Consider the following 101,523-nt stretch of genomic DNA (forward strand, 5'->3'; position numbering starts at 1 on the left):
CGCTGCACTCATGGACACACGTTTTCCGGCAAAGGTGATCGTGTCGTTGACTTTGACCAGCAAGGAGGGCTTACTATGCACAGTGATGCCGCTGTCCTGATGGAGCTGCAGAAAGACGGCACCCTCCTTGGCGGTAAATGTTACGGACTGTGGGTCTAGCTTCATTTCCTTCCCTTTCGGTGTACCCCAGTAAGACGTTTTGGGATCAGCTGTTTTCGGGTTGGACTCGCCACCCTTTCGTACACTATGACGAACAAACGCTGCTTCCTCTCGATGTGTTGGGAAGGTTAGGTGGACGCTATCTCCTTCCTCTGGTGGGCTGTAAAAGCCACTATGTCCCTCTGCCGTATAAGGCGTAGCAAGTGGGAACCACGTAGCTTCTTCCTTTTTTTGTGTCTCATCGATACTGAGGTGGACTCGAACCTGATCCTTTTTGACCTCTAATACCTTTCCTTCAATCGCTGTGCCCGGTAGGAACGGAATACTGCGCCTATCTTGACGTATGCCTTTTTCGAACAGCAGATGATACTCATAGGTAAGGATGCCTTGCTTCATGCGGGCGATAGACTTGGCTACTACCAGCTCCTTGCCCTGGAGCAGAACGCGATCACCCAGTTTCAATGTTTTTCTAGATTCTATCACGTAGGCAACTGTATCCCGCTCTTCAATTGGCTGCTCGATGTCATTATGCTTACTATGTAAAAACTTAGAGCGATCCTTTAAGATCGTATAATTTGCCAAGGAAAGCTTTTGCATTCGCCCTTCAGGTAGGCCAAACCAAAACTTCGGCTTATCAGCATCCACTGCGGCGACTAATACAGCCCGAAAATGGGAGGCCATACGTTGTAAAAATTGCCAATCCGTCTCCTTATATTGTAATATAAATTGCTTAAGAGGAGTAGCTTTCGATACAGTATCAATAACATCTGCACCTGAATAATCTTCTAGCACCTTTTTTAACATCGCCTCATAAGTCATTTTATGATGCTGAAAGGAGCGGTATTTTTGTTTACAATCCAAGGTGAATGTAGAAGAAACAGCCTCTAATTCAACTTGATATACACCCCTTGTCATTCGTACCGCAATTTCTGTTACCTGCCCTTTAAAAAGCGCATGCAGCCGTTGACCTTTGTGTTTTTGATAGAGCTCTATTCGATCTGTCGTACTGGCAAGCTGCATACAACTATCTTTCTTTTCCGCAGGAATAAATCCCGTTATTGCTAATCTTGCATGGTCGTTCACTGTTTGAGTCAACGTGAGATTATGCAATGTTTGGATTTCATAGGGGGATACGAGTTCAAGCTCACCGTATCCGATTACTTCCTCGTATGTGTTCACATGAATTCCCTTCTTTCCTCAGGGGACAATCGCTTATTCTTGCCCATCATCTTCTACTTTTATCGTTCCACAATACATACACATATTAATCGATTGACTAACTAACGCTGGATGATTTTCAATTAATTGATCATCCTTCCCATTAATCCAGGGCATTGTAATCACAGGTGTACAGGGCATGGGCTTTAAGACACCATTATTAGCAGCTGTAGCTGCCGCAACAGTTGGATTCGCTAATGTCTGGCATAAGCCAAATGGTTGAATATTGACATAAGGCTTATAATCCATCGTATTCATCTGCGCCTTATTTTTCGTATAAACACCGTGACTGACTGGCATTTTTAAAATACTCGTTTGATCTCCTTGTGAACAGGATAATTTGGCACCAGCTACGACATAACTCCGTTGGTCGCCACCCTTTGTCTGCAATTCTTCTGACATAGAAAAACCATCCTTTCGATACGTAAGGTGTTACCACTTTTGCTAAACATAAGACTTAACTGCAATACTTACGTCTGACGACTCTTTCTTCAAATTGCTCTAATTTTAATCTCGCTATTTTCTCCCTACCATTTATCTAAAGCACCTTCCATCATGTGCTTTAATCCTTTTTCAAGCACCTCATCTATTTTCCTACAGAAAGAATGTCGTTCCATCTTCCTTCAGTTTGTATTTTTTGTAATCGTATTCCCCGAAAATCTCTGCGTAGAATACTCTCTGCTAATTCAATGTTTACCACTATAAACTGTTCTTTAATGCCCTCAATTTGAAAGAATGAATAAGGAGCAGCCAACTGCTCATCTATGACTAGCTTCTTCAACGTACCATCCAGATGAAATTCCGTTTGAGTGGAAAGACAACGCACTCTTGGTGGGATCACCAGCCAATATAAGGTTTGCATTAATTTAGGCATATCCGTGAGAACAACTGCTTTAAATGGCATATTTGGGACATACTTTTCCACTAATTGTTTAACAGCATCAGAAATAAGCATGATTGGCTTTTCTATGAGATCGGTATACACCATCTCGCCTTTTTCTAATACAGGAAATTGCCGTTCAAGTTCCTCTAATTCTTCCATTCTTTCAATGGTTAATAGCTCTTTTTTAATCACTTGGGCGATACCAACAGGTTTCACAGCATTTGTGATACGTTCATCTTGAGATAGAATAAAATAGTTCATCTTTCGTCTCCTTTTTTCACACTGTCTACTTCCAAATGACACTAGCAGCCTGGAATGGATCTAGCTTTACATATTCCTTTGCTTCCTTAGAGAAAATAGCCATTTCTAAATTGGCTCCCGCAAAATTTGTATTTCTAACATTTGCCCCCATAAAGCTGGCCCCTCGTAAATTCGCTAGCTCAAAATTGGCGCCTTCTAAATTCGCATCGGTAAAACGAACCGGTAAATAGCCAGGTATTTCCCATTTCTGACGATCTAGTAGACCACTCGCTCCTTGTACTTGTTGAAAATTCGCTCCCTGTAACTGACTATTACTAAAATCCGCCTCATAAATTGTGCTAAAGCTCAAATCCGTGTCCATTAGCTGACTCTCCCGAAAGCTAGTACCAATCAACAGACATTCACGCATATGACAATTGGTTAAATTGGCTTTGTGGAAAAAGGCATAGCGAATATCCAAGCCTTCATATCGCCCACCTGCTAAATTTAAATGGCTAAATACCTCGTATGGATATTCCTCCTCTAATTGTTCATCTAGCCAAGCCTTTATTTCTTCACTATCCTTCGCTGAAAAATCCTCGCTATAGACAACCTCATTCATATCCATAAACTCGCCTACACGTATCTCGACAGCCACATCCCGATCTAGCGCCAAATACTCTGGACATCGAATAATGTCAGGTAGCGCATATCTAGCGAGACTTATTACATATTGGTGAAAATGTTTGGCGTCCTGAAGTCTAATGCGATCTATATCTGCCTGAGTAATTGCCCCCATAAAAGTTTTGCTATACAAACTTAATTCTTCAATGTATTGCTCTAAAAAATGATGCGCCCAGCCTGCATCATAAGTAGTTAAAAGTGGATGAATATCAAAAAACCATTCCTCATCCGTAGCTTCTACTAAATAGTGAGGGTTGCTCTCTAGTAGCTCTGTGCGTAGCATTGAAAACGTAATATGTGCAATCGGTCCTTTCTGTTGAAGCGTTTGCTGTTGTTTGAGTTGCTGACATATTTTTTGAAAAGACATCCTAAAATCATCAGCGAGCCTATCCTTGGAGGCTTGAAAAAAATCCTCGAGCAATAAGAGATATTTCAACCTTCTTTTTTCTACTTCGTTATCATAAAAATGCTGTAAAACTCCCTGTGTCTGCATATAAGTCTCCTTCCTTCTCATTCACACGCAACCATTTTAATTTGCCTTTACTTCCTTCCCAAAAATCTGCACACTGCCATTCATCGTTATTTTACTTTCTTTGCATTTTAAAGAAATTTCTTCCTCCGCAGACAAAAGAATTTTCTTACTCGCATTCACTGATATATCTGCCTCAGAGATTAGTTTAATTTCTTTTTTACTAAATATTTCAATACCATTTGCTTCGTTTAGCCGAATAAAAATATCCCCATCCTGTGCAGTAATAACCACTTCAGTTGGACTCATTTTAATTTCTTTACCAAAGGCTGTACGATAATATTTGGTTGAGGGATCATCTAGTTTGTTCGTTGCTGAAGTATCTAAATTTTTTCGTATGGAGCTGCTAGAAATTCCTTCCTCCTCCCGATGTGAAGGAAAATAGACATGAACAAAATCATTAATTTCAGGCATACAATACCAACCACTATGTCCCTCTGCTGTATAGCCTGTAGAATAAAGAAACCAATGTGCTTTGCCTTTATCCTGCTTCTCATCAATCGCTAAATGCACCTTAATATGATCCTTTGCGACTTCTAATACTTTTCCTTCCAGTGATAAGCCTGAGATCGCATCGTTAAATAGTTCACTTTTATTCATGCCATTTTTCGTTGACAGCGTATAATAATGTTTCAGCAAGCCATCCTTCATGGTTGTGTATGCTTCACATATATAAAGCGTTTGTTGATGAAAAGTGACATGGTCTCCTATTTCCATTACCTTATCTGTTTCCACCTCATAGTATAGAAAGTCATGCTCTCCCATACCTCCATTACCATTCTCTGTATATAGAAGGTAATCTGCTAGTTTTTTTCGGGTCGTATAATGGTAATCTTCTAGCTTGCCTTTAGCTCTACCAGCAGGCACACCAAAATGGAACTTTGGCTTATCAAAGGTAGCAGCAGGCACTAGTCCAGTGTTAAAACGTGAGGCTAGTCTTTTTAAAAATTGCCAATCTGTCTCTCGATATTGCAGCGTAAACTTGTCTAATTTAGCACCCTTTGTTGCTTCATCAATAATGTCAAGACCAGGATAAAAAGGATGTAATAGTTTGAATAAAGACGAATAGGTCATTTCCTTATCCTGATAGGAGCGATTTTTCTTTTTAATGTCTAGCTGGTAGGTGCTTGAAGCCGCTTCTACTTCAATATAATAAATGCCACGAACTGAACGAACCTTCACATCTAAAATTACACCTTTAAATAAGGGTGAAGGTATACCAAGATGATTAAGCTGATTTACTTCAATTGCTGATTTTGCCTCCGTCATTTCCACATATGTGTCTCTCGCTACTTCAGGCACAATACCAGTAAAACGTAACGTAGCATGTTCATTCATTTTTTTTACGATAGTAAGCTCTTGAATACTAATAAGCTCAAAAGGTAGAATTTGAATATTATGATAAGCTGTCACGACACTACTCATCGTATTCCCCCTCCGTTCCTACTATTTGAAGCAAATCGCAAGGATTCCATCATAGCTCTCGCAATCGGACGCCAAGTTTCAAGGTCCTCCTCCATACAATTGAAGGTTCCAATAAGTGCTATTCCTTCGATAGAGGCAAAGAACATTAAATTAAAAATATCGCCATCAATAGCCGGTGTAATAATCTCTAAAAAGCCTACTGTCTTTTCGTCAATCTTCAGGACATCCGTATCGAGCCAATCAGCTGAAGGTTGAGCTTGTTCAAGGATATCAATCATATTTTCTTGAAAAGCAGCAACTCCCTCCTCCTGTAATCGATGTGGAGTCAGGTTGAAGGCAAGATTAATCGATGAGGATTCATCTGTATAAATTAGATTTGGTCGACGGTCCGATGGGTACTTTAAGGCTGCTAATTCAGTAGACATCTTAGAAAATAGTTTTGGCATACGAATCGTCATTTTACCATCCAATAACGACTGCTCCATCACCCCTATCTTCTCATCATCAATGATGATGTAGCTTTGATAGATATTTACTTTTTCTAGGTCTTGTTCCTCCTGCTTAGATGCCTGCTCAGGCTCCTGTTCCTTTTGTATGGCTACTTGTCGCTGGGCTAGCTCATGTTGCTCCTGCTCTCTCATTTCATTTCTTAATGCAATAATTTTTTCATCTATAAACTTCATCCCAATCACCTTCCGTTTTTTCATCAACTATATTTCAACCTATCAACTATTATTTGCTTAGTCCCTACACATCCTTCATGACACAGAATTTGAAATCTGATCCTTCCATTGCCTCAACCATCTCATCAAAGGCATACCTGTTGGCAATGCTTCTCTCTACTTCTTCCTCACAAAAATATGAGTTTGAGTGCTATCTTTTCTATGTATAGGATCTTTTATTTCCGCCTTTAAAGTAATTTTAGGGAGATTAAAAATAATCTAAGGAACTATAAAAGTTCCTTAGATAATTAGTAGTGTTTTATCCTGCTGCAATCTTAGACAGCGTAGCCACCCTCGATTTTTGCCAAGTCTGTTTTGTCTTTCTTTTGTTTAATAAATAAGAAGAATTCACCGATACCTTCTGTGTCACCATATCTTTCTGTATAATCCACCACAAAAGCGTTCGGGAAATGAATTTTTCTTACTACTTGATCCGCTGAAACAACCTCTAATGTCACTTTACGGTAACAGTCAGCCTTTTCAGCTGGTACTAATGACCATAAACCTAATTTCATCGTATCATCAGAATTATCACCATCAGTTGCTGTAAGAATTTTACCTCTTACTTTTAAAGTGGCTCCAACATCTGTAGAGCGAGCGTTCGAATCATTTGGTGTATCTGTTTCATATTCGACAGTCATGATGCTTTCTAAGCCTAATTCAATTGCCTCTGAACCTTCTACTTTTAATACAAAACCCATTTTCTTACCCCCTAAAATTTGTTAAATCAAGACATCTAACTGTTCTGCAGAATATTAGCAATTAGTCTCTCGATTCTTATTTATGTTAAAAGATTTAAAAAATCTTAAACATACGACTGAAAAATTGAATAATTGTATGTTTAAACTTGTTAGGCTTTAACAGCACTTGTCCCTTTTGTAATCATTACTTCTAAATTCTTCACATTGCCATTAAACACAAGGTCAATTTGACACGTGCTCGTTTTCTCGTCGATAATGTAGCCGATATCATCTCCATCATGGAATTTCTTTAATCTTTTCATCACTTAGACTGTCGATTCCCTTCACATCTCCAACAAGCGTAATTAAGTCCATTTTTTCAGGATTAATTTCTTCAAATAGCATGGTTCTGTTTGTTTGATTAATAATCTCCATTCATTTGGCTGTATATTTCTACAGCCGTCCCTCCTTTAGATAACGAATTTCGGGTAAGCATAAACATTTAGTGATAAAAATACAGGATTAGAATTATATAACTACTTCTTTTAAAGAATATTTCAGGAATAAAAATCAATTTGAGGCTAAGCTATGTACTAGAAACTCTAATTCTACTTTTATGCATTTTTTATTCACTAATGATAGGATGTATCACAAAAGTAACTATACAACACCAAAAATTAATGTCAATATTTTCTATAGAAGATATTGTAATTAAAAACAATTTAAAGTATTTTTAGTAAAAATGTTACATATAATAATTATGATATTTTTTCAGTTAATATAGGATTAATCCTATTTTTTTATAAAAAAAAAACTAAAGGTTCAATTACTCTTGGGCCCAAAGCTGTTTTTTAAAATAATCTTCTATATAGGAAAAATGAATAAAAAGTATTAATCATATAACGACATTAGTCTTTTAGGATGAATATATATAAAATAGTTCTTTAAGCATTTGTACTTTTCTTTCAGATATTATGATTTTCAAAAAGGAAAGTCCAACCTCCAAAAATAGTTAGGAGAAATAGCATTGTTCACCTCTTCATTTACAACTTCACCCTCTTATCCTTGGAAAATTACATCTAAACAAAATAATCGAAAACCTTGCTTTCCTTTTATGATTTTCTTCCCAAAAGTCATGAGGCAGTAATCAGTCACACTTTTATTTGGCTTTATATTACGTCGCCAGCACGCTAAAATCCAATGTTCATTCATTCAGCTTGTAATTTAAGGTGCAAAAAAAACCGTTCACCTAAACGTGAACGGTTTTGTAGACTATGCTTTTTGATAACGAAGCACTGGTGTACGAGCAGCGCGTGTTTCGTCTAGACGAGATACGACTGTTGTATGAGGTGCTTCTTGAACGATTGATGGATTTTCTTCTGCTTCTTTCGCAATTTGAATCATTACATCACAGAATGCATCTAATGTTTCTTTAGATTCTGTTTCAGTTGGCTCGATCATTAACGCCTCTTCCACATTTAATGGGAAGTATGTTGTTGGTGGATGGTAGCCAAAGTCTAACAAACGTTTTGCGATATCTAATGTACGAACGCCTAGCTTCTTCTGACGACGACCTGATAAGACAAATTCATGTTTACAGTGACGGTTATATGGTAGATCGTAGAATGGCTCTAAGCGACGCATCATATAGTTTGCATTTAATACAGCATATTCTGTAACAGCTTTTAAGCCATCTGGCCCCATTGTACGAATATACGTATAAGCACGAACATTGATACCAAAGTTACCATAGTAAGGTTTTACGCGTCCGATTGATTGTGGACGATCGTAGTCAAAGTGGTATGTGCCTTCTTCAGTTCTTACTAATACTGGTTTTGGTAGGAATGGAATTAAATCAGCTTTTACGCCTACTGGACCAGAACCTGGACCACCGCCACCATGTGGGCCTGTAAATGTTTTGTGTAGATTTAAATGCACACAGTCAAAGCCCATATCGCCAGGACGTGCTTTACTCATAACGGCATTGAGGTTCGCACCATCATAGTACACTTTACCGCCTACAGAGTGAATTAGCTCTGCCATTTCGATAATGTTTTCTTCAAATAACCCTAGTGTATTCGGGTTAGTTAACATGAGTGCTGCTGTATCAGAACCTACTACTTTGCGAAGGTCTTCGATATCAACTAAGCCATTTTCATCCGATTTGACAGTGATTGTTTCAAAGCCCGCTACTGTCGCTGAGGCTGGGTTTGTACCGTGAGCTGAGTCAGGCACGATTACTTTGTTACGGTGACCTTCACCATTTGCTTCATGGAACGCACGAATCATCATTAACGCTGTCCATTCACCATGAGCACCTGCTGCTGGTTGTAATGTAACTTCATCCATCCCTGTAATTTCTACTAAAGACGTTTGAAGATCATAAAGAAGTTCCATTGCCCCTTGGACTGTTGATTCATCCTGTAATGGGTGAACATTTGCAAAGCCTGAAAGACGTGCAACTGTTTCGTTAATTTTCGGATTATATTTCATCGTACAAGAGCCAAGCGGATAGAAGCCCGAGTCTACCCCATGGTTTCTACGGGAAAGTGCTGTATAATGACGCATAATATCCAGCTCAGATACTTCAGGTAGTTCTGCTGCCTCTGAACGTACTAGGTTTGCAGGTAATAAATCTGCTAGGTCTACTTCAGGTACATCTAGTGCTTCTAAACTATAGCCAACGCGACCTTCTTTTGAAATTTCAAAAATGAGTGATTGATTTTCGTTATGCATTAAGAGCCCCCATTTCTGCAACAAGTGCATCAATTTCTTCCTTCGTGCGTAATTCAGTTACTGCGATTAGCACATGATTTTTCAGAGAGTCATAATTTTGACCTAAAGGATAGCCACCGATAATACCCTTTTCGATTAAGCCTTTATTGATTTCCTTCACACATTTATTCGTTTTCACTACGATTTCGTTAAAGTGTACACCTTGGAATGCTACTGTAAAGCCTGCTGCTTCAAAGGCATTTTTTGCATAACGTGTTTTCGCAATATTTTGAGTAGCCATTTCACGGATACCTTGTTTTCCTAGAGCTGTCATCGCTACAGAAGCTGCAAGTGCAAGAAGTGCTTGGTTTGAGCAAATATTTGAAGTTGCCTTATCACGACGGATATGTTGTTCACGTGCTTGTAGTGTTAAAACGTAACCACGACGGCCTTCACCATCAACTGTTTCACCAACAAGACGTCCTGGGACCTTACGCATTAATTTTGTTGTTACTGCAAAGAAACCACAGTGTGGGCCACCGAAGGCTTCAGAAATACCGAATACTTGCGCATCACCTACACAAATATCAGCGCCAAGCTTGCCAGGAGGCGTTAAGATTCCTAATGCAAGTGGGTTAGAAGATACAACAAGTAAGCTTTTTGCAGCATGTGCAATATCCCCGATCACTTGGATGTCTTCCACTTGGCCGAAGAAGTTTGGATATTGTGCAATAACAGCTGCTGTGTTGTCATCGATCAACTCTTTTAATGCATCCACATCTGTCACACCATCTTTTTGCGGGATAGTCACAATCTCAATGGATTGACCGTAGGCATATGTAGCAACAACATCGCGATATTCTGGGTGCACTGCTTCAGACACTAAAATTTTCTTGCGACGCGTATGACCAGCTGCCAGCATACCTGCCTCTGCTAAAGCTGTACCACCGTCATACATAGAAGAGTTTGCAAGATCCATACCCGTTAGCTCGGCAATCATCGTTTGGAATTCAAAGATGGCTTGTAGCTCACCTTGTGAAATCTCAGGTTGATATGGTGTATAAGCCGTATAGAACTCTGAACGAGAAATAACATGGTCCACGATCACTGGTTTATAGTGGTTATAAACACCTGCGCCTAAAAATGATACATTGGCATTTGTATCCTTATTTTTAGCAGCAAGTGCCGTTAATTCTTTTAATAAAGCAGATTCTGATTTAGCTTCTTTAATATCATAAAGGCCTTTAAAACGGACTTTCTCAGGAATATCCTCAAATAACTCATCGACTGAGGATACACCGATTACGTCTAACATTTCTTTTTGATCTTGCTCCGTCATAGGTAAATAACGATGTTTCATAAATGTAGGTCCCTCTTTTCAACTATTATTTTGAACGCTTGTAAAACGGTGTTTCTACTGTTATTACCTTTAAGTGTTTACCGCGAATTTCGATTTCTAGCTCAGTTCCGATTGTTGCGAATTGACTGTCAATTAATGCGTGACCAACATTACGTTTAGATGAAGGAAGCTGTGTACCAGTTGTCACTTCACCGATTTCTTGACCATCCTTAAACACTTTGTAGCCATGGCGTGGAATGCCTTTATCAATCATTTCAATGCCTACAAGTTTGCGTGGTAATCCATTTTCCTTTTGAGCTACTAACGCTTCATGACCAATGAAGTCTTCTTTATTTAATTTCACAGCGAAGCCAATACCAGCCTCCAGTGGAGAAATTGTTGCTGATAGCTCTTGACCATATAGTGGTAGCCCCGCTTCAAAACGAAGTGTATCACGACATCCTAGTCCAGCTGGAACAACACCTTTTTCTTGACCTGCCTCTAAAATTTTCCCCCAAAGCGCTTTGATGTCTTCTGGAGCGCCATATAATTCAAAGCCATCTTCTCCTGTATAGCCACTGCGAGAAACTAATACTTTATGTCCTGCAACCTCAACATTCTCTTGGAAGCGGAAAAATTTAATGGCACTTACATCAGTTGAAGTAAGGGATTGAAGAACTTCTTCTGCTAATGGTCCTTGCAGAGCAATTTGTGCGTAGGCATCCGATTGGTTATCAATCGTCACATCATATTGATGCTGATTTTCCATCATCCAATCATAGTCTTTTTCAATGTTGGCTGCATTGACACATAATAAATAGTGATTGTCAGCTAATTTATATGTTAATAAATCATCAACAACGCCACCATCTTCATAGCACATTGCCGTGTACTGCGCTTGACCGTCGACAATTTTTGAGACATCATTCGATAACAGATTTTGTAAAAAATCTAATGCATCGGGACCAGTTACTAAAATCTCTCCCATATGTGATACATCAAATAAGCCTGCACGATTACGCACTGCATCGTGTTCTTCTTTAATAGAAGAGAATTGAACTGGTAATTCCCATCCACCGAAGTCAACTGTTTTTGCACCATATTTCGCGTATTCTTCAAATAGAGGTGTACGTTTTAATTCATTCGCCATTCTTTTTTGCCCCCTTATTGTTAGTTACATTTTTACTGGTAGTAGTTCGTCTGCTTTTTGTATTCCTACAGTCAATCGCATAAAACAGGCTATAGACATAAAAAAAGACAGACGAACCCCTTTTCGGGATTCTCTGTCCTTGCACCTGAAAGTTACACCAGACTGGCTCGCAAGCTTCACTATTGCCAATCAGTCGGCTTTCCCCTTTGGTGGCTGTTATTGTTATACTACAGCTCTCTCCAGAGTTGCGTCTTGTACGAGTCCTTTTACCTGAGAGATTCATAGCCCATTGCTACTTGCTCCTTCGGTGGCGTCTCCACGCTCTCTCCCCGCACAATCATCCGCCCAAGATAAATCTTGGTACTATTTAGTATTCAATGAACATTTAGTTACTTATTTGTCTATATCCTAACATTAAATGCATTGGAAAGGCAATCATTTTTTAAAAGATAATAAAAGACGAACATTAAAGTAGCAAAAAGTGATTATCGTTCGTTTTTCAACCTTTTTACTTGAAATACTAAATACTCTAGAATTTGGCGAATCGTCCTACCTTCTGTCAGTACCTGAATATGACCTGCATCACGGTAAAACTTCCTTCTGTAGTGATACAGACCTTCTAGCTCCTCCTTTGTAGAGCTCTGTACAATGGGTCTATTTGGATCATGCTGAACTCGTTTATAAATATCCTCAAACGACGCATCTAAAAAAAATACCAGTCCACTGCGTCTCATAATTTTTCGATTTTCAGCATTGATGGCAACGCCACCACCAGTCGAAATAATACAAGCCTCGTCCCTAAAATTTTTCAAAAATTCTGTTTCTATTTCTCGAAAGTGGGCCTCACCGTATTTTTCAAAAATCTGTGGAATTGTCATCCCCTGCTGTCGCACAATCTCATGATCCATATCATAATATGGCATCTTCAATAAATAGCTTAAGCGTCTTCCTAACGCACTTTTTCCACTACCCATAAAACCAACTAAATATATTTTTCGCAATTCGATTCACCTTCTTATAACTACGATTCTACACTGTCTGACAAAATTTGTCCCAATAAATTTATCGTAGCTCGAACATTCAATTTTTCTAGCCCATCATATGTTCGATACTGCATTTCATAAGACATATAATACGCAAGAACAAAAGTAGTTACAAAAAATAATAATGCAATTGCGATCAAAAAAATAGCCCCTCTGTCATTTTTCAATAATTGGCACATAAAAGGTTCGCTCCTTTTGAATACCACTAGTCATTTTTACAGCCACCGTCAGCTTATTTTCGGAATAGCTAAATTGACATTTATTGATTCCTATTAGCATGGGAACATGTCCACCCTTTACCTGCTCACGAATAATATTCGAGTAGCAATCAATATGATGGAGCGTATCGGCTGTTTGGAAAGTCATTCTTTTTTGATCGTCTCGAACGGAAAAGGTGGAAATATCTTTTAGAGAGAGATTTAAATCAGAAACAAATAGTTCCCACTTTGTTTGTTCATCTGTTAGCATAGTGAATCTCATTTCAGCAAACCACAGCATGATAAGGACAAAAAAATGAGAAATAAGCACAAAAACAACTAATTGAAACATAGCTTCTATTAATGTATAGCCCTTCTCATTCATGTACTTCACCTGTCACTTGGATACATTTTTGGCGTGGCTCCTGTAAATTTTGAAATTCGACACAAACTTGTTGTTCATCAACTATCCAGTGATAAGCAACCTGTTCAATGGTCCGAGTGCCCTCTGTTACTTGAATCGCAAGATACTGTTTTAAACCTTCATATGCTGTTTCAGCTGCAACTAGCTCCATTTTTTTATTAGCAAGATTTGTTTTCATCGTATAGGTAATGGGAATTAACGAGGTACAAAGTATCATTAAAATCCCCACACCTAAAATAGTTTCTACAAAAGAATAGCCTGACTCATTCAATCCTAGCTCTCCCTCGCCCTAATGTTATGATTACTTTTTTCTTACCCTGTGGAGTTTTAAACGCCATAGTACCAGCGGACATCACATTGCCGCTGTAATTATAGACAAGTGTTTGAATGGAACTCTCTGCGGGCAAAAATTCAACCCCCTTCGGAAAAGAGCGTTCATATAAATGGGTAAAAAAATCTTTTTGAATACTATAACGATTTGTTGAACCTTCCACTTTCAGGGCTATATATTGCCGTTGGCTCATACTATAGGTTTGAATATATTGAATATCGAGTTGTAATTGCGTAAAAAATCGTTCTATTTCCTTGGTTTCTGCTATTTTCAATGAAAATTTACTAACAATCGCTGTTAAACTCATAACAAGAAATAAGACAATCAGCATTTCAAGAATTGTAAAACCACCATTTTTATGAACATTCATTAGCTATCCGTACCTGTTTCCAAGTTGACATTGGCTGGACGTACCTCTCCCTCATTAGTAATCACTATTTCTTCTTTATTGGGGCAGGTTGTTTCATTTTCCTTTAAATAACCTTTTGCCACTAAATCATCTAAGGTAGGATAGGCCATATTATCTACACGATAAGCCTCTACTTGACCTTGCACCATGCTTATATAAGCCGTACAGCCTTTCTTATCTATTGTGGCGAAATGTTTTGTAACATTTGGGATTGTAATTAAAATGAGGATAGATATAATTAGCAAAACTATAAGCATCTCTATTAAAGTAAAACCAGCTTGTTGGTTGATACGTTTCATCATTTACCTCCTAAACTAATTCAATCATGTGATAGATGGGTAATAATAAACTGATATAAGCTGCTATTATACAAGCAGCTATAAGGATAAAGAAGCTAGGCTGCACAAAAGCTAATATTTTTTGTAAAAGCTGCTCCTGCTTTTCCATTAATAAATCACTATACAATACTAATTCTTTTCCTAAATATCCGCTGTGCTCGCCATGCTCAACGAACATTGGAAAATCTTTTTGAAAAACGGCCATTATCGTTACCGCCTGTGTCAGTGATTCTCCAAAGATGACTCTTTCTTTTATACGCTGTGAAAGAACTTGGAGAAATGGTTGTAGCTGCTGTTCCTCTAATAGCTGAAGGCTTGCTTGTAATGAAAATCCACTTTGTAGTAAGCTGCCTAAATAAGCAGCAAACTGCCTTGTCAATGCCAGCCTAAAATAGCGCTGTATAAAGGGGATTTTTAATAAAATTGTTAGTTGATGCGCAACAGCTTGTCGTTTGAGATAGAATCGAAAAATGATTAAGCTGCCTATTACTATGAACATGGTCAAGATGACTACATCTGGGACATGTAATAACATATTGGACAATGCAATACTTGTCTCTTCTGTTTCAGAGGTACGACTGACGACCATTCTTTCAATGTTCGGTAAAAAAAATGTACGAAACACAAAAAATAACAACAATAAAAAGAACATCAGTGTGACAGGGTAGATCAGCAGCTTGATTAGCTTTTTCTTAGTCTTTTCACTTACTGTTATCTGCTTAGCCACACCTTTAAACGCTTCTATCATATGACCATTGTTTTCTGCCACCTTAATTGCCATTAAATAATGATTCCCTAGCTGTAAGATTTCAAATATCTCTGCAACACCTACTCCTTGTCTGAGCTTTTCATCAATTTGCAGCTGTATGTCCTCATGAGCTTCGATATGATGAGGTAGTAGCATGGAAATAGCTTGTGGAAATAAATATCCTTCCTGCATTAACACACATAATCGATTGAAAAGCTGAGCTTGCTCCTTTACCCGCCATTTCGTAGCCCGATTGTAAAAAAGAACAATTTTATCGATGTATGTTTGTAACTGCATATAGGCTCTCCACTAAATCTTTTTGCCCCCTTAATGTTAAGTCATAAGGAAGTTTGTAATTTCCCTTATCCTGAATGGCGGTGATGGCTCTTGATAGATGATCATCATGTAATATTTCATAGACAGCTCGACGTTCTTCATGTAGACCTGAAGTCTGAACAAGCATTTGGGCAACTATGCCGATAACCGTTTGACGTAGCTCATCTATCGACACACCTAAATCCATTAAACGATAGAGACAATTAATGGAGTCTTTTGCATGAATAGTGGAGACTACTAAGTGCCCTGTTAGGGAGGCTTGGATGGCAATATTCGCTGTTTCTTTATCGCGAATTTCACCAATCATAATGACATCAGGTGAATGACGTAAAATGGCTTTTAGTCCTGTAGCATATGTAACGCCCGCTCGCTCGTTTACTTGAATTTGAAGTAAATTCGCTTGGCTGTTTTCTACAGGATCTTCTAAAGAAATCACATGTCGATTCAATTCTGTGGAACAGTAGTGGATTAGGGAATAAAGTGAAGTAGACTTGCCAGAGCCTGTTGCTCCCGTAAAAAATAGAAGACCTTGTCTGTTTTGTACTAGCTCCATGAGTTGGTGAGCAGCGCTTTTGGAAAAGCTTAGGGAAGTTAGTGGAAATGCATGATTTTGGAGAAGTAAACGAATAATTAAGCTTTCTTTTAAAAATGCAGAAGGCAGTGTGGATACTCGAAACGAATATGAATTTTGCTCCATTGCTTTTTGAAACGCGCCGCTTTGAGGTTTACGACGCTCACTAATATCTAATTGAGCAAGAAATTTATAATAAGAGATCATTCTTTCTGCAAGTTCATTTTGTAGCTCACCCGCGTGGAGAAGTTTATCATATTTCCGAAAATAGATCCGATACTTTATTTTTCCTGGAACCAGCAATAAATCGGATGCTCCAAAATGATAGGCCTTTAGTAAAAGTTGCTCACATTTTTGTTCGACAACTGTTTCAAAACTCTGCATATATGCACCTCTCTTTTAGTTCATTCGAATAGGACCGCTCTATTCGTTATTTCCTAGTATAAGGAGGAACTCGCCACGAGAAAAGCCCTTTTCAGAAAATAAAAATTTATAAGATAATTTTCTACCAATAATGTTTTTTGCTACAAAAATGTGGATAAAGTGCAATTTTCCACTAAAAAAGAATATAAATACATGAAAAAATTAATATTTATGCCGAAATGAACTGTATCTTTTTCAATAATACAATATAATAGTATCAACATGATTATTTTCCTAACACTTGGTAGACGAACATAATTTTTATAATAATTTAAAGAGGTGAAGCTCATGATCCATCCATTAAAAATTACTAGTACACTAGCCGATGAAACAAGATACTCTATTTATGAGTACATATTGCAAGAGAAAAAAACAGTTACTGTGCAACATATTGCTGATAAATTCGGTATCCATCCAAACGTTGCTCGACTTCATTTAACGAAGCTTTCAGAAATAAACATTATTACAGCTGACTATGTAAAAACAGGTAAAGGTGGCAGACCTGGACGTGTTTATAAAGCTTCAGAAAAGGGTGTATCTCTCACTTTTCCAAGACGTGAGGAAGATCGTTTATTAAAATGGACGATTCAATTAATTGAAGACTTTGGTCCATCTGCATTAACAAAGTGCCAGGAAATTAGCTACCAAGACGGCTACCAGCAAATGAAAAATTATATGAGTGCTGAATTGACATTAAGTAATTCTCTTTCCTTCGATGAAAAACTTCAGCTATTAACGGACAATGCCGCATTAATTGGCTATATTCCACAAATTCAACAAACTGAGCATGGAAAAAAAGTAATCTTCTCCATTTTCAATTGTCCATTCCAGGAGCAACTGACATCCTATTCTGAAATTGTTTGTTCATTACATGAATCCTATCTAAAAGGGCAATTAGATGCATTGTTTACGAACAATGAATTTGTGCAAATGGAAAGTATGATACATAATTGCGATTTATGTAAATATGAAATAAACGTGACAGAAATCGATAGCTAGATTAAAAATCCATTTGTTTGTCACAAACATGGAGAAGTTCCAGTTTACAGACACCTTTCATATCATTTATAATGAGTAAGAGATTATTGTGTCGTGGGCAAAAGGAGGGGAAATTTCATGGATAATATGTATAAAGTTATGGCATTCTGGACAGGTATTTTTGCCGTTATGTTCTACCTTGGAGGTATGAACGAGGTATCGCTATTATTCTTAGGTAATACAGGTTTATTCTTATTATTAGGCTTCTTAAACCTTTCAGAACGTATGTACATGTACATTTTCGGAGCATATTTAACTGTATTCTTCGCTGGCTTCACGTACTATACAACATTCATTCACGTACCTGGTGGCGGTCATTAATACAAACAAAATCGCGTATCTCACTTTCGGTGAGATACGCTTTTTTATGTGCTAAAACAGTTTATTAGTCAAATTTTAAAATCCATTTAAAAAAGGATTTGTCTCCATTTCTGAGCCTACAGTAGTATAATTACCGTGTCCAGGATAAATAATAGTATCCTCAGGTAATGTCAACAGTTTATTATGGATAGATTCCAATAAGATTTTGGTTGATCCACCTAATAGATCTGTACGTCCTACACCCTGTTCAAATAATGTGTCTCCAACGATGGCAAAACCGTCCTTTTCAAAGATATAGGAAATACTCCCAGGTGAATGCCCTGGTGTAAAAACGGCTTGAAAAACAAAATTACTTATTTCAAATTGCTGTTCTTTTTTGATGATTGTGTCTTGTGCTGGTGCAGCTACCCTATAATCTGGTAATGCAGCATATTTACTAGAGCCATTCTTCGTTGGATCCGCTAGCCAACTAACTTCCTTTTCATGAATCCATACAGGCACATCAAATACCTCACGCACTGCATCCACTGCCCCTATATGATCAAAATGGGCATGTGTTAAAAAGATAGCAAGAGGTTTTAAGCCGTTGCTACGGATTGTTTTAATGAGACGCTCCGCTTCCTCGCCTGGATCAAATACGATACATTCTTTTTCTTTATTCGATACGATATAGCAATTCGTTTGGACGGGACCAAGAGAATAACTTCGTACGTTCATCATAGTTATCACCTCAACTTCCTATTATACAGACTTTGCCACAATTTGACGATAAATGTTCATAGTTTGCAGTATTTTAGTCCTCGACAAAAACAAGTAGAACGTTTACAATTAAGGAGGAATATTGTTTGCGACATTCATTTTCTGATGTCGAAAGGAGTGTCTATTTTTAATGAACTTATTAATGGTTATTTTTGGTCTAGTAGCGATTTTAGCTGTAGTTGGTACATTCCAAGCAATTAAAGAAAAGAACCTATTAAGCGTTGTTTTCAACTTATTAAGTGCTGCTGTATTCGGATGGTTCGTCATCATGACGATTGTTCACAGCGGTTACCCACCAAAATTACACTAAAATTCAGACAAAAAAAGAGCAGTCTCCTCGGAGATTGCTCTTTTTTTGTTTGTTATTACTTATTGAGTTGAAGAAATCGTTTCTTGCCCAATTGTAGGACATCATTATTCATTAATACTTGCGATAAATCATCCATCGCTATCTTTTCTCCATTCAAGGAGACTCCATTTTGCTTGATTAACCGCAAAAACTCACTCTTACTATGAATAAAACCTATTTCCACTAGTTGTGGAATGATATCCATTATTCTTTCCTTATCAATTTCTAAGAGCAGCACGGGATTGTTTTTGGGTATTTCCTTTCTTTGAAATGCTGCTTCAAAATAAGCTCTTGCTTCCTCCATTGCTGTAGGTCCATGATATAAAGCCGTTATAATTTCTGCTAATAGAAATTTCAAATCGCGAGGATTCTCTCCCCTTTGTAGTCTCTCTTGAATAGCCTGCACTTTTAGTGGATGCTCATCTGTTGCTAATTCGAAATATTTGATAATTAAAGTATCTGGTATTTCCATCACTTTTTTAAACATAATCTCAGGTGCTTCATTGATACCAATATAATTACCTAAGCTCTTACTCATTTTTTCAATGCCATCTAATCCCTCTAGTAGGGGCATAAAAATAGCAATTTGTTTTTCTAATCCTCGATGCTTTTGTAAGGTGCGCCCCATTAGAATATTGAACGTCTGATCCGTTCCACCTAACTCTATATCTGCCTCAAGCTCTACCGAATCATACGCTTGCATAAGTGGGTAGAAAAACTCATGTATGCCAATTGGTATGTGCTGTTGGTAACGTTTCTGAAAATCCTCGCGCTCTAAAAGTCGAGCAACAGATGTTGTGGCTGCTAGCTTGATGACTTCTTCAAAGGACAGTTTTGCTAACCATTCACTATTAAAACGAACCGTTGTCTTGTTTATATCTAACACTTTAAAAATTTGCTCACAATATGTTTGGGCGTTTTTCTTTACTGTATCGTCGTTTAAGGCTGTTCGCCCCTTTGCTTTACCTGTAGGATCGCCAATTCGTCCTGTAAAATCACCGATCACAATCACTGCTTGATGGCCTAAATCTTGCATTTGCTTGATTTTTCGTAGAACAACAGCATGACCTAAATGAATATCTGGTGCGGACGGATCGAGCCCTAGCTTAATCGTTAAAGGCAGCTGTTCCTTATACGATCGCTCTAATTTTCCAAGTAAATCCTGCTCATCTACGATCTTGCTAGCGCCTTTCTTGATAATTGCTATTTGCTCCTTTGGTGTTAAAAACATACGAAACATCTCCTTGTAATATTAAATATTAATATTGCAAGCTCTATAAGAGTTCATGAGGTACTGACTGTTGACAAGGCTTTACTAACTTTTATCTAAATCCACTGCTTAAAAGGCATAAAAAAAACGCCTTTAGGAAATTCCTAAAGGACGTAGATAAACGTGTTACCACCTTTTTTCGAGAGCTATTCACATAGCCCTCCTCAACAAGTACAGCCGTAGCGATACTTCTGCAATGATTACGGATGCAACCCCGTCGTAGCCTACTTAAGTTTCGGTACGCAGCTCCAAGATGTATTCACTTTAATATCCCTTGCGCCTCTCAACAACCGGCTACTCTCTGTCAGTTCCATTAAAGTTACTCGTTCTTTTCGATGCCTTTCACTCTTATACTCCGAAATGCGAAAAACAAATCTTCGTTATGCAGATATTTACACTTATTATAATCATCTCTTTTTCTTTGTCAATAGAGAAAGGTCAATAAAGTGTTTTCACTTGCCTAGCGTAGTAACATTGTGAAGGGTGTTTTCTTAAGCATAAGATTCACAAATAAATTTTATAAATGGTTGCATGTGACTAATTCCTTTTTATCCGCAATATTAAAAGAGAGATCTCTACACGAGATCTCTCATTGATTATTTTACTGAATCCTGCTTTAAATTACCTGTTTTTTCGTCATAGAAGCGAAGTAAGTCTCCATTGATGATGGCATCGGAGTTTTCTAGCTCCATAGTGGCACGATCAGCATAAGGCTGACATGGCTCAACATCTATTTCTTCGCCAGTTGCTTTGTCATAGCAAGCTTCACCAGCATAGACGTATTTATCTGTAATAAAGCGTCCATCACGGAAGACTACAAAGTCCTCATGCTCTGGAGAGAATAAATCTGCACCCATTTGCATATCTTTGGACGTTTCAACGCCAAGAAGATGTAAGATCGTTGGACGTAAATCCATTTGTCCTGAAATCTCAGTCATTTCTTTTCCATCGCCAGCTCCTGGGATGTGGATGAATAAAGGTACTTCTTGAAGCATTGCATTATCCATTGGTGTAATTTGATCTTTTCCTAAATATTGTGCCATTGCTTTATTATGGTTCTCAGAAATACCATAGTGATCCCCATACATCACGATAATAGAGTTATCATAGACACCTTGATCTTTTAACTGTTGGAAGAAGTCTTTTAAAGCTTCATCCATGTAGCGTACAGTTTGGAAGTAACGATTTAATGTACCTGAATTTGAATCATATTCAGGAATCATAATATCTTCTGGGTCCAATGTAAATGGATAATGGTTCGTTAATGTAATAAGTCTAGAGTAGAATGGCTGTGGCATATCTTTCATTAAAGCAGCTGATTGCTCTAAGAATGGAACATCTTTCATTCCCCAGTTTACAGCTTGCCCCTCTTCCACAGTATATGAATCTATATCGTAGAATTTATTAATTTTTAACGATTGGTACATCATGTCACGATTCCAGAATGATTTATTATTAGGGTGCATGACATTTGTAAAGTAACCATTTTCTCCAAGGCGTTCAGCCATTGAATTATACGTATTTCCACCATGCGTGAAGAATACAGCACCTCGACCTAAGCCAAACAATGAGTTTTCAACAATAAACTCAGAGTCAGATGTTTTTCCTAAACCTGTTTGGTGATAGAAGTTACTGAAATAATACGTATCTTTATCTTTTGTTAAAGAGTTTAAGAATGGCGTAATCTCATGACCATTCATGTCATTATTGATGACAAAGTTTTGTAATGACTCCATTGACACAACAATTAGGTTACGACCTTTATATTTGCCAAACATCTCTGGATTCACAGCAGCCTGATTAGAGCGTATATAGTTGTTTACTTCTACTAGCTCACTACCATCGGCTAACGCACGTTGTGCAGATGATTTAGATTGAATATAAATGTCATACAAGTGGTAATTGTACGTACCAATGTTTTTTACTAATAATTCGCGGTCAAAACTACGTGTTAGTAATTGTGGACGCTCCGTTTCTGCTAATCCTAAATTTAAGAATGTCATTGCTATTGCAAGCACAAAAAATGCACGACGGAATTCAATATTCACTTTAAATGCATCTTTCATTCTCGGTAAAAATTTATTCGCTAAGATTAAGATAACGACATCAACGAAATATAATACATCCCAAGGCTCAACAATGGCTGCTACTGATGTTCCTAAGTCACTAAAGTTACTTGTTTGGAATAATACTGGTAGCGTAATAAAATCATTGTAGAATCGATAGAACGCTACATTTCCGTATAAAACTATGGATAAAATAACGCTGACTGTAATCAGATAACGATTTCTAGCTTTTGCTGATTTAAAGAATAGTGATAAACCATACGTAAATAGCAAGAAGCTTAATGGATTAATAAATAAAATAAACTGTTGCATTGCATTTTCAATTTTCATTTCAAAGCTTGTGTGGTAAACAATGACCGTTTTGATCCAAGTTGCTATAATTGCTAGTATCATAAATGAATGTTTAGGCCACTTTATTGATTTCATTCCTAACATCCTCCCTACTTCCTTACAAAAAAATAATAATTATTTACATTTTGTTACGGAAACAAAATATATATTAATCCTTTTTTAACAGATAATCAACACATATCTTATGGAAAATTTTTTCTCTTTGCTCTTTCTATGCACCAGATATCTATATATACGTTTTGCATTGTAAAAAGTTTCGTAAAAACATAAAAACAGCGGAAACCCACTGTTTTTCAGAATATTACATACATGTTACATTAATTTTACAATACCCAATTACATTATATTTCAAACATTACTTTTTATGCTCTTCCATACGAAGTCTTGTTGTTTCTTGTCGAATAAGTAGCAAGGCCATTTGATAATCTTTTATATCTAGTACATTCGCTTTATAGAGCTCACGTATTTCATCCTCCATCAACATCAAATCGCCAATTGGATCACGTGTATAAATATAGGTCCCATATGTTTTCAAGAGTTCATAAATATCTAGCATTTTATCCATTTTCATTCGCTCCTCGTTGTGCAACACAGTCAATACGTTTTGTGGGCGTCACCATGATATCTACTGGACAATCATGTGCTTCAGTAGGAACACAATCAATGATTTGCTCATCAAAGAGCAGCGACATTAGCTTACCCTTATTATAGTTTAATACATAGCGGTCATAATAACCACCGCCATAGCCGATTCGATAACCGTATGGATCAAAAACAACGCCTGGTACAACAATGATATCAATCTCATTTGCGTCAACAAACTCACATATTGCTGGAATGGGCTCACGCAAATGCATATATACAGTTTCAAGCTGTGAAAATGATTCAATGACGTAAAATGACATTTCTCTTGTTTTCGGGTGACACTTAGGAACTGCGACCTTTTTACCTAGTTTCCATAATTCCTCAATTAAAAGAATTGTGTCGACTTCTGGCATATTTGAAATAGTCATGCCAATTGTTTTTGCTTCTATTATATATGGTTCCTGTAGCACCTTTTTTAATACAGCTAATGATTGATGATGATAGTCTTCATCCGTCATAGTTGCAAGGGCTTGACGTACCGTGTTTCGTAAGGTTGTTTTATCCATTTAGGCTACCTCCTCTATCGGAAAACTTCATATCCTCTTGGAATCGTTTCATCGAATGATTTCATAAAATGTAGAAAGCCAAAACCACTTGTGGTTTTGGCTTAATGAGCGATTACTTAGTTTCACGGTGAAGAGTGTATTTCTTCTCGCGAGAGCAATATTTTTTAAGTTCAAGACGCTCTGGATTGTTACGCTTGTTCTTTTTAGAAATGTAGTTACGTTCGCCGCAATCTGTGCAAGCTAAAGTAATATTTACGCGCATCATTAACCCTCCCACTCTATATCAAGAATTTAAATTTGAGCATGATTTATACGACTAACCTATTATAACATAAACTGAAAAAAAATCTACCTTCATTTCATATTAAGTTTGCATATGGTAAAATATCTTATAATTACATACTACATTGAGGTGAAACTATTGGATTTATCCATCGTATTAATGAGTATTGGCATTTTACTGATTATTATTTCGTTCTTTTTCAAAAATAGCTCGAAAAAAATCGAACAAGATGTCGAAGAATTATCTATCTCCATTTTCCAAGAAACGAATAATTTAAAGCGTCGCCTTAAGATGGTCGAGGAAGAACTTTTACTAGAGCCCGAGTTCCAAGTGAAATCAAAAACAAGTATACCTCCAAAAGGTCAAGATCCTAAAGTGCACCAAGTCATGCAGGCTGTTCAACAGGCTGCACAGGCTTCAAAAGTTGGACAAACAACAGCACCAGCAAAACCGATTCATCAAATCATCATTAGTCAGGTACTGGAATTAAATAAACAGGGTCTTTCTGTAGCAGATATTAGTATTCGCTCAAATTTAACAGAAGAGCAAGTTCGGCAAGTGATTGCAAACGGGGGGCGTTGATTGATGAATAAGTCTGCCATTCGTGCATTTGGCATAGCTATTTTTCTTGTTGGGGCATTACTCGCACTCGCAAGTCGCTTCGATGTAAATATCGGTCTTCCTACCAAGGATTTTTCCAATCAACAACAGGTAGAAGAACTACAAAACAAGCTAAAGAAGGCCAATCAAGAAATTGCCTCGTTAAAGGATCAATTAAAGCAAGTACATACGACTGAAAAAACTTCTACGACAGATGCAACTGAACAAGCTGGTGAAGAAACGAATACGGATGTTACAACGATGTCACTGCAAATCTATAGTGGTATCACACCGTATAGTGTGGCACAAAAGCTTGAAGACGGTGGCATTATTACTAATAGTGTGGAAATGGAGTTACTACTCGCTAATCCTAAATATGCGAGAAGCTTACAAATCGGCTCCTATGAGGTCCATTCTTCCATGACTTTAGAAGAAATAGCTAATTTAATTACAGGCAAGAAACAATAACTTACAAAGCTGTCGCCCATTATATTAGGCGACAGCTTTTTTATTACGCTATACTTTCTAGGAAGGCTTGCATCATACTACTGCCTTCTTTTGTACCGATTGATTCGGGGTGAAACTGCAGCCCATAGAGAGGATAATCTTTATGTTGAATGGCCATAATCTCCCCGTCATCACCCGATGTTGCAAGTATCTTAAAATCCTTGTGTAATGTTTGCTCTTCAATAATAAGTGAATGATACCGCATAACCTCGATATCTCCATCTAATTGGGCAAATAAACCAGTTTTCTCATATTGTAACGGGGACAGCTTTCCATGCATAATGTTTGTGGCTTGCACAATATTTGCGCCAAAAGCCTGCCCTATAGATTGATGTCCAAGACAAATACCTAAAATAGGGAATTTTTGATAGAGTTCCTTGATGACCTCTATCGTTATACCTGCGTCATCTGGCGTTCCTGGTCCTGGTGATAAAATAATGGCTTCTGGCGATAATTTTTGAATTTCTTCTATAGTAATAGCATCATTTCGCACAACCTTGACGCTTTTTCCAAGCATACTGATTTGTTGAAATAAATTATAGGTAAAAGAATCGTAGTTATCAATTAATAAAATCATTTTTTTACCTCCAATAGGGCACGGGCCTTATTCAGCGTTTCTTCATATTCTGACAATGGAATCGAATCGTAAACAATACCTGCTCCTGCCTGCACATGTGCCTTTTGATCCTTAATGAGCATCGTGCGAATCGCGAGGGCCAAGTCCATATCACCAGTTGTCGAAATATAACCTACTGCTCCCGCATACACCCCACGTTTTACTGGTTCTAATTCATTAATCAATTGCATGGCGCGTATTTTAGGTGCCCCTGATACTGTACCAGCAGGTAAACAAGCGCGAAGTACATCCAGTACATGGAGGTCATCTCGTAATTCGGCAATAACCTCAGACACCATATGCATCACATATTTATAGCGCTCAATATTCATGTATTTGACTAGCTTGACGGAACCGACTTTAGCAATACGTCCAAGATCATTACGACCTAAATCCACTAACATACGGTGCTCAGCTATTTCCTTGCTATCTTCTAACAAGGCATTTGCGATTGCTTCATCCTGTTCTGTTGTCGTGCCACGTGGCTTTGTCCCTGCTATTGGGTTGGTTGTCACTTTTCGATTTCTTACTTTTACAAGACTTTCTGGGGATGTTCCTAAAATAACATAGTCTCCATAATCCATATAGAACATATAGGGTGACGGATTGGATGTGCGCAATTGACGATAAAGTGAGAAGGGCGAACCTGTAAACGGTGCTGAAAAGCGTTGCGATAACACAATTTGGAAAATATCGCCTCGTAAAATATGCCGCTTTGCACGTTCTACTAAGGTCACGAACCGCTCCTTTGAAATCATTGGCTTAAACTGTAGCTCATCCACCTTTAATGCCTCAAAGGTCGTACCTGCACAAAGCTGTTGCTCCATTGTCGCAATAGCAGCTTCCATCTCCACTAAGGAACGTCCCTCCTGAAATAGGTCAATCGAAGCTAGTGTAATTTCCTGTGTTACATGATCAAAAACAATAAATGTATCATAGAAAAAAACATGAACATCAGGCATCGCTAAATCATCCTGTAAATAGTCACCAATTTTTTCTGTGTAAAATGCCGTTTCATAGCCAAAGAAACCTATGGCTCCTCCAAAGAAAGCAAAAGGATAGTTTTCTTCATGAAAGGGTATTATGGCTTTTAATCGATCAAGCACATTGCCTTTAACCTTGTCATTTTCTGCTCCTTTTGAGAAAACGAATTCTTCGTTATTTCCTTTTATCTCAGCCACTGGATTGATGGCGATAAAGGAATAGCGCCCACTTTCCTCATGTTTCGCTGAGGATTCGAACAACATTTTATGCTGTCCTTTAAGTGATTGATACACAGAGATTGGGGTCATCATATCCCCCTGCAATACTTTCATAGCAAACTTTCTAAGCTCAACTGTCATACTCTTCTCTCCTTCTCTAAGCTCTGCTCTTCTACACCTCATCTATCTTTAGCAACAGTGATCTGCCAAAGTCTTTCTCTTCATTCAGCTAAAACATTTGCTATCTAAAGATAAAAATATAAAAAGGCCTTTCCATCACAAAAGGACGGAAAAGCCGTGGTGCCACCTTCATTGGTCTCCTGATAAGAAGACCCTCTTTAAGCCTTATAACGTAGGCATCCGCTAATCCATACTGTTTTCAGGATTAGAGCTCCGAAGTCCATTCACTAAACATTTGTACTAGTTTCCACCAACCACTAGCTCTCTATGACAAATTGTACTAGCTACTACTCTTCATCAAAGCTGATTTCTTGGTAATATTGTAAAGCAAAGTATCTTACAATTCAATTTATTTCTTTCGTAGATTTTCATCTTCATGATGGCTAGCTAACGTAATCGATAACTCCCCCATTATTTGACGAATGGCAAATAAAATATCCTGCCGCACTTCCAGCATAACAGCGGTATCATTTGTGGCAACAAAGAATCGAACAAGCACGCGATACGAATCATGATGAAATTCATCTATAAATACATGAATCATGTCTTTCTCTGTTTTAGCGTGTAAATAAATTTCCTTATGAATGGCCGTTAAAGCGCTACGTATGTCTTCCTCATTATTAGCAGCAGCGATATATAAAAATTGCTCACATTTCCGTTTTTCTCGTTTAGATAAATTATAAAGTGGGCGATTCACTAAATAGGAGTTCGGCACATACACAAGTCCTTTGTCTCCTGTTTGAATTAACGTACTTCTTAAATTGATATCCTCAATCGTTCCTTCAATTTTTTGATCCTCTGTCGCAATCCAATCTCCTATTTGGAATGGATTATCTAAGGCTACGGACATGCCACCAAATACATGCGCTAGTGTATCGCGAATCCCAAAGGCAATCGCTACTCCGGTTAAACCGATGCCTGTTAAAAAGCCATTCAGATTAAAATCCCAAAAGGAAGCAATGGTAAACATAGCAAAAATCATGATAAGTACTTTACCGATTCGTAGGAAAAACGGTAATAAAACATTCTGATCCTCTTCGCTCGTTAATTCAAATGGTTGTTTCGTATAAAAATTTAACACATCATAAATTCCTTTAAAAGCAAAAAACACCATAATAGACAATACAAAATTCTTTGTTGATGGCTGCGTAAATAAAGGAACTTTTATTAAATAAGATAAGCTTAGCACAATGACCGTCGTCATAAAGGCATAGCCAATTGCTTTACTAAATTGCGCAAGGACATTTGCCTGAAAATTGCGCTGACGATCTTTTAAAAATATTACGACACGATGAATAATTTTTTTGATAATGAAACGTTGAATAAGCCACCCGACTAAACAAATAATGATGGCAATTAAGCCATCTAGCCAGGTTGGGACTGTAAATTTAGGTAATAACCAATGTAATGAATCCATGTATTTCTCCTTTAACTACCTATGTATCGCCAGCAAAAAGGAGCCGACCTTCAGTAATGGTTAGCCCCTTTTTGTTATTGTATGGCATCATCTGCAAAAAAAGCCTTGCTAGCAAACCAAAATTGCTGTTTATTAAAATTATGTTCATGCATGGCAATTACCGAAAATTCAGCATGATATTTTTGCTTCATTTCCTTTAGCATCATTTTTGCTTGCTTGCCAACGAGATGCTGCCCATCAATAGGTGTTCCTTCTGTAAAAATAATGACATCTGCCTCTGTACCTAATTGATTTTCCTGTAGCAATGCTTTCACAAATTGTAAAACAGGTAAAATGGCTGCCTCTCCCTTTGCCTTATATTCGATAAAACTTTTAAAATCAGCTAAATTTAAATGACCATTTTCAAAGCGGTAGTGGACATGAATTTGTCGATCATACGGTACGATATATAAATCACGGCCTTCTCGATGTGCACTCATAAATAACGCTAAAATCATACTTTTACAAATCTCAGAATAAGCAGCCATGCCTGTCGTTTGTTCTAAACAAATAATCATCGGACCAGGGTCTTGTTGATAATCATGAAAGGGTATATAGTAAATATTTCCGCTTTTTGTTGTCTGTTGCTTGAGCTTTTGACGTCTGAGCTCTGACCATTTTCGTTCATAGTACTGGCGTTGCTCTTTGCCGTTTGCTAGGCGTTCAGCCTGCTCAATTGCAGGGATATTCTCTTGGATTTCATGCATTATATCTGTCAATTCTAGAGCAAATGCTGCCATATTTCGTAATGGCTCACTCTTGAAAAAATAATCGATAAAATAATGTTGTTCCCCTTCACTTAACTCCTCTATATGCAGGTTTTCATAGAGAAAACGTAAATAGTCAAGTTGTTCTATTGTCAACTGCTTGTCAAATTGCTTGATGAGGGTTTCCATTGCATCATTCATATAGCAGCACCTCCTAAGCACCACATTTTTTGGATAATGTCTATAGTATAACCAAAAATTTTTTTTGACAATACAAAAACGCTCGCTATAAAGACGCTACAGTCAAAGACAATGTTGCTCCTTCAGGGGATATTTTTATGCAAATGAAAAAAAAGAGCTAAAAAACAGCTCTTCTCTCTTAATTATTTAATTCATAATGTTTGCCTTTTACTAAGTAAAATAGATGCTCTGCAATATTTGTTGCATGATCAGCAGAACGTTCTAAATAGCGGCAAATAAATGTTAGGTGCGTAATCTGTGAAATATGGGATGGGTTTTCTACCCCAGCACGAAGTAAAAGTGTAATCGTTGCCCCGTATAAATCGTCCACATAATCATCTAATTCTGCAATCTCTTTAGCGCGTACCGTATCTTCCTCAGTAAAGGCCTTCATGATACTTTCTAGCATTTCTACTGTTTTATTGCACATGGTTTGGAGATTCGTTATTGGAAAAATCATCGGTTCTTTGCCAATTCGAATTGCTTCTTTAGCTATATTAACCGCATAGTCGCCTACTCTTTCCATATCCGATGCTGCCTTTACAAGAACCATGAGACGGCGTAAATCCGTTGCTACTGGTTGTTGCTTGGCAATCATTAGGATTACATGATCATTAATTTCTTCTTCAAGCCGATTAATGATTAAATCGTCTTCTAAAATTTTTAAGGCCTTTTCTAAATCCTGCTCCACCAATGCTTCAAACGCTGTTTTTAAAGCTATGATACTACTGTTGGCAATTGCAAGAAATTGTCCCTGTACCTCTTTTAACTCTTGTTCAAAACGTTCACGTACGATCATTCATTGCTCCTCCTTAGCCGAAACGTCCTGAAATATAGTCTTCTGTACGTTGATCTGCTGGTGTTTGGAAAATAACATCCGTTTTATCGTACTCGACAACCTCTCCACTTAGGAAGAATGCTGTACGATCAGAAATACGTGCCGCTTGCTGCATATTATGTGTCACAATGACAATGGAATAATCCTTTTTCAGTTCTTGTACAAGCTCTTCCACTTTCAACGTAGAAATCGGGTCTAAGGCAGATGTTGGCTCATCCATTAAGATGACATCAGGCTCAATCGCTAAGCAGCGTGCAATACAAATACGTTGTTGCTGACCACCTGATAATCCGTAGGCATTTTGATTCAAACGATCTTTTACCTCATCCCAAATGGCTGCCCCTCTTAGTGATTTCTCCACAATTTCATCTAGAATTTTTTTATTTTTAATGCCATGAATTCTTGGTCCATAGGCAATGTTATCATAAATAGATTTTGGGAATGGGTTTGGCTTTTGGAACACCATTCCCACACGTGTTCTTAATTCCTCTACCGTATAGTTTTTATCTAAAATATTACGCTCACGATATAAAATTTCTCCTGATGTACGAACAATTGGTACAAGTTCAACCATGCGGTTTAATGTTTTTAGATACGTAGATTTCCCACAGCCAGATGGCCCAATAATCGCCGTTACTTCATTTTCATAGATGCTTAAATTAACATCTTTTAAGCCATGGTGATCACCATACCATAGGTTTAAATTTCGTGTATCGTAGACAATATTTTTCGCCACATCTGTTATAGACTTCGTCGTTGCTTGATTCCGTTTGACAATTGTTTTTTCCTCTTTAAAATCTAGTACCATAAGGTCACCTCATTAATAACGTTTTTGGAATTTATTTCGAATATATATGGCAATAGAATTCATCAATAACAGCACTGTCATAAGCACTAAAATACCTGCTGCTGCTACATACTGAAAGGCTTCTTGTGGTCGTTTTGCCCAATCATAGATTTGCATCGGTAGTGCTGTAAATTGACTCAATAAACCATTCGGTAAAAACTGCAGGATAACTGGAATTCCGATTACAACTAGTGGAGCTGTTTCTCCGATGGCACGAGACAAGGCTAAAATACTTCCTGTTAAAATACCTGGAATTGCTGCTGGTAAGACAACACGCAAAATCGTTTGCCATTTCGTTGCACCCATGCCATACGAAGCTTCACGTTGTTCATTTGGCACTGCACGAATGGCCTCTTGAGCCGCTACAATGATAACAGGTAAAATTAACAAACTCATTGTAAAACCAGCTGCTAAAATACTTTTTCCTAGACCCATCATACGTACGAAAATTGTTAATCCAAGTAATCCAAAAACAATGGAAGGAACACCTGCTAGATTCGATATATTCATACGAATAAAGTCATTGATTTTATTTTTCTTTGCATACTCTTCTAAATAAATCGCAGTACCTACACCTAAAATAATCGATACGGGTGCCACAACTGCCATTAACCAAAGCGAACCGATTAAAGCAGCTTTGATACCTGCCTTATCCGCAAATCGTGATGCAAAATTCGTCAAGAAATCGATGTTTAAGTAATCAATTCCCTGTGTCACAATGCGGTACAGTAAAACAGCTAGAGTAACAAGTGCAAATGTAGTAGCTAAGAAAAATAGGGTTTTCCAAACTTTATTTGCTGTAATACGCTTTGTCATTCGTTTCATGACGACCGTGTCATCCATATAGCGCATGCTAGTAAACCTCCCTGAAGCGTTTCGAAATATAATGAGCAAGTAAATTCATTACTAGTGTAAAGATAAATAGTGTGAATCCTACTGAATAAATAGAGTAATAAATAGTTGTACCATAGCCCGCATCACCAGTTGAAACCTGTACAATGTATGCAGTCATTGTTTGAATAGAGTCTGTCACACTGAGGTCAAATTTCGGTGTCGAACCACCTGCTAGTGATACAATCATTGTTTCTCCAATTGCCCGGGAAATAGCTAACACAACAGAAGCCACAATCCCTGAAAGTGCAGCGGGTAGTACTACTTTGATTGCTACCTCAAATTTCGTCGCACCTAGAGCTAAAGCTCCTTCACGCATACTATTTGGTACTGATGACATGGCATCTTCTGAAAGAGATGTAATCATTGGTAAAATCATAATTCCTACAACAATACCAGGACTTAAGGCATTAAATAGTTTGAGTCCAGGTACAATTTCTTGTAAAACTGGTGTGACAAATGTTAAGGCAAAGAAGCCATAAACAATTGTTGGCACACCTGCTAATACCTCTAAAATTGGTTTCACTGTACGTCTTGTCTTCTCACTTGCATATTCACTTAAATAGATAGCTGAAGCTATTCCAAATGGTACAGCTACTACAACTGCAATAAGTGTCACTTTTAATGTACCAGCGATTAATGGCAATATCCCAAACAACGGTTCGTTACCTGAAAATGGTAACCATTTTGTACCGAAAAGGAAATCCGTAATCGACACACGTTTAAAGAATTCAAACGTTTCAAAAATAAGGGTGAAAACAATGCCAAATGTTGTTAATATCGAAATAATAGCTGCAGAAAATAATAGAGCTGGCATGGCTTTTTCCACTATTTTCTTCGTTTTTTGATTGCGCGAATTTGCAATTAATTGCTGCACAGATGATGTCTTATCTTCCTTTTGAGAAACCATTGGGAGCTCCTTTCAAATAAGTGAGGGAAAGAGCATACATCTCTTTCCCTCTATGCATGTCTTCTTATTTTAAGCCTTCTAAAGTTTTTAAGCCTTCAGTATATTTTTCTTCAGGTAAACGAACATAGCCAACTGCTTCAGCCATATCACCTGCGTTTTCAAGTGTAAATTTAATGAAGTCGTATGCTGCCTCATTGTCCTTCATCGCACTATTTTTCACGTATGTGAATAGTGGACGTGAAAGTGGTTTATATTCGCCACCTTCAATTGTTTCACTTGTTGGCTCTACGCCATTTATTTTTACAATATTTAATTTATCTTTATTTTCAAGGTAGTAAGCATAACCGAAGAAACCGATAGCGTTTTTATCACCAGCCACACCTTGCACTAGCATATTATCATCCTCTGATAATGTTGCTGAGCTTACTAGATCTGCTCCATCTAAAATCACTTCATCAAAGTAGTCGTATGTGCCTGAATCAGTACCTGGTGAATAGTAAACGATTTTTTCATCTGGCCAAGATGGATCAATATCAGACCATTTTTTCTCTTTCCCATCTTCAATCCAAATTTTTTGTAGTTGTTCTACAGTTAAATCCTTCGCCCAATCATTTTCTGGATTCACTACTACTGATAATCCGTCATATGCTAAAGCTAACTCTGTAAAATCAATGCCCGCTTCTTCTAATTTCTTTTTCTCTTCATCTTTTATATTACGAGATGCATTTGAAAAGTCTGTTTCACCTGCGATGAATTTTTCAAAACCACCACCAGTACCAGAAACCCCCACTGATACTTTGACATCTGGTTGTGTACCTGCATACTCTTCAACAACTGCCTCAATGATTGGTGCTACTGTTGATGAGCCATCTCCAGCTACAGCCCCTTGTAGCTTTTCATCAGCAGCTTCTTGTCCTGAGCTTGCTGGTGCGTTCGTTTCTGCATTGTTTCCGTTTTGTGCAGAATCGCTACCACATGCACCTAGCATTAATGCAGAACCCATTACTGCTGTCATCGTTAAGTACTTCCACTTTTTCATCTCATTTGCCTCCGTCATGAACTGTTTTATAGTTATTTGTCTTACAATCTTTACTATAATGACTGAATGTTGAAGTCGTATAAACGGTTCGTAAAAGAGATGTAAAGGAATGTAATGCTTTGTAAACGATTGTAAAGATGCATTTACAATTGAAGAAACTTGCTTCCTATTAGAAAGGTGTTATAATAAGCAATTGTGTCAGGAAATATTTATTTTAATGATAAGGAGAGTTTGACCTTTGTCATGAAACATGCAAAAGTACAAAATGTCGATTATTTTAAAACATATTTATCATTAGTAATGGAACATCGGAACTACACACTTCAAGAGGCGATTGATTTTATGCTAGCTTCTTATTTCTATAACAATATAGAACTTTATGGGGTAAAACCAAGAGAGCAATTTGAATTAGCCATTCAGCAATTATCCGCATAAAGGCACTTAATATTTTAAAGGGGCGTTTTGCTATGCAAACGCCCCTTTCACTACATAGTTCAGTTTAAATTTCGCAACTGACTGATTGAGTTCATCAATTTTGACAAGTCCCTCTGAATTATGCACAATGTCTTTCCCGCTACATTTAAAGATTCTTCAATACACTGAAGAACGATAAGTCGACCATGTTATCAATATAGAAATAATGAACACTACTAAAAAAGTAGAGCGTCATCTTTTTCTGTATACGCCCCGCATCTCAGCAACCCTTGTTGTTTTTATAGTTAATGAATTAGCCCATCATTTAAAATTAATGATTCGTCTTGAAAAGGTTAAAATAAAAACAGATTTGGAAAATAAATTTTCCAAATCTGTTTTTTGTATTAGAGCATACCCCATGCCCTTTATTCCTGTTCATCCTCACCAATTTTTTCTTCTGTAATCGCTGGTAAAATTGGCTGTTTTACATTACTATCTGTCACTTTTTCAGCTTGGTATTTTGCTTTTAATTCAAAGTATTTATCTAAAGAACGTCTAGCGATGACATTATTTTGATAGTAGTGTGGAGCTAAATTTGTATTAACCCATGGGATCACAACTGCATAGGCAATTTCAGGATTTTCATATGGTGCAAAACCAACATGCGTTAAGTTAATCGTGTTTGTACCAAAGTATTCACGTAGTGGACCATAGTATACTACCTCTGCAGTACCAGTTTTCCCAGCAGCTGTATATGGAGTATCCGCAAATTGAGCTCTTGCTGTACCTTGATTACCAGTATATACTCGACGCAATCCTTTTTTTACATAATCGATTTCCTCTTTTGGATTATCAATTTGATTTAAAATAGTTGGTCCTACTTCTGTCACTAATTGGCCTAATTGTTTGCCATCCTGCGATGGGTCACGAACCTCTTTTACAACATGTGGCTGAATACGATAGCCACCATTGGCAACTGTTGAAATATATTGCGCAAGTTGAAGTGGTGTATACGTATCATACTGACCAATCGCCAAGTCAAGTGTTTTACCACCCATTGTTGGACCTGATGGACCACGCACTCCGCTAAATTCATTTGGTAAATCAATGCCTGTTTTCACACCTAAACCAAATTGCGCATAATTATTACGCATTTTTGAGAACGTATCGTCCTTTAAGCGTAATGGCATACCATAACTATAAGGTGTTCCATTAAGCAGCAACGCAATTTTAAACATATAGGAGTTGGAAGAACGTTCTAATGCCAACAAGTCATTCATCGGGATATATCCACCCCTGTTAAAAATAGACGTTTTCGGATCCGTGCCAGCTAATATAATCGGCTCATCTCCCATTGAAGTACCCATCGAAATTACACCTTGATTGTAACCCGTAAGAACTGTCGCTGCTTTAACGGATGAACCTGCTTCATAAGCCGTTGTAAATGACCCATAAGCATAGTCAACGATCATATTTTTTCCTGTGTCAGGATCTTTTTCTATTTTCTTACCAACCATAGATAAGATGTCCCCAGTATTCGGGTCCATCATAATTAAAAAGGCTCGATCTAATAAGTACGATCCAGGAAGTGCCTTTAAATTAAGCAGTTCTTCTTCTACAATCTTATCCGTTGCAGCTTGCAACTCACTATCCAATGATAGGATTAAGTCTTTACCCGGCTCCCCTTCATAGGTTGTTACTGTGTCGACTACCTGGCCTTTTTTATTGGTAATGTTTTTAACAACGGTTTTTTGACCTTGTAGTAATTCTTCATATTGTGCTTCAATGTAACTTTCTCCTACACGGTCATTACGCGAGTAGTCACGTGCTAAATAATAATTGAGCTTCTCTTTCGGTATCCCTTTTGTTGGAACCGTTGTACGTCCAAGAATAGATAAAGATGATAATTTGACACGTTTCCAGTCTGTTGTTGTGTTAACACCTGGTAGTTCAGTTAAACGCTCAGATACACGTGCAAATTCATCTGCTGATACATTCTCACTTTTAATGATTTGAGGAGATAGATTATAGCCAGATACCATTTCACGATAAATCGCTAATACCTCTAAATCTGCCTCTGTTAATTGTAAAAGTTCATCATTTGTTATACGTTCGCGTACCAGTTTATCAATCTCTGCATTGATTTGGCTTGTTGTAATATTTTCTTGTGCTCGGATTTTATCCTCTTCTGCCTTGGTGATTTTTGCATAGGCAGCATCGTGATTTTGTAGTATCCAAAAATCCTGTTTATCACGCAATGTGACACGCTTTGTTGGCTGTTCAATTAATTGTGCCAGCTTTTTCGCGATATCAAGCATTTCCTCTGTTGTGGTTGTTTGCATTTTCGTATACGTAATGGCATTCTCTGGGTGATTATCTACTAAAATACGCCCGTATCGATCATACATACGTCCCCTTGGCACACTTGTATTAACAGGTACCTCTTCTTTACGTTCTAAATCACGTACATAATCTTCCCCTTTGACGATCTGCATATAGCCAAGTCTAAAAATTAACATTGAAAATACGATAAATATTGCAAAGAAAAGGATATTCATACGAAATGTTAAATTAGAATGATGTTTTGCTTTAACACTCGCCGCGCGATTTTTCCCGGGTGCTTTGCGCATATGTATTCCCCTCCTCATCTTCTGATCATTTCAATACACGATACCTAGTATACCATTCGACGGTATGACAGAAAAGCACGCACTTACGATTTCTTATGTAAAACATCATTTATTTGACGGTACTTTATGTAGAAAGGTTGCCCTATTTTATGCTCTCCATATATTTCGGCTTCTCTAGCCATATATCTCTAGCTCCCATCCCTTAATATGCTGTTTTATCCAATAAAAAAAGGCTATGCCTCCGTGATTGCTCACTTTAGGCACAGCCATTTATTCGTTATTATTTTGCAGCTTGGAATTTAGCTTCTACTACATCCCAGTTTACTACGTTCCAGAATGCACCGATGTAATCTGGACGACGGTTTTGGTAGTTTAGGTAGTATGCATGTTCCCATACATCTAAGCCTAAAACTGGTGTTTTGCCTTCCATTACTGGAGAGTCTTGGTTTGGAGTAGACGTAACAGCAACTGAGTCACCATCAACGATTAACCAAGCCCAACCTGAACCGAAGCGAGTTGTAGCAGCTTTAGCAAATTCTTCTTTGAAAGCATCGAAAGAACCGAATTTAGCATCGATTGCTTTTGCTACTTCACCAACAGGTGTATTTGAACCGCCTGGAGCGATTACTTCCCAGAATAATGTATGGTTAGCATGTCCGCCACCGTTGTTGCGTACAGCAGTTTGTTTGTCAGCTGGAAGAGCATCTAGGTTTGCGATTAAGTCGTTGATGTCTTTTTCTGCAAACTCAGTACCTTCTACTGCTGCGTTTAAGTTTGTTACATAAGTATTGTGGTGTTTAGAATGGTGAATTTCCATTGTTTTTGCATCGATATGTGGTTCTAATGCGTCATAAGCGTAAGTTAATTGTGGTAATTCGTAAGCCATTGTTAAGTTCCTCCCTAAAATAAGAAATAATTAGTACATCCTTAGATTATCAAAATTGGTCAAACCATTCAACGAAAAATACTTCAATTTGAAGATTTCAGCCTTTTGACCGAAATACCGATACGTTTACTATCTTACCCTTTCATCCCTTACGCTAAACCTTAAAAATGAGACATTAAATGGCGATAAAAAATACAATAATCATCACGATTTGAATTACAGCCTTTGCAATAGTAGAAGTTAAAAAGCCTACTAATGAGCCTACGCCACTTTTCACAGCCTCGCTAAATGTTCGCTTCTCTACAATTAATTCAGCGATTACTGCCCCTAAAAATGGGCCAATTAAAATCCCAGCCACAGGGATGACAAATGGACCGAATAATAAGCCAATGGTACTTCCCCACATTCCTGCGGTGGAGCCACCAAATTTTTTTATACCAAATGCATTTGCCAATGTGTCTGCACCAAATAACAGCACGACAAATAATATTTCAATAATCCAGAACCACCAGCTTAGCTCTGCGAATGAGAAAAATAAGCCATAGAGCAAAAATCCACCAACTAAAAACAGTACACCAGGAATGATTGGATACACTAAACCAACAAATGAAATAATAAAGCAGGCAATCACTAAGATCCAGCCAACAACTTCCATAAAGTTTCTCTCCTTTTAACGTGCATTGCCTTTCATACGGAATAACAAAGTGAAAAGTTTCATTAATGACGAATACCTAAAATAGAATCTGCAATATTTACTGCATGGTCTCCTATCCGTTCTAGGTTGCTCACAATATCCATATAAACAATCCCAGCAGCCCCACTACACTCATTCGTATTTAATCGTGCAATATGCTTTTGACGTAGTTTATCTTCCATATCATCAATCAAGCTTTCTAGCTCTGTTACTTCTTGAGCTAAGCTTAAACTTGCCGTATCTAATGCTTCTATACTTTTACGTACTGCCTCAATGGCTAAACTAAACATCCCTATCAAGTCCTGTCGCGCTGATTTACTTAAGCTAACCTCGTGGTGATCCTTATACTGTAAAAGCTCTAATATATTTTCAAAATGATCTCCAATTCGTTCAAAGTCTCTTACATTTGTTAATAAAGTATGATGTCTTACTGAGTCTGCACGAGAAAGAGGCTGCTTAGACACCATTACTAAGTAATCAGTAATTTCATTGTCTAGATGATTAAGCCCGACTTCTAGCTGTAGCACCGTTGGAATATGCTCTGCCTCTCCAGATTTCATATATAAAAACGTTTCTTCCAACCCACGCAATGCATGTTCACCCATGCGTAATACTTCTTCTTTAGCTTGCCCAAGCGCAATAGCAGGAGAGGAATCAATGAATGATGGATCTAAATGCTTTGTTGTTACATTGATATTGCCATCATTTCCTGGAAGTAGCTTTGTAACCAATGCTGCGAGTCCAGCAATAAAGGGCAGTTGGATCATCATATTAAATACATTGAATGAGCCATGAGCAATGGCTATTTGCATGCGAGGCTCTAAATGAAATACGCCACTGATCCACTGTACATATTGCATAAACGGTGTAAACAATAACATGAAAATAATCGTCCCAATCACATTAAATAGTACATGAGCCGCTGCTGCTCGCTTAGCGTAAATAGAAGCTCCAAGTGAAGCTAAAACAGCTGTAATGGTCGTGCCAATATTTTCACCAAATAAAATCGGTAAGGCACTATTTAAACCAATTAACTGTTCTGCATATAAACCTTGTAGCACCCCCACCGTTGCAGTAGAGCTTTGTACAAGTAAGGTGAAAATGGTTCCTAAAAAAATGCCTAATATCGGCTGATTGCTTAAATGAAGCGTTAACGATGCAAAATCTGCAAGCTGGTGTAACGCCTGCATACTAGCACTCATCAACTCTAGCCCTAAAAATAAACCGCCAAAGCCAAATAGAATCTGACCAATATGTTGATACGTTGCTTTCTTTAAGAAAAATAAACAGGCCGCACCAATTGCCAATAAAGGGTAAAAGTAGAGTCCAATATTAATACCAATAATAAATGCTGTAATAGTTGTACCGATATTTGCCCCCATAATGACGCCGATTGCTTGACGCAATGTTAAAAAGCCAGCACTCACTAACCCTACAGTGATGACTGTTGTGGCAGAACTTGATTGTATGCAAATCGTTACAAATATACCTACCAGGACACCCATAATTGGGTTTGTGGTAAAGCGATTTAACCATTCGCGTAGCCGATCATCCGCTGACTTTTGAAGCCCATCCCCCATGAATTTAATGGAAAATAAAAAGACCCCTAACCCACCTAAAAACTGAAAGAGAATGCTTTGCCAATCTATTGTCAATTGTTTTCGCTCCAATTCCTACATCTCTACTACTGTTCTAATCATTAAATGATTCCAAACAAAAAGTAAAGAAATCCTTTAACTTCTTTACATAATGTTAACATTTTAACATCACGACCCTCCTCATTTATACTTCTTTCATATCTTGTCCTCTTTGAACATGTTAAAATATCGATTGGAGGAGATATAGCATGAAACACTCACAGCTTTTTATTGATAGTCTTATACATCCTAAAAAACTAGCAGCCTATCGTTTGTTACCTATTGGAAAGGTTATTCAATATACTTTTCTACTGATTACCATTGTGTCCGTATTCTCTTTAGGTCGTTTTGCAGCAGGTATGTCAGTTGATACATTTGATATGGATAGTTTAACTGGTTTAACTGATTACATAGAGGGTATTAAATGGCTCTTGTACCCTTTCACTTTCCTAATGCTTTTCGTTGTGACAACAATGCTTATTTTTGCACAAATTGCCCTTTATGCTTTAGCAGGTTTATTTATCTTGAAAGCGATGAAGCGACGTGGTGAATATCGCCACATTTGGAGAACAACTACCTTTGCTATCACTTGGGCTACGTTACTTTCGATGCTAGCAGACTATTTGCCCGTTAACAGTACTGTTATCACTGTACTATCTTTATTTTTAACCATTACTCTATTAATTGTGGCCTTTACAAAATATCCAAAACAACCAAATATAAAATAATGTGCATGAATCCCCTCTCTTCTCAATATAGTGTAGAAAAGGAGGGGATTTTTTGCGAGCATTCATTTTAACTACGATCATCATCGTAATTGCCTTTGTCGTCAAAGTAGATTTAACAGAAGGGTCCATCCCACTTGCGGCTTTATCCACAAAGAGCTCAGAAAACGGACTTTGTGAAAAACAGCGTGAGCCAAATTATATTACTGTACAAACGATTGAAGGAGATACCATTCATAGTTTATTTGCCCTACACCCTGCTAAAGTTCCCATGACCTTTCCAGAACGCTTACAACTTTTTTACAACTTAAACCCACACTTACAATTACAAGCACTAGTTCCAGGTGAAAATATCAAGCTTCCTCTCTCATTTGAACTTGAAAACAAATGCGGAAAATGAAAAGTTAGCGTTTCTTCCTTGTCCTTATTTTCTTACACTGCTAAAATAAATGACAGTGACGGCTGAAAATAGAGGCCCGAAAAGGAGAGAAAGTTAATGAGTGAAATTTGTCACCGTTCAAATACACGCCCTGTGCGTGTCGGTAACTTAACAATTGGTGGTAGTAATGAATTATTCATTCAAAGTATGTGTACAACCAAAACACATGATGTAGAAGCAACAGTTGCAGAAATTCTTCGTCTTGAGGAAGCGGGCTGTCAAATTGTTCGTGTTGCTGTACCAGATGAACGCGCAGCGGACGCGATTGCCGAAATCAAAAAACGTATTCATATTCCATTAGTAGCTGATATTCATTTTGATTATAGATTAGCATTAAAAGCCATTGAAAATGGTATTGATAAAGTACGTATTAATCCAGGTAATATTGGTCGTAAAGAAAAAGTGGAAGCTGTTGTTAATGCAGCCAAAGCGAAAGGTATACCAATTCGTATTGGTGTAAATGCCGGTTCATTAGAGCGTCATATTTTAGAAAAATACGGCTATCCTACAGCTGATGGGATGGTAGAATCTGCTCTACACCACATTAAGATTTTGGAAGACTTGGACTTCCACGATATTATCGTGTCAATGAAGGCATCTGACGTTAATCTTGCCATTGAAGCCTATGAAAAAGCGGCTAAAGCCTTTAATTATCCGCTCCATTTAGGGATTACAGAATCAGGGACATTATTTGCTGGTACTGTAAAATCAGCAGCAGGTCTTGGAGCTATCCTCTCAAAAGGTATTGGAAACACATTACGTATCTCCCTTTCTGCTGACCCTGTAGAGGAGATTAAAGTAGCACGAGAACTATTAAAATCCTTTGGTCTAGCTTCTAATATGGCCACACTGATTTCTTGCCCAACATGTGGACGCATTGAAATTGATTTGATTTCTATCGCCAATGAAGTAGAAGAATATATTTCAAAATTAAATGTACCGTTAAAAGTAGCTGTTCTAGGCTGTGCAGTAAACGGTCCTGGAGAAGCACGTGAGGCTGATATCGGGATTGCTGGTGCTCGTGGTGAAGGATTGTTATTTATGAAGGGGAAAACAGTTCGTAAAGTGCCAGAAGAAACAATGGTAGAAGAACTGAAGAAAGAAATTGATAAATTAGCAGCAGAAATGGAAGAAAAACGTGCAGCGGAAGAAGCTCAAAAAGCGAATGCCTAAGGAGGTGCTAGCATGAAAAAGCCCCGCTTTGGTATTGATATTGATGGGACTGTGACATGTCCAAGTACACTCATTCCACATATTAATAAACAATACAATGTAAATATTACGCTGGATGATGTTTGTGAATATGATTTCTTATCTGCATTTCCACACCCTATTGACCGAAGTGCCTTTAATACTTGGTTTAAGGAAAATGAACCTTACATGTACGAGGTCTCTGAGGTCGCAAAAGATGCAAAAAATATTCTAACCGCTTGGAAAAATAATTTTGAGCTGTATTATATTTCTGCACGAGGTGAAAATGTAGCAGACATCACAGTCAATTGGTTTAAATCGCAAGCTATACCGTACGACCATATCGAGCTTCTCGGCAGCCATGATAAACTAGCCGCTGCAAAAAAACATCATGTAGAAGCTTTTTTTGAGGATAAGCATGATAATGCAGTGATGCTGGCAGAGGAGTTAAAAATACCTGTTGTGTTATTTGATACACCTTATAATCGGCTTGCCGTTCCTAATAATGTTGTAAGGGTCTATAACTGGCAGGAAGCAAATCAATTTATTACACAATTTTTTAAATAAGTCGAAGAGCTGTAGGCAAGGTTGGATGGAAACTTCACCTTCCCTACAGCTCTTTTAATTTACTATTGAAATTTAGCTAGTGCTGCCTGAAAGAGTCGGTCATAGCTGCTCATTGTGGGTCTTGCTATTGATGTTATGAACCGCGATGTTTCGCTGCTCCATCGTTACTAATAGCTCCTGTGTTCCTGGTGAGGACTGTTCGCTTACAGCTGTCATGTTTTCTATGGCTCGTACTACCTCTACTGTTTCCCTTTTGAATTAAATAAGAGGCAGTTGTCACTTTGCCCTACAATATCAACGATATGCTGTAAGATGGCATTGAGTGCTTGTTTATTAAATTTGAATCGTAGGTTTATCAGATGTCTTTGCCTGTTCCATTTTTGGAGCTGTTTCTATCGTTAAATTTTTTGTTTGGACAGTGCGAGAATTTTCTTCATATACTTCATCCCCTTTAGATAGAAAGTAATATCGCATCAGTCATCAAGAATAAAGTATCTAAACAAGGTTAATAAATGTCTTTTTTATAGATAAAAACTCCTGTTTCCAGGAGTTTTTAAAGTCCAGCTCGCTATATGTCAAGTATGCCTCGTAGCCAACGCTCCACAAAGTTTTCAAACGTAATGCCATAATTATCATAAACAGCATGATATACAAAATATGTTCCTAATCGATCAAGCATTTCATCATTAATTTTCACCACAAACCGCTCCCCTTCTCTTAATATTTTACTAAATTTTCAGACTTCTATACTTCCAAAATGCCGAACAATCAAGTGGAGGTCGCATCGTTGCAAAACCGTCACAATCTGCCGCCTTCATGCCCTTTCTTCGTATTTTTCTTTTCGATAAGATAGTAATAACAACTTACTAGACTGGAGGGACTACTTGTGAAATGGATGACAAAGATTGCTTGTATCACATGCATCTGCGCGCTACTTTCTGGCTGTGGTGATCGATTTTCCGAAATTAAAGATGCTGCTTCAGGCATCAATTCATCTGCTAATTCCGCAGCAAGTGCAGTTAGCCGAGATGTCCATGCAATACGTGCTCTAGACATTAACTATAAAGATACGTCGTTTACGGTTAATGACCTATTTAAAACTATTTTACGTGACATACGCTGGGATTATGACCCCGAAAAAAATGAGCTACATGTGAGAGGTACTTGGCAGCCCCCACTATTTTCTGATCAGGCGTGGCGTGAAGACATGAAAGAAAAGCTTGCTGAATCAGGCTTTGTGACTATTACCTGTAAAATAATTGACGACAAAATTGATAGCGAGCAAACGAGCATAACACTTACATATAATGAAGAAATTCTCTTACAAAAAAATGGTGAGGAAGCACTCCATCACCTATATGATACTTATTTACTTCCGTAAACCTAGGAACGTCTCTACCATTTAATTAATGGCAGAAACGTTCTTTTTTTTGAAAAAATTCTTATCATTTCGAAATATCAAAGGCTATCATTTGAATAAACTAAAACCATCACGTTATAATCAAAGTATCACGTGATGGTTTGGAGGTGTTTGCATTGGGACAGAAAAATTAAAAATTGGCGAGCTTGCAGAAAAAACAGGCATTACTAAACGAACAATCGATTACTATACAAATATTGGTTTGCTAGATGCAGAACGTTCTGCAGCAAATTATCGCTACTATGATCCAGCCATGATTAAACGGCTTCAATTTATTGAACAGCGCAAACAACAAGGGCTTTCACTTGTACAAATCCAACATGAGTTAAACATCACACCCTATGAAGAAATCGATGTACAGGTGCTTCGTTTAAAAATGCAAGATTTAGAGCATGATGTTACATCTCTGCTAGCACAAATGAACAAGCAAGATGATAAAAAAATTGAAACGATTAAGAAAAATGTTTCACCCGAAAGTATTGCATTAATGCAATCCTTATTATTACTCATTCATAATTAGGAGGTGACGTTCTGTTTTTACAGAACGACTATTTGGAGACCATAATAAACCTATCGATTTTTACCATTTTATTAGCTTTAACAGGCTTTTTCGTGGCAACAGAATTTGCCATTGTAAAAGTACGTTCCTCAAGACTCGATCAGCTGGTGGCTGAAGGCAATAAAAAAGCAATTGCTGCTAAACATGTTGTTCAACACTTAGACGAATACTTATCAGCCTGTCAATTAGGAATTACTGTAACCGCTCTTGGTATCGGGATGGTTGGTGAAAAAACTTTTGAATTTATGCTTCACCCGCTATTCGAAATGATCGGCATTTCTGATAAATATATGACGATTTTTACAATTGGAACAGCCTTTGCCATCGCTACGTTTTTACATGTAGTGGTCGGCGAATTAGCCCCAAAAACAGCTGCCATTCAAAAAGCTGAATCCATTACACTTCTTTTCGCAAAACCGATTATGTTTTTCTATAAGATCATGTATCCATTTATTTGGTTCTTGAACGGTTCTGCACGCGTGTTAGTTGGCATATTCGGTATGAAACCTGCTAGCGAACATGAGCTATCTCATACAGAGGAAGAATTGCGATTATTACTGTCTGAAAGCTTTAAAAGTGGTGAAATCAATAAATCTGAGCTCAAATATGTCAATAACGTCTTTGAATTTGACGAACGTATTGCTCGTGAAATCATGGTTCCCCGAACAGAAATTGTTGGAATTGAACAAAATGAATCTTTTACAAACATTATTCATTACATCGCTGCTGAAAAATATACGCGTTACCCGATCTATGATGGGGACCGAGATAATATACTAGGTTTCATCAATGCGAAAGAACTATTAACGCACGGTTTACTTGAACAACTTACAGACGACTCTTTAGTTCTAGAAGATTTCATTAATCCTGTCATTCGAGTAATTGAAACAATTCCAATTCAAGAATTACTTGTACGCATGCAAAAGGAACGAATCCATATGGCCATCTTAATGGATGAATATGGTGGTACATCTGGTCTTGTAACGGTTGAAGATATTTTAGAAGAAATTGTTGGTGAAATACGAGATGAATTTGATGATGATGAAATTGCAGATATTCGAAAAATTACAGATCATCATTATTTATTAAATGCAAAAATGCTTGTGGAAGATGTGGAAAATCTATTAAACATTACACTAGATGCTGAGGAAGTGGAAACATTAGGTGGTTGGTTCTTAACTGTGAATAACGGCATTAAAGCATCAAAAAACATTGAGCTGGGCTCCTATATCTTTAGCATTTATGAGCAGCAAGGTCATCAAATTCATTATATCGAGGTTCGTCCTCTTCGAAAAAGTCTACCTCTCCAAACAGAGGTTCAATCGTAAAGGCAAGAAACCTTATTCCATTATTAGCCATTTCACTATATAATGATAGAGAAAAATGATTTTAGTTGCAGGGGGCCATATACATGACATTATTTAAGCTATATCATTCAGATGGTATTCACATTATTACTGATGTAAAAAAACACAAAACAAATATTGAGTTAAAAACAATCACAGGGGAAGTTCTATTTATTATCGTGGTCACAGATGAAAATTACACAGTCTACGATGATCGTTTTGCAGGAGCTTCCAAGCAATTAAATTCAGTTGAAGCTTTCGATATTGATGGGAGTTTTCGTAGTTTAGATTTCGATAATATGCGCTCTCTATTTAAAGAATCATTTACAAAGCTATTACAAGAGATTGCTGTGTGTGTTAAAAATAAAGAGGAGCTTGTGGATATTGATACACTTCGCCATAAAGTAAGCGCTCAGATTAAAGGCATCCACTTCAGGGTGATCTCTGATACGAAAAAATATGAAATCTAACATGGAACAGACTGTCCACTATGGGCAGTCTGTTTCAATTTTACACGATCTCTTCCCTTTCCCAAGTTGAAAGAAAAACACGCTTCTTTACTTTCATGTATAATGGAACTTAACAATCTGAAAATAAGGGGTGTTAGGATGAATCGTGAACAATTAATCACACTCGTTTCAGAAAAGCTGAAATTAATCCGTACAGAAAAAGCTTTCACACAGGATCAAATGAGTGATTTACTAGGATTATCAAAAAAAACACTTGTCCAAATTGAAAAAGGCCGTATACTAGCTGGCTGGACAACCACTGTTACAGTTTGCACATTGTGCCGAGACAGTACGATATTACAGCATGAACTTGGTGGTGATCCATTAGAGGTTGTGGATTTAATCGCGAATAATGGAACATTGCAGCCAAAAGAGAAAACAATGGGTGGATACATATGGTGGAAAAACATTCAGGAATATGGTGGTTTTCGGCTACAGCAAAACGTCATCAGTCAGCATTATCGCATATTAGACAGCAATAATTTTCGCCTAATTTCTACATTTGATGAACAAATAGCAAAGCAAGCATGGGAAAAACTACAGCTATAATCTTTCAATCAAACAGTAGGAGCATTGCTATTTGCTTCTGCTGTGTTTCCCATTCCCTTCCTCTCATAAGTCATCCTCTCTAGACAAATGAATATAGATATAAAATCACCTATCATATGATAAAAAGAGTAGTATGAGAATTGTTTCTTTCAAAGTCCTATGAAAAAAGCCAGAAGAAGCTGGAAAAGTCGAAATTTGTAGAATAATTCTCTATACTTAAGGGTAAAGCTGTACTATTAGAAAGGATGCTCGTAAATGAACCGAATACTAGCAATAAGTGACATACATGGAGAATTAGGGCTACTAGAAGAATTATTATTAAAAGTAAACTATGACCCAATGAACGACCAGCTTTTTCTTCTTGGTGATTATATTGATAGAGGGCCCTCTTCTAGTGGTGTGTTAAATTTAGTGAGTGAACTACAGGCAAAGGGTGCTCGCGTTTTGCTAGGTAATCATGAGGCGATCATGCTCAATGCATGCCGTTCAGGTCTTGCAAAACCATGGAACCATTGGGTAGGGCTTTGTGGTGGTGAGGCAACATTAGCAAGCTATGGCTATCAATTGGAAGACTTTGAGGAAGCTATCGAAAGTAATACTCTGCCTAGCTTTATTAAAACGCTCCCTAAGCTCGAAGAACATTTACAGTTACTTGAGACGTTTGAAATATATATTGAATTAGAAGATGCTATTTTCGTTCATGGTGGCGTTGTACCAGGTGTTACAATAGCCGAAACTGACCCCATGCGCTTACTTTGGATTCGCGATGAATTTCACGCAGGCTATCAAGGGGAAAAAACAATAATCTTCGGCCATACCCCTACCTTTAACCTACATCATAATCCAACTGATTATCGGGTTTATTTCGGAGAAAATAATATTATTGGCATTGACGGTGGAGCAGTGTTTGGCGGACAGTTACATGCATTCGAGTGGCCAAGTCGTCAAATCGTTTCAGTCGAAAATAAAAAACCAACAAGTAACGAGTAAACTTGTTGGTTTTATTTTCGTCATTATAATTTTTGAATAAATAAAGAGGAAAATTAATAAAGCTTAAAGATAACTCCTACGAGAGAGTACACAATGACTGTTGAGAATAGTATCGTCATATGGAATAGTGAAAAAACAAACATTTTGGTAGCCCATTTTACTTGATCTGTATTACTATGATAGCCATAAATACTCATCACCAGCCAAGCAACGCTTAAGATTAATGCCACAAGCATGATCCCTACACTTAACGAGCCAAATAAGAAGCTTGATAGAATCAATAGTATTAAATAGAAATTGGTTTGATAATACGTTCGACGCATCCCTTTGATAACTGGTAGCATGGGCACACTGGCTGCTTCATAGTCTACACGTTTACGAATAGCAATCGCATAGAAATGTGGCATTTGCCAAATGACCATCACAAAAAATAATCCAAGTATCGCTGGGTGTGTAATATCTGTAGATACAGCAGACCAACCGATTAATGGTGGTACCGCACCACTTATACTACCGATTTCTGTATTATAAATCGTACGACGCTTTGTCCACATTGTATATGGGACTACATATAGGAATACCCCTAATAAACCAAATGCCGCTGCTAAAGGTGACGCAAGTGCCAACACAGCTACTCCAATAATTAACATTACGACAGCTAATGATAAAGTCGATTTCGCTGACATTTCACCTGTTACAGTTGGTCGGCTTTGTGTACGAGGCATAATCGCATCAATATCACGATCATAGACATTATTAAAGGCCCCTGCAGCTCCAATGACAAGGGCGGAACCGATTGTTGAAAAAATGATTTCAGGTATATTGTCTACAAACGTCATTTTATTTTTGTACATGCCTAGCGTTAAACCAGCCCACATAGGTATTAAATTGGATTTGATAATCCCTGTCTTGACGGTTTGCGCTAAAATAGAAGAACGTGATGACTTCCCTCTTGTTTTTTCGGAGGCTAGTGGTTTATGCTCCGTTTTCAGATTTTGTTCCATTCAGCTTAATTCCTTTTCTCCATAATTTCTACACGCTTCCATCGATAGAAAGCGACAAAATTTGCATCTAGCACATCAAATTATTATTTTACCCCTTTTAGATCTGTTCTGTCTCTCTTTTCACATAAAGTACATGTTTTATCTAACAAAGCACGCTCATTCACAACATCTTCTATGATACCACCGACTGACGTGAAATTGAACCTTCTTGCCTCGATTCTTCCAATCACTATTGGAGAAAAATAATTTGATAATAGGTCATATTACAGTACCCAAAAAAACCGAGACAAATTTTTGCCTCGGATTTCCTTTTATTGAATTTCTTCCTGTAGTTGCTGTGCTAAAAATGCCACTAGATCACGAAGATTGTCAGGTGTTACACCATGTCCATCTGGGTATTGCTTAAAGGTCACCTTAGCACCAAATTGTTCAAAGATCTCTTTACTTTCCATACCCCATTGAGAAGGTATTACATAATCATAATCGCCGTGCGATATAAAAGCATGTAAATGTTCTACAGAGCGAATAGCATATTCCTCTGTCACAAACTTTGGCATATACCCACTTAATGCAACAATCCCTGTCACTAAATTCCCCATGACAAAGGCAAGTGATTGTGCTAAAACCGCGCCTTGGCTAAAGCCTAAAACAAATACTTTATGAGGATCAATTTTATATTCATCGATGGCCTCTAATATAAATCGTTGCAATGCTACCAACACTTTATCGAAGATAGCACGATCTGGTTGCCCTACGTCTTGAATGGTAAAAAAAGCATAGCCAGGATGTTGCGTAATTGGCCCTCGTAAACTAAATATATGACATTGCTCTTGAAAATCCTGCACTAATTGTGGTAAATCATCCTCATTACTGCCCATGCCATGAAGCAAAAAAATAGCGGGGTATTTCTTCGTAGGGTCCATATTTGTTGGTTGTGTATGGTTAAAAGTAAATGGTGTATTCATTCAATCAAATTCCTTTCGCGTAAAGCTTCGTAACAAAATCAGCATAATTTTGTTCTATTAATTAATCCATCTGTATGGTAGGCAATATAGCCATTAACAATTCGTATCGTTTCTTGAGGGTCTGCGTCAAAGAGTATTTTTGATTGCTCTGGCGTGGAAACAAGCACGGTTAATAAATCCATGCGCATGGAATGCCCAGCAGAGCTATAGGCATAATCATAAATAATCGCTTCCTCTGTCATCTCTTCCGACTCATATTGCTGATGGAATAAATCCTTTGCAGCATCCAATTGCTCTGCTACTTGTTGACGAATTCGCATCTGATGCATTAATAATTCCTCTTCAAGAGCTGATGGCTTTAGCCACTCTTTAGCTCGAAGCATTTTTAGAAATTCTTGCTCCCAAGCCTGTTCATTCTCAGTAAAATAAAGCATATTAATCATCAACAAGTCCCAAAAGTCTACAGATGTTGAAGCTGATTGTCGCTGCATGGCAATCGTTTCCTTAAAATGCTCTTCCACTTTTGTAATATTCATATTGCGAACTAAATGGTTACATACGTTTTCTATAAACTTATTTGCCACTTCTTGTGCCATAAAAAATCCGTCCTTTATATCAACAAATCAATTTCTTTCTTATCATACCATGATTGTGAAATATGGCAACGAACCTCGCTCACTTGATTTTTAAGTAAAAAGGATGACTCCATATACTTTGGAGACATCCAATTATCTTATGAGAAAACATAGCTATCCATATTGTCGATTGTATTTTGAATAGCAGCTTTCAACGATTTTTGCTCTTCACCACAAGAAGCTAGCGCATCCTCCAATGTCAGTGCAGCATTCGCTATAAATGGAGCCAATTGCAAATCTTTTGCCAATTGAATAAGTACGAGGGCTCTATTCCATTTCCAACGAGGATTTGTTGGATCTAGCTGAATCGCTTGCTCCAAATAACCGAGGGCATCAAATGGCATCCAGCCAAAGCGGTGCATCGTCTGCCCTGTTATCCCCCAGTAGACAGCCTTATTTGGGTTTTCCTTTACTGCTTGCTGAAAGCAGTGAACACTTTCATTGTAATGATGTGCGAATAAGAACAGCTCTCCTTGTGTAAAAAAGGATTGCGCTTTGTCAGCTGATGCTCCAGTTTTTGCGACTTCCTCCAATTGCTGAATACGCTTCGCAAATGCCTCTTCATCTTTTATTGCTCGTATTTCTACCACTAGATCTGATTCTGGATAGCTTTCATCAGCTCGTTCCACATGCTGTACTTCGATATGAGCAGTTGGCTTTGGATAACGATCATATTCATATTCTTCTAATAATCGAATATATTTTTGTGCCAATACTTTGTCCTCTTCGTTTGTCACCTGCTTTGCTAATTCATAGCATTTCATCAGTTCACCATTATAAAAATAATCATCCATTGACATTTATATTTCCTCCAGTGTACAACTATTCAGTATTTTTAGTATACACCACAAAAACAAAAGAGACCGTATCTAAATAATTTTGATACAGTCTCTTACTTTTCTATTTATTTAACACAACCGTATTTAAGAACGTTCGTAAATCTTCTTCTTTAAGAGCTCCTACAAAGCGATTTACTTCTTTACCATCTTCGAAACGAATGAATGTTGGTGTTGCCTTAATATTATATTTTTCCCATAGATCATCGTATTCATAGACATTCAATTGAGCAATATCAACACCAAGCTCATCGGCAATTGGCATTAATACTGGTGTAAATGCTTGACAGTGTACACAGATTGGACTGAAGAAGTAAGCATTAACCGGTTCGCCCGCTTTAATTTTAGCTTCTAGTTCGTCTGGTAACATAATGTTTTGATAGTTTTCATCATCCAATTGATCAATTGTTTCTTGTTTTAGCTTTTTATCGCCATAAGGATTGTTTGCGCTTTCTAATTTACTTTTGTTTGAGATGTTGGTAAGCACAATAATTGCTGCAAATAAAACAACAATCACTGAACCAATAATTAATAGTTTTTTCACTAAAGCAGTGACCTCCTTTTTTACACTAAAAGCCCTAGTTTTAGTGCATTCGCGATTGATTATAAATTGTTTTGAAAACCTAGTAAACTAATTCGCCTTTAAATGAAGATATTTCACATTTATAACATAATTTTAAGTATATTTGGGAACATACATAATGAGAGTTCATGCAAATTTGAATGTGGGGTGATTATGATGAAAAACTCGTTCCAGCATGTTTTTCAAATTTATACAAAAGATATCCGTAATATTGTTACAAACTGGGTCGTAGCTGTTATTATAGGTGGACTAATTTTTCTTCCTTCTCTTTATGCCTGGCTAAATATTTATGCCTCTATGGACCCTTACGCCCACACCTCTAATATGAAAATCGCAATTGTCAATGAAGATACGGGAACCACCGTAAGAGATGAAGCAATTAATGTCGGGAATGAGGTTATCGAGACTTTACGTACGAATAAAAGCTTTACTTGGGTGCTACAGACTGAAAAGGAAGCTAAGGAGCATTTGAAAAATGGTGATTACTTTGCAGTCATTGTCATTCCAAATGATTTTTCGCAAAAACTAACATCCATTCTTACCGATCAACCAACGAAGGCGCATATTGATTATTATGTAAACGAAAAAAAGAATCCTATTGCCCCTAAAATTACAAGTAAAGGAGCGAGCGTGCTTACACAGCAAGTTTCCAATGAATTTGTATCGACCGTCAATGGGACACTTTTTTCGATTTTTAATACAATTGGCATTGAAATGGAACGTGACATTCCTGATTTCCGCAAATTCGAAAATTATGTTTTTACTATAGAACAACATTTACCTGATATTAATTCATTTTTAACTCAAGCCTCTACTCAAGGAAAAGAGGCAAATCAATTACTTAATCAGGCGCTGACACAAGTTCCCCAGGTGGAACAACTAACAACAGATGGTTTAACAACCATTCAGAAGGGTTTACATTTAGTGAATGAAGCAGATGCTTTATTTAATGAACTATCTCCTGTCATCAAAAAGGATGTCACAACTGTCCAAAATATTGCCCAACATTTTACAGATATCATCAATAAGCTCAATAACATAAATTTTGACCCTGCCTCTATTACACAAACGAAAGAGGCACTTAAAAATCAATTGTCTACTTCCAAAGACAGCATAACCAATAGTATTCAGACGCTGGAGGCACTGCAAAAATTAATTCAGGCAGATGCTTCGACTCGTAAGCAATTAGAAGACTCTTTAACAACCATTATCGGTTCTTTGCAGGAAAGTAATGCGGAAGCGAATCAGCCAATCATTGAACAGCTTACAGCCATTCGCGAAGCCTTGGAGCATCCTCCAAACTTCATTGATTCAACGTCAAATGCGCTTAACTCATTACAACAATTACAGACTCTACATGACGATTTACTAAATAAAATGGATCAATTAAAGCCCATTGATAAAGATGTCATTAAGCAGGATATTACAGCTATACAACAAATCGCACAAAATGCTACAGCTAACTTACAAAAATTCTTATCCTACTATAACGAAAGTCTAGAGCCACAAATTCGTTCCACCCTATCGAGCGCGAAACAAACTTTAACTAACGCTTCTGCCATGCTGACAAAGGTAAAACAATTCATACCTCAGGCAACAGATAAATTGACACAGGCCAAAAACACGCTAGGAACAGCGAATCATGCTATTCAAAAGATACAAACTGAATTTCCAACTTTAAGTGCTAAAATCAAAGAATTAGCGAATAAGCTACGAACGTTAGAAGAAGAAGCAGATATAGCAGAGATTGTGCAATTACTAAAAAATGATGTTAATGCCGAACGTGATTTCTTTGAGGAGCCTATTAAATTGAAGGAACATCGCGTATTCCCTATTGCGAACTATGGAACAGCCATGACACCGTTTTACACAGTACTATCTATTTGGGTAGGCTGTCTATTATTAATTTCATTATTGTCTGTGAATCTTCATGGAGATACGCCTTACAGTATTCGAGAAATTTACTTTGGTCGACTTTTAACCTTTGCAACTTTTTCATTTATTCAAACCCTTATTATTACCATTGGAGATATTTTCTTAGTAGACGGCTCCATTCAAGCACCTGCCTACTTTATCTTATTTGGACTTTTCATTAGTCTCGTATTTGTAACAGTTGTCTATACACTCGTAGCCGTCTTCGGTAATGTAGGAAAAGCATTAGCGATTGTGATGCTTGTGTTACAAATTGCAGGTTCTGGTGGAACCTATCCTGTCGAGTTATTACCAAAGTTCTTCCAACTAATCAATCCATTTTTACCTTTTACGTATGCGATTGAAATGATGCGTGAAGCTGTCGGTGGAATTATCTGGTCAACTGTCTGGATGGACCTCATCTTCCTATTAGGTTTCTGGTTCATTTTTATCCTGTTCGGATTCTTCTTAAAAAAATTATTGAGCGAGAAAATGGAACATTTCATGAACAAAACACGTGGATTAGATATATTTCACTGATTTTCAACGTTGTGCCTGTAAATGTTTAAGAAAACGATGTTATAATGGAAGCATTGTAAACATGTAGGAGGCGCTATTTTTGAAGAAATCGATTACTATTTTTGTTGTATTGGCATTACTGTTATTAAGTGCTTGTGGAGAAAATAAGAACAGTGCTGAAACCACTCCTAAAGCAAATGATGCTTCACATGAGGGCCATGACCATGCGGAGGCATCTGGTGATATCCAAGAGGAAACTGCTTCTGCTGATGTCCTACCGACCTTTTTAGAGGGCAAACAAGAAAATATTCGCTTGGTCTATCAAATAGCTGGACAATCGACAGAGATTCTTGAATGGATGCCATGCTACTGCGGCTGTGGTGAATCTGCTGGCCATAAAAGTAATTTAAATTGCTTTATTCAGGAAAAACGTGAGGATGGTTCGATTGTTTGGGATGATCATGGGACACGCTGTTTAGTGTGCTTAGAGATTGCTGTCCAATCAGCACAACTGCACAAAGAAGGCAAGAGCTTAAAAGAAATTCGTCAGTTCATTGATGACACGTATAAAGAGGGCTATGCAAAACCAACACCAACGGACATGCCTGCATAAAAAAGCAAAGTCGCACATTCGCGACTTTGCTTTTATTGTTTCAGTTGATTTTTCTTTCGTTTACGAAGGATGATAAACAATATGACTGCGATGACAAGGATGAGCCCAACAAATTCTGCAATTAAAACATAGGATATGTCGCCTTTTTTCGCTACTTTCCCATCTTCCTTATCAGCATTTTGATTTACGGCTACAACAAATTGCCCTTCTTTTGTTTCAATCGCAGCGTCTGCCTGTGAATTCGTCTCCTTCAAGTAAGTATAAAAGTCACCTTTTACAGAAGTATTTTCTAATGAATGAATCCATAATAAAGGCTCTTTAAGCTGCCAGAAATTTTTGGTTATAAACACATATTGGCCAATTGCCTCAGGTAAAAACCCTTGTGAGATAAGCTGCTCAGATGTATGAGGGATTTTTGCAGCTTGCTTGGAAAGCCATGTTAGTTGCTCCCTTTCGCCCATAAAAATGACTGCATGCTCTTGTAAAGCTTCCTCTGTCACATTCTTATCCTTCATCAGCAAAGTTTTCGCCATGTTACCATTCGTCATTAACGATTTATAAAGCGATACCATTGTTGTATCATTAATTCCTCCATTATCAGGTATAACGATTAATGTATTTTCATGAAAAGCATTAGGAAAATCACGTAAGGTAAAGGTTGGTTCAGCATTATCTTTTGTAATCGCTAATGTACTATCACTATCAATGTAGATCCAATAGCGTTCATTGGTTGTTTCGCAAGGATCCTCTAGTTGGAAGCCTGTTACTTCAAACTGAATATCGGTCATTGACAGTTTGTTGAGCACATTTGTTTGGATCGGTATAATGGCCTCATACATATCTGTTGTCGCTTGTTCTAATTTTCGTAAATCTACTGCATGAGGAACATTATTGATATATACGATCAATTCTAATTTTCGGTCCTCATCCTCTTTACTGTCAGGTATTGTTGCTGATTTTTTAACGACCAAGCGCATAATAGCTTCCTTGTTTGCCTCTAGCTTGGGCAATGACACATAATAATGAGGTGTCATTGTCGCTTGGCTGGATAAAAGTCGATCCTCAAAGCCAAATTGCTTAAATGAAATCATCGTATCAGATCGATCTTCTATTTTAGGAACATCCTTAATCGCTAATGTATCACCAATTAATTGCTCGAATAAGCTTGCTTCGGTTAAAAAAGAAAGTCGATCCTCAATAGCTTGGCCATTTGAAGAGGTTACAGCTAAAAGAGGCACTTTTCGATTCGAGTTTGTATTCAGCAACTCCTGCATCGTAAGTGTCATGGCATCTTGCTCAACGTTTATATTTGCTAACATCCTTTTTAAGAGGCTTGTACTAAACTCATTCTTTGCCCCTACAATGATGATCGGACCTGTTAGCTTATTAATAGCATCTTCACGCTCAATCTGTACATCTGAGTCGCCATGTTCGGATAAAAAGGCTGCGAGCTGATACCCACTGTTTAAAGTAGCCTCAGAAGCTTGCTTTGGTACAATAATCGTCGTAGCATATCCCTCATAGCTCAAAAACGCAGCAGGATAGCTATTTAATGACCAAGCTTGACTCTCCTCGCTAAATGCTGAAATAGACGATAGTATTTCGATACGTAGCCAATTTCCTGCATTGCCAGGAGGCACACAAATCCCTTCCTTAAGAATTCCATAAAAACTAGCTGTGATTTTATGAGAGCCCTTTAGTAGTGCTTCTTTTGGAAGGTTAACGGTAACAGTCTGTTTTAATAAATCTGCTTTCAATGGAACTGTTTTAATCGCTACATCATCCACTTTCACTGTGAAGGAGGATGGAGCTATAAGTAGCTCAGAATGCTGGATTTGAAATGTCACTTGCTGGTTATTGGACGGTACATCCTCATTTAGATTGTAATAAAAATCCCTTGACGAGGAAGGTCCCTGTAATTCGATTGGCTGTGCTAATAACGGCTTCTTTTGCTGTTGATTGCCTTCTATTGCAATTATGTTGTCATCTACGGTAATGGTAGCTGCAACTGCATCGTTAGCAAAACATAAAAAACCAATACAAAATAAACACAAATAGAAGAATTTGGTTCTCATTATTCTGCTCCTTTATCTGATTGCTTGGAAAAACGCTCTGTTTTATACCATTGAACTTCTTGACCAGTAAACATGCGCTTTATTTCTAATAGTAATGACCAAACGACTAGCACAATCCACATTTGAGAGTAGGTAAAATACATAAGTATGACATAGAAGAAATTTTTTCGATTCATTTCTGTTTTTTCAATACTTAAGGTTATCATTACTTCTCCTAAAAACAGTAAAAAGGCTAAAACCCATAAAACAAGGGCAATGTCACCAACGGTCAATCCAATATCATAAAATAAATTAATAATAAACAGGGCATTGGATAAAATGACTCCAAAGAAAAATAAAAAATACGTAAAAAAGAAATAAAATAAATCAAACATTATACTTTTTCTTTTGAGGGTGAAGAATTGACTTAAAAACTTCAGCACTACATATTGATTACCTCTTGCCCATCTAGTGCGTTGCTTCCACCATACTTTTAACGTTTCTGGTTCTTGCTCCCAGGTAATGGCTTTTGGGAAAAAACGAATATGGTAGCCTAAATTATAAACACGGATGGTTAGCTCTGTATCTTCAGCCAATGCTTTTACATCCCAACCGCCTAATTGCTCCAAAACCGTCCGTCGGATTGCGAAATTGGTGCCAGGTATAGTTGCCACCTTAAACCATTTCCAACGCCCGCCTTGAGCCATCCACTGGAAACAAATTGTTTCTATATTAATAAAACGAGTTAACCATGTTTCTGCCGCATTAATAACGCGAAATTTCCCAACAGTGGCAGCTGCTTTTGGATCATTCATGAGCCCCATTACTAAATACCAAACGGCCATCCGTTCAGGTGTATTATCAGCATCATAAACAACAACAATATCCCCTGTGGAATCAGCTAGTGCCGAATTTAGGGCAGAGGATTTACCCTTCCCTTTGTTTGGCTCTACCGTTTCAATGACACGAATAAATGGGAATTTCTCTGCGTACCGTGCTGCAATAGCACCAGTTTCATCCGAGGAATTATCATTAATGACAATCACCTCTAGTTGATCTTTCGGATAATATAGTCGTGACATAGCTCGGAGCGTCTGTTCAATCACAAGTGCTTCATTGTGCGCCGGTATAAAGACACTGACAGAGGGAACCTTGTCCATTTTTTTAGCCCAGTCATCAATTGGCTTTTCAAAAGTACGGAAGTGTAAATAACCCCCCTCCATTAAAAACATATGGTAAAGCAGCATGATCCAAATGAGGAAAAGTGATATAAAAAATAAGGTATTAGCCATTTGTTTTCCTCTCCTCAAATAATCTCTTACGTAAGGTAATACGTAAACGCAAGGTGCTAATAAAAAATAATGTAACAAACAGCCCATAAAATTAATTCAACTGGTCGTTCTTCAAATAATATTTTTAAACGTTCGATTTTTGTAAATGCTAATTGTATTGTTTGTTCACCGTTTTCATGTTGCTTAATCGAAATATTTTTGGATGTTACTTGTTGCTTCGTCTGTCTGAGATTAAGTAGCTCAATTTGTGGATGTTCACTTAAATAAACGGCAAGCTCCTCAACATAGGAAGCGTTAAAATAGGCAGGATATTGAATACCGATAATAGAACTAGGAACTTTTAATAACAGTTTTATTTTCTGTTTAACAGGATACAAAGGATTATTGTCCGTATTGGCAATAGTACCTACTGTCACCGGGTAAATGGTGCGACTGTCGATTTGTGATAAATATAGCTGTTGACTTCCTTGTTGAATACTGCCCTTAAATAAAGGACTGTCCCCACTAGTTATCGTTGGATAAATTTTACGAAGCACTAAATAATCGAGATTCTTTTCAGTTTGACTAGCAGTAGAAGAAGAAAGGACGAATGGATATCCTTCCTTTTGCAATTTTTGTAAATAACTTAATAATTTTTTGTTATCGTGTAAGTAATAGGTTTCTTTTTCAAATTCATCTTGTAAAATCGGTGTGATTTCAAGAGCTATAGGGATTCTTTTTTCTGAAAATTCCATCACTACGTCTTCTAATTGTTGAACTTCTGTTTTCATATTAATATCCGTTAAAACAATATAGGCAGGATGTATTTGAGGCTTGGATAAATGCAAAAGTTCACCTATCATAGCTGGCCATTGATAGAGTAATAAATCTTTATTGATGAAATCTCCAATAAATGACCAATTATCCTTTGTGACGATAAAAGGATAGGATTGATTCAAAGAAGTGGCACTCTTTACAATTTCCCAGTCTGCAGATGGTTGTATACTTTTCCAACGAACAGGGTTACTTAAACTTTCTTCACCTATAGCTCGAAGTTCCACTGTAGGTCCTTCATGCCAAGTTGAAAAATTTTCAAATTGAAGTGCATTCTCACCAATCAGCAAGACAGGTCCTTGAAATTGATTTATTGAAGATAGTGCATTTTGAGGGATTTTTGTTTGGTAGGAGCTCAAAATTACAATGCGTTTATATTGTTGGAGATTGCGTTCATTGACATCCTCTATAAAAACAACATCCACGGACGTAGATGTTTGTAGCATCTCTTGCAATGCGAATACATCTTCATTTGGCTGCTGATTACTTGTGATATAAATCAACGCCACATCCTTATCAGCTTCTCCTGCATATGCGATTTCCTTATTTATGAAAGTATAAAAACAAAGCAGTCCCATGGCGAACCATAATTGATAGTTAGAGCGCACTTGTTTTCATCTCTCTTTCCAGATCTTTTAATAGTTCATCAAATGATGATTCTTGCAGTGGCTGATAGGTGAAATAGCTCGTTTTATAACTTATCGTCACCCATTTACCTTTTAACAATTGATGATTTTTCAGGGCTTGGTCCAATTTGGCATAGATGACTTCCATATGTTTATCTGTCGTATCAATAAGTAGCAACCCAATATGATCTTCACGAAAACGAAATTTTTTATCTGTTAGTCTGATAGTTTGTTGAATTTTTTGCGAAAGCTGTTGCCAAAAATGTTGTATTTCTTTTGCTCCATAAAGCTGTTGGAATTTTCGATAATTCTCAATTTTTAACACCATGAAAACAAAGGTTTGCTTCTGTCGATCTGCTCTTCGCATCTCCTCATTGACACTTATTTGCATACGTGTTTCATTTTCAAAACCGGTTTCAACATCAATCGCTACATATTTCCTTACGTCTTCTTGCAGTTTTTTTATATAGTTTTCCTGTTTTTTCATTAATTCATGCAATTTACCGGTACAAAGTATGAGGATTAATAACATAATGCCATAGAGGAAAAATAGCTGCATGGAGAAGGACGGATTTAGAAATGTCATAGATCCTGATATTCCTGAATAAAGCAGTGTGGAACCTGTAATAAAAATTAATACTAAACTACTTATAAGTCCAAATACGATCCCTCTCCAAAGTGTCAGAACAATTAATAGCAACAAAAGAGCGTATAATAACAAGCCTTCAGCATCCAAACGCAATAAAAAATAAGTAGGTATTTGTAAGAGTAAAATAAGGATGGTTCCATAGACAAAAATAGCTCTATTTCTAGTCATTGTTGTGTGCATTTTTTACCTCCCTTTCGGCTAATAGTGGTAGCAAATTATCAAAACTATGCGTTGACCTTGTTTTTTTATCAACATAACCTGTTGTAGGGTCCTTTAAGTTTTCCATTTTCTCAATAAACTCCTGTGCTATTTGCTGTTCGTCTATTGCAAGCATATATCGCGCTGCCATGGCGTAAACAGCTGGTGACTCATAGTCAACAGTTGGTTGATTCGTTTGAGGATTATAACGACCATATAATTTATTGTCTCTTTTCAGAAGGTTTAATAGCCAGTCTTTAAATACTGCAGTGTCCCCATCGATAGAGGCAAGATGATAAGCTGTATATAATTGATCAATCATGTGTAGTTCTTTGTCAAATACATATTTTTCAGTGGTAATATCATAATATTTTGGAAAAAACCCTGCGTTAGCTCGTGGCACATTTTGTATAATAGCTAGCTGATGTTGGACTTGCTGTTGGGATAAAAGACCGTTTTCTTCCATCTCATGAAAAGCTGAAGGCATGATATAGCTAATCGTTAGCGTATTGGCTTTGTCATGACTGTCAACATCGACAAAGTCAACAAACAGTTCTTCATTCATTCCATACCGAACTAAGTTTTCTCCAATTTTTTTACCCAATTGTAAGTAAGTTGAATCTTGCCACTTTTCACCTGCTGACAGTAAAACACGAATGATTCGCAAATCATCAATTAATGCATTAACAGAAGCCTTTCTAGTCCCCTCTATACGCCAGACAATAAAATCATTTGCTAAAAAGTATGATTTCATAACATTTATCTGCTCATTAAAACGAACCGGATCATCTTTTTCTAATAAATACGCCAACCATAACCCTACCGACTCTGATAAAAATATGTCCTTTTGGTTTGTTAAATCTGTCCTTAATAGTCCCTTATCATTCAGTAAATCTTCAATAACAAATTGTTCCGTTGATGAAAGAGGAGCTTTTTCTACTTTTACTTCTTTACCTGTACAACTGATTGAAAGAAAAACTACACTCACTATTAACAGCCACCATCTAACATTTTTTATCATCGTCATCATCCTCATTAATAGTTATTTCCCTATAATGAATCCCGGTTTTTTATTATAGTATACAACATTTAGAATGGCTAAGTTTTTATATGAGTAATGTCACACTTTATGCAGATTTAATAAAAAAAGATGCTTGAACAAGGTCTATTGACCCATCAAACATCTACTGTTTTTTATATAAAATCAATATATTTTTATACATTTCTATTGAAAGCAAAATTGTTATTACATTGAATGGAATACACAGACCAATTGTTTCAATTTTAGCTTCATGTCACTTAACAAGCTTCAAAATGGTTTTAAAATGTTCATGATCTGCACGTTGTAATAGCTCATACAAGATCATTTCGGTGCTAGTTGGATAAATACCAAGGGCATTCATCTTCGTAAGCCCAATTTCTTTATTTGCCTTTGTTCGAGAAGATACGGCGTCTACAACAACCTCTACTTCAAATCCTTGTTCTTTCAGTTGTCTAGCCGTTTGATACACACAAATATGTGTTTCGATACCTGTGACAATGAATTGAGAACGTCCATTTTCCTTTATCGCTTCTACAAATGCCTCTTCTTGGCACGCACTAAAGGCCATTTTGGCAATAGGTTGCCCTTGTAAATGCTGTGCAATATCAAGTGCCGTTCCGCCTAATCGACTTGGATTTTGTTCTAGCCACAAAATAGGTACTTCGAGTGCCTTCATCGCTTGTACTAGCTTTGCTACATTTTCAATTACCGTTTCACTGTCATCAACAATTGTTGCTAACTTTCCTTGCACATCTACAACTACTAAACAAGCTTTCTCTACAGTAAACATCCTGAACACCTCTTTTTCTTTTCTTAATAATATTATACAAAAACTTGCTTACCTCTCGTAAAGTAATAAGGAACTTTCTCTAACAATCGATTGGATAGTTTTGCTTTAGCCTGTCCATTTCACGCTTCTACCAAGGAAATATTTGCAAGCAAAAACACGAACAATATCATTTTTATTGCAATAAAAAATATTTAATATACGGAAAATATAACTTAATTTCAAAAATACCTTTCTATTTGTTCGTTTTTAATGAAAAATACCTGCTTAAATGTGTACATTTTGTTGCGAGCCTGTCGCCATTCTGCTCAAATATTAAGAATTTTATTTTTTCTCTTGAAAATTAGGTTATAATCCAGTAAAGTTCTGTTATTAACCAAACAAGGAGTGTACCACTTTGACACAACGTGCATACAATTTCAACGCAGGTCCATCTGCTCTACCACAAGAAGTATTAGAAAATGCTCAACAGCAATTAGTAAACTTCCGTGATTCAGGTATGTCCATTATGGAAATGAGTCACCGTAGTGCCATTTTCGATGAAGTACATAATGAAGCTATTACTTTATTAAAAAAACTTTATGCTATTCCAGAAAACTATGAGGTACTATTCTTACAGGGTGGAGCAAGCCTTCAGTTTACAATGGTGCCTATGAACTTCTTAACAACTGAGCAAAAAGCTAGCTATGTATTATCAGGCTCATGGTCTGAGAAAGCTTTTAAGGAAGCTAAATTATTTGGGACACCTGTTGAAGCTGCAAGCACAAAAGAAAACCAATACCGCAATATTCCTGCTTTAGAAGATATTCAATTCAATGAAGATGATGCATATGTTCACATCACATCCAATAATACGATATATGGTACACAATGGAAAAATTTCCCTAGCACAGGAAATGTTCCATTAGTGGCGGATATGTCAAGTGACATCCTATCAAAACCAGTGGATATTGAAAAATTCGGTATCATCTATGCAGGAGCTCAAAAAAACCTTGGCCCTTCAGGTGTAACGGTCGTGATTATTCGCAAAGATTTACTTGAAAAAGCAAATAAAAATATACCAACGATGTTAAAGTATACAACACATGCTGATAGTAATTCTCTTTATAATACACCTCCGACATTCGGAATCTATATGCTCGGCGAGGTATTAAAATGGGTAGAAGCTAAAGGCGGCGTAGCAGCAATTGAAAAACATAATGAATTAAAGGCAAAAGTGATTTATGATGCCATTGACAATAGTAATGGTTTCTACAAAGGCCATGCCACACCTGAAAGCCGTTCTTTAATGAACATTACATTCCGTGTTGCAGATGAGGAGCTAGAAAAACAATTCCTTGCAGAGGCAAAGGCAGCAGGTTTTATCGGGCTAAATGGACATCGTTCTGTTGGCGGCTGTCGTGCTTCCACTTATAATGCAGTGCCACTTGAGGCTTGCGAAGCTTTACGAGATTTCATGGTAAATTTCCAACAAAAACATCAATAAACTTCTATTTAAAAGATGAGTCTTTCCATTTCGGTAAAGACTCATCTTTTTTTCGCGCTTTTCGAAGGAAATATGAAATCTATCCCCATACAATTAGCTTGATTAGATGTTTATAGCAATATTTCAGCTTAGGGCTTTACACATTGCAAAAGTTTTTGAGAAAAATATAGATTTTTAAGCTGCCTATCGGACATATCGCCAGTCTCTAGCTATGCACCAAACATAGATTATTACTGTAAGGGTTACCTTTACGAAACTAGAGGAAGGGAGGTCTAGACAATGGAAGATAAAAGATATATGTCACATATGAACTGGCAAGGCTGTAAATGTCCTAAAAAAGAGGAAAAATGCTGTCAACGTAAAGTTGAAAAATGTCATTGCCAAAAAGAGGAAAAATGCCATTGTAAAAAAGAAGAAAAATGTACACCAAGAATGAGCAGCCACTGTAGAGGCTGTATTTGTCACCAATTAAGAAAATTAGAGCTAGCTACTACACTAGATATCTTCTTATCTGGAGGTATTAGCTTCTTAGGTGTGACTTTCATTTCCCTCGATCAAAGAAATTGCTGTGCATACTTCCTTGAGCCAGGTGCAGCTGCTGCTTCTCCTTTAATCGTAGATTGCAATAAAATTGTTGCGATTCGTCGAGTAGTGTAGCTTAATTAATATAGAGGGTAGCCTTATACAGGCACCCTCTTCTTACATAGAAAAAACGCTGTCATATTTAAAGTGACAGCGTTTCATGCTTACAATCCGGGCATTTACCATATATTTCAAACTTATGATTTTCAATTTCATAATCAGGTAATTTTTCACCTAACATTTCCATTGGACAAAGATTAAGCTCTTTGACGTTGCCACAATCCATACAGATAAAATGATGGTGATGATGCGCAGATTCACAGTGCATACGGAAATTACGTTCCCCTGATAGCTCTGTTTCTTCTAATATCCCAAGTTTCACAAAAGTAGCAAGGTTACGATAAATGGTATCAAAACTCATTCCCGGAAAATCCTTTTTTAGAACATCCAATAAATCACGGGCTGTTAGATATTTATCTGTTGCTGCAAACATATCTAATATTAACTCCCGTTTATCTGTTTTTTTATAGCCATTTTCCTTTAATATTTCCCACGCTCTTGAAATATTCATTGCGCTACCTCCCCCTGCTTTGCAGCCATTTTAAATGCTACTTTCTTTCCTAGGATTACAAGTAACAAAATCAAAATAGAAGTGACAACAATTGTGCCTCCCGGTGCTAAATCCATATAAAATGCACTAATTAGACCAATTAGTACAGCAGTTTCTCCAAAAACAATAGCATAAATGATGGTTTGCTTAAAGCCCTTTGCCAAGCGCATTGCTGCTGCGACAGGTAATGTCATCAGAGATGATACAAGTAAAATACCTACTATGCGCATACTTGCCGCAATGACAAGCGCAGTCACAATCATAAATAAAAGATGAACCCAACGAGCTGGAAGTCCACTAGCTTTTGCATATTCCTCATCAAAAGACAAAACAAATAATTCTTTAAAAAATAAAAATAAAAAAATAATTACAATGGCAGCAATTCCGATCACCACCCATAAATCTTGACGAGATACAGCAGAAACCGAGCCAAACAAATAACTCATTAAATCTGTGCTAAAGCCACTGGCAAGTGAGATAAAGATGGCGCTAATCCCAATACCACCTGACATAATGATTGGAATGGCAAGCTCCTCATAGTGCTTATATAAACGTCTTAAACGCTCAATCAAAATAGAGCCACTAACAGAGGCTAGTATACCTAAATAAATAGGATTGAGCATTGCTAAGGCTGATACAGATTGACTGATGTATAAACTCCCAGCGATTCCAGCGAGTGTTACATGTGACAAAGCATCGGCAATCAAGGACAGCCTACGTACAACAATAAACACCCCCAGCAGTGGTGCAAGTATGCCAATTAATAATCCAGAGAAAAAGGCATTTTGTAAAAATTCATAATGTAAAATTGCTTCAATCATGTGCCTACTCCTTCTAATGAATCTTTCTCACGGAATGGCCATACCAAGCATCTAGCGCGTCCTGAGAAATATTATCAAATTCATTTTTATAGCCGTGGAAGTGAATGGTTTGATTTAAACATGCCACATGACTAATACGATTTGATACCGTATCGACATCGTGTGTGACAAGAATCATCGTAATTCCTTGTTCCCGATTTAATTTCGCCAGCATATCATAAAATGACTGCACGTTCTCGTGATCAATGCCGACAGTTGGCTCATCTAAAATGAGCAGTTTAGGATCACTGACTAAAGCTCTTGCAATAAAAACACGTTGTTGTTGTCCACCAGATAATTCTCCAATATTGCGATTCATATAAGCATCCATGCCAACTGCCTTTAAAGCTTCTTGAACTTTGTCTTTGGCGTCTCGGCCAGGTCTTTTAAAAAGCCCTAATTTTTTTGTTAATCCACTTTTCACGACCTCTTGCACGGTTGCTGGGAACCCAGAATTAAAGGCATTGGATTTTTGTGAGACATAGCCAATCCATTCACGGTGCTTAAAGTTCGCGCTTGTTTCACCAAATAGCTTTATTTCACCAGATAAAGGTTTCAACAAACCTAAAATAATTTTTAATAATGTTGATTTTCCCGAACCATTTGGACCGAGAAGTGCTAAAAAATCTCCCTCTTCTACACGAAAAGAAATGTTTTTTAAAACTTGCGTATAGTCATATTGAAATGACACATTTTCAATGTCAATAAGTGTTGTTTTCATGCATGATCGCTTCTTTCTAATTCAAAATCATTACGATTTACAAATTGTAAGTATAAAGGAAAGTGCAGTTTTTGTAAAGAAAAGAAGATGGATGCTTTTTCGAATAGGCTGATGGCAAGTGTGTAAAACGTGAAAATAAAATGGGGTAAAGGAGGATTGACTTTGAGTATTCAATTTTTACAGCAATTAGCACAAAGCACGGATAAGGAAATTGTCGCGATTGCTCGTGAAGAAGGTTTTAGCATTACGACTTCTGAAGTAAAAAAACTTCGACCTTATTTGGAGCAATTCTCATTTTCTTGGCTATTTTTAGGTATTCCTAAAGATATTCTTGTTGAAGTGGAAGCTGTTTTAGGGAGAAAGCGCTCTCGCCAACTGATTGCCTTGTTTACAAAATAAAAAAAGCCCGAAATCAGAACCAGCCTGATTTCGGGTTAGTTATATTAGCCCTTTAAAGCTTCAATATGCTCAGGCTTAAATGTACCGTTTCGTAACATATCGATTTCCACTTTATACGGAGCTACCTTAGATTTAGCGTCACTAGTGAGAGGGACAAACGGTGTCTCTAAAATTTTAGGAACATCCATTAATTGTGGATGGTGTACTACATAGTTGAGGGCATCAAAGCCAATATGACCAAAGCCAATATTTTCGTGGCGATCCTTACCTGCACCGCGCACATTTTTGGAGTCATTGATATGCAATACTTTAATGCGTTCCACACCTATTATTTTATCAAATTCGTTTAATACCCCATCAAAATCTTCCACAATATTATAGCCAGCATCATGTGTATGACAAGTATCAAAGCATACAGAAAGTCGCTCGTTATTTGTTACACCATCAATAATTTTAGCAAGCTCTTCAAAGGAACGTCCACATTCTGTCCCCTTCCCTGCCATGGTTTCTAATGCAATTTGAACGGGATAGTCTTGAGATAAAACCTCATTTAAACCTTCAATAATTTTAGCAATACCAGCATCAGCACCAGCTCCTACATGGGCACCAGGATGTAACACAATTTGCGTTGCCTCCAGTGCTGCAGTACGTTCAATTTCCGATTGTAGGAAATCTACACCGAGACGGAATGTTTCTGGTTTTTCTGTATTGCCAATATTAATAATGTAAGGTGCATGTACAACAATATTGGTCATACCATGCTCTTTCATATGCAGGAGTCCATTCATGATGTTTAAGTCAGCAATGGCTTTGCGACGCGTATTTTGCGGTGCTCCAGTATAAATCATAAATGTATTGGCTCCGTATGACAGTGCCTCTTTACTAGAGCCAAGTAGCATTTCTTTCCCGCTCATCGAAACATGTGAGCCAAGTAACATGTAAAAGCCCCCTTATTTTTTACCTCGTGCTTTTAAGCGACGTTCACGTTTTTTAATTTTTTCCATTTCCCACTTCATATTACGTTTGTATCCAGGTTTTACCTTTTTAGGCTTACGTACCAACGCTTTTGCTTTCACATCAATTTCATTTTCTTGCTTCACACGATTTTTACGTGCATGACGCTCTTTTAACTCTGACCATTCGCCATCTTTTACATCTTTTTGCACAAAAGGAATGCCCATTTTTTCTACGCGAACTACTGCATCCTCGTCTGATGGCTCAAATAATGTAATGGCTGTCCCTTTATTGCCTGCACGCGCTGTTCGACCAACACGGTGAATAAAGAATTCTAAGTCCTCTGGAATCTCGTAGTTAATAACATGAGAAATGCCTTGGATATCAATACCACGAGCAGCTAAGTCAGTTGCTACAATGTATTGGTAGTCAAGCTCACGGATTTGCTTCATCATTTTTTTACGATCACGTGGACTTAAGTCACCATGAATTTGACCACAACGGATACCATGCTCATTTAAGTAGCCAGCAACGTGTTCTGCTGTTTTACGTGTGTTGGTAAAGATAACAGCTAAAAAGGGATTAATGCCCTCAATGACTTCTAATAAACGTTTATTACGCGATTTTGAGCGCACTGGTACAAGCACAAAATCGATGCCTTCTGCCACTGGTCGTTTATCATTCATATGGACGTGCACTGGCGCTTCCATATATTTCTTTAAAAATGGCTGAAGTTTTTCTGGAATTGTTGCAGAAAAAACATACATTTCAAGCTTTTCTGGCATCTGTGAAGCAAATCCATCAATCTCTTCAATGAAGCCCATATCAAAAGCTAGATCCGCTTCATCAACAACTAAGATTGGTGCTGTATGCACAAATAACGCTTGTGCTGAAACAAGGTCACGAATACGTCCTGGTGTTCCAACAACAATTTGTGGCTGTGTTTTTAATTTATCAATGGAGCGTTGTTTGTCCGTACCCCCAATAAATAGTTTTGCTTGAATCGCAGTTCCTTCTATTAATTGATTTAATGCATCAAAAATTTGTTGTGCTAACTCTCGAGTAGGAGAAGTAATAACAGCCTGTACTTCCTGTTTTTCTACATCAATACGTTGAACAATCGGGATTAAAAAACTATGTGTTTTCCCTGTTCCTGTATGTGCCTGTCCAATAGCACTTTTTCCTTTTAATAAAAGCGGAATAATTTCTTTTTGAATTGGTGTCGGTTCTGTAAAGCCTAGATTTGCAATGGCGTCCTGCAAAAATGGCTGAAAATTATAATCAGTATATTTTGACATCATTCGTTCCTCCTAACATCTTTTTCATTGTACCATGATTCGAACTTTAAGGTATATTTACGTTCTATTTCTTACTAGCATAAACATATTTTTAATGTTTTATTATCACCGTAACAAAGCCCTTATCAAAGGTACTTGAAATACGCAGAATATGCAATCAAAAAAGCGCTGCAACAATGTTCGAAAACGCTTGTAATATGTAATTTTTATGTCAATTTATAGGGAACTAATGATTAGCAGATTTCCCACATGTTATGATAGAGCTGTAAGATATTATGGGAGGTTGGTAGATTATGAAAGCAGCAAGATGGTATAAAGCAAAAGACATCCGTGTAGAAAACATTGAAGAACCAGTCATCGCACCTGGAAAAGTAAAAATTAAAGTACATTGGACAGGGATTTGTGGCAGTGATTTACATGAATACGCAGCTGGGCCAATCTTTATTCCAGTGGAGCAACCTCACTATGTAAGTAAAGACATCGCACCCATTGTGATGGGACATGAATTTTCAGGAGAAGTAGTTGAAATTGGCGATGGTGTAACATCTGTTCAAATAGGAGATCCTGTAGTAGTAGAACCAATCCTTGCATGTGGCGAATGTGCTGCTTGTAAAAAAGGTAAATATAATATTTGTAAACATTTAGGTTTCCACGGTCTTTCAGGCGGTGGCGGAGGATTCTCCGAATATACAATGGTAGATGAAAAAATGGTTCACAAAATGCCAGAAGGGCTTTCTTATGAGCAAGGAGCACTTGTAGAACCAGCGGCAGTCGCTTTACATGCCGTGCGTCAAAGTAAATTAAAAGCCGGTGACAAAGCTGCCGTCTTTGGAACAGGACCAATCGGGCTTCTTGTTATTGAAGCATTACGTGCAGCAGGCGCAGCAGAAATCTATGCTGTAGAGCTTTCAGCAGAGCGTGCCGCAAAAGCTTTAGAACTTGGTGCAACAGCCGTCATTAACCCTAAAGAGGAAGATGCCGTTGTGCGTCTGCATGAATTAACAAATGGTGGTGTAGATGTTGCCTTTGAAGTAACGGGCGTTCCTGTGGTTTTACAACAAGCTATTGACTCAACAACTTTTGAAGGTGAAACAATCATTGTGTCGATTTGGGAGTCTACAGCTGCTATCCAACCGAACAATATTGTTCTATCAGAGCGAACAGTCAAAGGAATTATTGCCTACCGTGATATTTTCCCAGCCGTGATGGAGCTAATGACACAAGGTTACTTCCCAGCAGACAAGCTTGTTACAAAACGAATTGCTCTTGATGAAGTGGTAACAGAAGGCTTTGAAGCTTTAATGAAGGAACGTAATCATATTAAAATTCTTGTAAATTCACAAGCATAAAATAGCATCCATAACGCCTCAGTGTAATGGCGTCCAGATTTTTTGAGCTTGCTTAAAAAGCCCCTCTTCAAAATCTGTGCCATCAGTAGTGGGCTTTTATCTTAATCCAGTCAGTGTTTGAACACCAGCTGAATCAAGAGAAAGAAAACGTCGAGTAATTGCTCGGCGTTTTTTTTTAGGTTCACTTGTGGCACAATTTTTTGGACTACATATAATACGTTCACAAGCAAAAAGTAATATGTCACTTCTGTGAATTTCCATATAAGGATCGTGGGTTGTTGTTGTTTTATTGATCTTTATCGAACCCTCCTATTAGCCTTTGCATATCATAGCTATAGTCAGGTATGTTCATCAATGAAAAACAAGTAGAAAGGAGATCATTATGGTATTTCGACCACCTTATCCATACCCAATGTATCCGGGTGGCATGAGAATGCCCATGCCCATGCAAACACCTCCACAGATGTCGCCACAGTCCTTTTTCCCGCCTGGAGGCTTCCCTGTTCAACCACGAATTCCAGGCGGCTTTCCAATGGCTAATGGAATAGGTTCATTTGGAGGGCAAATGCCGATGCCACCTGTGCAAGAAGCTTCGAAAGTCGGCTCATTTTTACAGCAAGCCAACAGTTTATTTAATACAGCCAAAACCTATACCCCTTATATCCAACAAGCTATGCCGATGGTGAAAAATATTCCATCACTCTTAAAATTATATAAAGGATTCCAAGGACTTCCTTCCGCTGGCGGTGGAGCAACTGAAGCAGCAGGAAGCGATAGTAAGGCTGCTGGAGGCAATAGTAAGACTGCTGGAAGAAGACGGTCATCTAGGCAAAGTGCATCATTTACGCCTCCCGAGCCACTTCCATCTAAACCACGTATTTTCCAACCACCAATGTAAATGAACGTTTCTTTGTATTCACAGTCACTGTCCGTTATAATGTAGATAGGTAAGCTTGAAAGGAGTCACAACCACCATGCAAGTATTAAAAATTAATCCACGTGGCTATTGCTACGGTGTTGTGGATGCGATGGTGATCGCTCGTAACGCCGCACTTGATAAAACATTACCAAGACCTATCTACATCTTAGGGATGATTGTGCATAATAAACACGTCACAGATGCGTTTGAAGAGGATGGTATCATCACGTTAGATGGTGATAACCGCCTAGAAATTATTAAACAAGTTGAAACAGGTACTGTCATTTTTACAGCACATGGTGTTTCACCGGAAATTCGTGAGATTGCGAAGCGAAAAGGCTTAGTGTCCATTGATGCTACATGTCCTGATGTAACAGTTACCCACGATTTAATTCGTGAAAAATCTGCAGAAGGCTATGACATTATTTATATTGGTAAAAAAGGACATCCCGAACCAGAGGGTGCTATTGGCGTTGCTCCGGATCATGTCCACTTAGTACAGTCTTCTAATGATATTGATGCTTTACAATTAACGAATGATAAATTACTTGTCACAAATCAAACGACAATGAGCCAATGGGATGTCGCCCATTTAATGGATAGTTTAAAAGAAAAATTTCCACATATTGAGGTACACAAAGAGATCTGTTTAGCTACACAAGTCCGTCAAGAGGCTGTTGCACAGCAAGCAGGTGAAGCGGATTTACTTATTGTTGTAGGTGATCCTAAATCCAATAACTCGAACCGCTTAACACAAGTTTCTGTGGAAATTGCTGGAACACCATCCTATCGAATTGCAGATGTTTCAGAGCTTAAAGTAGAATGGTTAAAAGGTATCAACATCGTTGCTGTAACAGCAGGTGCTTCTACGCCAACACCAATTGTAAAAGAGGTTATTAACTTCCTAGATCAATTTGATGAACATGATCCATCTACACACGAGATTAAGCGTACCGTGACACTAGATAAAATTCTGCCAAAGATTAAGACACCAACACCTGTTGACAAAATCATGCCTTATTAATTACTCCCAAAAAATCCTGGTTGTCATCATGACAATCAGGATTTTCTTTATTTACTAAAGTAATAGTTTATGGGACGACCAATGCCACCATAATGGACATCCATTGTAATTTCCTCTTGTTTTTCGAGGTAATCTAAATATCTTCTAGCTGTTACGCGGGCAATGCCAATTCCACTGGCTACTTCTTCTGCTGAGGCACCATCCACCGATTGTAAAAAGTGCACAACCTTTTCAAGTGTTGTACGATTAAAACCTTTTGGGAGATTTTTCTCGGATTTCAATGGAACAGATTGATCCAACATGGTTTGTCCATCACGATAATGAAATAACTGATCTAATTCTCCCTGTGTGAGCTCACGTTCTGTTTGAGTTTGCTTTTTAAAGCGTAAATAATTGTCAAGCGTCCCTTTAACACGTTCAAAAGAAAAGGGCTTCATAATATAATCAAAAACACCTAGATGCAGTATCTGTTTCACTGTTTCCATATCATTTGCAGCCGTCACGGTAATAACATCTACTGGGAGATCGAGCTCACGTATTTTGCGTAAGCTTGTAATACCATCTTGCTCAGGCATAAAAATATCCATAAAAACTAAATCGGGCTTAAGGTGGCGAATTCGCGTAATGCCTTCTAAGCCATTAGGTGCCTGTCCAATCACTTGAAAATGCTCTACCTTTTCAATAAATTGACGATTTACCTCTCGTACCATTGGATCATCCTCAATTAATAATACCTTGATCTGTGCCACTGCTAGCCCTCCATCCCATTATGCATAATAAAAGGTGATTAAAAAACTTGTTCCTTTGTTAGGCTCACTGATGACTTCAATGTCACCCTGTCCTTTTTCGACGATTTCCTTTATTAAAAATAGCCCTATTCCACGGTAGTTTTTCTCTTTTGTAGAATAACCATTGTCAAAAATGTGCTGCTTCACCTCTTCCGTCATGCCTACACCATTATCGGTTACTAATATGGCTAATACGTCATCATCTTCATCCACAGAAACATGAATCACCTTCTCCTCGACCTGTACATCCTTTAATGCATCAAACGCATTTTCTATCAAATTACCAAAGAGAATGACGAAATCATGATGATCTAAATTAGCTGGAAATGATGTTAATCGACTTTCACGATCAATTTCCAATCGAATTCCTTGTTCCTTCGCATAGGAAATTTTACTGAGCAATAGTCCAGATATATTTTCATTTTTGATTCGTTCATTTAAAAAATTAGTGATTTCATCATGCTCTTCCTTCACTTGTGTCAAGTAAGAAAGTGCCTGTTCATGATGCCCCAACTGTAAAAGACCTGCTATCGTATGCAGTTTATTTTTATGCTCATGTGTTTGTACGCGAAGGGCTTGGACAAATGCCTTAACTCCTGTTAATTCTTCGGCAAGCTTTTTCACTTCCGTACGGTCTTTAAACATGGCCACTGCCCCAACAGTTTCACCATTCACCTGTATTGGAATTCGATTACTCATAATACTATGATTATTAATATACAGCTCACGATTAAATAACGGCTGATCCAGCTCTAAAATTTCAGGAAGTCGTGTATCTGGCAGGACATGAAAGATTTTCTGTCCTATCAATGTAGAGGGCTTTTCAGATACCCCTAAGATATCACAGGCCTTTTCATTAAAAATCGTAATGGTCAAATCATTATCGATAGCAATGATGCCTTCGTGCATGGCATTAAACGTTTCTGTCCGTTCTACATACATTTTGGCAATTTCATGCGGCTCTAACCCAAACATTTGCTTTTTCATATGGAGCCCCAATGTTCGTGCTCCCCATGCACTAAATAGTAACGATAATAGAACAGTAATCATTAGTTCGGTTTGCATTGTTTGCAGTAACTCAACTACCGTAAGCACACTGTACCCTACTACTGTAACACCTATTTGTCGTCCTTCATGATTCATAATCGGAACAAATGCACGAACCATATTACCATGTTCCCCACGTGCAATCGACGTATAGTAATGCTCTGAAAAAGCAGCGTTTAAATCTCCAGATTGTGATAGTCGACCAAGTTCTTGGCTATTAGGATGAGAATATTTTCGTCGTTGCATATCAAGAACAACAATATATTTTGCCCCATTGATATCACGGATTTCTTCTACGACAGGATTAATATGCTGTATGGCCTCATAGTGATTTTCACTGGTAATATATGTTTTTATCTCAGGAAGCTGTGAGACGGTTTTTGCTACAAGGAGTGCCTGATCACTTAGTTTGGTCTTTTGCTCATTCATGACAAAACCTAGCAAGAAAGTACCGCCAATACTAAAGGAAAGCATCAGAATAAAAAAAGTCAGAGACATAATTTTTCTCTGCATGGATAACTTCTGAAATTTCAACTGACCGCCTCCCCCCTACTATATTTTAGCTTACTCCATATGTTAGAATAACAAAAACATCAGAAAATACGAATTAATTGGGTGTATACAATGAAAAAATTTATTATTGGAACGATTATAACTGTGTTTGTGTTAATCCTCACTATTAGTATTCAACAAGGATTACTATTCGCCAAGCCACTGCCCTATGATGATGAACAAAAGGGTTTAGACACACAGATAACGATTCATTTAAGTCATGTCGTCGCTGAAAATACCCCTAAAGGGCAAGCTGCCAACAAATTTGCTGAGCTAGTAGAAGAAAAAACAAACGGGAAGGTCAAAGTACATGTCTACTCCAACTCCTCTTTATTTAATGATGAAAATGAATTTCAGGCATTACAAAAGGGAGAAGTGGAAATGATCATCCCTACTTTTTCGAAAATGACAGCTTATGTTCCTAATTGGCAGGTGCTTGATTTACCCTATCTATTTAATACAAATGAGGAAGTAAAGGAAGTCCTAACGGGTTCCATTGGTGAACAATTAGTCAATGAGCTAGAGCAAATCCATATTAAAGGACTTGGCTTTTGGTACAATGGGTTTAAGCATCTAACCTCTGTTGAGCAGCCTATTCATACATTTGAAGATTTACAGGGCTTACGAGTGCGTACGATGCCAAGTAAAACATTAGAAAAGCAATTTGAAGTTGTCAAAGCAACACCTATCCCTATTTCTTTTAGTGAGGTTTTCTCGGATTTAGAGAAGCATGCGATCGATGCACAAGAAAATACCGCTTCTAATATCTACTCAAAGGGTTTTTACAAAGTACAAAAGCATATGACCATCACCCAGCATGGGATTTTAGGCTATGCTGTGCTAATGAATGAAACCTTTTGGAATTCTCTACCTGTCAAAATTCAGCATCAGTTATTGGATGCTATGAAGGAAACAACCGATTGGCAATTTGAGCAGGCTGCACTTATGAATGAACAAGATATGGAAAAGCTAAAACAGCTAGATGATTTTGATGTGTATACAATGAGCCCCCAAGAAAGACAGCGCTTTAAGGAACAACTCACACCTGTCTATGATTTTTATAGGGCCCATATTCAAAACGATCAAATCTTAGCAGAGATTGAAAAAATCGTTGCGCCCTAATACTTTTGTTCATTTATGAAAGATCCTTACAAAACGTAAGGATTTTTTCTTTTGTATTATAATAGTTTCCCCAATTTTAAATCTACTATAAAACAGCTTAAAACCCTTGATATCACTAGTCTTAACTCCTCTTTCTCTCAGAATGAACAAAATGAACAATACAACCATTACGGTCATAAACACTATTGTCGGAAAATTTCAGCTATGATAACCACATGAAAGCGTTCACACAATATTCATCGTTGTTGTAGGGGGAGAACTATATGCGGATAAATTTTAAAAACTTGACAGTACAAGTTTTGATCGCCATTGTACTAGGGGTTATCGTGGGAGCAACCTTCCCAGAATTCGGGGCAAAGCTCAAAATCTTGGCGGATATATTTATTAAACTTATTAAAATGTTAATAGCACCAATTATCTTCTTAACAGTCGTCATCGGCATTGGTAGTATGGGGGATGTCAAAAAGGTTGGGAAAATTGGTGGAAAAGCTTTAATTTATTTTGAAATTGTTTCAACTTTTGCCCTTGCAATTGGCTTAATCGTTGTCAATATTGTTCAACCCGGTAAAGGTTTTAATACAGATGCTGCAAGCGGTGCCGATGTTTCTCAATATACAGAAGCGGCAGCTGCAGAACATAGTTTAGGTGCATTTATTATGCAAATTATTCCTGAAAATGTAGTAGGTGCTTTAGCAAATGGTGAATTATTACCAGTCTTATTCTCAGCTGTTTTATTTGGTTTAGCTGCTGCGGCAATTGGAGAACCAGCTAAACCTGTTATTAAATTTTTCGAGCAAGTGGCCGATATTTTCTTTAAAATCGTTAACATGGTAATGAAAATTTCGCCTATTGGTGCGTTTGGCGCCATGAGCTATACAATCGGAAACTTTGGACTTAAATCACTAGGAAACTTAGGATTTTTAATGCTATCTGTTTACATTACAATGTTTATTTTTATTGTTGTAATTATTGGATTGATTACCCATTACTTCGGCTTTAGTATTTTTAAATTTATCAAGTACATTAAAGATGAAATCTTTATCGTTATCGGAACATCCTCATCTGAATCTGCATTACCTTCCATGATGCGTAAGCTCGAAAACTATGGCTGTTCGAAGCAAGTGGTAGGGTTAGTTATTCCCACAGGCTACTCATTTAACTTAGATGGAACATCCATTTACTTATCAATGGCTGCCATCTTTATTGCACAAGCCTATGGTGTGGATTTAGATGTTTGGCATCAAATTACGTTATTAGCCATCTTAATGCTTACTTCTAAAGGGGCAGCTGGTGTAACAGGCTCTGGCTTTATTACACTAGCAGCGACATTAGCAGCATTCCCGATGATTCCTGTTGAGGGGATTGCCCTTTTAATCGGCGTAGACCGCTTCATGTCAGAAGCACGTGCTGTTACAAATCTAATTGGTAATGGTGTTGCAACAGTGGTCGTGTCAAAAATGGAAAAAGAATTTGATACAGAGCAGGAAAAGCGTGCTCTGTCCGGTCATACCCAAATGTCATAAAATGAAAAGGGCTACTGAAAGCAAAATATTGCTACTTCAGCAGCCTGTTCAATTATTTATAGAGAGGCAGTAGATAAAAAACACCGTAGAGCTAGTTTCTTGAAACCTCCTCGACTCCATACTCGTATAAATAATGACTGGAGGTTTCTTTATGGCAACTTTTACACTTACCTATCCGAAGGGCTTTAAAAGCTTTACCGATATTCCAATCGTGAATGAACACAACGAAACAGTATGTGTACTTCAAAAAATGGAACGTTCCTCTGCTGGTAAAGTACTGAATGCTGTCTTACTGGTAGCTGCACAGCAAACATTACCGTACCGTTATGAAACACGCACTACATTAGGTGCACCGCTTTTTCAAGTACAATCTACCCTGTTAACAAAAGGTGTCAGCCATCAAATTGTCATGCCTGATGGTAGCTTGATACCGATACAACGGAAAACAGTGCAATTATTAGAATCCTCTTATTCATTCAAAATGGACGATATAGAATTTCGTTTTGAAAAGGATTTTACCTCTACTGCTTATTTATATTGCAATGATGAAAAGATTGCTAGTGCAAGCTCTATTGAAACTGAACTAGTACAGACAGGCATAAAGTTTAAGCTTTTCCAAGCGGATGATATGCACTTTGTTGCACTCCTAGCAACCCTTTATCAAGCACTCTTTGCCATAACTACATAGCTGGATTTAAACATGATAAAGACATCGAGTGTCAAATTCTCGATGTCTTTATCATGTGTCATCATACACGGCTAATTTAATTTTTCTCGTTGTGCATTTAATATGTTAATAACAAAGGAATCATTTTGTGATACTTTTGCTTGTACAATCTTTTTGATGGCTTCTTCCATCCTTAAAGCTAACGCAAGTGCCTCATTCGTAGCGCCCTTTATCGTTGTTTGTATGGTAATGGTTGTTTGATTTTCAATGACTAAATATTCATATACATCAAAAGCTTCTAAGCCTGCGATTAACTCTTCCATCAAAAGGTTCATATCATCTCCCATTACCTTGTTGTTATCAAGTAAGGAGGTAAACTCCCACCTTTCAAAAACTATCGGATAATCCTTTAAAGGAGACGTTTTTAAAGCATTTTTTGCTATGGATTCCATATCTTTTTTGATTGACTGGAAATAGTCTTCTCCGCCTACAACTTGAATTACTAATTCCTTTTCTTCCGTCGTTTTAACGTCAATGCCGACATACTTTTCAAGGAGCTTATCCTTCAATCGAGCTAGACTTAACTCTTCATTTGTTATAAGCGATTGAGCCTCTTTATTTGCTTCTGACCTTTTCTCTCCTGCAAATATATCAAATAGGATCAACATAGATATAATGACTACTAACAGTCCGATGACAAGTCCAAACCGTTTACCCATTGAATCCCTCCTGATAGGAAGGTATGTCCCCTTTTACTACAATATTCGCTTTTCTAGCTTGAAACAGCACATACTTTTCATACTAAAAAACGAAGTGTCACATACAGGATCTCTCCTCCTTCATAAAGGAAATCTGCAAGTGTTCAAACACTGGACTATCAGATCCTGTATCGCTTATTTTTCCCCATATATTCCGGGATGCGAAATAAATTTGCTTTGTTTTGACCTTTCTGTGTCATACTTCTCAAAAAGGAGTACACTTAAGAGGTAGTAATTCTATCATTTTGGAGGGTTTTGTATGGACTCAAAAGCAGCGGATATTAAAAATATACTGACATTAAATTTGCTTGTACAAATCTTAGAGGAACGTGGCATTATGACAGATAAAGAACTAAAAGAGCGCCTCACCAATACAGTAAAGCTATCATCGATGGAGAATGAGTTAAAGGAAAAGGTCCTTGCAGAAATCAAACATTAATAGATTTTGGATTTTATCTCATCAAAAAACGACCGCTTTCTGAAAGCGGCCGTCTGAATCATAGCTTAGGTTAGGATCGAATTGTTTTCAAAGCAGTTGACCATGGCACAAGCTGATCTAACATTTGATGTACTGAATCTGCTTGCACCTCTTTTGGTTTAAAGACAGAGCCGTTTTCAAAATCAGTAAATAATGATAATGCTGGATGCACTCGAACATCAGCAACTAGCAATTCCCCGAGAATTCCTCGTAGATGCTCTGCTGCACGCGCACCTCCAACAGAACCATAAGAGACGATACCAGCAGCTTTATTATTCCATTCCACTCGTAAATAATCTAATGCATTTTTTAATGCACCTGTAATGGAGTGATTGTACTCAGCAACAATAAAGACAAAGCCGTCACAAGCTGCTACTTTTTCTGACCATGCAGCTACACCAGAAGTGTCTCCACCTGGTTCCCCTAAAAATGGTAATTTAAATTCAGCGATATCAATTATTTCATATTCCGCATCACGACGTTTTTCCGCAACTTCCTTTACCCAAGTTCCAACCTGTGGGCTTACACGACCTTCTCGCGTACTTCCTAAAATAATACCGATTTTTAACATATGACGCCTCCTCTTATCATCCATTCTTGTGACTCCATCACGGTTCATCGTACGTGCTCGCCACTCGTAATCATTTTGGTCAGGAAAATATCTCTTTATTCATCACTCGTTCATTAGCTCTGAATAGTTAGAATTGAATTATCTCTAATTCAAGATTAAGGTACCATCAATCTTTCTTTCCTGTCAAATATTTAAACTAGAGGGATAAAGAGGATTATTTTATTTTAATAGGCTGCTCTAATGCCTCTAATTCCTCTTCAATAGAGGCGTATTGTCTTTCCACAACATACTTGGCATCTGATAAGGCAGCATTATAAATGTAGGGGGCAATATGCTCCTTGATAAAATCTAACAAACGTTCGGCTTCAAATTCACTAATATCTTCATCACGCTGATTATAAAAAAACCGTTGAATATCAGCAAGAATCATTTCCTGCTGATCTTTAGATAAACGAATAAACAAGGCAACCCTCTCCACTTCTGTTAATCAATTTTTTCTTCATCTTATCACTATTCATAGATTTCTTGCATTCAAAAAGGCTGAAACACTAGTACTGCTAGCGTTCAGCCTCCACCTCATTGTTTACATTCAAATGAGTAGCTAGTGGATAAAAAGTTTTTTTCCTTTGCTACAATCGCTTGTCCACCATCATCTTCACATTGCTGTGTCATTGCATCGATTTTCTTATCATTGACCATATTTGTCATCACCGTCATACCAATACCAAAAATAACGATGAATAAACCAATCATGATCCATAGCTTGCCGGCTTTATTACCAGCTGGTCTTTCATTAGCCATATTTGTTCCCTCACTTATACAAATAAAAATGGTTCTGTATGGATCGTTGATTGGATGAATTCAACCAAGTATTTTTTATCCTCACATAGTTCAGTCATTTTATTTGCTACTCCTGCAATCATTACCTTTTCTACATGATGACCAGGATCTACTATTTGCAAATCAATAGCTTGTGCGTCCTGGGCTGTATGGAAGTACATATCGCCTGTTAAGAAAACATCAGCTCCTGCACGTTTTGCCGCATAGATATATTTATTACCATCTCCACCAACAAGCGCAACCTTGCTGACCTTCGATTGTAAATCACCCACTACACGAACAGCTGGCACATCTAGTTGCTGTTTAACGAATTCAGCAAATTGCTGTAACGTCATTTCCTTTGTTAAGTAACCTACACGCCCTAATCCCATCACATTTGTTTGCTGCTCAAGACGTATCACATCATAGGCAGGCTCCTCATAAGGATGACTAGTAAGCATGGCCTTTAACACGCGGCCTTTAATGGATTCAGGAAAAACAACTTCTACCTTTACTTCTTCCTCCACATGTAATTCGCCAACAGAGCCTACGAACGGATTCGCTCCTGCTAATGCACGGAACCGACCTTCTCCAGTCGTTGTATAACTACATGCTTCATAATCGCCAATACGACCCGCCCCAGCATTTGCAAGCGCCTCACGTAATGCTTGTGCATTAGCAGTTGGTATAAAGACTGCTAGCTTCAATAAATTCTCTGCATACGTTTCTTCTAATATAGAACGGTTTTTTAGCTGTAGGGCATCTGCTAATAAATCATTTACCCCACCTTCGGCTACATCTAAATTTGTATGAGCGGCATATACAGCAATATCGTGTTTAATGAGCTTTTCATATAAGCGCCCTGCTGGATGATCTGTGCGGATATTCGCTAGGCGTCTAAAGATTGGTGGATGATGTGCGATAATCAGCTCACAGCCTTTTTCTATTGCCTCATTTGCCACGGCTTCATTGACATCTAACGTCACCAATACTTTACTTACTGGTTTGTTGAGGGTCCCTATCGCTAGTCCAATTGGATCATTGTCCATACAAGCTAGTTTTTTGGGTGACCATGCTTCGAACACTTGAATAACTTCTTGGCCATTTACCGTTTTCATCTTACAAAACTCCTTCTACTAAACGTATCAGAGCCGTTAACTCTGCACGTTTTTCTTCAATTTCAGGTGTTTGTTCTGCTCCTTCAATGGATTGTAGTACACGTTGCCAATTGTCTTTTTCACGCAACCATTTTTTCGTAAATGCTGGTGATTTACGCAGGCTTAGCTTAGGTCCAAACAAAATCTCTGCTGTAGAGAGCTCCATTTGCCCTCTTTGTAACACAAGGATTTCATAGATTTTATCATCTTCCTCTAAAATCTCTTCATCAAGAATCGCCCATTGATGTGCTAAAGCCCACTCACGGATAACCTTGGCGTGAATATTTGGCTGTAGGATTAGACGTGTGACACCTTGAAGCTTTTCTGGATGCTTCTCTAGAATGGAAACAATTAATGGTCCACCCATGCCAGCTATTGTCACCGTATCCACATGGTCAGCTTCTTCTATCGCTGCTAATCCGTCTGCAAGGCGTACTGTAATTTTTTCAGTTAAGCTTTCCTTCTGTACTTGTCCTACCGCTGATTCATAGGGTCCTTTTACAACTTCCCCTGCTATGGCATAGGAGGCAGTCCCTTTGTGAATTAAATAGCATGGTAGATAGGCATGGTCACTACCAATATCCGCCATGACTGCTCCTGTAGGAACAAATTTCGCTACTGCTTCTAATCGCTTTGAAAGTTTTTGTGCGTTCATTTTTATACCGCCTATCTTCAATAGAGTCCATTAATAGTATGGATGATGTCGTGAAAAAAAACAAATGGAGTTGTCTCACATTTCTATGTGGACAACCCCATCTTCATGATGCTTAAATCTAAAAAGTAGCTGTACTATTTCAGTACAGCTACTTGTCAGTTTTACTATTCTAAAGTAGAAATGTATTCAGCGATTGCTTTTGCTTCCTCTTCAGTTTTCATGTTTGGTTGCATTGGAGTACCTTCGATACCCTTTGTTAAAACTTCTACGATATGTGCTTCATCTAAGCCATGTAGATTTGGACCCATACTACCAGTTAAGTCACCACCATGACAACCGATACAAGATTGTACTAGTGCTGAACCATCAGCTTCTGCATCTGTTGTTTCTGTAGTAGTTTCGCCACCACCCTCATGTTCAGCAGCAATTTCTTTCTTGTTATCTGCACCTTGTAAAGACATGAAGAAAATAAGACCAATACCAAATGCCAGAATTAAGATGTAAGGAACGACTGGATTGTTTTTCATAAGTTTCCCCTCCTCATTTTAAGTCTACTTCTATTATAATATAGAATCAGTCAACATCTAATATTGTACTTCATTAACAAAGAAACGAAAAGCCCTATTCGCTAAGTTTTCCTTTGTTTGTAACAAATTCGACATTTCTGTATCTATTGGATAAAATATGTCTTGCCAACATCCAAAATTGGTCAAATTTATCCTTTTATACAATTTCTTTTTCATTATATTTATGCTGTTATCATACCCTTTTCACTCATTGATATACCCAAAATTAAAAAATCTGTACGTTTTTAATTAGCGTACAGATTTTGAATCTTCTGAGGTAAAAACTTTAACATGATACTGACCCTATTATAGATAAATTGTCACAAATTATGGTTTTATATAAACACTAAAGTTCAATTAAGTTTCTAACCTGATTTAGTAGATGGAGTTCCTTGTACATCGATAGAAATACTATTTGCTAAATCAGGATAAATTTATGATATAGTACCCAACTAGTGCTATTAATCCTAAAGCACCTGAGACAGTGAAATATAGAAGTTTCATTTTGATACCTGACCAAAGCCAAATGACACAATTTGCTGCAATCAAGCAAAACAAAACCGTATTATTTCCACTAAAATATGTAGTACAAATGCGGATTGACATACTAAATAATAGGATAGCCGCTAGTACATGAAAAATGGGAGCTAGTAGATGTTTTTTTCGAGCCATTTGCCACGCAGCAATAAATAAGATACAGGCGCCTACTCCCACGATTACTGTAAAAATCAATGTTAAAGAGGGCATTGTAAAATAGAGTGCCAAAACAGCCATTATGGCGATACATAGCCCTACTACTAACAGAATCATTTTTCTTTTTTCTGATGGCAAGACCGCTTGTTTAGGATGTTGCACTGGTTCTAACTCCTCTATATCAGCCCCTTCTGTATAAAGAGCTGCTAAAAAGTCACAATAGTGCTCAGGTAAAAGTTTATTTTGCTTCCAAAACAAAATTTCATTAAGGATTATTTTTTTACGGGGATTTGTCATAGTGTTAGCTCCAAACATTGCTTAATAATGGTTGTATTACAATTTTATCTCACACTATTTGAAAACACATCTGTATAAAGTCGCAAATCTAGCATTTCCCTCATTCTAATTATCTATGATTGTGTAATATCGATAGGTGAATAGCAGGGCTAATTTCTTCTTGTTCACTTTTCATTTCTATAAAAAAGGAGCTATACCAATTAGTCATTTTCTCACTACTTGGATAGCTCCAGCTAATTTTAATTTTATTCTAAGAAGTCTTTTAAACGTTTACTACGAGATGGATGGCGTAATTTTCTTAGTGCTTTCGCCTCGATTTGACGAATACGTTCACGCGTTACGCCAAAGACTTTTCCTACCTCTTCTAATGTACGTGTTCGACCATCGTCTAAACCAAAACGTAAACGAAGTACGTTTTCTTCACGGTCTGTTAACGTATCTAGTACATCTTCTAATTGTTCTTTTAACAGTTCATAGGCTGCATGGTCGGATGGAGATTGTGCTTCAGAGTCCTCGATAAAGTCCCCTAAATGTGAATCATCTTCTTCTCCAATTGGTGTTTCAAGAGAGACTGGTTCTTGTGCAATTTTTAAAATCTCACGTACTTTTTCAGGTGTTAAATCCATTTCTTCTCCAATTTCCTCTGGAGAAGGCTCACGACCTAAATCTTGTAAAAGTTGACGTTGTACACGTATTAATTTATTAATGGTTTCGACCATATGAACAGGAATACGAATCGTACGTGCTTGGTCAGCGATTGCGCGTGTAATCGCCTGACGAATCCACCATGTAGCGTAAGTCGAGAATTTAAATCCTTTACGGTAATCGAATTTTTCAACAGCCTTAATAAGACCCATATTTCCTTCTTGAATTAAATCAAGGAATAACATTCCACGACCAACATAGCGTTTTGCAATCGATACAACTAGACGTAAGTTCGCTTCTGCAAGGCGTTTACGTGCTTCCTCGTCCCCTTGCTCAATACGTTCAGCAAGCGCAATTTCTTGCTCAGCAGATAATAAATCTACTCGGCCGATTTCTTTCAAATACATTCGTACAGGGTCATTGATTTTAACACCTGGTGGCACACTCAAATCATTTAAGTCGAAAGTTTCTTCGTTCGCTTCTTCTTTCATTAGACTTTCTTCTTCAAATTCTTCTTTTCCAATGATTTGAATATCTTTATGCTTTTCAAGATCCTCAGCAAAATGGAAAATTTCCTCGTTTTCCAACTCATAAGGTGTTAGTTTCTCTGAAATTTCCTTCATAGAAATTTCACCCTCTGTTTTTGCTTTTTCTTGTAGGAATTTTTTTGCATCATCTAATGTAATTTCTACTTCTATCTCTTTTGAACGTTCTGACTTGTCCGCCATAAACCTTCCTCCTTCTAAACAACCGAATCGGGTTAAATCGCCGATAACGATTTTCTTAAATGAATAATCTGTTGGGCGATTTCAAGTGCACGTGCATACTCATGCATCTTCTCCGCTTCCTTTGACTCATGCATCTTTTGATAAATTTCTTGCTCAATTCTATATTTTTGAAGCTGACGGATGGAGTCCATAACCTCTGCCTCTGCTTGATCAGGATCTCGCTCAACTAAAGCCGCTTCCATGACAATTTTCCGTAATTCAGCGTCATCCAAAATTTCCACAAAACGTTGATAATCAGGATGACCATACTCCTCATAAAATCCAACTAAGCGAACAAAAACTGCCATATAGGCATCTCGTACAAATGGCTCTTTTTGCTCACTACGTAATACCCTGTCCACTACATCTATATTATGAAGCATATGAGCCAGTAATAAACGTTCGGCACGTTCGGCTGCGTCCATAGGCTTTTGTTGTTGCGTGACTGGCATTGAAGGTATCTGTGTAGGCATTTCTACTTTAGCAGAACGTACCTGATTAGCCTCCAGTTTTCGGAATTGGGCATAAATGGCTTCTTCCGAAATATTTGTTTCATTTGATAGCTGCCGTATATACAAATCTCGTTCAACTGGTGAGGATCTTCCCACGAGCTGCTCAAGAACTTCTTGAATATATTGAAGCGTATCATTTTCAAATTGAAAGTTCTTATTCCGTCTAGCATGCATCATCATAAAAGCAATATACGCATGAGGTTTTTCCAAAATTTGTTCCTTAAATGCTTGTCCACCTAAAGTGTGAATGTATTCATCAGGATCTAATTTTTCTGGCAACACGGCAATATTGACTTTCATTCGCTCTGTATGCAGTAGTTGCGCCGCTCGTTTCGCTGCATCAAATCCAGCATTATCACCATCATAGCAAATCGTAATTTGCTCTACTAAGCGCTTTAGCTTTGTGATATGCTGATTCGTTAGCGAAGTACCCATTGTCGCAACAACATTCATGACACCTACAGAGTTGGCTGCTAAAACGTCCATAAATCCTTCCATCAATACTACTTGACGATTTTTTCTGATAGAAGTTCGTGCTTTATCTAGGTTATACAGCACTTCACTTTTTTGGAAAATTGGTGATTCTGGACTATTTAGATATTTTGCTTCCTCACCATTGGATGAAAGGATACGTCCTGAGAAGGCAATAATTTTACCGTTCTCATCTCGAATAGGAAACATGATACGTCCTCTAAAACGATCAAAATAACGTTCTTCGCCCTCTCTTTGGATGATTAAGCCGCTTTCGGCAATTTCTTGTAAGTTATAACCTTTTCTTTCAAGCAATATTGTTAATGCATCAAAGCTTGGGAGAGACCAACCAATGTTATTAGATTCGATAAGTTCCCTTGTAAATCCTCTTTCTAGCAAATAATTTAAAGGTTCTTCACCATCTTCTGTATTTAACAGTAAATGATGAAAAAAATCTGCTGCAAAAGCGTGTGCTTCTTTCATCCTTTCTTCCGCTTTAGATATCTTTTTCGTTCCTCCAGGGAAACTTGGCTCAACATCTAAGTGTATGCCAACACGTTCCCCAAGTTTCACAACTGCATCAGGAAAAGAAATGCCTTCAATATCCATTACAAAAGTAATGGCATTGCCCCCTGCACCACAACCAAAGCAATGAAAAATTTGCTTGTCTGTAGATACAGAAAAAGACGGTGTTTGCTCTCCATGAAATGGACAGAGACCAAACCAATTTCGCCCACGCTTAGTAAGCTGCATGTATTCACTAATAACATCAACGATATCTGATTGTGTGCGAATCTGCTCAATTACTTCTTCTGGAATCTTCCCTGCCAAATCCATCACCATCTTTAATATTTGCGTTCTAGAAACACAATTCGCTATTCGTTTTAAAATTCCTTTATTTCTCGACAAAAAATTAGGATTTTTCTCTTATAAATATTTTTACCACAATTTTATTATTATAAAACAAAAATTAGTTTTTATCTATACCATTTTCAAAATCCACTCAAAAAAACCGCCTCTGCTAACCGAGGTGGTTTAAAATTCTATCTTTATTTACAGGTCAAAATATGTTCGATAATCGTATTTGCTGTCTCTTCAACCGCTTTATTTGTCACATCGATAACTTTACAACCTATTTTACCGACAATTTTTTCAAAATGTTGAATCTCATCAAGAATTCTTTCATGCTGTGCATAGATAGCATCATCATTCAAGCCGAGAGACATTAATCTTTCTTTCCGAATTGAGTTTAACTTCTCAGGGGAAATAATTAAACCAAAGCATTTTTTAGGGTCTATCTGTAATAGCTCTTCTGGTGGTTCTACCTCTGGCACTAAGGGGACATTCGCCACTTTATATTTTTTATGGGCTAAATATTGTGATAGTGGTGTTTTAGAAGTTCTTGATACACCAACTAGTACGATATCAGCTTGTAATAATCCACGTGGATCTCTACCATCATCATATTTTACCGCAAATTCAATCGCTTCAATTTTTTTGAAATAATCATCATCCAGCATATGAACAATGCCTGGCGTTTCCAATGGGTTTTCTTCCATAAAAGCTGCCATTGATTGTAAGGCTGGACCTAAAATATCCACAGCCTGAATTTTTTCTTGTTCACATAAATCATGTAATAATTTCCGCATTTCTTGGCGAACAAGTGTATAAACAATAAATGCTCGCTGTTGCGAGGCAAGAAAAACAATTTTACGGATAAGCTCCTCTGATTGAATATGTGGAAATCGACGAATTACAGTATTTTCAAGACCCGGTCGGAACTGGCTAATAACCGCTTTTGCAACTTGATCACCAGTTTCACCGACTGAATCAGATACAACAAATACGCGTAGTCTTTTCATGCAGCTCTCCTTCATTTAGACATTTTGTGCAAGAGATAAGAAAGCCCGTGTAATCGTTGTTTTTGTAAGACGACCAACAATCGTTAAACCACCTTCCTGTGGTTCAACTACTGGCAGTGAATCAACCTCACGTTCAATAAGTTTGTTCGCTGCAACAATTAAAGAATCTGATCTTTCACAGTACGAAATATTTGGCATACGCGTCATAATAATATGTACTGGAATTTTATTTAAATCCTGCGTGCCAATACTTGTACGCAGTAAATCTTTGCGAGATAGTACGCCTGTCAAAAACTCATTCTTATCTACGACAAAGAGTGTACCAACATCTTCTGAAAACATAAAGCAAATTGCATCATAAACCGTCATTGTTTCAGGGACAACTACTGGGCCAGAATGAAAATCCTTCACTTTTAAATTGTGAATACTATCTATTAATGTAACAGATGCCTTCTTACCTGAATAAAAATAACCAACCCTTGGTCTTGCATCCAGAAATCCTGCCATTGTTAGGATTGCTAAATCTGGTCTTAGAGTGGCTCTTGTCAGATTGAGACGTTCAGCAATATGTTCCCCAGTAATTGGGCCATTTTCTTTCACAATTTGTAATATGTCTTCCTGACGTTTATTGAGTTCGATTGGACTCACCGCCTCAAATCTAATAGTGTTATACTTATGCTCAATTATTATATACTATTTTAATAATTATTGCGAATTAAAGAACTACATGCTACAATATTGACACATACGCTGGCTCTATCAGTATTTTCGAGCAAATTGCGTTATACAGGCGATGATGGGAAAAAAGTATCTGTTCCATTCAAAAGCGAGTAGAAGATGGTGAAAGTCTACACAGCAACAGAGAAAAAGGCACTCCCTGAGCTAACTTTTTGAAAAGAGGTTTTAAACTACTCGTTTAAAACAATCAGGGTGGAACCGCGGGTATTAGCACTCGTCCCTGGGCATACAATGTGCCCGGAGACGGGTGCTATTTTCATTTAGTTGCTACTGAATGAAAAAACTCTGGCGTTTTTACCGCTAAAAGAACTAATAAAAATTTTAAGGAGGCTATTTTATGGCTAACAAATCAATGGAAACCATCGTATCTTTAGCGAAGCATCGAGGCTTTGTCTTCCCTGGTTCTGAAATTTACGGAGGTTTAGCAAACACTTGGGATTATGGTCCACTAGGTGTCGAATTAAAAAATAATATAAAAAAAGCATGGTGGCAAAAGTTTGTTCAGGAATCTGAATACAATGTAGGTATTGATGCGGCTATTTTGATGAATCCAAAAGCTTGGGTTGCTTCTGGTCATGTAGGAAACTTCAATGACCCAATGATCGACTGCAAATCATGTAAGGCCCGCCACCGCGCAGATAAAATTATCGAGGACGCTGCATTAGCGAAGGGCGTTGAAATCATTGTGGATGGTATGACATTCGACCAAATGAAAGAAACAATGATTAAATATGACGTAGTATGCCCTGATTGCGGAAAGGCTGATTTTACAGATATTCGCCAATTCAACCTCATGTTTAAAACATTCCAAGGTGTAACGGAATCCTCTACAAATGAAATTTATTTACGCCCAGAAACGGCACAAGGTATTTTCGTGAACTTTAAAAACGTTCAACGTTCTATGCGCAAACGTACACCATTTGGTATCGCACAAATCGGTAAATCTTTCCGTAACGAAATTACACCGGGTAACTTCACATTCCGTACACGTGAATTCGAACAAATGGAGCTTGAATTCTTCTGTAAACCTGGTGAAGACCTTGAATGGCATGCATATTGGAAAGAATTCTGTAAAAATTGGTTACTAAACCTAGGCATGAAAGAAGATTCGATGCGCCTTCGTGACCATGAGGATGATGAGCTATCTCACTACTCTAACGCTACAACAGATATCGAATTCAAATTCCCATTTGGCTGGGGAGAGCTTTGGGGTGTAGCAGATCGTACAGATTACGACTTAAAACAACATATGGAGCACTCTGGTGAAGATTTCACTTACATTGATCCTGTATCAAATGAACGTTATGTTCCTTATTGTATTGAACCATCATTAGGAGCTGATCGTGTAACATTAGCCTTCCTATGTGATGCCTATGATGAAGAGGAGCTAGAAGGTGACGATAAGCGTACCGTTTTACGTTTCCACCCTGCTTTAGCACCTTTCAAAGCTGCTGTTCTTCCACTTTCTAAAAAATTATCTGATGAAGCTACAGATGTTTGGGCTGAACTGCGTAAAGCCTTCCCTGTTGATTTTGATGAATCACAATCAATTGGTAAACGTTACCGTCGTCAAGATGAAATTGGTACACCATTCTGTATCACATATGATTTTGATTCAAAAGAGGATGGCCAAGTAACAGTACGTCATCGTGACTCTATGACACAAGTTCGTATGCCTATTGCTGAAGTAAAAGCATATATTGAAAAACACCTACAATTCTAATCACTTAAAAAAAGAGGGGGTAGCCAGCAGGCAACTCCCTCTTTCTTATGCTTTAAATGTTGAAAATAAGCGCTCTTGCATTTTTTCCTCGAATGAAAACTTTTTCATGCTCAAACCTATTAAGCTCACTAATAGCTCCTCAATATCCGCTAGTGAGTAATAAAGGAATGTACCCTCTCGCATTGGACGAACCCGTTTGTCAAAAGTTAGTTCCTCTTCAATAAAGTAAGCGACATTAACATCACAATGTTCCATCAATTGTGTAATACGCTGATCATCACCTGGGTTTATAAAGAATGGCACAATTTTATCAATATACAAAATACTTTGAACAAGCTTAATGAAGAAATTTTCACGTAGCGATGTCTCCACAACTAATATGGTCGTTTGTTCATGCTGATAATCCATATATAAAACGTTTAATTGCTCCTCTAGTAGCGTTTTTAAAATACCAATAGAATTGCGATATTTCGTCATATCTGTTTGGATTTCTCTTGTTAATAAACGTAAAATACGAAAGGCTGGTAAGAAAATTTTTAAGACAATTTCTTTAGGATGTAAATGGTCAATTAATTTATTAAAATGAATTCTCAGATTATTTTCGTCACAGCGGATTAATTGTTCAACAAATAAGTTGAAAATCTCTTCAAAGCTATTAGCTCGATAGTCGATCATTTTCGCAATTCTCACACTGTAGTTTAAAGGTAAGTTCATTGATTTCTGCTCATCTAACAACCTTACTTTGGGTAATGTAGGAAATAAATCATAAACAAGCTCTACTTGCGCACTGCGGTTATCTGATAACATAACAACAGAGTTAACTGGATAAATCCCTAAACATTCTACAAATTTATGCATAAAGCTCTCATTATATAAATGACGATCTCTGTATAAGACAGCTAAAGCATCTGTAGCACCATAGCCAACATGATAGACTCTCTTGGATGTCATCGCTGAATATACATCAACAATTTGTAATAATTGTACACCCTCACTCATATCATCCGCGCAAAGTTGATTGGGATAGCCCTTTCCCGCAAAGCGTTCATGATGATCTCTTGCCAAATAGGCAATGTCTTCCTCGTTATGTTCCATGAGTAGCTCGTAGCCTTTTGTTGTATGTGTCTTTACAATATCGAACTCATCTTCAGAGAGTTTGCGTTTCAGATTTAATATTTCTTGAGGTATAAAAACCTTCCCGATATCATGGAACAAATAGCCCCTAGCTAATGTTTCAATATCTGTTAAACCTAGGTATCTAGCAAAAATTGTACCTAATACAAACACATCAAATGAATGGACAAATGAATACTCGTCCCATTCCTTTAAACGCATAAGTAGCTCATAGCGATGTTTTTTTTCCAAAATCTTTTCAAAAACACCTCTTACATAAGCCGTATCCTGTATGCTTTTAAGAATTTGTCCATAGCGTAATTCGTGCACGACATTCTCCAACGTTGTCATAAAAAGCTGACTAACTGTCTCTTTATAATCATCCACAGGATCTCTTTTTTCAATTAATGGGGCAAATAGATCTTCATATTCTCTTGTTCGTTGAGCACTTAAATCATGGACAACTCGAACTGAATCAGATGGCAAATAGACAGATAATTCATCTACTTTACGAAGTTTAAGTAAGGCAATAATTCGCTCCGTTAAAACTAAATCCTTTTTAGCCAATAAACGATACTCTGAAAAAATATCTTCTGCTAATATATCATTTGCTTCAACTTCATGAATACTTAAGGTTACTTTTCGTAGCATATATTTTGCCACATACGCAATGTACTAAGCACTATGTGACTCCCTCCTTCTTCCATAGGACTGCGCTATTCTGATAAACGTATAACAATACGTTTTGCTGATAGAGGCTTTTATATTTCATAGGCATGTCTAAAGTGATCAAGCGTACATCAGTTTCGATGGAGATTAAACGACTTAATTATATTTAAAAAATATAATTACCATTATCTATACCATTTACAATATCATAGGTTAAAATGCCTTTTCAACTAGTATATGGGTCTCGAATGAACAGTTTCTACCACTTATATAATGAAAACTAAACAAAAATACAAATCTTTTTACCTATTAAAATACTTATAAATATAGATATAAATAAAAATATAGATAAATCAGACTTCATATTCTTTATTTAAAGACAGAAAAATAACAAATAAAATTAAATATCAGCAATAATTTTATTTTGTAAAAATTGAAATTTATTCATTAAAAAGAAAGGTAATATAGTTGCATCCTCCTATAAAATCAAAGATATTTCTTTTTATTTAAAAGATAAAATGAAGTTAGTTCTACGCTATGCAAGTTACTTAGTTTTAGCTCACCCTTTTTAGGCATCATCGATTACCAAACACGTCATGATATGGATGAAATTCCCTCTATTCGCTGTTCCATCTTTTTGGTATAAATAAGTTATTATAGTTAGTATTAGCTGTTAAATAATGATTATTTAATAAGCTATAGACTCATCACCTTTTAACATTCATTCGTCCGGAAGTTTGAACTGATACATAGGAAGGTCTGACCAGAAACATATATACTATAAAATTTTCTATTGTACTTTTTGGAGGAATTTAATTGCAGTCTCAACGTTTATTTCAACTAGCTATGGCTTCTGCTTTAGCAACAAGTGCGATTATTATCGCACCACCCGCACATGCAGCATCATTTTTCCCTGATATCAACCCAACCAATGAGGAAGGTAAGGCTATTATTCAATTAGCAGAGCGTGGCATCATTTCAGGCTATACGGATGGGACATTTAAACCTGCCAACCCTATTACACGTACACAGGCTGCGAAGATTTTAGCAGGTATTTTAAAGTTAGATACAGTTCACGTAAAAAATCCACAATTCAAAGACATCAAACCTAGTGATGAAAACTACGGAGCCATTGCAGCATTAGCAAATGCTGGTATTATTAATGGCGCAAATGGTTATTTCTACCCTACTCAAAATATAACGCGCGAGCAAATGTCTAAAATGATTGCAAAAGGCTTTGGCTTAACAAGTCCGAGTAATACCCAATTACCGTTTACAGATGTTAAAAAGGGGAACGAATTTGAGCCTCATATTAAAGCATTGTTTGAAAATGGGATTACCAAAGGAACATCTGCAACGACTTTCGGCCCAAAAAGCAATGTAAAGCGCTCTCAGCTGGCTGCTTTTGTTGTACGAGCTGAAAAGTTGCTAGGCAATGCAACCGTCTATGCAAGTCAATTTAAACAGGACTATATTTTTGCATCTTATGGTGGTCTTGAGCCAGCAGAGGATATTTTCACATGGAATGAAGAGGAAGATATGACAGAGTCTATCACGATTACCCCTATAAAAGAAGGTACGGGCAAATTAGTGATTACTGGATTTACTGATGATTCAGAGGACTTTACCGACATTTTTTATTTAGTACATGTCAAAAATGTAAATGGTAAGCTGAAGGTCACGCTTGAAGAAGTAAAAGAAGAGGATTATATCGAAAACTTACCACTCGATTTGTCTGAGAGCAAATTACCATTCATACCAACAGAGGTGACGGTTCAAAACGCGAATGGACAGCCACTCGCTTCAAATTTCTATAACTTTAATCAACAAGATCAAACACTGTCCATCTCGCAAAATGGACAATACATTGTTACATTTTCAGATGGAACGCAACAACAAAAGATGGCCGCAGATGTGTATTCCTATGACTTTGTTCGCAGCATTGATTTATATCATTTGACAGATGAATTAATACTGACAGCGCAAGAACTACCTTTTGAGCCAGCACATGTAGCTCTCGAAAGCTTTGGTTTTGAGCCAGTGTCTGTAAAAGCGACGATTCTTAATGGACAATTACATGTTACACCAAAAGCGGAAGGTCTTTCGATTCTCCATTTAACAGGTAAAAACGAAGAAACAGCGTACCTTTATATTGAAAGTAAAAAGATTGCTGGACAATGGGCCTTTTTAGTATCAGAGGATGAGGAAGCATTTTAAATAACGGAAAATGCCAGATGAACATTATGGTTCTTCTGGCATTTCGTCTTTCGAGCGTATTTGCAATTCAGGGGTACGTTCTAGTTGCTCAATAAATTTTCTCGTTTTAAATCGAATCCCCGTTTGCTCTTCATAGATGGTTGTAATAATTTTTTTTATGAAATATTTTGTTTCTTTTTTCAGCTCTATTTTTCCAATCTGGTCAATAGGAACAGTGTAGAACATCCTGATAAGTTTCAGCTGTGTTGGCGTTAAGCGAATGATATAGGGGTCATGCTGATAGCAGCGATGGCATAAAAATCCTCCTTGCGCAAAGGAAAAAGCAAATTCCCCATCTACAGCGCCACACGCAGCACAGGCATGTAAAATAGGTTGTACACCTGTATAGGGTAACATCTTCCATTCAACAAACAGCGTAATGGCTTCAGGATCATAGCCATCCTCAATTGCTTGTAGTGCATGTAATAAAACATCAAACGCAAATGGCTCTGGCTTCCCTTCTTCCACAACTCGCTCCACTAATTCCATAATGTAGCTAGCATAAGCAGTAGCCATAATATCCTCACGAATATGGCGCATTGAATTCAAATGTTCTCCCTGTTGCAAAGTTCCCATGCCCGTATGATGTTGAACCATAAACATGCCATAGGTAAAGGGTTGCGTGACGGAAGCCAATCTACTAGAAGGTTTTTTTGCCCCTCGAGCCATCGTAGCCACTTTGCCAGCTTCCCGCGTGAGCAAAATAACAATCTTATTGGATTCGCCATATGCGCGAACCTTTAATACAATACCTTCCCATTTATGAAGCATAATCCCCCTCCTTTCTTAAAAGAACTATCCATGAAAAGAGAGCTGCCCAAATAATTTTGGACAGCTCAAAAATAAAACGATCAAATACTGCCAGATTTTGTGCTTACAGAAGAAGCTAACCTAAAACCGTCACCTCAAAATCTGGCGTCTATATCCTGATCCACCAGGCACTAAACACCTGCTGAAAAAACTTATGTTCATCTCCCGAATAAGTGGGAGTCTTCTGTATCTGACGCTTCGCTTTCGATACAAATCAGGAAAAGAACTTAATATTCATCATCACGGAATCCGAAATCACGTAAATGTGTTGATTTATTGCGCCAATCCTTTTGTACCTTTACCCATAGCTCTAAATAGACTTTAGAACCTAATAGCATTTCGATATCCTTTCGCGCACGTGTCCCTACTTCCTTTAGTAAGGCTCCACGTTTCCCAATAACAATCCCTTTTTGAGAATCACGCTCTACAATAATGGTTGCCGCTACATGGATTTTATCCTCATTTTCTTCATCACGACGAATTTTATCAATTACCACTGCGATCGAATGAGGAATTTCCTCACGTGTTAAATGCAGGACTTTTTCACGAATAAGTTCTGATATAATAAATCGTTCAGGATGGTCTGTCACTTGATCTGCTGGGTAATACTGTGGTCCTTCTGGTAAGTACTTTTCTAATGTCACTAATAAATTTTCTACATTATTACCTTGTAGAGCCGAAATTGGTACTATCTCAGCAAAATCATAGCGCTCTTTATAGCTCTCAATAATTCCTATTAGTTCATCTGGATGAATGGCATCAATTTTATTGATGACTAAAAAGACAGGTGTTGGATTTCCTGCTAGCATTTCTAGAATAAATTCATCACCTTTACCGAGTTTTTGCTCAGCATTGACCATAAACATAATAACGTCCACTTCACGCAATGTGTTTTTAGAAACCTTCAGCATGAAATCGCCTAGTTTATGTTTTGGCTTGTGAATCCCTGGTGTATCAATAAAAATCATTTGGCTATCATCTGTTGTCAGTACGCCCTGTACTTTATTTCGTGTTGTTTGCGGCTTATCACTCATGATCGCAATTTTTTGGCCAATGACACGATTTAAAAATGTCGATTTGCCAACGTTTGGACGACCAATAATGGAGATAAAGCCTGATTTATAGCCATTTTTAGTTTCCTGCATTCTCTAAATCCTCCGTCGTAAATGCAAACGGTAGTAATTCGCCTACTGACGTTACCGTCACATCACCTTTTAAGTTCGTTAAATAGACAGGCATAGTTGGAGCACAAAACTCCATCATGACCTGACGACATGCTCCACATGGGGCGCAGGGCCCGTCCGTATCAGCTACAATGGCAATGGCTTCGAAATCGTAAATTCCCTCCGATACTGCCTTAAAAAACGCTGTACGCTCAGCACAATTCGTCATACTATAGCCTGCATTTTCAATATTACAGCCGTGAATAACTTCTCCATCTTTCGTTAATAGAGCTGCCCCCACTTTAAATTTTGAATAAGGAACATAGGCTTTTTCACGCGCCTTTTTTGATTCCTCTAATAATGCATGCATATCCATTGTCATCTATACTAATTCTCCCTCACATTTATGGTTTATTTTCATTTAGAAGACACTCATTTCCATTAAAACCATTTTGGCAGAAAGATGAGTAATCCGATTATAGCACTGAATAGCGCAAATACAAGCACTGCACCTGCTGCAATATCTTTTGCCTGCTTAGCAAGTGGATGTATCTCTGGGGAAGCTAAATCGACTACCCGCTCGATAGCTGTATTCATCATTTCCAGCGCAAACATTAGTGCTATTAATAGTAGCACAATATACCATTCCATACGAGATAAACCTGTCAAATAACCAGCCAGTATCACAATGATTGCACTTACTATATGTGATTTTAAATTTTGTTCTTTACTTGCAGTTATGATGCCTTCAAACGCATAGCCAAAAGATCGCAAGTATTTGCGCAAATCCATCTAGTCTCGACCTAAGCCAAAAGTTTGGAGAATCTCATCTTGCTTTGCAAACATCACTTTCTCTTCTTCTGGCTCCATATGGTCATAACCAAGTAAATGTAAAAAACCATGTACTGCTAAAAAGCCTAATTCTCGCTCAAAAGAGTGATTATATTCCTCAGCCTGCTCTTTGGCACGGTCTGTTGAAATAATAATATCACCTAATATACGTGGCATTCCTTCAAAAGTTACTTCCATTTCCCCTTCCCCTAGCTCCTCTAGTGCAAAGGAAATGACATCTGTTGGCTGATCCTTACCACGATATTCACGATTAATATCTTGAATGGCCTCGTTCGTTACAAACGTCACCGAAACCTCTGTTTCTGGCTCAATGTTTTCTACACTTGCAGCATGCTGTAATAGTTTTTCAACAAGCTCGATATGTTGTGCTCCCACTTCATTTGTTTCATCCGTAAAATCAATTGTTAAAATCATAGATCCTCCTACTTATCTGCCTTTGGATATTCAATACGTGAATGGAATATCCCATTCAACGTTTCACAAAGTACTCTCTCTATACATTTTAACTCTTTTATTGAAATATCGCATTCATCAAACTGATTATCTTGGACACGATCATCGATAATCGCTCGTACTAGCTTCTGAATTTTCTCTGCATTTGGCTCTTTCATAGAACGTACTGCTGCCTCGACACTATCCGCAACACTTATAACAGCTGCTTCTTTTGTTTGTGGTTTGGGCCCTGGGTATCGGAACTTTGCCTCATCAATATTTTTTCCTTCTTCCTTTGCTTTAAACAAGAAGAATTTTAACAAACTTGTACCATGATGTTGTAAAGCGATATCAATAATCTCTTGAGGCATTTTATAACGTTTTAACATATTGGCACCATCTGTCGTATGGGCGATAATAATCTCTGCACTTGTTTCAGGTGGTAACGAATCGTGCGGATTGATGCCCGACATCTGATTTTCAATGAAAAAGGACGGTCGTTTGGTTTTACCAATATCATGATAATAACAACCTACACGTGCTAATAAACCGTCAGCACCAATCTCTTCACAGGCAGCTTCCGCTAAGTTCGCTACCATCACACTATGATGATATGTCCCTGGAGTTTCCATTAATAATTTTTTTAATAATGGATGGTTGGGATTGGATAACTCAATTAAACGTAAAGACGAAAGCAAGCTAAACGCCGATTCAAAGAATGGTAAAAGTCCCATCGTTAATGCCCCTGAAAGCAAAGCAGATAACATCGCTGCTATTAAGTAAAATACTAATTCTGGTAGGCCATAGGATGATTGCGTCATTAACAAATAAAACGCGATAAATGCCATGTTTACAAGGGAAATCACACCAACCGCATGTAAAATATGTGAGCGTTTTTCCACACTACGCAAAAAGAATAAGCTGGCAAACCCTCCGAATATGATATACAGCGTAATTTCCATTTGCATAACAGACGAATAGCCTTCTTGAAAAATAACCCCTGCTGAAGCAGCCGTCATAACGGTAATTAATACAGCCGCTCGCTCATCTGCTAGCAATCGTACAAGCATCGTAGCTAGTGCTGTCGGGAATAAAAAGGCAATCGTCACATCAAAGCCACCAGAAATTAAGCTAATAAATTTCATTAGCAAAATAGACAAGCTATAAACAATCACTGTCACTAACAGTGCATTACGTTTTTTTCGTTCGTTAGCCTCCCAACGCTCAAATAAAATATACATAAACATCATTTGCAGTAGCGTTAAAATAATAAGTCCTGCAATAGGCTTCAAGGAGGCCTTATTACTAACCATCCCCAATAGCTCTAATTGTCTAAAGGCCTCATTGTCAATAATTTGACCTTCCTGAACAATAATCTGTCCTTGTAAAATGCGTGTCGGCTCTACACTTTCTTTGGCCTGCTGTTTTCGAATCTTTGTTTGTTCTTCATTAATTGTTTCATTTTCTATAATGCTTGTACGTCCTATTAACACGACTGTATTGAATATTTTATCGGGATATCCGCGTTGTCCACGAATTTTTGTCTCAAAATCATTTTGAGCAACAAAGACGTTCTCTGGTCGGATGGATTTTTGTAAATATTCCTCTACAAATTTGGATAATTGCGTACTTGTTCTAGTTAAATCTTCTTCACTTTGCACTAACAGACCTTCCAGCTGGGAATCTGTAAAAATTAACGGCATCTGGTCTTCGTCTATGGATTCAAATTTTTTGCGAAGCTGTGTAACCTGATCTGCAATAGGTATAGGTTCCTTACTATTTGCAACATCCTTTTTCACTTCTAAAACATAATCAAATAATGATGTTACAATCGCTGCTCTTTGCTTGGCGACATCCTCCGAAAATTGATAGACCGAATCCACTGCATTAGCAGCTTTTTCACGCTCTAGCTGTGTTTTATAAGTGTCTTCGATCGTTTTAGTAGATCGTACGGTTTCAGGCGCAAGCTGTAATGGTTTGAAATCATATGTAACTCCTTTAACATTGCCATACATGAATGCAAATTGTAGGCCACCTGTTAAAATGAGAATGATGATAAGAAAGTAGCGAAAACCGATAAGCTCTGTAAATTTTCGAAGTTGTTTCTCCATTTGGCACCTCCTCTATCTACCTACTATCATACCAATTCAACATACATTTTTCTCGAAAAATGTATAAGAAAGCAAAAAACAGCTATGCTTTTTCGCATAGCTGTCACATTTTTTTCCATATTTTGATTCAGTTCGTGCTTTAGGTTTTAGCTATATGGATGTTTAAGTCTGCCCTTGCTTTCGGGGCAGACTTTAAAACCTTGTTGCCCCTGTCGCTTCGCTTTCAGAGTATACTT

General features: G+C 37.5%; 107 protein-coding genes, 1 riboswitch and 2 other annotated features. Of the genes, 30 read left to right on the plus strand and 77 right to left on the minus strand.

Annotated elements, in window-relative coordinates; all coding sequences use genetic code 11:
- The 20 genes from CD31_RS04970 to comGA form a co-directional block, all read right to left on the minus strand.
- Positions 1 to 1,338 (minus strand): contractile injection system protein, VgrG/Pvc8 family (locus tag CD31_RS04970; RefSeq protein ID WP_244905083.1); only part of this gene is annotated, 1,338 nt, incomplete at its 3' end.
- 33 nt (positions 1,339 to 1,371) lie between these two features.
- A complete protein-coding gene (locus CD31_RS04975; RefSeq protein WP_036076149.1) occupies positions 1,372 to 1,779 on the minus strand; it encodes a DUF4280 domain-containing protein in 408 nt (135 codons plus the stop codon).
- A 184-nt stretch (positions 1,780 to 1,963) separates the two neighbouring features.
- Positions 1,964 to 2,521: a hypothetical protein gene (locus tag CD31_RS04980; protein WP_036076150.1), complete on the minus strand. Its 558-nt coding sequence runs from the start codon at positions 2,519 to 2,521 to the stop codon at positions 1,964 to 1,966.
- A gap of 25 nt (positions 2,522 to 2,546) precedes the next feature.
- Positions 2,547 to 3,677 carry a pentapeptide repeat-containing protein gene (locus CD31_RS04985; RefSeq protein WP_036076152.1) on the minus strand — a complete coding sequence of 377 codons (1,131 nt, stop codon included), beginning with the start codon at positions 3,675 to 3,677 and terminating at the stop codon, positions 2,547 to 2,549.
- Positions 3,678 to 3,713: 36 nt separating this feature from the next.
- Positions 3,714 to 5,138 carry a hypothetical protein gene (locus CD31_RS04990; RefSeq protein WP_036076154.1) on the minus strand — a complete coding sequence of 475 codons (1,425 nt, stop codon included), beginning with the start codon at positions 5,136 to 5,138 and terminating at the stop codon, positions 3,714 to 3,716.
- Positions 5,135 to 5,821 (minus strand): hypothetical protein, encoded by a 687-nt coding sequence (locus CD31_RS04995; protein ID WP_245188805.1) that lies wholly within the window; start codon positions 5,819 to 5,821, stop codon positions 5,135 to 5,137. The genes CD31_RS04990 and CD31_RS04995 overlap by 4 nt, the downstream gene beginning before the upstream one ends.
- A 314-nt stretch (positions 5,822 to 6,135) precedes the next feature.
- A complete protein-coding gene (locus tag CD31_RS05000; RefSeq protein WP_036076155.1) occupies positions 6,136 to 6,561 on the minus strand; it encodes a hypothetical protein in 426 nt (141 codons plus the stop codon).
- A gap of 149 nt (positions 6,562 to 6,710) precedes the next feature.
- The gene (locus tag CD31_RS23250; RefSeq protein ID WP_156113260.1) at positions 6,711 to 6,863 is read right to left on the minus strand and encodes a hypothetical protein; all 153 of its coding nucleotides are present in this window, start codon (positions 6,861 to 6,863) and stop codon (positions 6,711 to 6,713) included.
- Positions 6,838 to 6,975 (minus strand): hypothetical protein, encoded by a 138-nt coding sequence (locus tag CD31_RS23255; protein ID WP_156113261.1) that lies wholly within the window; start codon positions 6,973 to 6,975, stop codon positions 6,838 to 6,840. Before CD31_RS23255 ends, CD31_RS23250 begins: the two co-directional genes overlap by 26 nt.
- An 837-nt stretch (positions 6,976 to 7,812) precedes the next feature.
- Positions 7,813 to 9,276, minus strand: coding sequence for an aminomethyl-transferring glycine dehydrogenase subunit GcvPB (gene gcvPB, locus CD31_RS05005; RefSeq protein ID WP_016993972.1), 1,464 nt, complete (start codon positions 9,274 to 9,276; stop codon positions 7,813 to 7,815).
- Positions 9,269 to 10,615, minus strand: coding sequence for an aminomethyl-transferring glycine dehydrogenase subunit GcvPA (gcvPA, locus tag CD31_RS05010; RefSeq protein WP_036076158.1), 1,347 nt, complete (start codon positions 10,613 to 10,615; stop codon positions 9,269 to 9,271). The genes gcvPB and gcvPA overlap by 8 nt, the downstream gene beginning before the upstream one ends.
- Before the next feature lie 25 nt (positions 10,616 to 10,640).
- Positions 10,641 to 11,744, minus strand: coding sequence for a glycine cleavage system aminomethyltransferase GcvT (gcvT, locus tag CD31_RS05015; RefSeq protein WP_036076160.1), 1,104 nt, complete (start codon positions 11,742 to 11,744; stop codon positions 10,641 to 10,643).
- A gap of 248 nt (positions 11,745 to 11,992) precedes the next feature.
- A riboswitch (glycine riboswitch) is annotated at positions 11,993 to 12,085 on the minus strand.
- 144 nt (positions 12,086 to 12,229) lie between these two features.
- A complete protein-coding gene (locus CD31_RS05025; protein ID WP_016993969.1) occupies positions 12,230 to 12,745 on the minus strand; it encodes a shikimate kinase in 516 nt (171 codons plus the stop codon).
- Positions 12,746 to 12,765: 20 nt separating this feature from the next.
- Positions 12,766 to 12,927, minus strand: coding sequence for a hypothetical protein (locus CD31_RS05030; RefSeq protein WP_225340350.1), 162 nt, complete (start codon positions 12,925 to 12,927; stop codon positions 12,766 to 12,768).
- 16 nt (positions 12,928 to 12,943) lie between these two features.
- Complete coding sequence (comGF, locus tag CD31_RS05035; RefSeq protein WP_016993967.1) at positions 12,944 to 13,369, minus strand: competence type IV pilus minor pilin ComGF; 426 nt, start codon at positions 13,367 to 13,369, stop codon at positions 12,944 to 12,946.
- On the minus strand, positions 13,362 to 13,679 hold the full coding sequence (locus CD31_RS05040; RefSeq protein WP_036076164.1) for a hypothetical protein: 318 nt from the start codon (positions 13,677 to 13,679) through the stop codon (positions 13,362 to 13,364). The genes comGF and CD31_RS05040 overlap by 8 nt, the downstream gene beginning before the upstream one ends.
- Complete coding sequence (gene comGD, locus CD31_RS05045; RefSeq protein WP_036076166.1) at positions 13,672 to 14,109, minus strand: competence type IV pilus minor pilin ComGD; 438 nt, start codon at positions 14,107 to 14,109, stop codon at positions 13,672 to 13,674. The genes CD31_RS05040 and comGD overlap by 8 nt, the downstream gene beginning before the upstream one ends.
- A complete protein-coding gene (comGC, locus tag CD31_RS05050; RefSeq protein WP_016993963.1) occupies positions 14,109 to 14,447 on the minus strand; it encodes a competence type IV pilus major pilin ComGC in 339 nt (112 codons plus the stop codon). The genes comGD and comGC overlap by 1 nt, the downstream gene beginning before the upstream one ends.
- Before the next feature lie 10 nt (positions 14,448 to 14,457).
- A complete protein-coding gene (gene comGB / locus CD31_RS05055) occupies positions 14,458 to 15,531 on the minus strand; it encodes a competence type IV pilus assembly protein ComGB (protein ID WP_036076168.1) in 1,074 nt (357 codons plus the stop codon).
- The gene (gene comGA / locus CD31_RS05060) at positions 15,506 to 16,525 is read right to left on the minus strand and encodes a competence type IV pilus ATPase ComGA (protein ID WP_036076170.1); all 1,020 of its coding nucleotides are present in this window, start codon (positions 16,523 to 16,525) and stop codon (positions 15,506 to 15,508) included. Before comGA ends, comGB begins: the two co-directional genes overlap by 26 nt.
- Positions 16,526 to 16,852: 327 nt before the next feature.
- Here comGA and CD31_RS05065 point away from each other — a divergent pair, with 327 nt between their 5' ends.
- Positions 16,853 to 17,563 carry a helix-turn-helix transcriptional regulator gene (locus CD31_RS05065; protein WP_036076172.1) on the plus strand — a complete coding sequence of 237 codons (711 nt, stop codon included), beginning with the start codon at positions 16,853 to 16,855 and terminating at the stop codon, positions 17,561 to 17,563.
- A 117-nt stretch (positions 17,564 to 17,680) separates the two neighbouring features.
- Entirely contained in the window at positions 17,681 to 17,923 is a 243-nt protein-coding gene (locus CD31_RS05070) for a DUF2626 family protein (RefSeq protein WP_004231035.1), read from the plus strand.
- A 75-nt stretch (positions 17,924 to 17,998) separates the two neighbouring features.
- On the opposite strand, the gene CD31_RS05075 is transcribed toward CD31_RS05070, so the two are convergent.
- The gene (locus tag CD31_RS05075; RefSeq protein WP_036076174.1) at positions 17,999 to 18,643 is read right to left on the minus strand and encodes an MBL fold metallo-hydrolase; all 645 of its coding nucleotides are present in this window, start codon (positions 18,641 to 18,643) and stop codon (positions 17,999 to 18,001) included.
- 169 nt (positions 18,644 to 18,812) lie between these two features.
- Here CD31_RS05075 and CD31_RS05080 point away from each other — a divergent pair, with 169 nt between their 5' ends.
- Positions 18,813 to 18,992, plus strand: a complete 180-nt coding sequence (locus CD31_RS05080) for a DUF2759 domain-containing protein (protein WP_016993959.1) — start codon at positions 18,813 to 18,815, stop codon at positions 18,990 to 18,992.
- A 55-nt stretch (positions 18,993 to 19,047) separates the two neighbouring features.
- Here CD31_RS05080 and tyrS read toward each other — a convergent pair whose 3' ends face one another.
- The 5 genes from tyrS to rpmG form a co-directional block, all read right to left on the minus strand.
- On the minus strand, positions 19,048 to 20,262 hold the full coding sequence (gene tyrS, locus CD31_RS05085) for a tyrosine--tRNA ligase (protein WP_036076176.1): 1,215 nt from the start codon (positions 20,260 to 20,262) through the stop codon (positions 19,048 to 19,050).
- A 143-nt stretch (positions 20,263 to 20,405) separates the two neighbouring features.
- Positions 20,406 to 20,646, minus strand: a binding site (T-box leader).
- A gap of 251 nt (positions 20,647 to 20,897) precedes the next feature.
- The gene (locus CD31_RS05090; protein WP_036076177.1) at positions 20,898 to 22,793 is read right to left on the minus strand and encodes an LTA synthase family protein; all 1,896 of its coding nucleotides are present in this window, start codon (positions 22,791 to 22,793) and stop codon (positions 20,898 to 20,900) included.
- A 280-nt stretch (positions 22,794 to 23,073) separates the two neighbouring features.
- Positions 23,074 to 23,283: a YqgQ family protein gene (locus CD31_RS05095; protein WP_004231021.1), complete on the minus strand. Its 210-nt coding sequence runs from the start codon at positions 23,281 to 23,283 to the stop codon at positions 23,074 to 23,076.
- Positions 23,276 to 23,869 (minus strand): 5-formyltetrahydrofolate cyclo-ligase, encoded by a 594-nt coding sequence (locus CD31_RS05100; RefSeq protein WP_036076179.1) that lies wholly within the window; start codon positions 23,867 to 23,869, stop codon positions 23,276 to 23,278. Before CD31_RS05100 ends, CD31_RS05095 begins: the two co-directional genes overlap by 8 nt.
- Before the next feature lie 112 nt (positions 23,870 to 23,981).
- Positions 23,982 to 24,131, minus strand: a complete 150-nt coding sequence (rpmG, locus tag CD31_RS22855) for a 50S ribosomal protein L33 (RefSeq protein WP_008408521.1) — start codon at positions 24,129 to 24,131, stop codon at positions 23,982 to 23,984.
- Between the two features lie 150 nt (positions 24,132 to 24,281).
- Here rpmG and CD31_RS05105 point away from each other — a divergent pair, with 150 nt between their 5' ends.
- Both CD31_RS05105 and CD31_RS05110 read left to right on the plus strand, forming a co-directional pair.
- Positions 24,282 to 24,734: a hypothetical protein gene (locus tag CD31_RS05105; protein WP_244905087.1), complete on the plus strand. Its 453-nt coding sequence runs from the start codon at positions 24,282 to 24,284 to the stop codon at positions 24,732 to 24,734.
- 3 nt (positions 24,735 to 24,737) lie between these two features.
- Positions 24,738 to 25,220, plus strand: a complete 483-nt coding sequence (locus CD31_RS05110; RefSeq protein WP_036076183.1) for an MltG/YceG/YrrL family protein — start codon at positions 24,738 to 24,740, stop codon at positions 25,218 to 25,220.
- Between the two features lie 43 nt (positions 25,221 to 25,263).
- Here the strand turns inward: CD31_RS05110 and CD31_RS05115 are convergent, their stop codons facing one another.
- From CD31_RS05115 to CD31_RS05155, 9 genes are all read right to left on the minus strand, one after another.
- Positions 25,264 to 25,836, minus strand: a complete 573-nt coding sequence (locus CD31_RS05115; protein ID WP_036076186.1) for an anthranilate synthase component II — start codon at positions 25,834 to 25,836, stop codon at positions 25,264 to 25,266.
- Positions 25,833 to 27,218 carry an anthranilate synthase component I gene (gene trpE, locus CD31_RS05120; protein ID WP_036076187.1) on the minus strand — a complete coding sequence of 462 codons (1,386 nt, stop codon included), beginning with the start codon at positions 27,216 to 27,218 and terminating at the stop codon, positions 25,833 to 25,835. Before trpE ends, CD31_RS05115 begins: the two co-directional genes overlap by 4 nt.
- A 138-nt stretch (positions 27,219 to 27,356) precedes the next feature.
- Positions 27,357 to 27,567: a binding site (T-box leader), on the minus strand.
- 39 nt (positions 27,568 to 27,606) lie between these two features.
- Positions 27,607 to 28,674, minus strand: coding sequence for a mechanosensitive ion channel family protein (locus CD31_RS05125; RefSeq protein WP_036076188.1), 1,068 nt, complete (start codon positions 28,672 to 28,674; stop codon positions 27,607 to 27,609).
- Between the two features lie 74 nt (positions 28,675 to 28,748).
- Positions 28,749 to 29,621 (minus strand): vWA domain-containing protein, encoded by an 873-nt coding sequence (locus tag CD31_RS05130; RefSeq protein ID WP_036076189.1) that lies wholly within the window; start codon positions 29,619 to 29,621, stop codon positions 28,749 to 28,751.
- A gap of 178 nt (positions 29,622 to 29,799) precedes the next feature.
- Complete coding sequence (phoU, locus tag CD31_RS05135; protein WP_036076190.1) at positions 29,800 to 30,459, minus strand: phosphate signaling complex protein PhoU; 660 nt, start codon at positions 30,457 to 30,459, stop codon at positions 29,800 to 29,802.
- A 13-nt stretch (positions 30,460 to 30,472) separates the two neighbouring features.
- Entirely contained in the window at positions 30,473 to 31,306 is an 834-nt protein-coding gene (gene pstB, locus CD31_RS05140) for a phosphate ABC transporter ATP-binding protein PstB (protein ID WP_036076191.1), read from the minus strand.
- Between the two features lie 12 nt (positions 31,307 to 31,318).
- Entirely contained in the window at positions 31,319 to 32,197 is an 879-nt protein-coding gene (gene pstA / locus CD31_RS05145; RefSeq protein WP_016992372.1) for a phosphate ABC transporter permease PstA, read from the minus strand.
- A gap of 1 nt (position 32,198) precedes the next feature.
- Positions 32,199 to 33,146, minus strand: coding sequence for a phosphate ABC transporter permease subunit PstC (pstC, locus tag CD31_RS05150; RefSeq protein ID WP_016992373.1), 948 nt, complete (start codon positions 33,144 to 33,146; stop codon positions 32,199 to 32,201).
- A gap of 64 nt (positions 33,147 to 33,210) precedes the next feature.
- Complete coding sequence (locus CD31_RS05155) at positions 33,211 to 34,185, minus strand: PstS family phosphate ABC transporter substrate-binding protein (RefSeq protein ID WP_036076192.1); 975 nt, start codon at positions 34,183 to 34,185, stop codon at positions 33,211 to 33,213.
- A gap of 243 nt (positions 34,186 to 34,428) precedes the next feature.
- On the opposite strand from CD31_RS05155, the gene CD31_RS05160 reads away from it, so the two are divergent.
- The gene (locus CD31_RS05160) at positions 34,429 to 34,620 is read left to right on the plus strand and encodes a hypothetical protein (protein ID WP_036076193.1); all 192 of its coding nucleotides are present in this window, start codon (positions 34,429 to 34,431) and stop codon (positions 34,618 to 34,620) included.
- 404 nt (positions 34,621 to 35,024) lie between these two features.
- Here CD31_RS05160 and CD31_RS05165 read toward each other — a convergent pair whose 3' ends face one another.
- The 4 genes from CD31_RS05165 to CD31_RS05180 all read right to left on the minus strand — a co-directional run bounded on the left by CD31_RS05165 (position 35,025) and on the right by CD31_RS05180 (position 40,464).
- Positions 35,025 to 37,229 (minus strand): peptidoglycan D,D-transpeptidase FtsI family protein, encoded by a 2,205-nt coding sequence (locus CD31_RS05165; RefSeq protein WP_036076194.1) that lies wholly within the window; start codon positions 37,227 to 37,229, stop codon positions 35,025 to 35,027.
- A gap of 280 nt (positions 37,230 to 37,509) precedes the next feature.
- Entirely contained in the window at positions 37,510 to 38,115 is a 606-nt protein-coding gene (locus tag CD31_RS05170) for a superoxide dismutase (RefSeq protein ID WP_016995356.1), read from the minus strand.
- A gap of 175 nt (positions 38,116 to 38,290) precedes the next feature.
- Complete coding sequence (locus CD31_RS05175; RefSeq protein ID WP_016995357.1) at positions 38,291 to 38,770, minus strand: DUF456 domain-containing protein; 480 nt, start codon at positions 38,768 to 38,770, stop codon at positions 38,291 to 38,293.
- A gap of 62 nt (positions 38,771 to 38,832) precedes the next feature.
- Positions 38,833 to 40,464: a Na/Pi cotransporter family protein gene (locus CD31_RS05180; RefSeq protein WP_036076195.1), complete on the minus strand. Its 1,632-nt coding sequence runs from the start codon at positions 40,462 to 40,464 to the stop codon at positions 38,833 to 38,835.
- Positions 40,465 to 40,655: 191 nt separating this feature from the next.
- Between CD31_RS05180 and CD31_RS05185 the strand changes: the two genes are divergently transcribed.
- The 4 genes from CD31_RS05185 to CD31_RS05200 all read left to right on the plus strand — a co-directional run bounded on the left by CD31_RS05185 (position 40,656) and on the right by CD31_RS05200 (position 43,368).
- Positions 40,656 to 41,174: a DUF1189 family protein gene (locus tag CD31_RS05185; RefSeq protein WP_036076196.1), complete on the plus strand. Its 519-nt coding sequence runs from the start codon at positions 40,656 to 40,658 to the stop codon at positions 41,172 to 41,174.
- Between the two features lie 52 nt (positions 41,175 to 41,226).
- The gene (locus tag CD31_RS05190; protein ID WP_016993487.1) at positions 41,227 to 41,571 is read left to right on the plus strand and encodes a hypothetical protein; all 345 of its coding nucleotides are present in this window, start codon (positions 41,227 to 41,229) and stop codon (positions 41,569 to 41,571) included.
- 96 nt (positions 41,572 to 41,667) lie between these two features.
- Positions 41,668 to 42,783, plus strand: a complete 1,116-nt coding sequence (gene ispG / locus CD31_RS05195; protein ID WP_036076197.1) for a flavodoxin-dependent (E)-4-hydroxy-3-methylbut-2-enyl-diphosphate synthase — start codon at positions 41,668 to 41,670, stop codon at positions 42,781 to 42,783.
- A gap of 12 nt (positions 42,784 to 42,795) precedes the next feature.
- Complete coding sequence (locus tag CD31_RS05200) at positions 42,796 to 43,368, plus strand: 5' nucleotidase, NT5C type (RefSeq protein WP_016993488.1); 573 nt, start codon at positions 42,796 to 42,798, stop codon at positions 43,366 to 43,368.
- Positions 43,369 to 43,936: 568 nt separating this feature from the next.
- Here CD31_RS05200 and CD31_RS23955 read toward each other — a convergent pair.
- A complete protein-coding gene (locus tag CD31_RS23955; RefSeq protein ID WP_016993490.1) occupies positions 43,937 to 44,068 on the minus strand; it encodes a hypothetical protein in 132 nt (43 codons plus the stop codon).
- A 195-nt stretch (positions 44,069 to 44,263) separates the two neighbouring features.
- On the opposite strand from CD31_RS23955, the gene CD31_RS05205 reads away from it, so the two are divergent.
- The 6 genes from CD31_RS05205 (at position 44,264) to CD31_RS05230 (ending at position 48,741) form a co-directional block, all read left to right on the plus strand.
- A complete protein-coding gene (locus CD31_RS05205; protein WP_244905088.1) occupies positions 44,264 to 44,749 on the plus strand; it encodes a hypothetical protein in 486 nt (161 codons plus the stop codon).
- 217 nt (positions 44,750 to 44,966) lie between these two features.
- Positions 44,967 to 45,308 carry a MerR family transcriptional regulator gene (locus CD31_RS05210; RefSeq protein WP_036076199.1) on the plus strand — a complete coding sequence of 114 codons (342 nt, stop codon included), beginning with the start codon at positions 44,967 to 44,969 and terminating at the stop codon, positions 45,306 to 45,308.
- A 32-nt stretch (positions 45,309 to 45,340) separates the two neighbouring features.
- Positions 45,341 to 46,675: a hemolysin family protein gene (locus CD31_RS05215; RefSeq protein ID WP_036076200.1), complete on the plus strand. Its 1,335-nt coding sequence runs from the start codon at positions 45,341 to 45,343 to the stop codon at positions 46,673 to 46,675.
- 83 nt (positions 46,676 to 46,758) lie between these two features.
- A complete protein-coding gene (locus CD31_RS05220) occupies positions 46,759 to 47,163 on the plus strand; it encodes a hypothetical protein (RefSeq protein ID WP_004227282.1) in 405 nt (134 codons plus the stop codon).
- A gap of 138 nt (positions 47,164 to 47,301) precedes the next feature.
- Positions 47,302 to 47,751: a helix-turn-helix transcriptional regulator gene (locus CD31_RS05225; protein ID WP_016993495.1), complete on the plus strand. Its 450-nt coding sequence runs from the start codon at positions 47,302 to 47,304 to the stop codon at positions 47,749 to 47,751.
- 255 nt (positions 47,752 to 48,006) lie between these two features.
- Complete coding sequence (locus tag CD31_RS05230) at positions 48,007 to 48,741, plus strand: metallophosphoesterase (protein WP_016993496.1); 735 nt, start codon at positions 48,007 to 48,009, stop codon at positions 48,739 to 48,741.
- A gap of 53 nt (positions 48,742 to 48,794) precedes the next feature.
- On the opposite strand, the gene cyoE is transcribed toward CD31_RS05230, so the two are convergent.
- From cyoE to CD31_RS05255, 5 genes are all read right to left on the minus strand, one after another.
- Complete coding sequence (gene cyoE / locus CD31_RS05235; protein ID WP_016993497.1) at positions 48,795 to 49,745, minus strand: heme o synthase; 951 nt, start codon at positions 49,743 to 49,745, stop codon at positions 48,795 to 48,797.
- A 311-nt stretch (positions 49,746 to 50,056) separates the two neighbouring features.
- Positions 50,057 to 50,710, minus strand: a complete 654-nt coding sequence (locus tag CD31_RS05240; RefSeq protein WP_036076201.1) for an alpha/beta hydrolase — start codon at positions 50,708 to 50,710, stop codon at positions 50,057 to 50,059.
- A gap of 38 nt (positions 50,711 to 50,748) precedes the next feature.
- Entirely contained in the window at positions 50,749 to 51,306 is a 558-nt protein-coding gene (locus CD31_RS05245; protein ID WP_036076202.1) for a hypothetical protein, read from the minus strand.
- Positions 51,307 to 51,443: 137 nt separating this feature from the next.
- Positions 51,444 to 52,145 carry a tetratricopeptide repeat protein gene (locus CD31_RS05250; RefSeq protein WP_036076203.1) on the minus strand — a complete coding sequence of 234 codons (702 nt, stop codon included), beginning with the start codon at positions 52,143 to 52,145 and terminating at the stop codon, positions 51,444 to 51,446.
- A 100-nt stretch (positions 52,146 to 52,245) separates the two neighbouring features.
- The gene (locus CD31_RS05255; protein WP_036076204.1) at positions 52,246 to 52,725 is read right to left on the minus strand and encodes a thioredoxin family protein; all 480 of its coding nucleotides are present in this window, start codon (positions 52,723 to 52,725) and stop codon (positions 52,246 to 52,248) included.
- Between the two features lie 195 nt (positions 52,726 to 52,920).
- On the opposite strand from CD31_RS05255, the gene CD31_RS05260 reads away from it, so the two are divergent.
- Entirely contained in the window at positions 52,921 to 55,215 is a 2,295-nt protein-coding gene (locus tag CD31_RS05260; protein ID WP_036076205.1) for a YhgE/Pip domain-containing protein, read from the plus strand.
- Between the two features lie 79 nt (positions 55,216 to 55,294).
- Positions 55,295 to 55,807, plus strand: coding sequence for a PCYCGC motif-containing (lipo)protein (locus CD31_RS05265; RefSeq protein WP_016993502.1), 513 nt, complete (start codon positions 55,295 to 55,297; stop codon positions 55,805 to 55,807).
- Positions 55,808 to 55,839: 32 nt separating this feature from the next.
- Here CD31_RS05265 and CD31_RS22865 read toward each other — a convergent pair whose 3' ends face one another.
- From CD31_RS22865 to CD31_RS05295, 6 genes are all read right to left on the minus strand, one after another.
- The gene (locus CD31_RS22865; protein ID WP_081977455.1) at positions 55,840 to 57,882 is read right to left on the minus strand and encodes a cellulose biosynthesis cyclic di-GMP-binding regulatory protein BcsB; all 2,043 of its coding nucleotides are present in this window, start codon (positions 57,880 to 57,882) and stop codon (positions 55,840 to 55,842) included.
- On the minus strand, positions 57,882 to 59,153 hold the full coding sequence (locus tag CD31_RS05275) for a glycosyltransferase family 2 protein (RefSeq protein ID WP_036076206.1): 1,272 nt from the start codon (positions 59,151 to 59,153) through the stop codon (positions 57,882 to 57,884). Before CD31_RS05275 ends, CD31_RS22865 begins: the two co-directional genes overlap by 1 nt.
- Positions 59,154 to 59,209: 56 nt before the next feature.
- Complete coding sequence (locus CD31_RS05280) at positions 59,210 to 60,574, minus strand: hypothetical protein (protein ID WP_244905085.1); 1,365 nt, start codon at positions 60,572 to 60,574, stop codon at positions 59,210 to 59,212.
- Entirely contained in the window at positions 60,564 to 61,421 is an 858-nt protein-coding gene (locus tag CD31_RS05285; RefSeq protein ID WP_036076208.1) for a diguanylate cyclase domain-containing protein, read from the minus strand. The genes CD31_RS05280 and CD31_RS05285 overlap by 11 nt, the downstream gene beginning before the upstream one ends.
- Positions 61,402 to 62,427: a hypothetical protein gene (locus CD31_RS05290; RefSeq protein ID WP_244905086.1), complete on the minus strand. Its 1,026-nt coding sequence runs from the start codon at positions 62,425 to 62,427 to the stop codon at positions 61,402 to 61,404. The genes CD31_RS05285 and CD31_RS05290 overlap by 20 nt, the downstream gene beginning before the upstream one ends.
- Positions 62,428 to 62,734: 307 nt before the next feature.
- The gene (locus CD31_RS05295) at positions 62,735 to 63,271 is read right to left on the minus strand and encodes a hydrolase (RefSeq protein ID WP_036076211.1); all 537 of its coding nucleotides are present in this window, start codon (positions 63,269 to 63,271) and stop codon (positions 62,735 to 62,737) included.
- Between the two features lie 394 nt (positions 63,272 to 63,665).
- On the opposite strand from CD31_RS05295, the gene serC reads away from it, so the two are divergent.
- Positions 63,666 to 64,754, plus strand: a complete 1,089-nt coding sequence (gene serC, locus CD31_RS05300) for a 3-phosphoserine/phosphohydroxythreonine transaminase (protein WP_036076212.1) — start codon at positions 63,666 to 63,668, stop codon at positions 64,752 to 64,754.
- A gap of 279 nt (positions 64,755 to 65,033) precedes the next feature.
- Positions 65,034 to 65,411, plus strand: coding sequence for a hypothetical protein (locus CD31_RS05305; RefSeq protein WP_036076213.1), 378 nt, complete (start codon positions 65,034 to 65,036; stop codon positions 65,409 to 65,411).
- Positions 65,412 to 65,478: 67 nt separating this feature from the next.
- Here the strand turns inward: CD31_RS05305 and CD31_RS05310 are convergent, their stop codons facing one another.
- The 3 genes from CD31_RS05310 to CD31_RS05320 are packed head-to-tail and all read right to left on the minus strand — an operon-like array spanning position 65,479 to position 67,527.
- On the minus strand, positions 65,479 to 65,907 hold the full coding sequence (locus CD31_RS05310; RefSeq protein WP_036076214.1) for a Fur family transcriptional regulator: 429 nt from the start codon (positions 65,905 to 65,907) through the stop codon (positions 65,479 to 65,481).
- Entirely contained in the window at positions 65,904 to 66,767 is an 864-nt protein-coding gene (locus CD31_RS05315; RefSeq protein WP_016993506.1) for a metal ABC transporter permease, read from the minus strand. The genes CD31_RS05310 and CD31_RS05315 overlap by 4 nt, the downstream gene beginning before the upstream one ends.
- A 13-nt stretch (positions 66,768 to 66,780) precedes the next feature.
- A complete protein-coding gene (locus tag CD31_RS05320) occupies positions 66,781 to 67,527 on the minus strand; it encodes a metal ABC transporter ATP-binding protein (protein WP_036076215.1) in 747 nt (248 codons plus the stop codon).
- A 162-nt stretch (positions 67,528 to 67,689) separates the two neighbouring features.
- Here CD31_RS05320 and CD31_RS05325 point away from each other — a divergent pair, with 162 nt between their 5' ends.
- Complete coding sequence (locus tag CD31_RS05325) at positions 67,690 to 67,926, plus strand: Nif11 family protein (RefSeq protein ID WP_004227236.1); 237 nt, start codon at positions 67,690 to 67,692, stop codon at positions 67,924 to 67,926.
- 44 nt (positions 67,927 to 67,970) lie between these two features.
- Here CD31_RS05325 and CD31_RS05330 read toward each other — a convergent pair whose 3' ends face one another.
- Positions 67,971 to 68,864 (minus strand): deoxyribonuclease IV, encoded by an 894-nt coding sequence (locus tag CD31_RS05330; protein WP_016993508.1) that lies wholly within the window; start codon positions 68,862 to 68,864, stop codon positions 67,971 to 67,973.
- Between the two features lie 12 nt (positions 68,865 to 68,876).
- A complete protein-coding gene (locus CD31_RS05335) occupies positions 68,877 to 70,178 on the minus strand; it encodes a DEAD/DEAH box helicase (RefSeq protein WP_036076216.1) in 1,302 nt (433 codons plus the stop codon).
- Positions 70,179 to 70,471: 293 nt separating this feature from the next.
- Between CD31_RS05335 and CD31_RS05340 the strand changes: the two genes are divergently transcribed.
- The 3 genes from CD31_RS05340 (at position 70,472) to CD31_RS05350 (ending at position 73,470) form a co-directional block, all read left to right on the plus strand.
- On the plus strand, positions 70,472 to 71,527 hold the full coding sequence (locus CD31_RS05340) for a 2,3-butanediol dehydrogenase (RefSeq protein WP_036076217.1): 1,056 nt from the start codon (positions 70,472 to 70,474) through the stop codon (positions 71,525 to 71,527).
- Between the two features lie 382 nt (positions 71,528 to 71,909).
- Positions 71,910 to 72,425 carry a VrrA/YqfQ family protein gene (vrrA, locus tag CD31_RS05345; protein WP_036076218.1) on the plus strand — a complete coding sequence of 172 codons (516 nt, stop codon included), beginning with the start codon at positions 71,910 to 71,912 and terminating at the stop codon, positions 72,423 to 72,425.
- A gap of 76 nt (positions 72,426 to 72,501) precedes the next feature.
- Entirely contained in the window at positions 72,502 to 73,470 is a 969-nt protein-coding gene (locus CD31_RS05350; protein WP_036076219.1) for a 4-hydroxy-3-methylbut-2-enyl diphosphate reductase, read from the plus strand.
- Between the two features lie 47 nt (positions 73,471 to 73,517).
- Here the strand turns inward: CD31_RS05350 and CD31_RS05355 are convergent, their stop codons facing one another.
- Both CD31_RS05355 and CD31_RS05360 read right to left on the minus strand, forming a co-directional pair.
- Entirely contained in the window at positions 73,518 to 74,219 is a 702-nt protein-coding gene (locus CD31_RS05355; protein ID WP_036076220.1) for a response regulator, read from the minus strand.
- Between the two features lie 18 nt (positions 74,220 to 74,237).
- Positions 74,238 to 75,818 carry an ATP-binding protein gene (locus CD31_RS05360; protein ID WP_036076237.1) on the minus strand — a complete coding sequence of 527 codons (1,581 nt, stop codon included), beginning with the start codon at positions 75,816 to 75,818 and terminating at the stop codon, positions 74,238 to 74,240.
- Between the two features lie 111 nt (positions 75,819 to 75,929).
- On the opposite strand from CD31_RS05360, the gene CD31_RS05365 reads away from it, so the two are divergent.
- The 3 genes from CD31_RS05365 to CD31_RS05375 all read left to right on the plus strand — a co-directional run bounded on the left by CD31_RS05365 (position 75,930) and on the right by CD31_RS05375 (position 79,190).
- Positions 75,930 to 76,979, plus strand: a complete 1,050-nt coding sequence (locus CD31_RS05365; RefSeq protein WP_036076221.1) for a TRAP transporter substrate-binding protein — start codon at positions 75,930 to 75,932, stop codon at positions 76,977 to 76,979.
- A gap of 263 nt (positions 76,980 to 77,242) precedes the next feature.
- The gene (locus CD31_RS05370; RefSeq protein WP_036076222.1) at positions 77,243 to 78,502 is read left to right on the plus strand and encodes a dicarboxylate/amino acid:cation symporter; all 1,260 of its coding nucleotides are present in this window, start codon (positions 77,243 to 77,245) and stop codon (positions 78,500 to 78,502) included.
- A gap of 151 nt (positions 78,503 to 78,653) precedes the next feature.
- Positions 78,654 to 79,190: a tubby C-terminal domain-like protein gene (locus CD31_RS05375; protein ID WP_036076223.1), complete on the plus strand. Its 537-nt coding sequence runs from the start codon at positions 78,654 to 78,656 to the stop codon at positions 79,188 to 79,190.
- Between the two features lie 71 nt (positions 79,191 to 79,261).
- On the opposite strand, the gene CD31_RS05380 is transcribed toward CD31_RS05375, so the two are convergent.
- On the minus strand, positions 79,262 to 79,888 hold the full coding sequence (locus CD31_RS05380) for a hypothetical protein (protein WP_036076224.1): 627 nt from the start codon (positions 79,886 to 79,888) through the stop codon (positions 79,262 to 79,264).
- 298 nt (positions 79,889 to 80,186) lie between these two features.
- Between CD31_RS05380 and CD31_RS05385 the strand changes: the two genes are divergently transcribed.
- A complete protein-coding gene (locus CD31_RS05385) occupies positions 80,187 to 80,366 on the plus strand; it encodes a hypothetical protein (RefSeq protein ID WP_036076225.1) in 180 nt (59 codons plus the stop codon).
- 70 nt (positions 80,367 to 80,436) lie between these two features.
- On the opposite strand, the gene CD31_RS05390 is transcribed toward CD31_RS05385, so the two are convergent.
- The 11 genes from CD31_RS05390 to ccpN form a co-directional block, all read right to left on the minus strand.
- Positions 80,437 to 80,976, minus strand: a complete 540-nt coding sequence (locus CD31_RS05390) for an NADPH-dependent FMN reductase (RefSeq protein ID WP_016993527.1) — start codon at positions 80,974 to 80,976, stop codon at positions 80,437 to 80,439.
- Between the two features lie 214 nt (positions 80,977 to 81,190).
- Positions 81,191 to 81,439 (minus strand): DUF2164 domain-containing protein, encoded by a 249-nt coding sequence (locus CD31_RS05395; protein WP_016993528.1) that lies wholly within the window; start codon positions 81,437 to 81,439, stop codon positions 81,191 to 81,193.
- A gap of 113 nt (positions 81,440 to 81,552) precedes the next feature.
- Positions 81,553 to 81,777 carry a hypothetical protein gene (locus CD31_RS05400; RefSeq protein ID WP_016993529.1) on the minus strand — a complete coding sequence of 75 codons (225 nt, stop codon included), beginning with the start codon at positions 81,775 to 81,777 and terminating at the stop codon, positions 81,553 to 81,555.
- 14 nt (positions 81,778 to 81,791) lie between these two features.
- On the minus strand, positions 81,792 to 82,913 hold the full coding sequence (locus CD31_RS05405; protein ID WP_036076226.1) for a Nif3-like dinuclear metal center hexameric protein: 1,122 nt from the start codon (positions 82,911 to 82,913) through the stop codon (positions 81,792 to 81,794).
- Between the two features lies 1 nt (position 82,914).
- Positions 82,915 to 83,607, minus strand: coding sequence for a tRNA (adenine(22)-N(1))-methyltransferase (locus CD31_RS05410; RefSeq protein WP_036076227.1), 693 nt, complete (start codon positions 83,605 to 83,607; stop codon positions 82,915 to 82,917).
- Between the two features lie 164 nt (positions 83,608 to 83,771).
- Positions 83,772 to 84,134, minus strand: a complete 363-nt coding sequence (cccA, locus tag CD31_RS05415; protein ID WP_016993532.1) for a cytochrome c550 — start codon at positions 84,132 to 84,134, stop codon at positions 83,772 to 83,774.
- 462 nt (positions 84,135 to 84,596) lie between these two features.
- Complete coding sequence (locus tag CD31_RS05420) at positions 84,597 to 85,163, minus strand: hypothetical protein (RefSeq protein WP_009370118.1); 567 nt, start codon at positions 85,161 to 85,163, stop codon at positions 84,597 to 84,599.
- 245 nt (positions 85,164 to 85,408) lie between these two features.
- Entirely contained in the window at positions 85,409 to 86,536 is a 1,128-nt protein-coding gene (gene rpoD / locus CD31_RS05425; protein WP_004227165.1) for an RNA polymerase sigma factor RpoD, read from the minus strand.
- Positions 86,537 to 86,568: 32 nt separating this feature from the next.
- Entirely contained in the window at positions 86,569 to 88,401 is a 1,833-nt protein-coding gene (gene dnaG / locus CD31_RS05430; RefSeq protein ID WP_081977457.1) for a DNA primase, read from the minus strand.
- Positions 88,402 to 88,607: 206 nt separating this feature from the next.
- On the minus strand, positions 88,608 to 89,420 hold the full coding sequence (locus tag CD31_RS05435; RefSeq protein ID WP_036076229.1) for a pyruvate, water dikinase regulatory protein: 813 nt from the start codon (positions 89,418 to 89,420) through the stop codon (positions 88,608 to 88,610).
- Positions 89,421 to 89,435: 15 nt separating this feature from the next.
- Positions 89,436 to 90,068 carry a transcriptional regulator CcpN gene (gene ccpN, locus CD31_RS05440; RefSeq protein ID WP_004227151.1) on the minus strand — a complete coding sequence of 211 codons (633 nt, stop codon included), beginning with the start codon at positions 90,066 to 90,068 and terminating at the stop codon, positions 89,436 to 89,438.
- Positions 90,069 to 90,495: 427 nt separating this feature from the next.
- Between ccpN and CD31_RS05445 the strand changes: the two genes are divergently transcribed.
- A complete protein-coding gene (locus tag CD31_RS05445; RefSeq protein WP_036076230.1) occupies positions 90,496 to 91,881 on the plus strand; it encodes a glycine--tRNA ligase in 1,386 nt (461 codons plus the stop codon).
- A gap of 45 nt (positions 91,882 to 91,926) precedes the next feature.
- On the opposite strand, the gene CD31_RS05450 is transcribed toward CD31_RS05445, so the two are convergent.
- A complete protein-coding gene (locus tag CD31_RS05450) occupies positions 91,927 to 93,645 on the minus strand; it encodes an HD-GYP domain-containing protein (protein WP_036076238.1) in 1,719 nt (572 codons plus the stop codon).
- An 834-nt stretch (positions 93,646 to 94,479) separates the two neighbouring features.
- Between CD31_RS05450 and CD31_RS05455 the strand changes: the two genes are divergently transcribed.
- On the plus strand, positions 94,480 to 95,880 hold the full coding sequence (locus CD31_RS05455) for an S-layer homology domain-containing protein (RefSeq protein WP_036076231.1): 1,401 nt from the start codon (positions 94,480 to 94,482) through the stop codon (positions 95,878 to 95,880).
- Positions 95,881 to 95,904: 24 nt separating this feature from the next.
- On the opposite strand, the gene recO is transcribed toward CD31_RS05455, so the two are convergent.
- The 6 genes from recO to CD31_RS05485 form a co-directional block, all read right to left on the minus strand.
- The gene (gene recO / locus CD31_RS05460) at positions 95,905 to 96,690 is read right to left on the minus strand and encodes a DNA repair protein RecO (RefSeq protein ID WP_036076232.1); all 786 of its coding nucleotides are present in this window, start codon (positions 96,688 to 96,690) and stop codon (positions 95,905 to 95,907) included.
- 266 nt (positions 96,691 to 96,956) lie between these two features.
- Entirely contained in the window at positions 96,957 to 97,874 is a 918-nt protein-coding gene (gene era, locus CD31_RS05465) for a GTPase Era (RefSeq protein ID WP_016993542.1), read from the minus strand.
- Positions 97,861 to 98,274 (minus strand): cytidine deaminase, encoded by a 414-nt coding sequence (locus CD31_RS05470; protein ID WP_016993543.1) that lies wholly within the window; start codon positions 98,272 to 98,274, stop codon positions 97,861 to 97,863. The genes era and CD31_RS05470 overlap by 14 nt, the downstream gene beginning before the upstream one ends.
- Positions 98,275 to 98,333: 59 nt before the next feature.
- Positions 98,334 to 98,684 carry a diacylglycerol kinase family protein gene (locus CD31_RS05475; RefSeq protein ID WP_016993544.1) on the minus strand — a complete coding sequence of 117 codons (351 nt, stop codon included), beginning with the start codon at positions 98,682 to 98,684 and terminating at the stop codon, positions 98,334 to 98,336.
- Complete coding sequence (gene ybeY / locus CD31_RS05480; protein ID WP_016993545.1) at positions 98,685 to 99,158, minus strand: rRNA maturation RNase YbeY; 474 nt, start codon at positions 99,156 to 99,158, stop codon at positions 98,685 to 98,687.
- A gap of 8 nt (positions 99,159 to 99,166) precedes the next feature.
- Positions 99,167 to 101,287, minus strand: a complete 2,121-nt coding sequence (locus CD31_RS05485) for an HD family phosphohydrolase (protein ID WP_036076233.1) — start codon at positions 101,285 to 101,287, stop codon at positions 99,167 to 99,169.
- Between the last annotated feature and the right edge of the window lie 236 nt (positions 101,288 to 101,523).

Origin of the sequence: Lysinibacillus boronitolerans JCM 21713 = 10a = NBRC 103108 (assembly GCF_000772935.1) — a bacterium.
Classification (GTDB): domain Bacteria; phylum Bacillota; class Bacilli; order Bacillales_A; family Planococcaceae; genus Lysinibacillus; species Lysinibacillus boronitolerans.

What these genes read in the sequence shown, in the direction of transcription:
- comGF (WP_016993967.1), bottom strand. Translation starts at nt 13,369, where the DNA reads ATGAATGAGAAGGGCTATACATTAATAGAAGCTATGTTTCAATTAGTT.
- cyoE (WP_016993497.1), bottom strand. Translation starts at nt 49,745, where the DNA reads ATGGAACAAAATCTGAAAACGGAGCATAAACCACTAGCCTCCGAAAAA.
- CD31_RS05410 (WP_036076227.1), bottom strand. Translation starts at nt 83,607, where the DNA reads ATGAACGCACAAAAACTTTCAAAGCGATTAGAAGCAGTAGCGAAATTT.
- CD31_RS05385 (WP_036076225.1), top strand. Translation starts at nt 80,187, where the DNA reads ATGGACTCAAAAGCAGCGGATATTAAAAATATACTGACATTAAATTTG.
- CD31_RS04995 (WP_245188805.1), bottom strand. Translation starts at nt 5,821, where the DNA reads ATGAAGTTTATAGATGAAAAAATTATTGCATTAAGAAATGAAATGAGA.
- CD31_RS05285 (WP_036076208.1), bottom strand. Translation starts at nt 61,421, where the DNA reads ATGCACACAACAATGACTAGAAATAGAGCTATTTTTGTCTATGGAACC.
- gcvPA (WP_036076158.1), bottom strand. Translation starts at nt 10,615, where the DNA reads ATGAAACATCGTTATTTACCTATGACGGAGCAAGATCAAAAAGAAATG.
- dnaG (WP_081977457.1), bottom strand. Translation starts at nt 88,401, where the DNA reads ATGGTGATGGATTTGGCAGGGAAGATTCCAGAAGAAGTAATTGAGCAG.
- CD31_RS04990 (WP_036076154.1), bottom strand. Translation starts at nt 5,138, where the DNA reads ATGAGTAGTGTCGTGACAGCTTATCATAATATTCAAATTCTACCTTTT.
- CD31_RS22865 (WP_081977455.1), bottom strand. Translation starts at nt 57,882, where the DNA reads ATGAGAACCAAATTCTTCTATTTGTGTTTATTTTGTATTGGTTTTTTA.
- CD31_RS05295 (WP_036076211.1), bottom strand. Translation starts at nt 63,271, where the DNA reads ATGTTTACTGTAGAGAAAGCTTGTTTAGTAGTTGTAGATGTGCAAGGA.
- CD31_RS05435 (WP_036076229.1), bottom strand. Translation starts at nt 89,420, where the DNA reads ATGAAAAGACTACGCGTATTTGTTGTATCTGATTCAGTCGGTGAAACT.
- trpE (WP_036076187.1), bottom strand. Translation starts at nt 27,218, where the DNA reads ATGACAGTTGAGCTTAGAAAGTTTGCTATGAAAGTATTGCAGGGGGAT.
- CD31_RS05185 (WP_036076196.1), top strand. Translation starts at nt 40,656, where the DNA reads ATGAAACACTCACAGCTTTTTATTGATAGTCTTATACATCCTAAAAAA.
- CD31_RS05170 (WP_016995356.1), bottom strand. Translation starts at nt 38,115, where the DNA reads ATGGCTTACGAATTACCACAATTAACTTACGCTTATGACGCATTAGAA.
- comGC (WP_016993963.1), bottom strand. Translation starts at nt 14,447, where the DNA reads ATGAAACGTATCAACCAACAAGCTGGTTTTACTTTAATAGAGATGCTT.
- CD31_RS05230 (WP_016993496.1), top strand. Translation starts at nt 48,007, where the DNA reads ATGAACCGAATACTAGCAATAAGTGACATACATGGAGAATTAGGGCTA.
- CD31_RS05090 (WP_036076177.1), bottom strand. Translation starts at nt 22,793, where the DNA reads ATGAAATCAATAAAGTGGCCTAAACATTCATTTATGATACTAGCAATT.
- CD31_RS05375 (WP_036076223.1), top strand. Translation starts at nt 78,654, where the DNA reads ATGGCAACTTTTACACTTACCTATCCGAAGGGCTTTAAAAGCTTTACC.
- CD31_RS05250 (WP_036076203.1), bottom strand. Translation starts at nt 52,145, where the DNA reads ATGTCAATGGATGATTATTTTTATAATGGTGAACTGATGAAATGCTAT.
- CD31_RS05420 (WP_009370118.1), bottom strand. Translation starts at nt 85,163, where the DNA reads ATGACAAATCCCCGTAAAAAAATAATCCTTAATGAAATTTTGTTTTGG.
- CD31_RS05360 (WP_036076237.1), bottom strand. Translation starts at nt 75,818, where the DNA reads ATGCAGAGAAAAATTATGTCTCTGACTTTTTTTATTCTGATGCTTTCC.
- pstA (WP_016992372.1), bottom strand. Translation starts at nt 32,197, where the DNA reads ATGCGCTATATGGATGACACGGTCGTCATGAAACGAATGACAAAGCGT.
- CD31_RS05335 (WP_036076216.1), bottom strand. Translation starts at nt 70,178, where the DNA reads ATGTCAAAATATACTGATTATAATTTTCAGCCATTTTTGCAGGACGCC.
- CD31_RS05110 (WP_036076183.1), top strand. Translation starts at nt 24,738, where the DNA reads ATGAATAAGTCTGCCATTCGTGCATTTGGCATAGCTATTTTTCTTGTT.
- comGA (WP_036076170.1), bottom strand. Translation starts at nt 16,525, where the DNA reads ATGCAGAGTTTTGAAACAGTTGTCGAACAAAAATGTGAGCAACTTTTA.
- CD31_RS05225 (WP_016993495.1), top strand. Translation starts at nt 47,302, where the DNA reads ATGAATCGTGAACAATTAATCACACTCGTTTCAGAAAAGCTGAAATTA.
- CD31_RS05245 (WP_036076202.1), bottom strand. Translation starts at nt 51,306, where the DNA reads ATGGCACAAGAAGTGGCAAATAAGTTTATAGAAAACGTATGTAACCAT.
- CD31_RS05220 (WP_004227282.1), top strand. Translation starts at nt 46,759, where the DNA reads ATGACATTATTTAAGCTATATCATTCAGATGGTATTCACATTATTACT.
- CD31_RS05075 (WP_036076174.1), bottom strand. Translation starts at nt 18,643, where the DNA reads ATGATGAACGTACGAAGTTATTCTCTTGGTCCCGTCCAAACGAATTGC.
- CD31_RS05450 (WP_036076238.1), bottom strand. Translation starts at nt 93,645, where the DNA reads ATGCTACGAAAAGTAACCTTAAGTATTCATGAAGTTGAAGCAAATGAT.
- CD31_RS05205 (WP_244905088.1), top strand. Translation starts at nt 44,264, where the DNA reads ATGACAAAGATTGCTTGTATCACATGCATCTGCGCGCTACTTTCTGGC.
- CD31_RS05310 (WP_036076214.1), bottom strand. Translation starts at nt 65,907, where the DNA reads ATGAATATTTCAAGAGCGTGGGAAATATTAAAGGAAAATGGCTATAAA.
- CD31_RS05260 (WP_036076205.1), top strand. Translation starts at nt 52,921, where the DNA reads ATGAAAAACTCGTTCCAGCATGTTTTTCAAATTTATACAAAAGATATC.
- CD31_RS05155 (WP_036076192.1), bottom strand. Translation starts at nt 34,185, where the DNA reads ATGAAAAAGTGGAAGTACTTAACGATGACAGCAGTAATGGGTTCTGCA.
- CD31_RS05125 (WP_036076188.1), bottom strand. Translation starts at nt 28,674, where the DNA reads ATGGATTCATTACATTGGTTATTACCTAAATTTACAGTCCCAACCTGG.
- CD31_RS05475 (WP_016993544.1), bottom strand. Translation starts at nt 98,684, where the DNA reads ATGGATTTGCGCAAATACTTGCGATCTTTTGGCTATGCGTTTGAAGGC.
- CD31_RS05485 (WP_036076233.1), bottom strand. Translation starts at nt 101,287, where the DNA reads ATGGAGAAACAACTTCGAAAATTTACAGAGCTTATCGGTTTTCGCTAC.
- CD31_RS05165 (WP_036076194.1), bottom strand. Translation starts at nt 37,229, where the DNA reads ATGCGCAAAGCACCCGGGAAAAATCGCGCGGCGAGTGTTAAAGCAAAA.
- gcvT (WP_036076160.1), bottom strand. Translation starts at nt 11,744, where the DNA reads ATGGCGAATGAATTAAAACGTACACCTCTATTTGAAGAATACGCGAAA.
- CD31_RS05400 (WP_016993529.1), bottom strand. Translation starts at nt 81,777, where the DNA reads ATGGCTAATGAAAGACCAGCTGGTAATAAAGCCGGCAAGCTATGGATC.
- ybeY (WP_016993545.1), bottom strand. Translation starts at nt 99,158, where the DNA reads ATGATTTTAACAATTGATTTTACGGATGAAACAAATGAAGTGGGAGCA.
- CD31_RS05095 (WP_004231021.1), bottom strand. Translation starts at nt 23,283, where the DNA reads ATGGATAAAATGCTAGATATTTATGAACTCTTGAAAACATATGGGACC.
- CD31_RS05305 (WP_036076213.1), top strand. Translation starts at nt 65,034, where the DNA reads ATGGAAGATAAAAGATATATGTCACATATGAACTGGCAAGGCTGTAAA.
- CD31_RS05370 (WP_036076222.1), top strand. Translation starts at nt 77,243, where the DNA reads ATGCGGATAAATTTTAAAAACTTGACAGTACAAGTTTTGATCGCCATT.
- gcvPB (WP_016993972.1), bottom strand. Translation starts at nt 9,276, where the DNA reads ATGCATAACGAAAATCAATCACTCATTTTTGAAATTTCAAAAGAAGGT.
- CD31_RS05315 (WP_016993506.1), bottom strand. Translation starts at nt 66,767, where the DNA reads ATGATTGAAGCAATTTTACATTATGAATTTTTACAAAATGCCTTTTTC.
- CD31_RS05275 (WP_036076206.1), bottom strand. Translation starts at nt 59,153, where the DNA reads ATGGCTAATACCTTATTTTTTATATCACTTTTCCTCATTTGGATCATG.
- CD31_RS05320 (WP_036076215.1), bottom strand. Translation starts at nt 67,527, where the DNA reads ATGAAAACAACACTTATTGACATTGAAAATGTGTCATTTCAATATGAC.
- CD31_RS05380 (WP_036076224.1), bottom strand. Translation starts at nt 79,888, where the DNA reads ATGGGTAAACGGTTTGGACTTGTCATCGGACTGTTAGTAGTCATTATA.
- rpmG (WP_008408521.1), bottom strand. Translation starts at nt 24,131, where the DNA reads ATGCGCGTAAATATTACTTTAGCTTGCACAGATTGCGGCGAACGTAAC.
- recO (WP_036076232.1), bottom strand. Translation starts at nt 96,690, where the DNA reads ATGCTTCATAAATGGGAAGGTATTGTATTAAAGGTTCGCGCATATGGC.
- vrrA (WP_036076218.1), top strand. Translation starts at nt 71,910, where the DNA reads ATGGTATTTCGACCACCTTATCCATACCCAATGTATCCGGGTGGCATG.
- rpoD (WP_004227165.1), bottom strand. Translation starts at nt 86,536, where the DNA reads ATGGCGGACAAGTCAGAACGTTCAAAAGAGATAGAAGTAGAAATTACA.
- cccA (WP_016993532.1), bottom strand. Translation starts at nt 84,134, where the DNA reads ATGAAAAACAATCCAGTCGTTCCTTACATCTTAATTCTGGCATTTGGT.
- phoU (WP_036076190.1), bottom strand. Translation starts at nt 30,459, where the DNA reads ATGATCGTACGTGAACGTTTTGAACAAGAGTTAAAAGAGGTACAGGGA.
- CD31_RS05365 (WP_036076221.1), top strand. Translation starts at nt 75,930, where the DNA reads ATGAAAAAATTTATTATTGGAACGATTATAACTGTGTTTGTGTTAATC.
- CD31_RS05200 (WP_016993488.1), top strand. Translation starts at nt 42,796, where the DNA reads ATGAAAAAGCCCCGCTTTGGTATTGATATTGATGGGACTGTGACATGT.
- CD31_RS05080 (WP_016993959.1), top strand. Translation starts at nt 18,813, where the DNA reads ATGAACTTATTAATGGTTATTTTTGGTCTAGTAGCGATTTTAGCTGTA.
- CD31_RS23250 (WP_156113260.1), bottom strand. Translation starts at nt 6,863, where the DNA reads ATGAAAAGATTAAAGAAATTCCATGATGGAGATGATATCGGCTACATT.
- CD31_RS05340 (WP_036076217.1), top strand. Translation starts at nt 70,472, where the DNA reads ATGAAAGCAGCAAGATGGTATAAAGCAAAAGACATCCGTGTAGAAAAC.
- CD31_RS05240 (WP_036076201.1), bottom strand. Translation starts at nt 50,710, where the DNA reads ATGAATACACCATTTACTTTTAACCATACACAACCAACAAATATGGAC.
- comGB (WP_036076168.1), bottom strand. Translation starts at nt 15,531, where the DNA reads ATGCAGTTACAAACATACATCGATAAAATTGTTCTTTTTTACAATCGG.
- CD31_RS05350 (WP_036076219.1), top strand. Translation starts at nt 72,502, where the DNA reads ATGCAAGTATTAAAAATTAATCCACGTGGCTATTGCTACGGTGTTGTG.
- CD31_RS05130 (WP_036076189.1), bottom strand. Translation starts at nt 29,621, where the DNA reads ATGAATGATGCAATGGAAACCCTCATCAAGCAATTTGACAAGCAGTTG.
- era (WP_016993542.1), bottom strand. Translation starts at nt 97,874, where the DNA reads ATGCAGGAAACTAAAAATGGCTATAAATCAGGCTTTATCTCCATTATT.
- CD31_RS05390 (WP_016993527.1), bottom strand. Translation starts at nt 80,976, where the DNA reads ATGTTAAAAATCGGTATTATTTTAGGAAGTACGCGAGAAGGTCGTGTA.
- CD31_RS04980 (WP_036076150.1), bottom strand. Translation starts at nt 2,521, where the DNA reads ATGAACTATTTTATTCTATCTCAAGATGAACGTATCACAAATGCTGTG.
- CD31_RS05065 (WP_036076172.1), top strand. Translation starts at nt 16,853, where the DNA reads ATGATCCATCCATTAAAAATTACTAGTACACTAGCCGATGAAACAAGA.
- comGD (WP_036076166.1), bottom strand. Translation starts at nt 14,109, where the DNA reads ATGAATGTTCATAAAAATGGTGGTTTTACAATTCTTGAAATGCTGATT.
- CD31_RS05330 (WP_016993508.1), bottom strand. Translation starts at nt 68,864, where the DNA reads ATGTTACTTGGCTCACATGTTTCGATGAGCGGGAAAGAAATGCTACTT.
- CD31_RS05070 (WP_004231035.1), top strand. Translation starts at nt 17,681, where the DNA reads ATGGATAATATGTATAAAGTTATGGCATTCTGGACAGGTATTTTTGCC.
- CD31_RS04975 (WP_036076149.1), bottom strand. Translation starts at nt 1,779, where the DNA reads ATGTCAGAAGAATTGCAGACAAAGGGTGGCGACCAACGGAGTTATGTC.
- CD31_RS04985 (WP_036076152.1), bottom strand. Translation starts at nt 3,677, where the DNA reads ATGCAGACACAGGGAGTTTTACAGCATTTTTATGATAACGAAGTAGAA.
- CD31_RS05000 (WP_036076155.1), bottom strand. Translation starts at nt 6,561, where the DNA reads ATGGGTTTTGTATTAAAAGTAGAAGGTTCAGAGGCAATTGAATTAGGC.
- CD31_RS05100 (WP_036076179.1), bottom strand. Translation starts at nt 23,869, where the DNA reads ATGGATAAAACAACCTTACGAAACACGGTACGTCAAGCCCTTGCAACT.
- CD31_RS05175 (WP_016995357.1), bottom strand. Translation starts at nt 38,770, where the DNA reads ATGGAAGTTGTTGGCTGGATCTTAGTGATTGCCTGCTTTATTATTTCA.
- CD31_RS05470 (WP_016993543.1), bottom strand. Translation starts at nt 98,274, where the DNA reads ATGACAATGGATATGCATGCATTATTAGAGGAATCAAAAAAGGCGCGT.
- ispG (WP_036076197.1), top strand. Translation starts at nt 41,668, where the DNA reads ATGAGTGAAATTTGTCACCGTTCAAATACACGCCCTGTGCGTGTCGGT.
- pstC (WP_016992373.1), bottom strand. Translation starts at nt 33,146, where the DNA reads ATGGTTTCTCAAAAGGAAGATAAGACATCATCTGTGCAGCAATTAATT.
- CD31_RS23255 (WP_156113261.1), bottom strand. Translation starts at nt 6,975, where the DNA reads ATGGAGATTATTAATCAAACAAACAGAACCATGCTATTTGAAGAAATT.
- CD31_RS05160 (WP_036076193.1), top strand. Translation starts at nt 34,429, where the DNA reads ATGAAACATGCAAAAGTACAAAATGTCGATTATTTTAAAACATATTTA.
- CD31_RS05405 (WP_036076226.1), bottom strand. Translation starts at nt 82,913, where the DNA reads ATGAAAACGGTAAATGGCCAAGAAGTTATTCAAGTGTTCGAAGCATGG.
- CD31_RS05115 (WP_036076186.1), bottom strand. Translation starts at nt 25,836, where the DNA reads ATGATTTTATTAATTGATAACTACGATTCTTTTACCTATAATTTATTT.
- tyrS (WP_036076176.1), bottom strand. Translation starts at nt 20,262, where the DNA reads ATGTTTTTAACACCAAAGGAGCAAATAGCAATTATCAAGAAAGGCGCT.
- CD31_RS05445 (WP_036076230.1), top strand. Translation starts at nt 90,496, where the DNA reads ATGGCTAACAAATCAATGGAAACCATCGTATCTTTAGCGAAGCATCGA.
- pstB (WP_036076191.1), bottom strand. Translation starts at nt 31,306, where the DNA reads ATGGTACTAGATTTTAAAGAGGAAAAAACAATTGTCAAACGGAATCAA.